Source organism: Arthrospira sp. PCC 9901 (assembly GCF_059013425.1).
In genome coordinates this window covers 403,700-519,042 of record NZ_CP102296.1, presented here as the reverse complement: position 1 = coordinate 519,042, position 115,343 = coordinate 403,700, and the positions used below count along the sequence as shown (strand labels likewise).

At 44.5% G+C, this 115,343-nt stretch carries 90 protein-coding genes, 1 tRNA gene and 8 pseudogenes (2 of these 99 running past the window's edge); 56 read left to right on the top strand and 43 right to left on the bottom strand.

The features are described from left to right. Positions 1 to 14: the final stretch of a hypothetical protein gene (locus NLZ44_RS02440; RefSeq protein WP_006623502.1), read on the top strand. Its footprint begins 550 nt before the window's first position; 14 of the gene's 564 nt are visible here — the last part of the coding sequence; the start codon falls outside the window, past its left edge; the stop codon is at positions 12 to 14. Positions 15 to 888: 874 nt separating this feature from the next. Here NLZ44_RS02440 and murD read toward each other — a convergent pair. After that, the gene (gene murD, locus NLZ44_RS02435; protein ID WP_493751746.1) at positions 889 to 2,253 is read right to left on the bottom strand and encodes a UDP-N-acetylmuramoyl-L-alanine--D-glutamate ligase; all 1,365 of its coding nucleotides are present in this window, start codon (positions 2,251 to 2,253) and stop codon (positions 889 to 891) included. A gap of 272 nt (positions 2,254 to 2,525) precedes the next feature. On the opposite strand from murD, the gene NLZ44_RS02430 reads away from it, so the two are divergent. Next, on the top strand, positions 2,526 to 2,753 hold the full coding sequence (locus NLZ44_RS02430) for a photosystem II protein, Psb35-related (RefSeq protein WP_315686464.1): 228 nt from the start codon (positions 2,526 to 2,528) through the stop codon (positions 2,751 to 2,753). A gap of 200 nt (positions 2,754 to 2,953) precedes the next feature. Here the strand turns inward: NLZ44_RS02430 and ccmO are convergent, their stop codons facing one another. The 6 genes from ccmO to NLZ44_RS02400 form a co-directional block, all read right to left on the bottom strand. Continuing rightward, the gene (ccmO, locus tag NLZ44_RS02425; protein ID WP_006623507.1) at positions 2,954 to 3,754 is read right to left on the bottom strand and encodes a beta-carboxysome assembly protein CcmO; all 801 of its coding nucleotides are present in this window, start codon (positions 3,752 to 3,754) and stop codon (positions 2,954 to 2,956) included. An 86-nt stretch (positions 3,755 to 3,840) separates the two neighbouring features. Next, positions 3,841 to 4,428, bottom strand: a complete 588-nt coding sequence (gene ccmN / locus NLZ44_RS02420) for a beta-carboxysome scaffolding protein CcmN (RefSeq protein WP_315686462.1) — start codon at positions 4,426 to 4,428, stop codon at positions 3,841 to 3,843. A 47-nt stretch (positions 4,429 to 4,475) separates the two neighbouring features. After that, on the bottom strand, positions 4,476 to 6,128 hold the full coding sequence (gene ccmM / locus NLZ44_RS02415; RefSeq protein ID WP_315686460.1) for a beta-carboxysome scaffolding protein CcmM: 1,653 nt from the start codon (positions 6,126 to 6,128) through the stop codon (positions 4,476 to 4,478). A 170-nt stretch (positions 6,129 to 6,298) separates the two neighbouring features. After that, positions 6,299 to 6,607: a beta-carboxysome shell vertex protein CcmL gene (gene ccmL, locus NLZ44_RS02410; protein WP_111894224.1), complete on the bottom strand. Its 309-nt coding sequence runs from the start codon at positions 6,605 to 6,607 to the stop codon at positions 6,299 to 6,301. A gap of 167 nt (positions 6,608 to 6,774) precedes the next feature. Further along, a complete protein-coding gene (locus tag NLZ44_RS02405; RefSeq protein WP_006618785.1) occupies positions 6,775 to 7,116 on the bottom strand; it encodes a carbon dioxide-concentrating mechanism protein CcmK in 342 nt (113 codons plus the stop codon). Between the two features lie 223 nt (positions 7,117 to 7,339). Then, positions 7,340 to 7,651, bottom strand: coding sequence for a carbon dioxide-concentrating mechanism protein CcmK (locus tag NLZ44_RS02400; protein ID WP_006618784.1), 312 nt, complete (start codon positions 7,649 to 7,651; stop codon positions 7,340 to 7,342). Between the two features lie 435 nt (positions 7,652 to 8,086). Between NLZ44_RS02400 and NLZ44_RS02395 the strand changes: the two are divergent. The 5 genes and pseudogenes from NLZ44_RS02395 (at position 8,087) to NLZ44_RS02375 (ending at position 15,091) form a co-directional block, all read left to right on the top strand. Then, positions 8,087 to 9,959 (top strand): annotated as a pseudogene (locus NLZ44_RS02395) (NAD(P)H-quinone oxidoreductase subunit F). Between the two features lie 33 nt (positions 9,960 to 9,992). After that, positions 9,993 to 11,510, top strand: a complete 1,518-nt coding sequence (locus NLZ44_RS02390; RefSeq protein ID WP_315686455.1) for an NADH-quinone oxidoreductase subunit M — start codon at positions 9,993 to 9,995, stop codon at positions 11,508 to 11,510. A 53-nt stretch (positions 11,511 to 11,563) separates the two neighbouring features. After that, on the top strand, positions 11,564 to 12,721 hold the full coding sequence (locus tag NLZ44_RS02385; RefSeq protein WP_493751745.1) for a CO2 hydration protein: 1,158 nt from the start codon (positions 11,564 to 11,566) through the stop codon (positions 12,719 to 12,721). A 35-nt stretch (positions 12,722 to 12,756) separates the two neighbouring features. Next, positions 12,757 to 14,502, top strand: a complete 1,746-nt coding sequence (locus NLZ44_RS02380; RefSeq protein WP_493751744.1) for an ABC transporter ATP-binding protein — start codon at positions 12,757 to 12,759, stop codon at positions 14,500 to 14,502. Positions 14,503 to 14,548: 46 nt separating this feature from the next. Beyond that, entirely contained in the window at positions 14,549 to 15,091 is a 543-nt protein-coding gene (locus tag NLZ44_RS02375) for a DUF3611 family protein (RefSeq protein WP_315686447.1), read from the top strand. On the opposite strand, the gene NLZ44_RS02370 is transcribed toward NLZ44_RS02375, so the two are convergent. Continuing rightward, positions 15,088 to 16,626: a SagB/ThcOx family dehydrogenase gene (locus tag NLZ44_RS02370; RefSeq protein ID WP_493751743.1), complete on the bottom strand. Its 1,539-nt coding sequence runs from the start codon at positions 16,624 to 16,626 to the stop codon at positions 15,088 to 15,090. The two genes, NLZ44_RS02375 and NLZ44_RS02370, sit on opposite strands and share 4 nt — an antisense overlap. A 179-nt stretch (positions 16,627 to 16,805) precedes the next feature. After that, positions 16,806 to 16,931: a hypothetical protein gene (locus tag NLZ44_RS02365; protein ID WP_315646760.1), complete on the bottom strand. Its 126-nt coding sequence runs from the start codon at positions 16,929 to 16,931 to the stop codon at positions 16,806 to 16,808. A gap of 65 nt (positions 16,932 to 16,996) precedes the next feature. On the opposite strand from NLZ44_RS02365, the gene NLZ44_RS02360 reads away from it, so the two are divergent. Next, a complete protein-coding gene (locus NLZ44_RS02360) occupies positions 16,997 to 19,438 on the top strand; it encodes an exonuclease domain-containing protein (protein WP_493751742.1) in 2,442 nt (813 codons plus the stop codon). Positions 19,439 to 19,512: 74 nt separating this feature from the next. Here the strand turns inward: NLZ44_RS02360 and speD are convergent, their stop codons facing one another. Beyond that, the gene (gene speD, locus NLZ44_RS02355) at positions 19,513 to 19,950 is read right to left on the bottom strand and encodes an adenosylmethionine decarboxylase (protein ID WP_006623519.1); all 438 of its coding nucleotides are present in this window, start codon (positions 19,948 to 19,950) and stop codon (positions 19,513 to 19,515) included. 264 nt (positions 19,951 to 20,214) lie between these two features. On the opposite strand from speD, the gene NLZ44_RS02350 reads away from it, so the two are divergent. After that, positions 20,215 to 21,060, top strand: a complete 846-nt coding sequence (locus NLZ44_RS02350; RefSeq protein ID WP_493751741.1) for a DNA adenine methylase — start codon at positions 20,215 to 20,217, stop codon at positions 21,058 to 21,060. 15 nt (positions 21,061 to 21,075) lie between these two features. Here the strand turns inward: NLZ44_RS02350 and NLZ44_RS02345 are convergent, their stop codons facing one another. Next, positions 21,076 to 21,216, bottom strand: a complete 141-nt coding sequence (locus tag NLZ44_RS02345; protein WP_199456289.1) for a hypothetical protein — start codon at positions 21,214 to 21,216, stop codon at positions 21,076 to 21,078. A 924-nt stretch (positions 21,217 to 22,140) separates the two neighbouring features. Between NLZ44_RS02345 and NLZ44_RS02340 the strand changes: the two are divergent. The 8 genes and pseudogenes from NLZ44_RS02340 to NLZ44_RS02305 all read left to right on the top strand — a co-directional run. After that, a pseudogene (locus NLZ44_RS02340) lies at positions 22,141 to 22,215 on the top strand (reverse transcriptase N-terminal domain-containing protein); the annotation flags it as partial. Positions 22,216 to 22,805: 590 nt separating this feature from the next. Further along, positions 22,806 to 24,613 (top strand): annotated as a pseudogene (gene ltrA, locus NLZ44_RS02335) (group II intron reverse transcriptase/maturase). Positions 24,614 to 24,618: 5 nt separating this feature from the next. Continuing rightward, positions 24,619 to 26,316: pseudogene (gene ltrA / locus NLZ44_RS02330) on the top strand (group II intron reverse transcriptase/maturase); the annotation flags it as partial. A gap of 126 nt (positions 26,317 to 26,442) precedes the next feature. Next, complete coding sequence (locus NLZ44_RS02325) at positions 26,443 to 27,612, top strand: ABC transporter ATP-binding protein (RefSeq protein ID WP_493751740.1); 1,170 nt, start codon at positions 26,443 to 26,445, stop codon at positions 27,610 to 27,612. An 88-nt stretch (positions 27,613 to 27,700) separates the two neighbouring features. Continuing rightward, the gene (locus tag NLZ44_RS02320; RefSeq protein ID WP_493751739.1) at positions 27,701 to 28,792 is read left to right on the top strand and encodes a polyamine ABC transporter substrate-binding protein; all 1,092 of its coding nucleotides are present in this window, start codon (positions 27,701 to 27,703) and stop codon (positions 28,790 to 28,792) included. A 56-nt stretch (positions 28,793 to 28,848) separates the two neighbouring features. Further along, positions 28,849 to 29,766, top strand: coding sequence for an ABC transporter permease (locus NLZ44_RS02315; protein ID WP_008055167.1), 918 nt, complete (start codon positions 28,849 to 28,851; stop codon positions 29,764 to 29,766). A gap of 88 nt (positions 29,767 to 29,854) precedes the next feature. Then, a complete protein-coding gene (locus NLZ44_RS02310) occupies positions 29,855 to 30,697 on the top strand; it encodes an ABC transporter permease (RefSeq protein WP_493751738.1) in 843 nt (280 codons plus the stop codon). A 77-nt stretch (positions 30,698 to 30,774) separates the two neighbouring features. Next, positions 30,775 to 31,794 (top strand): bifunctional riboflavin kinase/FAD synthetase, encoded by a 1,020-nt coding sequence (locus NLZ44_RS02305; RefSeq protein ID WP_008055155.1) that lies wholly within the window; start codon positions 30,775 to 30,777, stop codon positions 31,792 to 31,794. 35 nt (positions 31,795 to 31,829) lie between these two features. On the opposite strand, the gene NLZ44_RS02300 is transcribed toward NLZ44_RS02305, so the two are convergent. The 3 genes from NLZ44_RS02300 to NLZ44_RS02290 form a co-directional block, all read right to left on the bottom strand. Next, positions 31,830 to 32,183, bottom strand: coding sequence for a DNA-binding protein (locus NLZ44_RS02300; RefSeq protein ID WP_111891605.1), 354 nt, complete (start codon positions 32,181 to 32,183; stop codon positions 31,830 to 31,832). A 54-nt stretch (positions 32,184 to 32,237) separates the two neighbouring features. Beyond that, positions 32,238 to 33,422 carry an RNA-guided endonuclease InsQ/TnpB family protein gene (locus NLZ44_RS02295; protein WP_493751737.1) on the bottom strand — a complete coding sequence of 395 codons (1,185 nt, stop codon included), beginning with the start codon at positions 33,420 to 33,422 and terminating at the stop codon, positions 32,238 to 32,240. Positions 33,423 to 33,952: 530 nt separating this feature from the next. Then, positions 33,953 to 34,090 (bottom strand): hypothetical protein, encoded by a 138-nt coding sequence (locus tag NLZ44_RS02290; RefSeq protein WP_493751736.1) that lies wholly within the window; start codon positions 34,088 to 34,090, stop codon positions 33,953 to 33,955. A 47-nt stretch (positions 34,091 to 34,137) separates the two neighbouring features. Between NLZ44_RS02290 and NLZ44_RS02285 the strand changes: the two genes are divergently transcribed. Continuing rightward, complete coding sequence (locus NLZ44_RS02285; RefSeq protein WP_493751735.1) at positions 34,138 to 35,049, top strand: AAA family ATPase; 912 nt, start codon at positions 34,138 to 34,140, stop codon at positions 35,047 to 35,049. A 216-nt stretch (positions 35,050 to 35,265) separates the two neighbouring features. On the opposite strand, the gene NLZ44_RS02280 is transcribed toward NLZ44_RS02285, so the two are convergent. Further along, entirely contained in the window at positions 35,266 to 35,658 is a 393-nt protein-coding gene (locus NLZ44_RS02280; protein WP_493751734.1) for an AbrB family transcriptional regulator, read from the bottom strand. A gap of 421 nt (positions 35,659 to 36,079) precedes the next feature. On the opposite strand from NLZ44_RS02280, the gene NLZ44_RS02275 reads away from it, so the two are divergent. From NLZ44_RS02275 to fni, 4 genes are all read left to right on the top strand, one after another. Continuing rightward, entirely contained in the window at positions 36,080 to 36,523 is a 444-nt protein-coding gene (locus tag NLZ44_RS02275) for an Rrf2 family transcriptional regulator (RefSeq protein ID WP_111891279.1), read from the top strand. A 39-nt stretch (positions 36,524 to 36,562) separates the two neighbouring features. Next, positions 36,563 to 37,558: an adenosylcobinamide-phosphate synthase CbiB gene (gene cbiB, locus NLZ44_RS02270; RefSeq protein ID WP_493751733.1), complete on the top strand. Its 996-nt coding sequence runs from the start codon at positions 36,563 to 36,565 to the stop codon at positions 37,556 to 37,558. A 101-nt stretch (positions 37,559 to 37,659) separates the two neighbouring features. After that, entirely contained in the window at positions 37,660 to 38,193 is a 534-nt protein-coding gene (gene pyrR, locus NLZ44_RS02265; RefSeq protein ID WP_006623538.1) for a bifunctional pyr operon transcriptional regulator/uracil phosphoribosyltransferase PyrR, read from the top strand. Between the two features lie 36 nt (positions 38,194 to 38,229). After that, a complete protein-coding gene (gene fni / locus NLZ44_RS02260) occupies positions 38,230 to 39,261 on the top strand; it encodes a type 2 isopentenyl-diphosphate Delta-isomerase (protein WP_315660769.1) in 1,032 nt (343 codons plus the stop codon). A gap of 103 nt (positions 39,262 to 39,364) precedes the next feature. Here fni and NLZ44_RS02255 read toward each other — a convergent pair whose 3' ends face one another. Next, positions 39,365 to 41,047 carry an ABC transporter substrate-binding protein gene (locus tag NLZ44_RS02255; RefSeq protein ID WP_315660771.1) on the bottom strand — a complete coding sequence of 561 codons (1,683 nt, stop codon included), beginning with the start codon at positions 41,045 to 41,047 and terminating at the stop codon, positions 39,365 to 39,367. A gap of 12 nt (positions 41,048 to 41,059) precedes the next feature. Then, entirely contained in the window at positions 41,060 to 42,187 is a 1,128-nt protein-coding gene (gene cas6 / locus NLZ44_RS02250) for a CRISPR-associated endoribonuclease Cas6 (protein ID WP_315660773.1), read from the bottom strand. A 114-nt stretch (positions 42,188 to 42,301) separates the two neighbouring features. Here cas6 and egtD point away from each other — a divergent pair, with 114 nt between their 5' ends. Continuing rightward, a complete protein-coding gene (gene egtD, locus NLZ44_RS02245) occupies positions 42,302 to 43,351 on the top strand; it encodes an L-histidine N(alpha)-methyltransferase (protein ID WP_493751732.1) in 1,050 nt (349 codons plus the stop codon). Positions 43,352 to 43,459: 108 nt separating this feature from the next. On the opposite strand, the gene rpmB is transcribed toward egtD, so the two are convergent. Next, the gene (rpmB, locus tag NLZ44_RS02240) at positions 43,460 to 43,696 is read right to left on the bottom strand and encodes a 50S ribosomal protein L28 (RefSeq protein ID WP_006669318.1); all 237 of its coding nucleotides are present in this window, start codon (positions 43,694 to 43,696) and stop codon (positions 43,460 to 43,462) included. Between the two features lie 2,391 nt (positions 43,697 to 46,087). On the opposite strand from rpmB, the gene ltrA (NLZ44_RS02235) reads away from it, so the two are divergent. The 8 genes and pseudogenes from ltrA (NLZ44_RS02235) (at position 46,088) to NLZ44_RS02200 (ending at position 54,710) form a co-directional block, all read left to right on the top strand. Next, complete coding sequence (ltrA, locus tag NLZ44_RS02235; RefSeq protein ID WP_493751731.1) at positions 46,088 to 47,896, top strand: group II intron reverse transcriptase/maturase; 1,809 nt, start codon at positions 46,088 to 46,090, stop codon at positions 47,894 to 47,896. An 11-nt stretch (positions 47,897 to 47,907) separates the two neighbouring features. Further along, positions 47,908 to 48,057, top strand: a complete 150-nt coding sequence (locus NLZ44_RS02230) for a reverse transcriptase N-terminal domain-containing protein (protein ID WP_493752928.1) — start codon at positions 47,908 to 47,910, stop codon at positions 48,055 to 48,057. Positions 48,058 to 48,078: 21 nt separating this feature from the next. Next, positions 48,079 to 48,489, top strand: a complete 411-nt coding sequence (locus NLZ44_RS02225; protein ID WP_493751623.1) for a reverse transcriptase domain-containing protein — start codon at positions 48,079 to 48,081, stop codon at positions 48,487 to 48,489. Continuing rightward, on the top strand, positions 48,479 to 49,663 hold the full coding sequence (locus NLZ44_RS02220) for a group II intron reverse transcriptase (protein ID WP_493751622.1): 1,185 nt from the start codon (positions 48,479 to 48,481) through the stop codon (positions 49,661 to 49,663). The genes NLZ44_RS02225 and NLZ44_RS02220 overlap by 11 nt, the downstream gene beginning before the upstream one ends. Positions 49,664 to 49,843: 180 nt before the next feature. Then, positions 49,844 to 50,455, top strand: a pseudogene (locus NLZ44_RS02215) (IS607 family transposase). Next, positions 50,412 to 51,527 (top strand): RNA-guided endonuclease InsQ/TnpB family protein, encoded by a 1,116-nt coding sequence (locus tag NLZ44_RS02210; RefSeq protein WP_493752935.1) that lies wholly within the window; start codon positions 50,412 to 50,414, stop codon positions 51,525 to 51,527. The pseudogene NLZ44_RS02215 and the gene NLZ44_RS02210 overlap by 44 nt, the downstream one beginning before the upstream one ends. Positions 51,528 to 51,612: 85 nt before the next feature. Continuing rightward, positions 51,613 to 54,312, top strand: coding sequence for a type I DNA topoisomerase (topA, locus tag NLZ44_RS02205; RefSeq protein WP_493751730.1), 2,700 nt, complete (start codon positions 51,613 to 51,615; stop codon positions 54,310 to 54,312). 128 nt (positions 54,313 to 54,440) lie between these two features. Continuing rightward, positions 54,441 to 54,710 (top strand): hypothetical protein, encoded by a 270-nt coding sequence (locus tag NLZ44_RS02200; protein ID WP_006623548.1) that lies wholly within the window; start codon positions 54,441 to 54,443, stop codon positions 54,708 to 54,710. A 399-nt stretch (positions 54,711 to 55,109) separates the two neighbouring features. On the opposite strand, the gene NLZ44_RS02195 is transcribed toward NLZ44_RS02200, so the two are convergent. From NLZ44_RS02195 to NLZ44_RS02180, 4 genes are all read right to left on the bottom strand, one after another. Next, on the bottom strand, positions 55,110 to 56,402 hold the full coding sequence (locus NLZ44_RS02195; RefSeq protein WP_493751729.1) for a M16 family metallopeptidase: 1,293 nt from the start codon (positions 56,400 to 56,402) through the stop codon (positions 55,110 to 55,112). 91 nt (positions 56,403 to 56,493) lie between these two features. Then, positions 56,494 to 57,678, bottom strand: a complete 1,185-nt coding sequence (locus NLZ44_RS02190) for an RNA-guided endonuclease InsQ/TnpB family protein (protein WP_493751728.1) — start codon at positions 57,676 to 57,678, stop codon at positions 56,494 to 56,496. Positions 57,679 to 57,840: 162 nt separating this feature from the next. After that, positions 57,841 to 58,647, bottom strand: coding sequence for an ABC transporter permease (locus NLZ44_RS02185; RefSeq protein ID WP_493751727.1), 807 nt, complete (start codon positions 58,645 to 58,647; stop codon positions 57,841 to 57,843). Beyond that, positions 58,637 to 59,314 carry an ABC transporter ATP-binding protein gene (locus tag NLZ44_RS02180; RefSeq protein ID WP_111891599.1) on the bottom strand — a complete coding sequence of 226 codons (678 nt, stop codon included), beginning with the start codon at positions 59,312 to 59,314 and terminating at the stop codon, positions 58,637 to 58,639. Before NLZ44_RS02180 ends, NLZ44_RS02185 begins: the two co-directional genes overlap by 11 nt. Positions 59,315 to 59,498: 184 nt before the next feature. Between NLZ44_RS02180 and NLZ44_RS02175 the strand changes: the two genes are divergently transcribed. From NLZ44_RS02175 to NLZ44_RS02160, 4 genes are all read left to right on the top strand, one after another. Then, a complete protein-coding gene (locus NLZ44_RS02175; protein WP_493751726.1) occupies positions 59,499 to 62,528 on the top strand; it encodes an EAL domain-containing protein in 3,030 nt (1,009 codons plus the stop codon). Continuing rightward, positions 62,512 to 64,758, top strand: a complete 2,247-nt coding sequence (locus NLZ44_RS02170) for an FUSC family protein (RefSeq protein WP_493751725.1) — start codon at positions 62,512 to 62,514, stop codon at positions 64,756 to 64,758. The genes NLZ44_RS02175 and NLZ44_RS02170 overlap by 17 nt, the downstream gene beginning before the upstream one ends. A gap of 470 nt (positions 64,759 to 65,228) precedes the next feature. After that, the gene (locus NLZ44_RS02165; RefSeq protein ID WP_493751724.1) at positions 65,229 to 65,486 is read left to right on the top strand and encodes a hypothetical protein; all 258 of its coding nucleotides are present in this window, start codon (positions 65,229 to 65,231) and stop codon (positions 65,484 to 65,486) included. A 186-nt stretch (positions 65,487 to 65,672) separates the two neighbouring features. Continuing rightward, positions 65,673 to 66,122 (top strand): hypothetical protein, encoded by a 450-nt coding sequence (locus tag NLZ44_RS02160; protein ID WP_493751723.1) that lies wholly within the window; start codon positions 65,673 to 65,675, stop codon positions 66,120 to 66,122. Positions 66,123 to 66,287: 165 nt separating this feature from the next. On the opposite strand, the gene miaA is transcribed toward NLZ44_RS02160, so the two are convergent. Then, positions 66,288 to 67,253: a tRNA (adenosine(37)-N6)-dimethylallyltransferase MiaA gene (gene miaA, locus NLZ44_RS02155; protein WP_493751722.1), complete on the bottom strand. Its 966-nt coding sequence runs from the start codon at positions 67,251 to 67,253 to the stop codon at positions 66,288 to 66,290. A gap of 121 nt (positions 67,254 to 67,374) precedes the next feature. Here miaA and gyrB point away from each other — a divergent pair, with 121 nt between their 5' ends. Then, positions 67,375 to 69,312, top strand: coding sequence for a DNA topoisomerase (ATP-hydrolyzing) subunit B (gyrB, locus tag NLZ44_RS02150; protein ID WP_008055288.1), 1,938 nt, complete (start codon positions 67,375 to 67,377; stop codon positions 69,310 to 69,312). 91 nt (positions 69,313 to 69,403) lie between these two features. Here the strand turns inward: gyrB and NLZ44_RS02145 are convergent, their stop codons facing one another. Beyond that, positions 69,404 to 70,201: a hypothetical protein gene (locus NLZ44_RS02145; RefSeq protein ID WP_493751721.1), complete on the bottom strand. Its 798-nt coding sequence runs from the start codon at positions 70,199 to 70,201 to the stop codon at positions 69,404 to 69,406. A gap of 480 nt (positions 70,202 to 70,681) precedes the next feature. Here NLZ44_RS02145 and NLZ44_RS02140 point away from each other — a divergent pair. Both NLZ44_RS02140 and NLZ44_RS02135 read left to right on the top strand, forming a co-directional pair. Beyond that, positions 70,682 to 71,297 (top strand): annotated as a pseudogene (locus NLZ44_RS02140) (IS607 family transposase). Beyond that, positions 71,254 to 72,369 (top strand): RNA-guided endonuclease InsQ/TnpB family protein, encoded by a 1,116-nt coding sequence (locus NLZ44_RS02135; RefSeq protein WP_493752934.1) that lies wholly within the window; start codon positions 71,254 to 71,256, stop codon positions 72,367 to 72,369. The pseudogene NLZ44_RS02140 and the gene NLZ44_RS02135 overlap by 44 nt, the downstream one beginning before the upstream one ends. A gap of 10 nt (positions 72,370 to 72,379) precedes the next feature. Here NLZ44_RS02135 and clpX read toward each other — a convergent pair whose 3' ends face one another. From clpX to tig, 3 genes are all read right to left on the bottom strand, one after another. Then, the gene (gene clpX, locus NLZ44_RS02130) at positions 72,380 to 73,723 is read right to left on the bottom strand and encodes an ATP-dependent protease ATP-binding subunit ClpX (RefSeq protein WP_493751720.1); all 1,344 of its coding nucleotides are present in this window, start codon (positions 73,721 to 73,723) and stop codon (positions 72,380 to 72,382) included. Positions 73,724 to 73,735: 12 nt separating this feature from the next. Beyond that, a complete protein-coding gene (clpP, locus tag NLZ44_RS02125) occupies positions 73,736 to 74,449 on the bottom strand; it encodes an ATP-dependent Clp endopeptidase proteolytic subunit ClpP (RefSeq protein WP_493751719.1) in 714 nt (237 codons plus the stop codon). Positions 74,450 to 74,652: 203 nt separating this feature from the next. After that, a complete protein-coding gene (gene tig, locus NLZ44_RS02120; protein ID WP_493751718.1) occupies positions 74,653 to 76,053 on the bottom strand; it encodes a trigger factor in 1,401 nt (466 codons plus the stop codon). Between the two features lie 368 nt (positions 76,054 to 76,421). Here tig and NLZ44_RS02115 point away from each other — a divergent pair, with 368 nt between their 5' ends. The 5 genes from NLZ44_RS02115 (at position 76,422) to NLZ44_RS02095 (ending at position 84,370) form a co-directional block, all read left to right on the top strand. Beyond that, the gene (locus tag NLZ44_RS02115) at positions 76,422 to 77,438 is read left to right on the top strand and encodes an aspartate-semialdehyde dehydrogenase (protein ID WP_006623567.1); all 1,017 of its coding nucleotides are present in this window, start codon (positions 76,422 to 76,424) and stop codon (positions 77,436 to 77,438) included. A 69-nt stretch (positions 77,439 to 77,507) separates the two neighbouring features. Further along, complete coding sequence (dapA, locus tag NLZ44_RS02110) at positions 77,508 to 78,401, top strand: 4-hydroxy-tetrahydrodipicolinate synthase (RefSeq protein ID WP_046318374.1); 894 nt, start codon at positions 77,508 to 77,510, stop codon at positions 78,399 to 78,401. Between the two features lie 150 nt (positions 78,402 to 78,551). Further along, positions 78,552 to 80,450, top strand: coding sequence for a ribonuclease J (locus NLZ44_RS02105; protein WP_493751717.1), 1,899 nt, complete (start codon positions 78,552 to 78,554; stop codon positions 80,448 to 80,450). A 291-nt stretch (positions 80,451 to 80,741) separates the two neighbouring features. Then, positions 80,742 to 83,252, top strand: coding sequence for a sigma 54-interacting transcriptional regulator (locus tag NLZ44_RS02100; protein WP_493751716.1), 2,511 nt, complete (start codon positions 80,742 to 80,744; stop codon positions 83,250 to 83,252). Positions 83,253 to 83,296: 44 nt separating this feature from the next. After that, on the top strand, positions 83,297 to 84,370 hold the full coding sequence (locus NLZ44_RS02095) for a GmrSD restriction endonuclease domain-containing protein (protein WP_493751715.1): 1,074 nt from the start codon (positions 83,297 to 83,299) through the stop codon (positions 84,368 to 84,370). A gap of 144 nt (positions 84,371 to 84,514) precedes the next feature. Here the strand turns inward: NLZ44_RS02095 and NLZ44_RS02090 are convergent, their stop codons facing one another. The 11 genes and pseudogenes from NLZ44_RS02090 to NLZ44_RS02040 all read right to left on the bottom strand — a co-directional run bounded on the left by NLZ44_RS02090 (position 84,515) and on the right by NLZ44_RS02040 (position 94,677). Then, positions 84,515 to 85,456, bottom strand: coding sequence for an o-succinylbenzoate synthase (locus NLZ44_RS02090; RefSeq protein WP_369299805.1), 942 nt, complete (start codon positions 85,454 to 85,456; stop codon positions 84,515 to 84,517). A gap of 10 nt (positions 85,457 to 85,466) precedes the next feature. Beyond that, the gene (locus NLZ44_RS02085; RefSeq protein ID WP_315662840.1) at positions 85,467 to 86,225 is read right to left on the bottom strand and encodes a ParB N-terminal domain-containing protein; all 759 of its coding nucleotides are present in this window, start codon (positions 86,223 to 86,225) and stop codon (positions 85,467 to 85,469) included. A 3-nt stretch (positions 86,226 to 86,228) separates the two neighbouring features. Next, positions 86,229 to 87,086: a ParA family protein gene (locus NLZ44_RS02080; protein ID WP_008055353.1), complete on the bottom strand. Its 858-nt coding sequence runs from the start codon at positions 87,084 to 87,086 to the stop codon at positions 86,229 to 86,231. A gap of 37 nt (positions 87,087 to 87,123) precedes the next feature. Continuing rightward, a complete protein-coding gene (gene menH, locus NLZ44_RS02075; protein WP_493751714.1) occupies positions 87,124 to 87,930 on the bottom strand; it encodes a 2-succinyl-6-hydroxy-2,4-cyclohexadiene-1-carboxylate synthase in 807 nt (268 codons plus the stop codon). A gap of 18 nt (positions 87,931 to 87,948) precedes the next feature. Further along, positions 87,949 to 88,137: a hypothetical protein gene (locus tag NLZ44_RS02070; protein WP_006669528.1), complete on the bottom strand. Its 189-nt coding sequence runs from the start codon at positions 88,135 to 88,137 to the stop codon at positions 87,949 to 87,951. Positions 88,138 to 88,230: 93 nt separating this feature from the next. Then, positions 88,231 to 90,354, bottom strand: a complete 2,124-nt coding sequence (locus tag NLZ44_RS02065) for a PAS domain-containing sensor histidine kinase (RefSeq protein ID WP_493751713.1) — start codon at positions 90,352 to 90,354, stop codon at positions 88,231 to 88,233. Further along, on the bottom strand, positions 90,354 to 92,192 hold the full coding sequence (locus NLZ44_RS02060; RefSeq protein ID WP_493751712.1) for a putative bifunctional diguanylate cyclase/phosphodiesterase: 1,839 nt from the start codon (positions 92,190 to 92,192) through the stop codon (positions 90,354 to 90,356). Before NLZ44_RS02060 ends, NLZ44_RS02065 begins: the two co-directional genes overlap by 1 nt. Before the next feature lie 882 nt (positions 92,193 to 93,074). Further along, the gene (locus NLZ44_RS02055) at positions 93,075 to 93,587 is read right to left on the bottom strand and encodes a calcium-binding protein (RefSeq protein ID WP_493751711.1); all 513 of its coding nucleotides are present in this window, start codon (positions 93,585 to 93,587) and stop codon (positions 93,075 to 93,077) included. 49 nt (positions 93,588 to 93,636) lie between these two features. After that, positions 93,637 to 93,780, bottom strand: a complete 144-nt coding sequence (locus NLZ44_RS02050; RefSeq protein ID WP_493751710.1) for a hypothetical protein — start codon at positions 93,778 to 93,780, stop codon at positions 93,637 to 93,639. Between the two features lie 24 nt (positions 93,781 to 93,804). Continuing rightward, a pseudogene (locus NLZ44_RS02045) lies at positions 93,805 to 94,023 on the bottom strand (calcium-binding protein); the annotation flags it as partial. A gap of 327 nt (positions 94,024 to 94,350) precedes the next feature. After that, entirely contained in the window at positions 94,351 to 94,677 is a 327-nt protein-coding gene (locus NLZ44_RS02040; RefSeq protein WP_493751709.1) for a hypothetical protein, read from the bottom strand. Positions 94,678 to 95,103: 426 nt separating this feature from the next. On the opposite strand from NLZ44_RS02040, the gene NLZ44_RS02035 reads away from it, so the two are divergent. The 9 genes from NLZ44_RS02035 to NLZ44_RS01995 all read left to right on the top strand — a co-directional run bounded on the left by NLZ44_RS02035 (position 95,104) and on the right by NLZ44_RS01995 (position 101,602). After that, on the top strand, positions 95,104 to 95,484 hold the full coding sequence (locus NLZ44_RS02035) for a PH domain-containing protein (RefSeq protein ID WP_493751708.1): 381 nt from the start codon (positions 95,104 to 95,106) through the stop codon (positions 95,482 to 95,484). A 171-nt stretch (positions 95,485 to 95,655) separates the two neighbouring features. Further along, a complete protein-coding gene (locus NLZ44_RS02030; protein ID WP_493752933.1) occupies positions 95,656 to 95,742 on the top strand; it encodes a hypothetical protein in 87 nt (28 codons plus the stop codon). 55 nt (positions 95,743 to 95,797) lie between these two features. Next, positions 95,798 to 96,391 carry an IS607 family transposase gene (locus NLZ44_RS02025; RefSeq protein ID WP_493752932.1) on the top strand — a complete coding sequence of 198 codons (594 nt, stop codon included), beginning with the start codon at positions 95,798 to 95,800 and terminating at the stop codon, positions 96,389 to 96,391. Then, the gene (locus NLZ44_RS02020) at positions 96,324 to 97,475 is read left to right on the top strand and encodes an RNA-guided endonuclease InsQ/TnpB family protein (protein WP_493751707.1); all 1,152 of its coding nucleotides are present in this window, start codon (positions 96,324 to 96,326) and stop codon (positions 97,473 to 97,475) included. Before NLZ44_RS02025 ends, NLZ44_RS02020 begins: the two co-directional genes overlap by 68 nt. Positions 97,476 to 97,829: 354 nt before the next feature. Beyond that, positions 97,830 to 99,221, top strand: a complete 1,392-nt coding sequence (murA, locus tag NLZ44_RS02015) for a UDP-N-acetylglucosamine 1-carboxyvinyltransferase (RefSeq protein WP_493751706.1) — start codon at positions 97,830 to 97,832, stop codon at positions 99,219 to 99,221. A 107-nt stretch (positions 99,222 to 99,328) separates the two neighbouring features. Then, positions 99,329 to 100,204: a M48 family metallopeptidase gene (locus NLZ44_RS02010; protein ID WP_493751705.1), complete on the top strand. Its 876-nt coding sequence runs from the start codon at positions 99,329 to 99,331 to the stop codon at positions 100,202 to 100,204. Continuing rightward, positions 100,183 to 100,264: transfer RNA gene (locus NLZ44_RS02005), tRNA-Leu, on the top strand. Before NLZ44_RS02010 ends, NLZ44_RS02005 begins: the two co-directional genes overlap by 22 nt. Positions 100,265 to 101,069: 805 nt before the next feature. Beyond that, complete coding sequence (locus NLZ44_RS02000) at positions 101,070 to 101,366, top strand: hypothetical protein (RefSeq protein WP_493752931.1); 297 nt, start codon at positions 101,070 to 101,072, stop codon at positions 101,364 to 101,366. After that, on the top strand, positions 101,363 to 101,602 hold the full coding sequence (locus tag NLZ44_RS01995) for a hypothetical protein (protein WP_493751704.1): 240 nt from the start codon (positions 101,363 to 101,365) through the stop codon (positions 101,600 to 101,602). The genes NLZ44_RS02000 and NLZ44_RS01995 overlap by 4 nt, the downstream gene beginning before the upstream one ends. A 965-nt stretch (positions 101,603 to 102,567) precedes the next feature. On the opposite strand, the gene NLZ44_RS01990 is transcribed toward NLZ44_RS01995, so the two are convergent. The 4 genes from NLZ44_RS01990 to NLZ44_RS01975 all read right to left on the bottom strand — a co-directional run bounded on the left by NLZ44_RS01990 (position 102,568) and on the right by NLZ44_RS01975 (position 111,919). Beyond that, positions 102,568 to 104,025 carry a site-specific integrase gene (locus NLZ44_RS01990; RefSeq protein WP_493751703.1) on the bottom strand — a complete coding sequence of 486 codons (1,458 nt, stop codon included), beginning with the start codon at positions 104,023 to 104,025 and terminating at the stop codon, positions 102,568 to 102,570. Positions 104,026 to 104,276: 251 nt separating this feature from the next. Further along, complete coding sequence (locus tag NLZ44_RS01985) at positions 104,277 to 107,069, bottom strand: pPIWI_RE module domain-containing protein (RefSeq protein WP_493751702.1); 2,793 nt, start codon at positions 107,067 to 107,069, stop codon at positions 104,277 to 104,279. After that, a complete protein-coding gene (locus tag NLZ44_RS01980; protein ID WP_493751701.1) occupies positions 107,059 to 110,565 on the bottom strand; it encodes a pPIWI_RE_Z domain-containing protein in 3,507 nt (1,168 codons plus the stop codon). Before NLZ44_RS01980 ends, NLZ44_RS01985 begins: the two co-directional genes overlap by 11 nt. A gap of 58 nt (positions 110,566 to 110,623) precedes the next feature. Further along, positions 110,624 to 111,919, bottom strand: a complete 1,296-nt coding sequence (locus NLZ44_RS01975; RefSeq protein ID WP_493751700.1) for a restriction endonuclease-related protein — start codon at positions 111,917 to 111,919, stop codon at positions 110,624 to 110,626. Positions 111,920 to 112,146: 227 nt separating this feature from the next. Here NLZ44_RS01975 and NLZ44_RS01970 point away from each other — a divergent pair. The 3 genes and pseudogenes from NLZ44_RS01970 to NLZ44_RS01960 all read left to right on the top strand — a co-directional run. Continuing rightward, positions 112,147 to 112,282, top strand: a pseudogene (locus NLZ44_RS01970) (site-specific integrase); the annotation flags it as partial. 703 nt (positions 112,283 to 112,985) lie between these two features. Beyond that, a complete protein-coding gene (locus tag NLZ44_RS01965) occupies positions 112,986 to 113,810 on the top strand; it encodes an SDR family NAD(P)-dependent oxidoreductase (RefSeq protein ID WP_111894847.1) in 825 nt (274 codons plus the stop codon). Positions 113,811 to 113,990: 180 nt separating this feature from the next. Then, positions 113,991 to 114,383: a DUF1622 domain-containing protein gene (locus NLZ44_RS01960; RefSeq protein ID WP_493751699.1), complete on the top strand. Its 393-nt coding sequence runs from the start codon at positions 113,991 to 113,993 to the stop codon at positions 114,381 to 114,383. A gap of 115 nt (positions 114,384 to 114,498) precedes the next feature. On the opposite strand, the gene NLZ44_RS01955 is transcribed toward NLZ44_RS01960, so the two are convergent. Continuing rightward, complete coding sequence (locus tag NLZ44_RS01955; RefSeq protein WP_006624550.1) at positions 114,499 to 114,639, bottom strand: hypothetical protein; 141 nt, start codon at positions 114,637 to 114,639, stop codon at positions 114,499 to 114,501. Between the two features lie 295 nt (positions 114,640 to 114,934). Between NLZ44_RS01955 and NLZ44_RS01950 the strand changes: the two genes are divergently transcribed. After that, positions 114,935 to 115,343: the start of an ABC transporter ATP-binding protein gene (locus tag NLZ44_RS01950; RefSeq protein ID WP_493751698.1), read on the top strand. Its footprint extends 1,403 nt past the window's final position; 409 of the gene's 1,812 nt are visible here — the first part of the coding sequence; it begins with the start codon at positions 114,935 to 114,937; its stop codon lies off the right edge, out of view.

Sequence of the window (115,343 nt, the reverse complement as noted above, 5' to 3'; positions counted from 1 at the left end):
CACCCAACTGGTAATTTTCGGTAACTTCCAGGAATCGGTGATTAATCCCTCCCTTCACCCAACCTCGCCAACACAACGACTAAGGAATCCATCATGACCACCACTATCTATAAAAAACTGTTAACTGTCCGAGCCTCAATCTCCGCTCTAAACAGAAGCGGGTACAACAAATTTAAGCAGTTTCATTGCTCGACTAATGTTTATTTTTTCAAAAAAAAAAATAGCCCAGCCCGTCACCGCTCCAGGGGGTTGACAAGCCGAGCGAATGGGGATATGATAGAGTCATATCCTAAATAATGGGAGGCATGACTTAAATAAAAAAATTACGCATATCCCATTATATAATATAGTAGCAGAAGCGCCGCCCAAAAGCAAGGGTTTCCCCAAAAAAAGTGGCGCGGGGGCCCCCAGATAATTTTTTTTTTATTTTTCGGGATAAAATTAGTTGTAGGGGCGGGTTCCGCAGTCAGCCATAATTCCCACAAGTCAGCTTGATAAACCCGCCCCCAGGGTGCGCGATCGGCCACGGGAAAAACCAGCCAACTATATACACCCGCCCCAGGGTGCTGTAGGGGCGGGTTCCGCAGTCAGCCATAATTCCCACAAGTCAGCTTGATAAACCCGCCCCTGCGGGTTCCGCAGTCAGCCATAATTCCCACAAGTCAGCTTGATAAACCCGCCCCCAGGGTGCGCGATCAGCCACGCACCCCACAAGCCAACTTTCGCTCGCCCCCCCTGGCTGTGCGTAGGGTGCGTCACATCCGATCAGCCACTGGGAAAACGAAAAACTTGCGCTATGTGACGCACCTTCTGAGGCCATAAAACACACCGGGAACTATATACACCCGCCCCCACGCCATAAAACACACCGGGATATTACACCCGCCCCTACCCCATCAATTCCCAACATAACTCCCGAAAGCGATCGCCACGATGTTCAAAACTGCGATACTGGTCAAAACTAGCACAGGCGGGGGAGAGCAAAACAGCCTTAGCTTGGAACACACTAGCCAATTCTGCCGCGCGGGGGATGGCATTTTCGAGAGTTTCCACAATTTCGACATTGTGATAGTCAGTTTCCTGTAACCTTTGAGCAAAGGTGGGGGCTGCCGTTCCGATTAATAAAACCGCCGCCGCTTTTTGGTGAATAGTATTAATCCAGTGGGTATCATCACCAGCTTTAGCTTCTCCACCAGCAATTAAAATCACAGGTGGTTCCACTGCGGCCAATCCGACCTGAGCCGCATCATAATTAGTAGCCTTGCTATCATTAATCCAGCGAATTCCCATCCAGGTGTTAACCTCTTCGAGGCGGTGAGGAACTCCAGGAAAAGTAGAAATAGCGTGAGCAATTGCTTCCTTGTCAATTCCGGCTATTCGTGCTGCGGCTACAGCCATAAGTAGGTTTTGGCGATTATGGTCTCCCACCATTTTCAGGGAGTCAACTGGTGCGATCGCGTATCCGTTTTGGTAGACCCAGTTTTGTTGAATATATACACCCCTCTGGCGATCGCCCAATAATTCCTCAGCACCATTAACGCTAGTCCAGACAGCTTGTGGCCAGAGTTCCGGTGCGGCTCGCCGGAGATAAGCGTCATCACCATTAAAGACCTGCACCTGGGAACGTTCCATTAAACGAGCTTTAATCCGAAAATAATTATCTAGCGTGTAATGGCGGTTAAGATGATCTGGGGTAAAGGTAGTCCAGATGCCGATTTGAGGCGCGAGGGTTGATGATGACTCAATCTGAAAACTGCTAATTTCAGCAATGACCCAATCTAAGGGGGTCGAGGAGTTTTGTTGTTGTTGCAGCGCCAACTCACAGGCAGCATTACCAATATTTCCGCAAGCCGGGGCCGCACTTCCCGCCACTTCAAATATTTTAGCAATCAGGGCCGTCGTAGTAGTTTTGCCGTTAGTCCCCGTAATTCCCACCCAAGGGATATCCTGGAGATTTCGCCAAGCCAGTTCCATTTCGCCGATAGTTTCTATACCCAGACTGCGGACGGTTTCCAATGCTGGCAAATCCCAGGGAACCCCGGGACTAACCACTACCAAATCTGGTGCCGTGTCGGGGTCGAAATTCTGCCCCAAATTAACTGTAATTCCTTCCTCAATGAGGGTCTGACACTGTTGCTGTAGGGATTCTGAGGTGTTGCGATCGCTAACAGTTACCTGCCATCCCTGAACCTTTAACAGGCGCGCCGTGGCATTTCCTGATTTTCCCAGACCAATAATATGAGCGTTGGGCATTGTATCCTTACCCTGCACCTTGATTGAGCATTTTTGATTTTATCAGAAGACGCTGATTTTAGGTGAGGTTAGGGGAGTTGATCGGGTTCGCCATACTTTGCGGAGTAAATTATATCATAAAAAATTATTTTGTCAAGTTACTTGACAGATTGTAACAAAAATGTTACATTGGTTAACATAAATTAATAAACGGGATTACCCCAAGAAGTTCCCACTGACCTTGGTGAAACTTTCTTAGTAGTAATTCTGATGCAATTATCGGAGGATAAAAAATGGTTATTTTAGCAGCTTTATTTATCAGTGGTTGGCTGGCTGTTTCTGTAATTGGAACTATGGCTTATTTTCGTGGTGAACAGTCCAAACCCATCCATATGAGAAACTGGAACTCGGATTCCTTTGACCGTCTTTCTCAGGCGTTAACAGGTGTAGCCGTAGACTATAGCCAACGGGTTCCTGCTTACAGTATGGATGCTTACCGCAGCCAGAATTTCTCCAAGTAAATTCTCTTCAGTCACCAATAGCTTTTAGACTCTCTTCTTGAGGGCAATCCTAACGGGTTGCTCTTTTTTTTGTATAGTGATATAATCATCACCCGTGGGGGGTAATTAGTTTTTAGTCTCTACCTTGAGGAGCATCATAATTTGATGTCAATTATCATGTCAAGGCGGGTTGAGAATGCGGGTTAAGAATCAAGAATATTTTAATCCCAGGACTCCATAGAAGAATCAGAAGTTTGATTATCCAAAGGTAAAGCATCAACAGATAATTGTTTGAGTTCGGGAAGTTTTACCACTTCTTTTTCAGTTTGTTTAACATTAATAGGTAACTGTAAAGGTTTGACCTTCTCAATCCAACAACTAGCCAGAGGTAAAGTTTGTTCAAGTTCATCAAGGGGACGAGGGATGACCATCACTGCATTTAATTCGCCAATGCGTTCAGCCTCATACATTCCAGCTTCTAAAGCCACTGCTACATCAGCAACCGAACCCCGAATAATAGCAGTACATAGTCCCGCGCCAATAATTTCATAGGAAGCGAAATAAACATCTCCCGCCTTCAGCATCGCATCAGCCGCGCCGACCATAGCAGGAAATCCTCTCGTTTCCAATAAACCTACGGCTTGATTACTGAGGCGAGAGTGACCGCCACTGGCTGCTAATTGGGAGAGACGAGACCCAATCGGTAAAACATACTCTAAGTTAGGGAGAGGCCTAGCAATGACTAGGGAAGAAACAAACTGATTGAACTGTTTAGCAGTATCAACTCCGGTTTCAATGGCTAGGCGGATATCAGCAATACGACCGCGCACAATAGCGGTACAGTAGCCACTACCGATTTTTTCATACCCAACCAGGTGAACACCTGCAGATTTCAGCATCATATCAGCAGTGCCGACGATCGCTGGAAAACTGCGGGTGGAGATTAACCCCAAAGCAGTATCTTTAAATTCTGGCTCAGTATTGCGCCTTTGGGGAAATGAGGTTTGCAAGTGTTCATCCATGACTGTATTTTACCTGCTAGAGAGAAGACTTGAGAATCCCGATGGATTAATCTGGGGATTTTCGCGTTCATCAACCCCAGTTTCTCTCAAAAATTAGGGGGTTTTCTATGGGGGAGCAAAGTCTTTAACAACTCATTGATTTGAGTTTGTCCGTAGACCTGCGGACCTTTGCGAATTGAGGGTTCTGGTTCTGGTTCTGGTTCTGGTTCCGGTTGGGGTTCTGGTTCCGGTTGGGGTTCTGGTTCCGGTTGGGGTTCCGGTTCCGGTTGGGGTTCCGGTTCCGGTTGGGGGATGAAATCAACCTCAGTAGCAGAAAAATTGACCTGACGAGATTGATCACCAATTAATGAACCGGAAGCTACAACGTGCTGAGATGGGATATCAGAATTAATCAAAGTTGACTCTGAACCAATACAAGCCAGAGCCCCAATTTTTCCAGCACCGACGATGAGTACAGTAGTACCAATACAGACACCCTTATCTATTTCTAGGATACCCTGATCAGCATGAATAATAGTCCCCATACCAATACAGACCCCAGCAGCGATCGCAATTTGGCTATCAGGAGCGGCGGTAATTACCACTCCTGGGGCGATGGCTACACTGGGGTCAATGGTGACATCGCCACTCACATAGTAAGCATAATCCGGGTGATGGGGTGGCGACATACACATTCGGCTTGAACCTCTGGAAACTAAACAGGGATTTTCGAGAGAGTTAGTTAAGGTCGTTGGATAATTTCCTCAAGAACCCGGCGCTTGGCTTTAGCATCAATACCAATCAAGCGAACATACTCACCGCTATGTTCCTGCATACAGCCTTCTAGGGCTGCCATAACCTCCCGTTGATTATTAGAGTCGATGGGGGTACAGCTACGCCAGGAACCCGTGCGGAAGCGACGCTTATCAGCGTGTTCCGTGCCAATTTTATAACCCTGAGCCAGGAGGTTTTTAACTTGCTCAATAGTTTCAGAAGTCAAACTACTATTAGCAGATGAGTAGGATGATTGAGCTGAACGACTAGAGGCGGCAGGGGTCGCGGCACTGGAGGCGCTGCTAGGACTAGGGGTAGCAGAAACTCTACCGTCAGGGCGTTGGATAATTTCTTCTACTTGCCTCCGTTTAGCTTTTTGGTCAATGCCAATTAAGCGGACATATTCCCCTGTATGCTCGTTCATGAAGGCATCTAATTGACTGAGAACAGCCGAAGCACTGGAGCTGTCAATTTGGGGACCACTACGCCAGGAACCCGTGCGGAAGCGACGCGCGTCGGCGTATTCCGTGCCAATTTTATAGCCTTGGTTCAGGATTTGGGAAACCTTTTGTGCCAAGTCGGAACCACCAGTGGCAGTAGTTCTGGAGGGGCTGGCTGTGGAAGCTGCGGCATTGGAGACCTGACCGTTAGAGGACTTACTAGCGACAGGACCATCAGGACGTTGGATAATTTCTTCAAGTACCCGGCGCTTGGCTTTGCTATCAATTCCCAACAGGCGGACATATTCGCCTTGATGGTCTTGCAGACAGGCGGCGAGGGCTGATACAACTTCGCTGGTGTTGCGGGAGTCAATGGGAGCGCAACTGCGCCAAGAACCTGTGCGGAAGCGACGTGCGTCGGCGTGTTCGGTACCAATTTTATAGCCTTGGGCTAGAAGTTGGCTGATGGTTTGTACCGTTTCTGGGGGAATAGGTCCTGCACCTAGGTTACTATGGGAGCCAGATCTAGCGCGGCCACCATTACTGCTGCTTCCCTTAGTTTCATTTCGTAGGGGACTGATGCAGGCGAGGTTTTCTGAACACTGATAACCTGCTGCTAATGCTTGGTTAACTCCCACCACATGGGTTGAGAATTTGATATCAGTATCTGTTACGCTCGGTAAGCGATCGGCTTGTTGTTGGTTAGTGATAATTGCTCCCGAGGGAACATATTTTCCGGGGGGAATTTCCACATCTTGGATAAGGGCGTGCATCATGACGATACAACCATTTCCGACCCTAGCATTGAATACAGTAGAGCGGAAACCGATAAAGCAATTGTCCCCGACATAAGCCGGACCATGAATCAGAGACAAATGGGTGATTGAGGAATTTTTACCAATCCAAACGGAGTAGGATTGACCATCATCTCCTTTGACTTTGCCTTCATCTAAGCCGTGAATAACAACGCCATCTTGAATATTGGACTCATCGCCAATATAAAAGGGGAATCCTTCGTCAGCGCGGATAGAGGTTCCGGGGGCGACCAGGACATGAGCGCCGATGCGAACATCACCGATGATATTCGAGAAGGAATGAACGTAAGCTGTGGGGTCAATTTTGGGCTCCGCCAGGTTTTTAGACCAGGGTGTGGGAGGAGCCGCATGGCCTTTAACTGCCATAACTGAATTTCTCCTAACTAACTTTTTATAGGGTTGACTTTTGGTGGTACGGATAATCGATGAATTATCCCAGGCGGATGGGGCCGGTTCTTCGGTATTTTCGCACTCCATAGGCCGTTGACTGGAGAACCTCCCCGTACCAGGCTTTGGGGTTAACCCAGATCTGTTGCTCAACCTAAACGGTTCTGCTGTTTTTGACTGTAAATCTGGCCATTAGCAGTGCTAACGGTGTCAATAATGGCAACTACGGCTGCATCACTGGGTCGATTTTCACTTCCAGGAATTTGGCGAGCCGCACTTCCGATACTAACCAGAACCCACTCACTAAAACCCGCACCCACATAGTCGCACGCCACTTCATATTTTGATGTGGGCTCTCCCTGTTCATCTAATAGTTGCAATAGCAAAAACTTGGAACCTCGGAGACTGGGTTCCTTCTGGGTACTAACAACTGTGCCAATAACTCTGGCAATTTGCATCTTAATTTGATGTTGAGGAACTGTACGCTAGGAACATTTTTCCCCCCTACTGAGCAGGAAAATAGATTGGGTCAATTGATGGATTGACCTACTACGGGCGAACTATGCAGTCGGTTCGGGCTTGGCTGTGGTTGAACTACATACCCCTAGGGGTCATTGGAGTTAACCTACGGACGGTTAAGAGGACGTATCCCGGCGACGCTTTCACGGAATTGTTCTACCGCTTCGGTGTAACGAATTGGTAGGACATATTCTAGATTTTCATGGGGACGGGCAATAATATGGGTGGAAAGAACTAACCCACCATTTACCCGTCGCACCGACTCGGTTCCGGCGGAGACAGAAGCCTGAACTTCTGACACATCTCCGCGAACAATGACGGTGACACGACCGCTACCGATTTTTTCGTAGCCTACTAAGGTTACGCGGGCAGCTTTTACCATGGAATCGGCTGCCTCTACTACCGCTGGAAAACCCAGGGTTTCTATCATGCCAACTGCAATGGCCATAGTATGTTTTGACTCCTGAACCTCTATTTTATTACCACGCCTAGATGTCGCACAGAACACTGGTTTCTACTCGGTTCGGCTCTGATGGCTTCTCAGACAAGCCACCAACTCCCTGATCCTAATTTTCAGGGAGGGAGTTTTCAGAACTTAGAGACAAGATTGGCCTTGTCTGTACGACTTTTTCGGCGATCGGGTGAGGGGGTTAACTCTTGCCCCATTACGTCTAGTAGGACCGGAACTGTTCGACCGCATCGGTGTAACGAATTGGTAGAACGTACTCTAGATTTTCATGGGGACGAGCAATGATGTGGGTTGATGATACTTCTCCACCATTCACCCGTTTGACTGACTCAATGCCAGCGGAAACTGATGCTTGTACCTCGGAGACGTCTCCTCGGACAATCACGGTCACACGACCGCTGCCAATTTTCTCATATCCGACTAAAGTAACGCGCGCGGCTTTTACCATGGAGTCGGCTGCTTCTACAACAGCCGGAAAGCCTATGGTTTCAATCATTCCAACAGCGATGGACATCTTACAACTACTCCTAATTACGGACAGACTGAACTCAACTGGGCAAATCTCTTGCTAACTGAGTCCCATGACCACAAAGACTAATGATTCTTTTTGTGTATGCGGAAAAATTTTTCAACCTCCCTCAAATTATAAGAATACGAGAATTGTGGCTTCTTTGACAATATTAATCTGGATTATAATTTCTCATGTTCGAGATTATCTTTATTGATTGTTAATAGAAATTAATATTTTTTAAAAAAAGTTAATATTTGGAGGCAAAAATGCCGATTTATCTTGACTTTTGTAACAAGTTGTGCTCAATCCCAAAGTCAGACCCTAGGTAATTTGACTAGAAATGGCTGGTTATTGGGGATGAATTTGACGATTAGCTCTGTTTAGGACGGAAATTCTGATATATTAATCTGAGGGTTAATATTTCTTTATGTAAGTTAAATGATTCAGTTCCTCCTACAAGCTAGTTGGTGGATACCCATATATGGTCTCATGGGGGCAGTGTTGACCCTTCCTTGGTCAACGGGGTTAGTCCGACGCACAGGGCCAAGACCAGCAGCCTACTTTAATATATTGATGACTTTAGTGGGTTTTATCCACGGTGCGGTAATTTACCGATCTATCTGGTCAATGCCGGGTCAACAAATTCACATTGCATGGTTACAAGCTGCGGGATTAGACTTATCTTTTGTCCTAGATGTTTCTCCCGTAAGCCTAGGAGCCGTGGAACTGGTCACAGGTATCAGTTTAGTGGCTCAGGTTTATGCCTTGGGGTACATGGAAAAAGACTGGGCGACGGCTAGGTTTTTTGGTTTGATGGGCTTTTTTGAGGCGGCAGTGAGTGGTTTGGCTTTGAGTGACTCGCTGCTACTTAGTTATATTTTGCTGGAATTGCTGACTCTCTCAACCTATCTACTGGTGGGTTTTTGGTATGCTCAACCCCTGGTAGTGACGGCGGCGCGAGATGCGTTTTTAACTAAACGAGTGGGAGATGTATTGTTGTTAATGGGGGTGGTTTATATCGGCACGATCGCCGGTAGTTTAAACTTCTCGGATTTAGAACTATGGTCGGAAACCCATAATTTACCACCCCTTACGGCGACTTTATTAGGATTAGCCCTAATTTCTGGGCCTATTGGCAAATGCGCCCAATTTCCCCTACACCTATGGCTTGATGAAGCTATGGAAGCGTCCAAACCCGGCTTCTCTACTCCGAAATTCGGTAGTAGTAGCGGCGGGGGCCTATGTTCTGATTAAACTACAACCAATTGTCGCGCTGTCTCCGGTGGTGTCGGACACTTTAATTGTGTTGGGAACAGTAACAGCTATTGGGGCTTCTTTGGTGGCGATCGCTCAAATTGATATCAAACGAGCGCTTTCCCACTCTACTAGCGCCTATTTGGGTTTAGTGTTTGTAGCCGTAGGTCAAAGCCATGTGGATATAGCCCTGCTGTTACTATTCACCCATGCGATCGCCAAATGTCTGTTATTCATGAGTGCAGGTTCAGTAATTTTGACCACCAACACCCAAGACATGACCGAAATGGGGGGATTATGGTCTAAAATGCCTGCCACCACCACTGCATTTATTGTTGGTGCATCAGGAATGGTAGCCGGATTACCTTTAGGGATGTTCTGGACTTTCCGAAGGTGGGTAAGTGGTTTCTGGACTGTACCACCTTGGTTATTGATTTTGTTGCTACTGGTGAACTTCCTCACCATCCTAGGATTAACCAGAGTTTTCGGCTTAGTCTTTACTGGTCAGTCTCAGCCAAAAACCCGACGCGCCCCAGAAGTCCTGTGGCCGATGGCTTTACCAATGGTTTCTATGACTATTGTGACTCTGTTAGTGCCGATGATGCTACAAAGCTGGCAACTATTACTGAGTTGGTCAGGCACCTTCGTAGAAGCGCCCGTCTCTGGAGTCCAAGAAGTAATTAACCATGTAGCTTTACCCCTGTTGTTGGTCTCAAGTGTATTAGGGGTGGGTATAGGTAGCAGTATTTATGTATACGGGCCGGGGAGAGAACCATATAAATTCCCCTACCAACCCATACAGGATTTACTCGCTTACGATTTCTATATCGATCGCCTTTACGATCTGACCGTTGTATTTTTGGTTAATCGTATCTCCGCCATCAGTTATTGGATCGATCGCTATATCATCGATGGGTTTGTCAACGGCTTAGGTTTAGCCACCCTCTTTAGCGGTGAAGGACTTAAATATAGTATTTCTGGACAATCACAGTTTTATGTCTTCACCATAGCCACTGGTATAGCCGTGTTGTTGATTTTAATGCTGTGGCAATTTTAGACCCCTTCCCGACCACATTAACCGTAAAAATCGATGCTAAGTGTTTTAATTTGGATTCCGCTGTTAGTTGCCCTCCTGATTGTACTCTGGCCGAACCTCAGCCCCCAATTATCCCGTCAAATCTCCCTATTAACCGCTGGCGGGTTATTGGTGTGGTCTCTAATTTTGGCGAGGTTATTTGATCCGACTGTAGCCGATCTACAGATGGTAGAACATATTACCTGGATTGAACCCCTCGGCTTAAATTACTATCTGGGGATAGATGGTTTATCCTTGCCGTTGGTGATTATCAATGCCTTATTAGTGGCGATCGCTATTTGGTCTTCTGACTTAGACATTTCTCGACCCCGGCTATATTATACCCTGCTGTTGATTATCTTTGCCGGAGTCGCTGGCACCTTTTTATCCTCCAATCTGCTGCTGTTTATACTGTTTTACGAAGTCGAACTAATTCCCCTATATCTACTCATCGCCATTTGGGGAGGCAAAAACCGAGGCTATGCAGCCACCAAGTTTCTGCTTTATACAGCAGTTTCCGGTCTGTTAATTTTAGCCGCCTTTTTAGGCATAGTCTGGTTAACCAAAGCACCGGATTTTGATTTGGATACCCTCAGAACTTCCACTTTGGGAGTGTCCGCATTACCCCTCACTACCCAACTAATTCTACTGGGGGGACTGGTAATCGGATTTGGTATTAAAATCCCCGTAGTCCCCTTTCATACTTGGCTACCCGATGCCCATGTGGAAGCCTCAACCCCTGTATCAGTTTTATTGGCGGGGGTATTATTAAAGTTAGGAACCTATGGTTTACTAAGGTTTGGGGTCGGTTTATTTCCAGAGGCTTGGAATGCGATCGCCCCTTATGTCGCCAGTTGGGCAGTAGTTAGCGTTTTATATGGTGCTTCCTGTGCGATTTCACAAAAAGATATCAAGAAGATGGTCGCCTATAGTTCCATCGCCCACATGGGTTATATTATCCTAGCTTTTGCCGCCGCCTCCCCCCTCAGTTTACTCGGTTCAGTCATGCAAATGGTTAGTCATGGCTTAATTTCTGCCCTGCTATTTTTAACAGTGGGAGTAGTTTACAAAAAATCGGGCAGTCGAGATATTGATGTGATTCGCGGGTTATTAAACCCTGAACGCGGTTTACCTTTAATTGGTAGTATAATGATTGTCGCGGTTATGGCTAGTGCTGGCATTCCCGGTTTAGTGGGATTTGTGTCAGAATTTATTGTCTTTAGAGGCAGTATGGAAGTGTTCCCCGTGCAGACTCTTCTGTGTATGGTGGGAACTGGTTTAACTTCTGTTTACTTTCTGATTATGATTAACCGTGCCTTTTTTGGTCGCTTGTCCGAGTCAGTCATTAATTTACCAAGGGTACAATGGCGCGATCGCATTCCAGCTATAGCCTTGGCTGTGATTATCACCTTCCTAGGACTACAACCGACCATCCTAGTTAAATGGACTGAAAGAACCACATCAGCACTCATGTATAACCCTTCCATTGTAGCTCAAATAGAATCAAATGTCAAGGCGATCGGCTTAAATTAATCTCGTCACTCAATCAAAATTGCCCACCATCTAAACTTGTGAATTTATCCACTATGACCAGCAATCAAATCCACCCATTGTTCAAATATATTGAACGCTTAGAAGCTGGTGATGCCTTATTACCAGACTCTCCCCAAAACCTCCTTGAAGTAGTTGGCATCCTCAAAAGTTACGGCATAGTTTTAGATGCCTACTCCGACAACCTGATTTATGTGGCTGACCATCAATTTTTAGTATTTTTCCCATTTTTTAAATACTTCAATGGCGATTTAAATATCCCCAAATTGCTCAAGTATTGGTGGCACGATCGCATTAATTATGAATATGCCGAATATTGCATGAAAGGGATGTTATGGCATGGGGGAGGCGGACTAGATTCTTACTTGGATTCATCCCAATTCCAACAGTTAGCAGAAGCAGCTATTCAGACTAAATTTAAAGGCAATAGTTTCATTCTGCTACTACATCAGATGTTCCCAGAATTTCTACCCGAACAAGTACGACAGTCAGCCTATTATAGCGCTTTGGGGCAATTTTGGCGAGTCATGAGTGATATTTTTATCTCCCTTTCTGACCTCTATGACCAAGGGGAAATTAAATCCATTCCCGCCGTAGTGCAGCATATCTTAGATGGATTAGTTGCCGCGGCCAATAAGCCAATTACTTATGGCGTTAAATTGGGGGATAAAACATTAGATATCATCCCTAAATCTGCCGGACTCACATTTTTAATGGATACAGCAGTTCCCTATGTAGAAGCCATTTTTTTCCGTGGTACACCCTTCCCGGGTACAGTATCCTATAACGCTCAAGTTCATCAAATCCCCAACCTACAAAAAGAATTTACATACGGTGCTTTATACGCTGACCCCCTCCCCATTGGTGGTTCCGGTATTCCCCCCACTCAATTAATGCAGGATATGCGCCATTTTTTACCTGATTATCTCCACAATATTTATAATAATAGTTGCCGAGGAGAGGATGATTTGCGTGTGCAAATATGCCAAAGTTTTCAAAAGTCTATGTTTTGTGTCACGACAGCCGCCATTAAAGGACTAGCACCCTATCCCCTGAACACTGACGACCCCGAACAAAAAAAGGCTAATCGCGCCTATCTGGAAAATTGGTTAAATCGGTTTACTACTTCCCGTTTGTCCGAGGTTAATCAACCTACTCCGACAGATTATCAACTGTTTCCAGTGCGTTCATAGTTCATCTCAATTGGCAAATTTTTACTTTCTGAATTATGAGTTATTCAAGACTGCAAACCCTGGGAAGATATCTGCGTCCCCATTGGCAAATATCACTATTAGGAACAGTGTCTCTGTTCGTGGTAAATGTGGTGGGGGTTTATATACCTTTACTTATTCGTAATGGTGTAGATGACTTACAAGATGCCGTAGAGTTTCAGGAAGTAGGATGGCAGGTTTTATTGATTGTCGCCCTAGCATCAATTATGTGGGTGATTCGCATGACATCCCGAATTTTAATTTTTGGGGTGGGGCGACAGGTAGAATTTGACCTAAAACAGAAGATTTTTAATCATCTGATTCTCCTGGAATCTTCCTATTTTTCTAATAGTAGAATCGGGGATTTAATTAATAGGGCAACCTCTGATGTTGATAATATTCGGCGGTTGGTAGGCTTTGCAGTCCTGAGTTTAATTAATACCATATTTGCTTATGGTTTGACTTTGCCAGTCATGCTGGCTATTAATATTAAGTTGACTATATTATCGATTTCGGTTTATCCGTTGATGTTAGTGTTGGTGCAGATTTTTAGCGGTAAACTGCGAGATCAACAGATGGAAGTGCAGGAAAAACTCTCCGATTTAAGTGATTTAATTCAGGAAGATATGAGCGGCATATCTTTGATTAAAATTTATGCTCAGGAAACCGCAGAAAGGCAGGCTTTTCGAGAACATAATCAAGGGTTATTATCGGCTAATTTGAAGTTGGCGAGAACTCGAAATTTCTTGTTTCCTTTATTGGGAGGTTTGGCGAGTTTAAGTCTCCTGATTTTGCTGGCTGTGGGCAATGAGGCGATCGCTCAAGGTGATTTAAGTATCGGGGATTTTGTCGCCTTAGTATTATATGTCGAAAGGTTGGTATTTCCCACCGCTTTATTAGGCTTTACTATTACCGCTTATCAGCGGGGAGAAGTCAGTGTTGACCGGGTTGAGTCTATCCTCAGTATTAAACCCAAAATTCAAGATCTACCTCAGCCTATACCCCTGATAACTCCCGTTAAGGGGTGGTTGAGTGCGAGAGATTTAACCTATACTTACCCCGCCGCCAAAACTCCCGCCCTTAATCATGTTAATTTTACCATTCTACCAGGGGAAACTGTCGCGGTAGTCGGTCCTATTGGGTCGGGAAAAACTACCCTAGCTAATGTAATTCCTCGGCTGTTGGATATTGATATAGATAGCTTTTTTATTGATGGTCAGGATATCACTCAACTGTCTCTGGCGCAACTGAGAAAGGTAATTGCTTATGTTCCCCAGGAGAGTTTTCTATTTAGTACCACTATTGCTAACAATATTTGCTATGGTAATCTCTCAGCATTGCGATCGCAAATAGAAGCCGTTGCGAAAATTGCTCAAATTCACGATGAAATTACCAATTTTCCCAAAGGTTATGATACAATAGTCGGGGAGAGGGGTATCACCTTATCTGGTGGGCAGCGACAACGAGCTGCCCTAGCTCGTGCCTTGCTTTGTGATGCTCCTATATTGATTTTAGATGATGCCCTCTCTAGTGTAGACAATCAGACAGCCACCGACATTCTCTATAATCTGACTAGCGGGACTGTGCGTCAAACGGTGTTATTCATTTCTCACCAAATGTCAGCTACAGCCAAAGCCGATCGCATTTTGGTGATGGACCAAGGCACAATAGTACAGACCGGAACCCATGACCAGTTACTACAGGAAGAGGGACTATATCGGAGACTTTGGCAACAGCATCAACTCGAACAAATGCTGGCTTGATTACAATAGAAATCAACAACTGTCAGTCAATTTATGAAACCAGAGTATGAGTGTATCGGTTGGCAACGAGTTACAACAAAAGGGAAAAACCCTCCAGAATACGGGGTTGTGTGGTTTGACCATGCAAGTAGTTTTTGCCTTCGTCGCGATTTTATCATTAATTTTCACCACCACAGGTAGAAGTATTTCTGATGATGCTAACCCCGCCCTCGGTGTAAGTGTAACCTTTGCTGTTACCGGACTAATTATCGCGGGATTTAGCATTGTTATATCATTTCGCTATGCCAACATAGGCAAACAGTTATTATCCCTCAATACAGTCAAACCCAAAAAATCCGACACAGTTAGACTCTTGCGGGTCGGCTTATTATTGGGAATGGTTGGTATCCTGATTGCATTAATGGGGTCAGGTATAACCGCATCGGTATTAATTGCCAAAACCATTTCGCAGCCACCAGGAACCACCCTAACCGAAGCCAGTGAGGCGGTTAGAGCCCTGGATGTATTTGTGATGATTGCCAATTTAAATGTACTAGCAACCCATTATGTTGGCAGTGTAGCATCAATTTGGCTACTTTATCGGATTTAGTTGCCGCGCAATCTTCCCAGGGTAGTAATATAAATAACCGCTTCATCGGTGGGGATACCCAACACCTCATTAACCAGGTTATCAAAAAATCCACCGATACCACTAGCACCTAAACGTAGGTGGGTGGCGGCGAGGTTCAATCTTTGGCCGAGATGACCAGCATCGCTATGTAAATAACGATAAGCGCGATCGCCATATTTAGCGATCGCCTTGTTCAAGTCAGCAGTATGAAAAAGCAGCGCCGCCGCATCTCGTCCCAAATCTTGTCCCAAACACAGATAATGCAACTCTCGCCGAAAATTTTTAAAGCGAATTTGCCTAAGTTCCTGTGCTTTGGGGGCATAATAATAACATCCCTCCTCTAGTCCATTCACCCCAGAGACAGCGATAAAAGATTCAATCAGACTCAAATCAAAAAAGTCCGGTGCAGCATCTAAACCCTGATAACCGTAGTGCTGATGTTGATAGGTAAAATCCAGTAGAGCGAGTAATTCTTCCAGGTTGAGATTCCCCCCACTATAGCGACGGGTTGATCGTCGGCGCAATTGGGCTGTATTTAACCCCTTGAGGTCTTTTCCCCAATCAATGGCAGGGGTGACAGTCGAGACCTTGGTGCAGAAGGGGAAATTATATTTATCTTCGGGTTCTTCTTCTGGTGCTAATTTTTTCCAGCCTTGGGAACCGGAGGTGTCCGATTTAATTTGGCTGGCACAGTGGAGGTAATGGAGCATTTCCCCATCGGGAATTTCGGGATAGTCGGTTTGGGTAGCCGAGGGTAAGGCGGTTCGGAATTGGGGAAGGTTCTGGTCAATTTCCAGTAAGTCAGCCAAAGCCACCACAGCGATCGCTGCTTCCGTTTCCGAATCCAGGTATAGTAAGTTATTAAGGGTTTCGTCGTCAAATCCGCCAATTAGATGGGGACGATAGGAATTTAAGGCTCCTGCTAGTTCCAAATTACCCAATAAGTGACCTGTATCGAGAAATATGCGACGATAGGCGCGGTCTTGGTATCGCCAAGCTGAACGGTAAAATACAGCAGTAACCACCATCGCCAGTTTAGTATTTTCCAGGCATGGATGCCAAAAACAGGCTTGTTTCAACTCCGACCAAATTTGGCTATCCCAAAATTGCACTAGGGAGTGATGTAGGGTTTGATAGTTATACAGTCCCGCTGGTAATTCTGGGGTTCCCCTGGAAACTAGATAGATTTCGGCTGGATACAGTCCCCCGGCTGAGGGTGACGATCGCAAATAGTGAAATCCGCTAGTTGTGGCTAGTTTAGCGGTTAACCCATAGGTATGTAGTAGTAGACTAGATAATCGCTGCCATGGGTCTGTGTTGGCTGTGGGAATTGGAGAATCGGATATTTCTTTGAGATAGGGTTTCAGGTCAAATACCGTGCCAATTTTGTATTCTTTGAAGGGTTCTGGTTGTTTAGTCCAGTCTAACTGTTGACCCTTAGAGGCTAAGGTGTCTGGATCGTATTTGGTTCGCTCATGGTAGTATTGGGCGATGGATTTCAGTGGTTCTGACATTATGACACAGGTTAAATGTGAGGACGGACAGAATCGTTAACGGGAAAGCCAGAGATGCGATCGCGCTATGTGGTCAAAGTCCTAACGCCACTCCCCAAGTTTACACTTTTTCAGTGAGATCAGCTCGCAGCAACTCACCAAATTTTAACACAGTTACCACCTGATGCGGCTGTCTGGGTTCAGGCTACACAGGTTTTTCCTAGTAAATCTTGAGGGGGAATTTCCACAAAATGCTTTCGCCATTGGCGAGAGTTAATCTGATTATCGGTAACTGACCCATAGCGCCATAATTTACTGGTGAGCAAGATTTGTGGGAAAATCAGGTTATTAACTCACCCATCAGTATACATACTTATTGGTCTCCCCAACCATGAAACCCCAGACTAACTTTATTGTCATTGATACAGAAGGACAACCGATTCTGAAAGCTATGGCGATCGTTGATCATCAGGGAAACTTAATTTATGAAGCCTTTGACGAAAGACATTGCCAAAATCCCCAACTTATCGACCAAAGTAAACCCCTGAAAACCATAGTTAATGAATTCTTAGCTATAGCCGGTTCTCAAACCATTATCTGTCACTATGCACGTCATGATATGGAAGTGCTTAGGAATACATTTCGCGCCGTTGGTGTCCGACCAAATCACCTCAGTTTTCAATGCAGTTTTGAATTGGCTCAACGCTATCTTCCACAATTGGGAAGTAATAGCCTAGAAACTATTAGCAAACAGCTAAATTTAAGCCGGGATGACCAGACCCATAACCGCGATTACCTCCATCGTGCCAAACATGATGCCTTATTTACTTATCAACTTTATCGACGCATGATTAACGAACTATTAAAAACTCGACTGCAACATCAACCCAACCCCTTTGGAACCAGCAGGGTTGATACTCCTTTCCAAAACCACATTGATTTTAGGGCGATTTTTGACAATGAATTTGAGCGACTAAAACATATTATTTCTGATATTAAAAATGATGTCAATCATCAGAGTAAAGGAGCCGTAGTTATTGGAGAACCCGGTTCTGGTAAAACTCACCTAATGATGAGATTAGCCCAAGATTTATTAACTAAGAATAGGCTCTTATTTATTCGGCAACCCAATAATCCTGACACGGTTCTATTTCATACCTATAGCCGCATTCTGGAGTCTTTAATTCAAACAGTTCCTCACAGTTCACATACTCAGCTTGAATATTTGCTGGCTAATAGTTTCGCGCAAATCATCAAAAATACTGAGGCTTATGCTACCCCTATCACCCAAAAAGATGAACGATTAATTGAGTTAATAAAAGCCGATAATCTCAAGCTATTTACCGACCTCGGAAAAGAGGATACTCGCCTGAAACGAGAATATTGGCAACACATAGAAAAACGTGCTTATGATTGGTGGATTAATCAGTTTTCTTCTGCTGGATATTCGCCGAAAATTCTCAAAGGGATAATTCGGTTTTGTGGCTATACCGATTTTAAACGCCGCCAAACTATTACTCAGTGGTTAGCTATGAATGATGTAGCACCCGAGGAATTAGAAAAGGTCGGTTTGGAAAGCTGGGGAGAAGATACCAGTCGGGAGGAAATTTCCCTGGCGGCGTTGGCGGTTTTTAGTAAGCTGTCTCTCTTGGATGAACCCTTAATTATTATTTTTGACCAGTTAGAAGGTTTGGGTCAAAAACACAATGAACGACTGTTACAAAGTTTTGGAGAGGCGGTTAAAGAAATCTTTACCCATGTTCCCAATAGTTTAATTATCTTAAATCTGTTTCCCGATCGCTGGTTACAATTTCAGCAGGTTTTTGATGGTTCAATTATTGACCGTATTTCTCAATCTCAAATTATCCTAAATAAGCCATCTAATGAACAACTCAAGCAATTACTTGATTTAAAAGCACAGGTGGCTGATGTGACTATTGATGAATTATTTGAACCCCAGGAAATTGCCGACATTTTAACTGCGCCTTCTATTCGTTCAGTTGTGAATGCGGCGGCGGACTACTACCGCTATAAAATTGATGGTATTTGTTTACCTCAGAGACCTGATAAATCGGGTAATTCTGGGGTAATAGGGATGATGGAAAAACAAATTCATCAGTTGAGAGAAGAGGTGGCGGAACTCAAATTCATTGTCAGTAAATTAGTTGATACTTTTAATTTAGCCGACGGGGAAAATATTGTCAGAGTTTTTCCTAATGGTATGGCGGCTAGGTCGCCAATTAACTCTTCTCGGCGTAGTCAATTAGAAGATTATCTACGACAGCAAAGGGGTATCCTAGAACAGAATTATGGTCAACCAGCGATTATTTCGGAAAGTGATGATTTCGGGAAATTAAAGATGATTATTGAATCATTAAAGCTGGTTTTGTCTCCCCTGAGTGTGGATATTTTGCGACTGGGGAAACGGGTACTTCCTGAACATTTGGTGATTAAGACAGCAACCCATCAATTTGCGATCGCTTTTTTGCACCAAAGCGGGACTCGATTTTATCACCGGATGAGAAACTTAAACGAATTGGTCAGCCATCGTCCTGATATTCATTTTAACCTGTGTCGAGATGCGCGGGAAGATTTGATATCAGGAAAGTCTAGTAAGATAGAGTTAGAAAAGTTCTGTCAGGGGAACAATAGCCATTATCTTCTGTTTGACCGAGACCAACGCATCACTTTTGAGTTAATTTATCAGGCGATCGTTGATATCCAAAATCGCGATTTAGAGATAGATTTACCAGAAGCCTTAGATATTCTCCTGTTAGACTACCAGGACTATTGGCTATTCCAAAACCTCACCAAACTCACCCTAGATGGTTAGCAGCCAAATAGCTGAATAGTTGAGTTTAGAAATAGGTTGGATGATGCTTTTGTCTCACCCAACCTATCCGTAACTTAAGACACTGTAGACATCAACTTGGAAGAAGATGCAATTTCGGGTACTTTATTCCAAGTATGATCAGAGATGGTATCAGGGACTGGAACCGGATAACCCATACCTCGCCAAAATTCTTGAACTCTTGTTTGTTTAGCTTCCAGACGAGTTTTTAGCATTTCCGCTGCTTTCTCGGGTTCGCCACAACCACAGAAAAATAAATCAGCCGCAAAATAGCCATATTCCGGCCAAGTGTGAATGGCAATGTGGGACTCGGCTAGGGTAGCCGTGGCGGTTACACCATGAGGACTAAACTGGTGAACACAGATATCTATAAGGGTAGCACTTCCCGCAGCGATCGCATCAAGAATGGCTTGACGGATCAGATCTGGGTCGTTTAGGATATCAGCGGGACACTGCCACGCATCGACAACAATATGGGTTCCGAGTTGTTTCATTTTTGGTGATTTCACCCCCCTTTTCGTGGGTCGTAAATGGTTATGCTGGGCTAAAATCAGCAGTCGCTACTTCAGTTTAAGTCCGGGGAAAATAACCGAGTTTTAGAACTCTCCTCATGGGACAAATAGGGCCATCTTCCGGCGACGCTAGATTTTCGTACTCCAGTCTCTGCTATTGTAGCACTCTGTTATAATAATTGATCGCACTGAACATATAATTTTTTAGTTCAGTGATATTGATGTACTTCTGGACTTCAGCCAATTTTGTCCCCAACCGACCACCCAACAGTCACCAGTCAACCCCAAACTACCCCCAAACCGTTTCTCAAGTGGGCCGGGGGTAAGACTCGCTTAATTCCTCAGTATACTACTTACTTTCCCGACAATTACCAGACCTATTATGAGCCTTTTTTGGGCGGTGGTGCTATCTTTTTTTATCTACAACCTAACCGAGCAATTTTAAGTGATATTAATAGCGAACTAATTAATGCTTATCAATGTGTGCGTGATGATACTCAGTCGCTGATTAGCAAGTTAGAACAGCATCAGCAGAACCATAATCAAGGTTATTATTACCAGATGCGATCGCAAAAATTTGAGAATCCGCTTGACCAAGCCGCGCGCCTTATTTATCTCAACAAGACTTGTTTTAATGGCTTATATAGAGAAAATCGCCAGGGTCAATTTAACGTACCTATGGGGAAATATAAAAACCCGAAAATTTGCCCGAAAGAATTATTGATCACCGCCTCGAAAACTCTCCAATCTGCAACTCTTCAAGTCCAATCATTTGAAGCCATTGTCAATGAGGCTAATTCTGCTGATGATTTTGTCTATTTCGACCCTCCCTATCACCCCCTGAGTCCCACCAGTAACTTTACCAGCTACAGCCATCATAAATTTGGGGTTGATGAACAGGAAAAATTAGCCGAAATCTTTAAGACCTTACACAACAGAGGAGTGAAGGTGATGCTATCTAATTCTGATACTGAGTTAATCAGAGACTTATATAAGGACTTTAATATCCACCCTATCCAAGCGGGTAGGGCGATTAATTCAAATCCCCAAAATCGGGGAAAAATTACGGAACTTTTGATAACTTCCTATTAGGATAGGACGGCTAGTTTAATAACAAACTAACACAGAAACAATCAGAAAGATAGCCACAGCGCTATGTAGGAGATAATCTCGCTGAGGTTTGAGTGTAGCAGCAGGTTGAATAAAGTAAATCTTGGGTTCTTGCTGATCTTTGTTGATGGTATACATACTACTGGACTTGTTTGTGTGAGTTGCTTATCAGTAAATCTAAACAAAATCTAAAGTTTTGTCAAACAATATTGACAAAAGATTACTTATATGTATGATAAGCCAAGCGATCGCCTTGGAAAAATCGCACTCCCGGCGACTTTCGGGTGGAGCGGGTTGAGGGAACAGCAATGCCCAGGCTATAAATTTCTGGTAAAGTAGGAAGGGGAGTGCGAGACGTTCAGGCACGAAATAGGGTTGAAATACCTGAAATAACCGCCTGGTGGGGACTCCAGCCCCTCGGTTGGATAGAAGAAGCTCGTTTCTGACAATCCCCACAACTGTTTATATGTCCCAACGATTAGTATCATACGATACATAATCAAGGCAGGGAACCCAAGGTCAACATTCTCTGTAACAAGTCGTAATAATTCCTAACACAATGGAAGCTACGAAACAGAGATGAGGGTAACGGCGATAGCCACCCCCAGTTTCAGGAATCACACCCCTGGGATTGAAGCGGGGAACGGAAGGCGTGAGGGAAAACCTATTCCCAAATCTGACCACTGCCAACCATCTAAGATTAGGCGTGAGCCGAATGTCTGACTTGAACCATCGTAATTACTTAGCAGCGAAATGGGTTGAAACGCTGCGCTCAAAAGAGTAAGGGGAAAAAGTAGGGGGCTTCCCTTACCACCTACACAGACCTTTAAAAAGTACCCCGGTGGAAAGGACAAATCTAAAGATGGAATGCCCATATAAACGGAACGTTTTAACCCCTCATAGGCTCTGATTATCTGGTCGAGATAATCAGTAGTGAAAAGTGTAAGCGGATGCCTTCGAGGGGGTGAGATGTGACCAGAAGCCAACGCCCAACTGTAATGGAAGGGATATGCTAACGGGTCACGGTTTGAATGTAAGAAATAGAGCCCAGTAGGAGTACAAATGGCGATAGCGAGTTCAAAGAAAGGATTTGGGAAACCAAAACCAATCAAGACTACGAACAACGCATGGAGTGCGACTCGTTTCTGCCAAAAGTAGAAGGGATAATCCCCGAAACGTGGGCAGAGCAAGGAACACAGCCCCCTAAAAAGGGCATCGAACCTTGACAACTAGATATCGATGATGGTGAAAGTCCATCCCGCGAGGTGTATCGCGTGAAAGCACTTCCCCCACAGTAGAGACTGGTCATCAATCTGTGAAGCGGGGATGAAAGGGAGTAAGCCTGGGTCTAAACGGGCGCTCTCCCAAGCAAGTGTCCATGGATAGGAAACGAAGCCACATCCGAAGCGTCGTTAGTTGTAACCTGCGAAAATTGGACTGATACGCAGGAGCCAAAATGGCTAAGGATAAAGGGGAGGCTGATTTCATACAGACCTCTCATACACCCAAATAAACCCGGCGTATAGTGGCATCCTAAAGACACAATCAATCGATATCTGGAACGAGATCACCTCCGTTGACGCTCTCAGGAACAAGGTCGAAATCCTGAGTAGGAAACCATCCGCAAGCCAACGAGAGGAAGGATTGAGTCAGAAGCGAATGCCTGGGGTAATGCCCAGGATATGCTGACGGACTCACGATAATTTGGAAGATGGAGCTTTAGTAGCATGGAAACGCCCAAAACGATTGGAAACAATACGGTGGTGCTGGAATGGCGAGATGTCGATTGGAAATCAATCGAACGTCGAGTTTTCCGCCTGCAAAAACGGATTCATCAAGCCGAACATCGTGGTGACGTTAAAACAGTTCGCAGACTCCAAAAGTTACTGCTAAAAAGCTGGTCAGCCAGAATGCTAGCGGTTCGTCGGGTTACCCAGGATAACCAAGGCAAAAAGACGGCGGGAGTGGACGGGGCTAAATCCCTATCCCCAAAAGCACGTATGAACCTTGTAGGTCAATTGAAACTCAACTCGAAAGCCAAACCCGCACGCCGGGTATGGATTCCCAAACCGGGAAGAGACGAAAAGAGACCATTGGGAATACCCACAATGTACGACCGCGCATTACAAGCCCTAGTCAAAATGGCACTCGAACCCCAATGGGAAGCCAGGTTTGAACCCAACTCATACGGGTTCAGACCAGGAAGGTCTTGTCAGGATGCAATAGAGGCAATATTCAACGCTATTAGGTATAAACCTAAATGGGTACTGGATGCCGATATTGCCAAGTGCTTTGACAAGATTGACCATGGCAAACTATTGGACAAGCTCGAAACGATACCCGCCATTAGACGACAAATCCGAGCATGGCTAAAAGCTGGGGTAATAGACTCTGGACAACTATTCCCGACCGATGAGGGTACACCACAGGGAGGCGTAATAAGCCCCCTACTGGCAAACATCGCCCTCCACGGCATGGAAGAAAGCGTCAAGGAATTAGCGGAACAGCTACCCGGAAAAGGTAGCCGTAGAGACAGAAGGAAAGCGGTATCTCTAATCAGATACGCAGATGACTTCGTTATCATCCACGAAAACCTTGGGGTTATCGAGAAATGTCGTGACCACATCCAAGAATGGTTGAAAGGAATGGGATTAGAACTCAAAGAGGAAAAACCCATATCACCCACACGATTGAGGGTGAGCAACCGGGGTTCGATTTTCTAGGTTTCAACATCCAACAACATAAAGTTGGTAAACACAAAACCGGAATGAATACCCGTAATGAGCCTCTAGGATTCAAAACCATCATCAAACCCAGCAAAAAAGCTATTAAGACCCACTACCAGAAATTGAAACAGATAGTAGATTCTCACATCAGCGCACCACAAGAGGCGCTAATTACGCACCTTAACCCGGTCATCAAGGGATGGAGCAACTACTACTCAACAGTGGTGTCAAAACAAACATTTAACCAATTGGATAACCTCCTCTATTGGAAGTTAACCAGATGGGGAAAAAGAAGACACCCAAACAAAACTGGTAAATGGGCAGCCCGGAAATATTGGCAGAAGATTGGAAATAAAAGCTGGGCTTTCGCAACCCGCACGGAATCAAACCCGATGCAGATACGAACGCACATGGAAACACCAATCATCCGCCATATCAAGGTCAAAGGCGAAGCCAGCCCATATGATGGTAACCTTAAATATTGGAGTGCAAGAATGGGTAAACAACCCGGTATGCCAACAAGGGTGTCGAAACTCTTGAAGAAGCAAAAAGGGAAATGCGCCCACTGTGGACTGACATTCCGTGAAGAGGATATAATGGAAATCGACCACATCATCCCCAAATCAAAAGACGGAAAGGATGTGTACAAGAACCTCCAACTTCTTCATCGTCACTGCCACGATGTTAAGACTGCCTCAGATGGTAGTCGCGGTTCTCATGACAAGAGCCAAGTTGTTGAGGAGCCGGATGAGGTGAAAGTCTCAAGTCCGGTTCTGAAGACGAGTCGGGTGGGCGACTGCCCGGCTTAGTTTAACAGGCAGTCCCGTGGGCGAAAGTTCAGCGGAAAGTTTTTAAACTCCAAAAAAGTATATTTCAAGCAGCTAAATCGGGACAGGATGCAAAGGTTAGAAGATTGCAACGTCTATTGGTGAAGTCATATTATGCCCGGCTCCTAGCAGTACGGCGAGTGACCCAAGATAATCAAGGCAAGAAAACGGCTGGAGTCGATGGAATGAGAGCAATCTCACCAAGGCAAAGGTATGAACTTGTCGAAAGCATTAAGGGAAATCTCAAAGCAAAACCACTGCGACGGGTATGGATACCAAAACCCGGAAGGGATGAAAAACGCCCTCTGGGAATACCCACAATCCAAGACAGAGCGAGGCAAGCCTTGGTCAAGTCGGCACTTGAGCCCGAATGGGAATCAAGATTTGAAGGCACAAGCTATGGGTTCAGACCCGGACGGTCAGCCCAAGATGCAATTGGTAGAATTTATTCTGCCATAAAACAGGAACAATACTTTGTCCTAGATGCTGATATAGCAAAATGCTTTGACCGAATAAACCATGATTACCTACTGGCCAAAATTCATTGTCCAAGTAGTCTGAAAAGAGACCTGAAACAGTGGTTAAAAGCAGGCGTTCTGGATAACGGTGTATATGAGGATACAGAAACAGGGACACCACAAGGAGGGGTAATAAGCCCATTACTAGCCAACATCGCACTGGATGGTATGGAAAGGCTAGTTAAAGAAATGTATCCAAATAAAGGAACAACCACTCAGGTAAACCTTATAAGATATGCCGATGATTTTGTGGTCATTTCAAGAGACTTAGGAATCATTGAACAGTGCAAGACTGCAATTTCTGAATGGCTAAAACCTGTAGGATTAGAGATGAAACCTGAAAAGACCCGAATATGCCACACACTCAAGCCTATTGAGTACAACGGCAAGATTGAGGAACCTGGGTTCGATTTTCTAGGATTCAATATCAGGCAATATCCCGTAGGAAAATATAAATCTGGGAAAACAGGTGGAGTAGCAAGCCGGTTAATCGGTCACAAAACCCACATCAAACCCAGTAATAAAGCAGTTAAAGCTCACACAGAAGTGATTAAAGGTGCAATAAAACAACTCAAAACAGCACCTCAATCAGCCTTGATTAGTAAGCTAAACCCGATAATACGGGGATGGTCAAACTACTATTCAGGGGTAGTCTCGATGGAAACCTTCAATAAGCTAGATGATGTAATCTGGCAAATGTTGCGGGCATGGACAGTTTCAAGATGCGGAAAGGCAAGTTACAAAAAGCTGAGTAATTATTTCAGACCAGGAAAGGTCAAACTCAGTAATGGGAGAGAAAGGCAAGAAGCTTGGATGTTCCAAACCAAAGATGGGATACATCTATACAAACACAAATGGACACCAATTGTCAGACATACCCTAGTGCGCCCGGACGCAACACCATACGACGGAAATTGGACTTACTGGGCAACCAGAAAAGGACAAGCAATTGATACGCCAAAGAGAGTAGCCAAACTACTCAAGAAGCAGAAAGGCAAGTGCGCCTGGTGTGGACAATATTTTACCCCATCAGACTTATTGGAGGTAGACCATATCGTGCCCCGAAGCCAAGGTGGCAAGAATGAACACAAGAACCTCCAACTGCTACACCGCCACTGTCACGATGATAAAACCGCTCTGGATGAAGAGAGGTTGCTGTACTCGTAACAGAGAGACTATCAAACTAGGAGCCGTATGAAGGGAAACTTTCATGTACGGTTCTGAATGGGAGGGGATGGGGGTGACTCCATTCTCGACCCCTAATTATCCCCTTGATAGCGCGAAAAGTAAATTATGCTACAAACCGCAGCCCAGAACCCAGGTGCAGTTCACAGCGATTCAAAATTCGATGTAGAACTCCGTAAAGTATTCAAAGTATTCAACGGGGAAACCGCAGTGAGGGCGGTAGACCTAGACATAAAGCGGGGAGAATTTTTCAGCATTCTCGGACCGTCAGGCTGTGGTAAGACCACGACACTGCGGCTAATTGCTGGATTTGAAACCCCATCCGCCGGGGAGATTCTCATCAGGGGTCAGTCAATGAACCAAACCCCAGCCTATCAGCGCCCGGTAAATACAGTTTTTCAGAGTTATGCCCTATTCAATCACATGAATGTCTGGGATAACATCGCCTTTGGGTTGAAATTAAAACGCCTAGGGAAATCGGAAATTGAAGCGAAAGTCCTGGAAGCCCTACAATTGGTAAAGATGGAATCGTTTGCTAACCGTTATCCGAACCAAATGTCAGGGGGACAACAACAGCGGGTAGCTTTAGCGCGGGCTTTAGTAAATCGTCCAGCGGTGCTACTATTAGACGAACCCCTGGGAGCGTTAGATCTGAAATTGCGTAAACAAATGCAGATGGAGTTATCAAATTTGCATCGCAATTTGGGGTTAACCTTTGTGATGGTAACTCACGACCAAGAAGAAGCGATGAGTTTGTCCGATCGCATAGCGGTAATGCACGAGGGTCGCATTGAACAAATTGGCAGCCCCAACGAAATTTACCAACATCCCCAGACCCCCTTTGTGGCTGACTTTATTGGAGACACTAACCTATTTAAGGGACAAGTTGAACAAGCCAATAAGGAGGCTATACAAGTATTAACGGACACAGGGTTACAGATGATCGTAGCCATGAACAAGCGATCGCGCAATGACTACCCAGTAGTATCGCCTCATCAATTACGAGGGGGGGCGAAGGTTGTAGTGAGTATCAGACCGGAAAACATTACCCTACATTCTGAACCGCCAGAGACTCCCGGAAATAGTTTTGCCGGAAAATTAGTCGATCAGATGTACTTAGGTACTCACCTACAGTACATTGTCAAACTGAACACAGGGGAAACCCTAATGGTGCGACAGTCTCAGAGTTTAGGAGAAAACCTAGATTATGATCGCAATATTTATGTCTGTTGGAAACCCACAGATTGTTTAGCCCTACCGGAACCTCAACACCGCTAAAATAGTTGTTGTAATATTATGGTTTTGATGGCAACGGTAAAAAACAGTGCCCCCAAGGAAATTACGCCCGTTTGGTTTTCATAAAGGGATGCAGACCCGGCGCGGGTTTCTGCAATCGACTATGGCGGCGGCGATCGCCTCTTCCGCGTCAGGCTGTGGGTGGACTTTAGGCGAAATCAAAACCACCCCCAGCACCCGCTTCTCATCAGATACCCTGTATATATATACTTGGGCCGGATACACCGATCGCGATCTGCTAGAGCGCTTTACCCAGGAAACGGGGCTGAGAGTAGTGGCAGATGTATTCGATTCTAATGAGGCTATGTTAGCCCGTATACAGGCGGGAGGAGCGGGAGCATATAGTATCATCTACCCCTCGGAATACATGGTACAGAAGATGGTAGCACTAGGGCTATTAGCTGAATTAGACCATACCTTAATCGTGGGGTTAGAAGATCTATTTCCCAAATTCCAAAATCCCGATTATGACCCCAACTCCACTTATAGCGTCCCCCTGAGTTGGGGAACTACAGGTTTAATTTACAACAGCAGACTATTACCAAACTCTCCCGAAGACTGGGAAGATCTATGGACATATCAAGACCAACTCAGCCGTCGGCTAACCCTACTTAATGATGTACGGGAAGTGATGGGAGCTAGTTTGCGGCGTTTAGGCTACTCCTACAACAGCACCAATCCTAGGGAGATTAATCAAGCCTATCAGGAATTGGTCAAGCTGCGAGGAGCGATCGCATCTTTTACCACCGATGCTTGGCGACCTCAGATGATTGTAGGAGACTTACTCCTAGCCATGTGCTATTCTTCCGATGCGGCGGAAGTGATGCCCGAAAACGAAGATTTAGAATACATCACCCCCGTTAGTGGTTCTTCCCTGTGGATTGATACCCTGGTAATTCCCAAAAGCGCACCCAACCCAGAAGGTGCTTATCAGTGGATTAATTTTATGCTGCGACCAGACATCGCCATCCAAATTGTCGAACGCCTCAGCTTTGCTACCCCCTCCCTCGTCGCCTATCGCCAACTTCCCCAAGAACTCCGGGAAGACCCAGCCCTATTTCCCCCAGAAAGCGTGATTGCGAACAGCGAAACAGTTTCGCCCCTACCACCAGAGATAACCGCCCTTTTTGATCGCTATTGGACTAGACTCACCAGTGGTTAATTGGAACATCGGGTGCTAATACGAATTAAACCTTAAAAAAATGCTCAAACTCTATTATGGCTGTATCTACCCCCCCTAAGACCCCTTATGAACCTCCCACCACACCGGCTAAAACTGGCATCTCTCAGATCTGGTCAAAGTTAGCTGGACCCCTAATTATGCTGGGACCGGCGGGGCTGTGGTTACTACTATTGCTGGTGTTTCCCACCCTGGTGATTTTTCAACTCAGCTTAGTGGAGAATATTCGCCCTGGGGATGTGGTAATTCCTGATGGTCTGGGTAACTACCTGCGGGTATTTGAACCCATAAATTTGCGAGTAATTGCTAGATCGGTTAATTTTGCGATCGGAACCACAGTTTTTTGTTTGTTGTTAGGGTTTCCGGTAGCTTACTGGATAGCCGTTATGGCTCCACCCAAGTCCCGTAACCTTCTACTATTAGGGTTTGTTCTGCCTCTATGGACATCTTCCTTGCTGCGCTCCTATGCCTGGATTACCATTTTACGACCCACAGGAGTGCTAAACTCATTTCTGGGGTTATTGGGATTACCTACCCTAGCACTACTTAATAGCAGTCCAGCCGTTTTAATTGGCATGACCTATAGCTATTTACCCTATATGGTAACCGTGCTGTATGCCTCCCTGGAAAAACTAGATAGCCGTCTGTTGGAGGCTTCCGCTGATTTAGGAGCCAAGCCCCCCGAAACCTTCTGGAAAATTACAGTTCCCCAAACTAAGACCGGAATTATCGCCGGGTCACTATTAGTATTTATTAGTTCCCTGGGAGATTTTGTCGATCCAGAGCTGTTAGGCGGCGCTTCTAGCATGACCGTATCTCGACTGATTTACAATCAGTTTTTAGGAGCCACTCAAAACTGGGGTTTTGGTTCAGCCCTAAGTATGGTGCTAATTTTTGGCGTGAGTATAGCGATCGCTCTTTTAATCCGCTACGGTGATGGCAGACCCTCAAAATAAACAGGCGACCAACTCCGGCGCGTGTATAAAGTTGCACCCTAGCGTCCAGGCTCACTCCAGCACCCGCCCCTACCAAACTTAAAATTCCATGCAGGATATTAACAATCACAATCATCAGTCAGACATTCCTCAAGAAATGCAAAAGCCTAAAATTAGATTTCGGGTATCTTGGCAGATCATATTTGTTGGTCTGATGTTCCTGTATATGTATCTGCCTATCTTGGTTCTCACCTTTTATAGCTTTAATCAATCCCGCTATAGTGCTGGGTGGCAGGGATTTACCCTACAGTGGTATGTCAAACTTTTTCAGGATACCCGCATCCTTAGCGCCCTGAAAAATAGCCTCACCGTTGGCTTGAGTGCCGTAGCCATATCAGCAGTCATTGGAACCCTGATGGCTGTCGGACTATCTAGGTTTCGGTTTCCGGGAAAAGGTATTTATCTGGGGGTATCTTACCTGCCCTTAATTATCCCCGACATTGCGATCGCTGTTTCCACCCTAGTATTTTTAGCAGCCTTAGCCATTCCCCTGAGTTTATCAACTATCATAGGCGCTCATGTAGTCTTCTGTCTCGCCTATGTCGCCCTGGTCGTATCCACTCGCCTGGCTGACCTAGACCCCCACTTAGAAGAAGCTGCATTAGACTTAGGGGCGACACCCGAGCGAGCCTTTATCAAAGTCTTGCTACCCCAACTGATGCCCGGTATCATTTCTGGCTGTTTATTAGCCTTTGTGCTGAGTATGGATGATTTTTTGATTGCCAGTTTCACCGCCGGAAGTGGCGCAACTACCCTACCTATGGAAATTTTTAGTCGCATTAGAACCGGAGTTAAACCCGATATTAACGCCCTCAGCGTCATTTTGATTATGGGTTCCGGGCTGTTAGCATTTGCCGGAGAGTTTCTCAGAAATCAAAGTCAGAAGAACTGAAAAATTGTCTTGGTTCCCGTATACGGGGTAAACTGTTTGTCTTGCTGTTCGCCATGAACGTGGCTTAAATTTAACCTGTGTGGATAACATCATCAAAAGATACGGTTCTAACTCCGACTGCTGTTGCCTTGGGTAACTTCGATGGATTTCATCGAGGACATCAACAGGTAGTCCGACCCATTCTCAACCCCAATCAAGTAGCCGTAGATTCCCAGAAGGTAGGGGGCGGATATTCCGAGACAACTCCGCCATTCGGGATTTCTGGCTATGGAACAGTGGTCACTTTTAATCCTCACCCCCAGGAATTTTTTACAGGTCAAACCAAAAAACTGTTAACTCCCTTACCGGAAAAAATTGAGATTCTACGCAGGTTTGGGGTTCAGCAGTTGGTGCTTTTGCCTTTTGACAAAGATTTGGCTAGTCTCACCCCAACTCAGTTCGTTGAGCAGATTTTGGTGGAGTATTTACAAGCTACTCGGGTGAGTGTCGGTTTTGATTTTCGCTTCGGTCGCCATCGCATGGGTAGTACCGAGGACTTAAAGGCGATCGCCTCTCAGTATGGTATTGATGTCGAAATAGTTTCTCGCTTTCCCTGTCCTTATGGCGATCGCATCAGTAGTTCCATCATCCGAGAATCCCTTACAGAAGGTCATCTTAACCGTGCTAATCAACTATTAGGACGTGCTTATACCCTCCTCGGTGAAGTGGTACAGGGTCAACAATTAGGGCGGACTCTGGGATTTCCTACAGCTAATTTACAACTGCCACCAGAGAAGTTTTTACCTCGATACGGTGTTTATGCAGTCCTGGTTACCGGACTTGCTGCCCGGTACGGCAAAACTATCGCGCCTCAGTTAGGAGTGATGAATATTGGTTGTCGTCCTACTGTAGCTGGAGACAATCCTACCGTTGAGGTTCATTTATTAGATTGGGATGGGGATTTATATGGTCAGAGTTTGACTGTCAGTTTAGAGGGGTTTTTGCGACCAGAACAAAAATTTGCATCCCTTGAACAGCTAAAGGCGCAAATTCAAAGGGATTGTACCCACGCGCGAACCTATCTCCAGGCTAGGAAAAATCTGCCCCTACTGGATTAATCTAGTTGCCTGACTAATGTTGATTTTGAACTGCTCTATAAGGCTATAGTTCTCGTCGGGAATAAGGTTTCAATCCACACCTGCGCCCCAGAACATAGCTTTTTGAACGGTTGATATAGTAGGCGGCAGGGCCCATCAATTATTATTTCCGAAGCATACAAGGTTTTATTGCCTTTGTTCAAGATAATTGGTGGTTTTAGCAATTGTTGGATGTCGCCTATCTCTCCTTGGGTTTCCCTGAGTATGTGGTTGTTTTTACCAATGACTTTCTTGTTGATATGAATATACGTGGGTTTATTCTTAGGACGGCTACATTGCCAAGTAGGCTTCGGACCACGCCCCCCAGGAGTGATTTCAGGCATTTCGCCAGTTAAGGGAATGGCCCACATCCTACCAATTCGTTGACACTCCCCGCGAGTCACGCGACGGGGATTCTTGGTTCATCAACCGGACTTAACTGAGCAGGATTTTTCCAACCCAGCCAGAGGCCCGCTCTCCCCAAGCGTATAACTTCCCGTGTGCCCCACGGTAGTTAGTCCCAGGCGCAGGATATTGATGGCCGCATTCACATCTCGGTCAGCCTCATAGCCGCAATGCGGACAGTGGTGGGTTCTGACTGAGAGTGCCTTCTTGACTCGTTGGCCGCAGCTTGAGCAATCCTGGCTCGTATATTGGGGAGGAACGGCAATCGTTACCTTCCCGTACTTCCTGCCAAAATACTCCAACCAACAGCGAAATATTGACCATCCTGCATCACTAATCGACTTGGCTAGATGCCGATTGCGTACTAACCCTTTCACATTCAAGTCTTCGTAGGCAACCAAATCGTTAGATTGGATGACGCAGTAGGCGATGCTCTTCGCCCACTCATTACGCTGCCTACTTACCCTTAAATGCTTCCGGGCGTATCGGTTCCTAGCCCTGTGATAGTTCCTGGACTGTGGTTTTGCCCCCTTGCGGTACTTTCTGGACTTCTCTCGATTGGCCTTGTTCAACCGCCTTTCAGACTTGCGATAGAACTGCGGTGCTTCCACCACACTGCCATCACTGGCAGCGATAAAATACCGCAACCCTAGGTCAATGCCAACAGCTTTTTGACTCGGTTCACTCTGCACCTGAACATCAACCTGGATGCAGAACTGAACGTAGTAGCCATCAGCGCGACGGACTAAGCGAACCCGTTTAATCAGGGATTCGTCATAGCGTGCCAGATCGTAGGTTCCGAGCAACCGCAATTCCCCAATCCCGAAGCCATCGGTGAATGTGATGCGCTTCGGCCCGAGCAGTTTCCATCCAGAGGTTTTGTACTCCACCGAGCGGGAATGCTTTTTGAACCTGGGGAATCCTACGGGCTTAATGCCCTTTTTGCAGTTGTCGTAGAACCGACTGATTGAACTCCAGGCCCGTTCTGCTGAAGCCTGACGAGCCATGGAGTTGAGTTTCTTGGCAAAGGGAAACTCCTCAGCTAACGCTTTGCAGAGTTTGCTAAGGTCGTATTTGCCGACATCTTGGCTATCCATCCAATAGCGCAACGCCTTATTACGGACAAATTGAGCCGTCCGTATAGCGTCCTCTATAGCGGTAGCCTGGGCAGGCTTTACCCGTGCTTTGAACTCAAGTACAATCATTTTCCCTCATACTAGCATATCTGGCGTAAGAATGCGGCTAAAGCCGCCGTTGCTTTTCATCCCTGGGCTAAAGCCACAGGGCTTTCAAGCTATCGTCTATTCACGTAAGCTCCGGGAATTCTACCACTATACAAAAGATGCCTAACTCGGGTGGTGCTTACACCCATCAATTTTGCGGCTTGAGAAGTACCTATGAACATCATCGGCAAAAACTATTACGATAGTATAATAAATATTATAGCGGATAATCTCTGGTTGGTCGAAACTGCTGTCTGTTGAGGTCTGGGAATTCTTGGTGGGCAAGAATTGGCGGGGTTTGAGGCGATCGCCCTTCAGTAACACATTGGCATCCTCTGCTTTCGCGCTCTATGGCCAATGATTAGTGATCACCCAAGACAATCAATATTTAGATGGGCAGGGGGGCGGCGGAGTCCAGTTGTGGCAGAAGTTGAGAATAATTACACCTGATAAATCTCCCCTAATTGTAGTTGACAGATGAGGAAAAATAGCTCTCCGAACTCGAACACAACTCAGGTTAATGGGGATGTAAAAGCGATCGCTTCCCTGGCGCGAGCAGCCATCAGAAATCGTGGCGGAAAGGGGCTATGAGCAGATGGTGTTAGAAAATATCTATACAGATAGTCTGCGGGTAGCTGTGCAACGGTCAAAAATGCTGTATCCTCTCACTCAGAGGGTTGAATCACCGGAGAATTGAATGAGAGAACGTATTGAACGATTAAAGCAAAATTTAGGTCGGACTATAGTTGGTAAAGAAGAGTCAATTCGCCTAACCTTGGTGGCGCTGCTGGCGGGGGGTCATGTGCTGTTGGAAGATGTACCCGGAGTAGGTAAAACTTTACTGGCTAAATCCTTGGCTCGTTCTATTGATGGAGTTTTCCAGAGGATTCAATGTACACCGGATTTATTACCAACCGATATTACTGGTACTAATATTTGGAATCCTAGCAGTGGTGAGTTTGAATTTTTGCCGGGGCCAGTATTTGCTAATATTTTACTTACTGATGAAATTAACCGAGCTACACCCCGCACTCAGTCGGCTTTGTTGGAGGTCATGGAAGAAAGACAGGTGACGATTGATCGGGTATCGCGCATGGTTCAGAAGCCTTTTTTTGTGATTGCGACTCAGAACCCGATTGAGTATCAGGGAACTTTCCCTCTCCCAGAAGCGCAAATGGATCGGTTTATGTTGTCTTTAACTTTGGGATATCCCAGTGAACAGGAAGAGTTGCAAATGTTGCGACGCTTGAGTGAGGGGGTACAGGTTGATGAACTTAAACCCTGTCTCAGTTTACAGGATATTCTGACTCTGCAAAAGGAATGTCAGAGAGTCCAGGTGGATGGGTCTTTACAGCAGTATATTCTTAATTTGGTTCGCGCTACACGGGAGCATGAGGATATTATGTTGGGTGTGAGTCCTAGGGGGGCGATCGCTCTTCATCGTACTACCCAGGCTTTGGCTTTTTTATCGGGACGAGATTATGCCGTTCCTGATGATATTAAATTATTGGCTCCCCATGTCCTTTCACATCGCTTGATTACTGCTGGCGGTCGCCGTTCTAAGACCGTTATTGAAGTCCTACTGCAATCTGTACCGATTCCATCCTAGGCTGCTACTGCTATTTATTAACTGCGACCTAAAATCTTCAGACGCAGCACAAGATACCCCTCTGTCTTTTATGGCTTTGAGGGGTTTTTTGGTGCTGCTCAGATGCTAACGATAGGTATGCGATCGCATTTGAATCACTGAGAAAACCTAGTTTCTCAGCATTATAGAAGTATCAAAACTAGACAATATGCTACTTTCGCAATTGCATCAACTCTGCTAATCTTCAGAGCCTACCTGTTTCAGATGAATGTGCTTACGTCCCAGAATAATCTCAAATTCATCTCCGGGTTGCAGATCCATTTGCTTCGTATAGGCTGACCCAATCAACAGGTTGTTATTAGATTGAACCGTAATTCTATAACTGGCAGAGCGTCCGCCGCGTCCATTTCCTTCTGGTTTCCCATCTAGTTCGATTCCTTCTGCCTCTATTAAGGCGTTAAGGAATTTCATCATATTAACTCGCTCTATACCGTCTTTGGTTAACGTATAGTATCCGCATTTTTTGGCTTTCTCTTCTTTCTTCATGTTGCCGAGATGTCGGACTTTTTCTAAGAGTTCTTGACCAGTGAGCTGTTGTGGTTGAGTTTCCGAATTGTTCTTCTTAGCCATGAGATCTTCCCTTGCATATTCGAGATGGTGTCATCACGCCAGTTATGGTTATCGCTCCGACAACCATAACTGTTCACGATGACCTGGTACCTGCATACCATCTTACACTAAGATTGCAGAATTATTCATCTCAATGATTAACATTTTTAACAGATGTAATCATCGGATAGCTGATTGTGTAAAGGCTTACCTGTTTGTGGTTTCCCAGAGCTATTACTCGCGCTGGTTGAGGTCAAACTCAGTTAGAATATAGGAAGGGCGGATCATCGGTCAAATCCCGATGATGGCAATGTTAATCAATGATGTATCCGTAAATTCAACTATATGGATACCCATGAGTAGTCTAGGTTAAGGTTGGTAGCAACTGACGAGACTATCAAGCCAATAAACACAAAAATCACTGTTAATTTGAAAGGGATTAATGAAGTTAACTACTCGCGGACATTATAGTGTTAAAGCCTTATTAGATTTAGCGGTGCTGCAAAACCAGGGTCCGATTTCGGTGCGAGCGATCGCCTCTCGGCAAAATATTCCCGCTCCCTATCTAGAAAAGTTACTAATTGAGATGCGACAAAGAGGGTTAGTAATTTCTGTAAGAGGCGCTCAGGGGGGATATCAGTTAGCATATCCACCGGCTCAAATTTCTCTGGGTCAAATTCTGGAAGCAGTTGGTGAGACCATAGAACCTTTATCTAACCATCAACCTGATGCTGAAAAAATAGAGGATTGGGTAACATTTACTCTCTGGAATCGTCTCCATGAAAAATTAAAGGAGGCTCTGTATAGCATCTCTCTGGAAGACCTTTATTATGATGCCCTAAGTTGGCAGGCGGCTCAGGGAGAGTCTGCTAGTTTTGTGGTTTAATTGTATGGAGGCAGTTAAGGATTACATGGCAGTCAATAAATGAGTGATTTCCCAACAATAGTAATTTTGGCAATAGCGGCTGGCTTGGATTATGCTATCGGTGATCCGTGGAATTGGCTGCATCCAGTTCAAGTTATGGGTTGGGTGATTACCAAATTCACTCAACCAGTTCTGAGATATTTTAAGAGTCCTTTATCTCAAAAGCTGGCAGGGATTTGGGTGGGGTTGATTTTGGTCATTGGTAGCGGATTGGTCAGTTGGCTGATGGTGGCAGCAGTTAAAACTATGACCGTGCAATTGCCGTTTCATGGTATTATCAGTGTGGGGCTACAAAGTATTCTTTTAGCTAGTTGCTTTGCTGCTAGGAGTTTGCGAGCAGCGGCTGAGGATGTACAAGAGGCTCTGCAACGGGGGGATTTGCCAACAAGCCGCCAGCGATTAAGTCAGTATGTGGGTCGAGATACCGAACAGTTATCGAAACCGGAAATTGAACGGGCTATTGTGGAAACTATTACCGAAAATGCGATCGATGGTATGATGGCTCCCCTATTCTATGGGATTATTGGTTTACTGATACCAGCAGTGGGAAGTGTTCCTCTGGCTTGGGCTTATAAAGCTGCCAGCACTCTTGATTCAATGATTGGTTATCGTGAAGCACCTTATACTCATATAGGATGGTTTAGTGCTAAATTGGAGGATGTTCTGACTTGGCTTCCTTGCCGCCTCAGTGTAATTACGGTTGCTCTGTTGTCGGGTCAACCTAGACGGGTTTGGCAAATATGTCGCCGAGATGCCATTCATGATCCTAGTCCTAATGCGGGTTGGAGTGAATGCGCCTATGCTGTAGCTTTGGGAGTACAATTGGGGGGAGTGAATCAATATAGAGGAAAAGTTAAACATAAACCTACTTTAGGAGATCCGATTTCCCCCATTACCTCAGAAACTATTGAACGGGCACTAGCTATCACCCGTTCCTCAGTTTTTATATGGTTAGGCTTGACTTTTATTATATTTATAATTAGGGTAATATTTTAGCAATAAAAATAAGCCTTTATTTAGCCAATAATATCGGCAGCAAATATAGATATTTGGCAGATATCTAAACCAGTAATTTTGTGAAGCAATCAACTTGAATCATGAGTAAAATTGTCGAGATTCTATCTGCTGAAGAAATGCGGCGAACTTTAAACCGTTTAGCATCCCAAATTGTGGAAAGGGGGGGAGATTTATCTAACCTGGTATTATTGGGAATATATACGCGGGGGGTTGCCCTTTCGGAAAGGTTAGGGAACCAAATCAACTTGCTGGAACAGTTGACGGTTCCTCGTGGCGCTTTGGATATTACTTTTTATCGGGATGATTTAGATAAAGTGGGTATGCGAACTCCCGCACAAACTAAAATCCCTTTTGACCTGACCGGTAAAAAAGTGGTTTTGGTGGATGATGTAATTTATAGTGGTCGTACTATTAGGGCGGCTTTGAATGCGGTAATTGAATATGGAAGACCGGAGACTATCCAACTGGCGGTTTTAGTTGATCGCGGTCATCGACAACTACCCATTCAAGCGGATTTTATTGGCAAAGAACTCCCGACGGCTAGGGATGAACAGGTGCGAGTATATCTGGAAGAAGTAGATGGATACGATCGCATAGAATTAAAGTCAGAATAAGTCCAAGGTATCCATAGAAATTGGGAACTGTGAAAAATGGAATTTTCCACGGAAAGCCGCAAGGCTGATCATCTGCGAATTTGTTTAGAGTCTGATGTACAATTCCGCCAAAAAACCAATGGTTTCGATCGCTATCGGTTTACCCACTGCTGTCTACCGGAAATTAATCTTGGGGAGGTAGAGGTCTCCACAGAGTTTCTGGGTAAGTCCCTGGGTGCGCCGTTGTTAATTTCCTCGATGACTGGTGGCACAGAACAGGCTAAACTAATTAATACCCGCCTAGCCAGGGCTGCTGTCAAACATAAAATTGCCATGGGGGTGGGTTCCCAAAGGGTGGCGGTGGAAAAGCCAGAATTAGCCCCCACTTTCGCCGTGCGATCGCTCGCTCCTGATATTCTGCTATTTGCTAATTTGGGCGCAGTTCAACTAAACTATAGCTATGGCTTAGAGCAATGTCAGCGGGTAATTGATATTCTGGAAGCCGATGCCCTAATTTTGCATCTCAATCCTCTCCAGGAGTGCATTCAAACCGAAGGCGATACTAATTTCCGAGGAATACTTGACAAAATTGCCGATTTATGCTATAGGCTGCCAGTTCCGGTGATTGCCAAAGAAGTCGGTAACGGCATATCAGCTACTATGGCTAAAAAGCTGATAGATGCGGGAGTAGCTGCCATTGACGTGGCTGGTGCGGGTGGTACGTCTTGGGCAAGAATAGAAGGACAGAGGGCGACAGATCCTCGTCAGCGGCGCTTAGGGGAAACTTTCGCTGATTGGGGTTTACCGACGGCTGAGTGTATCACTGAGGTGAGGGCAAACTCTCCTGACATTCCTCTGATTGCTTCTGGGGGACTCCGCAACGGTTTAGACGTGGCATCAGCGATCGCTTTAGGTGCTGATTTAGCCGGTTTAGCGTGGCCTTTTTTACAGGCGGCGGCTGAGTCAGAGGCTGCTGTTGATAGTTTGGTAGACATTCTGGTAGCCGAAATATCCACGGTGCTATTTTGCACGGGAAGTAGAACCATTAAGGATCTTCAGCGACCACAAGTTTTGAGATCCATATATTGACTCGCCGCCTACTAGGTAGGGGAGGGGTTGGCTGATAGGGATTGGTTGGTTAACCGACCCCCAAAATGGGACAGTAGGGCATAGCGCCCGTCCCAGCTATCAGTTATTGGGGAGTAAATTTAGCCAAAGGCCAGAAGGGGAACTGTTGATTAGCCTGGAGGTTGACCCCTTGAATGTTGTTTTGGGCAAAAACATGGATTTTGTCTTGCCATAGGGGAATAAAAGGCACATCCTCAGCCAGGAGTTGTTGAATTTCGTGAAAGATAGCTTGTCGAGTCTCAGGATTAGCTTCAGTGCGCTGTTGTCGAATTAACTGATTCATGCGATCGCTATAATAAAAGGACCCATGATATTGACTAGCACCTTCGACGCATCCCGTTTCGGGGGAACCATTAGCACAATCCAGAAAGGGGTGTATATAGTTATCAGGGTCCAAGAAATCCGCATACCAATCGAGAATAAAAGTGGGATAAATTCCCTTCTCCAAATTTTGAAAAGCCGTAGTTGTGTCTACACTTTGGGGTTGTAACTGTAAAATACCCCCCAAATTATTATCAGATAAAGCCTTGAGAGTAGCCGCCAACTCTTGACGTTTCTGGGAGTTCGCACCATACCAAAGTTCAACTACAGCGGGGTTTTCGGGAGTAAATCCCGCCTCTGTTAACAGTTGTTTAGCCTGCTCAAAATTAGCATCTCCGTAGGCTTCCTTAAACACGGGAAGGTAACTTTCAAAAGTAGTAGGAATGAGACTATAAAGAGGTTCAGCTTGTCCTCGCAGCACCCTTTCATTAATTAAATTTCTATCGACTAAAGAGGCGATCGCCTGTCGCACTTCCACCCGGTCTAGGGGTTCGCTGTTCACATTTAATACTATATAATTAATAGTATTTCCATCAGCAGTAATTGCTTGCCATCTTCCCTGTTCTGCACCTTCTAATAAACTTGAAATTTGGTCAGGTTCAAGGGATATATAAGCGACATCGACAGCATTAGTCCGGAAAGAATTAAACAAATTCGCAGGACTAGAAAAGCGTTGTAAATCGACACCTTGATTAGCTGTTTTATCCCCCCAATATTGTTCAAAAGGATTGAGGCGAATCAGATCTACACCATATTCTGTTAAAACATAAGGTCCGGTTCCGACAAAAGAATTAGGCCGAAATTTCCCAGGTCCAATTTCATAAGCACTAGGGGAAACCGCACAAGCTCCCGAAAATGCTAATAGGGAGGGGAAAGCCGCAAAGGGACGCTTGAGTTTAATAGTTAATTCATATTCCCCGGTGGCAGTAATCTCATCAACAATATCGGAGAGTAAAGAGGAAGGGGGTCCGCCGTTTTCAATAAACCGCCGCAGGGAAAAAGCCATCGCCTCAGCATTAAAAGGCGTATCATCATGGAAAAGGACTCCCTGACGTAGGGGGATAGTATAGGTTAGCCTATCGTCGCTAATGGTAGGAAAATCGGTAGCCAGTTGAGGCTTGAGTTGGGTAGTTCCCACTTGATAGGCATAGAGGCGATCGCCTAAATTATAGAGAAGATTGCCAGAAATAACCTCATAGGCATCGGCTGGATCGATAGTGCGGAGAGTTTGGGTAGTACCAATAATAATCCGTTCGTCGCCGTTACTAGACCCTGGGGTAGTAGTGGTTTGATTATTGGGTTGACCGCAACTGATAATGAGGAAGCTAACCAAGCCAAACAGTCCTAAAAATTGCCATAGGACTCGGAACCGTCGCCGACTACCCCTAACCAAGTTAGATAACAGCATCTGGTGTTTTTTGTGCATCTGATGAATGTTTTAATTTAAGGCGCGCCGTGCTAGTTTAGCATAGGTTTTTACTGTCTGATATGGCATTTCCAAATCAGTAGCGATCGCTTGTAGAGATTCCCCCAACTCCCGACGCGCCAGAATAGTCGCCCAGGTTTCGGCTATGTCGGTGGCGCGGTTTCCCCCGGTGCGCTGTCTTTGGGAACGGAAAATTTCGGTTAATTCCAGAATGCGATCGGCTAGTATTTGTTGAATAGTAGAGATAGGCTGAATATCCTCTACTAACCAGCCTAAGCGAGTTTGTCCTAAACCAAAGGGGGTTTTATGTCCCGTTCCACAGTAGGGGGCTAGTTGTCCTAGGGCGTAAAATAGCTGTTGCTGCTGTTGGATATTTCCAGAAAACTTGGTTTTGCTTTTCTGGGAGGTAGCTAATTCAATGGCTCCGGTGAACCCGGTTACCATTCCCCGTTTTCCGGCTGCGACTTTGACGGACTGTAGGTGATGACGTTGGAGGATGACAAACTCATCGACCCATTCTAAAAATAAGTCGCGATCGCATTTGATGTCAGAAAAATCATTCCACCGCCGCAGGTAGCTATGGAAGAGGTTAACTGGAATTGGTAGGGGGAGATGATGTCCTTTGTGACGAAAACTGGTGGGAGAGAGGAAACTTAATTTCAGGTTTCCGGTTTTGGGGGACTGCTGTTCCCACAGTTGCTGATAGGTCTTGGCTTCCAGGAAGACTTTACAGGAATTGATAGTTAGGGGGGCGTTTCTGAGTTCAATGCGGGGGGGTAGGTTTTGGGTCCATTTCCCTAGCCACTGAACTACCGGACGAGATAACCCCGTGATATACCAATGATAGAGGCGATCGCCTTGTAATTGCAGATTTTTTCCAGAGGTCATTAGGGAACCGGACAACCCTGAAATCGTAAAGGCTTTTTCTGATTGTCCATCATGGAGATATTGGGAAAGTTCTGGGTTAGTGTTACGCACTTGGTCAAGAAACCAGGCGTGTAGACCAATGGTATATTGAGGGTAAAGGGTATGATTGTCCGTAGCTGTGAGTTCAAATTCCAAACCTACCAATTCGCTTTCGGTAGACCACTGGGAATTTACCGAGGGATGCTCACGGTTACGTTTCTTAGGGTAAGCCATAACAGTTGATGGTTTTTGGGTTCGGTTAACATAACCTTTTGTTGACAATGGTATGGGACAATACATAATGGCAGCAGTTTTTTTGATGCCATTGCTGTGTATACTTTAGCCATAATGTATATCTCCCACCCTCAGACTACTACAGAAACGAGCGATCGCTCCCTACTCCAGCAACGAATCAGGATTGAATCTCTAGTTAATGCAAATCAGACCCCAGCCAATGAACCCGCCACCGGTTATGATATAATCGAGGGTCTAGCCAACACCTACCAGCCCAAAACTCTGTCCCCTAAGTATTTTTATGATGATCAGGGTTCTCTATTGTTTGAAAAAATCTGCGAATTACCCGAATATTATCCGACCCGCACAGAAACGGCTATTTTAAGGGATTTTGCGTCGGAAATTGCCACTTTAACTGGTCCGACGGAATTGGTAGAGTTAGGGAGTGGTAGTTCTACTAAAACTCGGATTTTATTAGATGCTTACCAAAGTTTAGGCTATCCTTTGCGTTATCTTCCCATTGATATTAGTGGGGGTATTTTGGAAACTAGCGCCTATCAATTGTTAGAAGATTATCCATCTTTACAAGTTCATGGAATTGTAGCCACCTATGAACAGGCTTTAGCGACATTAGAACCCGCACCGCTTCCCAGTCGCATGATTTGCTTTCTGGGTAGCACCTTGGGAAATTTAACCCCCACGGAGTGCGATCGCTTTTTCTCACAAATTACAGCCGCTTTATTACCAGGGGAATATTTCCTATTAGGTGTGGATTTACATAAACCCACCGATATTTTAGAAGCCGCTTATAATGATAGTCAGGGGGTAACGGCAGCTTTTAATTTAAATATGCTGTCACATTTAAACCATCGTTTTGATGGTGATTTTGATATCAAAAACTTTGAACATTGGGCTTTTTATAACCTAGAAGAACATCAAATTGAGATGCACCTACGCAGTCTCTGTCAGCAAACTGTACGTCTGCAAAGTTTAAACCTGACCGTCCATTTTAGCGCCCAGGAAACAGTCCGCACCGAAATTTCCCGGAAATTTGAACTAGAAAATATGCAGAATTATCTAAACCAGCAAGGTTTACAACCCGTCAAGACTTGGACTGATAGTAACAATTGGTTTGGTCTAATTCTGGCTAAATGTAAGGGGTAGGATAGGAAGTATATGGGGGAAAATTAATTATCCCAGCCCTCTCGCCCTCTCCCAGAAGGAGAGGGAGTTCCATTATCAATAGAAATGGGTGATGTGTAGCCCGAAAAGCTAAAATTTATTGAGATCGATGCCAGCCTCTTTAGCCATAGCCTGTAACCCTTTCTTCTCAATAGTTTTAATAGCCTTAGTGGAAAGTTTCAGACGTACCCAGCGCTTACCTTGGGGCCACCATATCCGTTTCCACTGCAAATTAGCTTGTTGTAGTTTATGACTACGACGGTGGGAGTGAGAGACAGCCATTCCGTTATTAGCCCGTTTTCCTGTAAGCTGACAGACACGAGACATAGTACCCTCCAGTTGAAAATTAAATGCAAACCCTTATTATAAGCGATCGGGGGCTAAATCAAGTGAGATAGTTGGAAATGTTGGGTTAGGCTAGATAGTGCTGTGCGAGACGTTCAGGCATGAAATAGGGGTGTAATACCCGAAATAACCGCCTGGTAGGGACTTCAGCCCCTTGGTTGAATATAATAAGCTCGCTTCTGAACATCCCTATAACTGTTTATATGTCCCTAAATTTAGTATCATAAGATACAAAATGAGGCAGGGAACCCAAGGTCAACAAACCCTGTAACAATTCTTAACATTTCTTAACAATCAGAGGGACGGGAAACCGAACCTAGGAAAAGACGGGGAACCGTACAGGAATGAAGGGAAATCAGGGTTGAGGGTGACGGCGATAGCCACCCCCAGTTTCAGGACCCACAAACCTGGGATTGAAGCGGGGAACGGAAGGCTCCGAGGTGTAACCTAACACCAGAAACGAGACCACTGCCAACCATCTACGATTAGGGGAACCTAATGTCTGACATGAACCACCGTAATTAGCCAGTAGCGTAATGGGTTGATACGCTGCGCCCAAAAGGGCAAGGGGAACAGCAGGGGTTTTGTACTACCACCTGCATAGACCTTTAAAGTACCCCGGTGGACAGGACAAATCTAAGGATGGAACGCCCATATAAACGGAACGTTTTAAGTCCCCAAGTGCTCTGAGGGAATTGGTCGAAGAACTCAGTAGTGACAAGTGTAAGCGTATGGTGCGAGACGTTCGGGTATGAAATAGGGCTGAAATGCCCGAAATAACTACCCGGTGAGGATTCCAGCTCCGAATCTGGATATAAGGAGACCTCTCCTGACCATCCTCATAACTGGTTATATGTCCCGACGCTTAGGGCACTAAGCAAGGCAGGGAACTCAAGGTCATAAACGAACTGAGAAATCAGGGAGTAGAGAGTAACGGCGATAGCCACCCCCAGTTTTGGAAATCATAACTCCAGGATTGAAGCGGGGAACGGAAGGCGTGAGGTAGAACCTACTACCAAGACGCGACCACTGCCAACCATCTATGATTAGGAAGACCGAATGTCCGACTTGAACCATCGTAATACACTAGCAGCGAAATAGGTTGACACGCTGCGCTCAAAAGGGCAAGGGGAAAAGTAGGGGGTTCGTGCGACTACCTACACAGACCTTTAAAAGTACCCCGGCGGAGAGGACAAATCTAACGATGGAATGCCCATATAATCGGAACGTTGTAACCCCTCTAATGCTCTGCCTATAAACAAGTGAGTAATGCTATTCACAAGGCAGTAGTGAAAAATGTAAGCGCATGCTTAGAGGGTGAAGGATGTGACCAGAAGCTAAAGCCCAATTGTAATGGTTGGGATATGCCCACAGGTCACGGTGGGGATATAGATACTGCGGTCAGTAAGAGTATAATGGCGAGGACGAGTTTAAAGACTACGTGGTGCATATAGCTCTGAACATCGAAGTAGAAAGCAGGTCTCTTGATTCTGCTCCTTTGACAAATAGGGTATCCACACCAGGAGCCGTGTGATGGGAAACTATCAAGCACGGTTCTGAATGGGAGAGGGTGAAGGTGACTTCACTCTCGACCCCTAACCATTGGGGATGTGAGATGTGACCAAAAGCCAACGCCCGACTGTAATGGAAGGGATATGCTAACAGGTCACGGTTTGATTGCAAGGAATAGAGTCTAGTAGGTGTACAAATGGCGATAGCGAGCTTAAAGAAAGGGTTTGAGAAATCAAAACCAATCAAGACTACGAAAAACGCATGGAGTGCGACTCGTTTCTGCCAAAAGTAGAAGGGATAATCCCCGAAACGTGGGCAGAGCAAGGAACACAGCCCCCTAAAAAGGGCATCGAACCTTGACAACTAGATATCGATGATGGTGAAAGTCCATCCCGCGAGGTGTATCGCGTGAAAGCACTTCCCCCACAGTAGAGACTGGTCATCAATCTGTGAAGCGGGGATGAAAGGGAGTAAGCCTGGGTCTAAACGGGCGCTCTCCCAAGCAAGTGTCCATGGATAGGAAACGAAGCCACATCCGAAGCGTCGTTAGTTGTAACCTGCGAAAATTGGACTGATACGCAGGAGCCAAAATGGCTAAGGATAAAGGGGAGGCTGATTTCATACAGACCTCTCATACACCCAAATAAACCCGGCGTATAGTGGCATCCTAAAGACACAATCAATCGATATCTGGAACGAGATCACCTCCGTTGACGCTCTCAGGAACAAGGTCGAAATCCTGAGTAGGAAACCATCCGCAAGCCAACGAGAGGAAGGATTGAGTCAGAAGCGAATGCCTGGGGTAATGCCCAGGATATGCTGACGGACTCACGATAATTTGGAAGATGGAGCTTTAGTAGCATGGAAACGCCCAAAACGATTGGAAACAATACGGTGGTGCTGGAATGGCGAGATGTCGATTGGAAATCAATCGAACGTCGAGTTTTCCGCCTGCAAAAACGGATTCATCAAGCCGAACATCGTGGTGACGTTAAAACAGTTCGCAGACTCCAAAAGTTACTGCTAAAAAGCTGGTCAGCCAGAATGCTAGCGGTTCGTCGGGTTACCCAGGATAACCAAGGCAAAAAGACGGCGGGAGTGGACGGGGCTAAATCCCTATCCCCAAAAGCACGTATGAACCTTGTAGGTCAATTGAAACTCAACTCGAAAGCCAAACCCGCACGCCGGGTATGGATTCCCAAACCGGGAAGAGACGAAAAGAGACCATTGGGAATACCCACAATGTACGACCGCGCATTACAAGCCCTAGTCAAAATGGCACTCGAACCCCAATGGGAAGCCAGGTTTGAACCCAACTCATACGGGTTCAGACCAGGAAGGTCTTGTCAGGATGCAATAGAGGCAATATTCAACGCTATTAGGTATAAACCTAAATGGGTACTGGATGCCGATATTGCCAAGTGCTTTGACAAGATTGACCATGGCAAACTATTGGACAAGCTCGAAACGATACCCGCCATTAGACGACAAATCCGAGCATGGCTAAAAGCTGGGGTAATAGACTCTGGACAACTATTCCCGACCGATGAGGGTACACCACAGGGAGGCGTAATAAGCCCCCTACTGGCAAACATCGCCCTCCACGGCATGGAAGAAAGCGTCAAGGAATTAGCGGAACAGCTACCCGGAAAAGGTAGCCGTAGAGACAGAAGGAAAGCGGTATCTCTAATCAGATACGCAGATGACTTCGTTATCATCCACGAAAACCTTGGGGTTATCGAGAAATGTCGTGACCACATCCAAGAATGGTTGAAAGGAATGGGATTAGAACTCAAAGAGGAAAAAACCCATATCACCCACACGATTGAGGGTGAGCAACCGGGGTTCGATTTTCTAGGTTTCAACATCCAACAACATAAAGTTGGTAAACACAAAACCGGAATGAATACCCGTAATGAGCCTCTAGGATTCAAAACCATCATCAAACCCAGCAAAAAAGCTATTAAGACCCACTACCAGAAATTGAAACAGATAGTAGATTCTCACATCAGCGCACCACAAGAGGCGCTAATTACGCACCTTAACCCGGTCATCAAGGGATGGAGCAACTACTACTCAACAGTGGTGTCAAAACAAACATTTAACCAATTGGATAACCTCCTCTATTGGAAGTTAACCAGATGGGGAAAAAGAAGACACCCAAACAAAACTGGTAAATGGGCAGCCCGGAAATATTGGCAGAAGATTGGAAATAAAAGCTGGGCTTTCGCAACCCGCACGGAATCAAACCCGATGCAGATACGAACGCACATGGAAACACCAATCATCCGCCATATCAAGGTCAAAGGCGAAGCCAGCCCATATGATGGTAACCTTAAATATTGGAGTGCAAGAATGGGTAAACAACCCGGTATGCCAACAAGGGTGTCGAAACTCTTGAAGAAGCAAAAAGGGAAATGCGCCCACTGTGGACTGACATTCCGTGAAGAGGATATAATGGAAATCGACCACATCATCCCCAAATCAAAAGACGGAAAGGATGTGTACAAGAACCTCCAACTTCTTCATCGTCACTGCCACGATGTTAAGACTGCCTCAGATGGTAGTCGCGGTTCTCATGACAAGAGCCAAGTTGTTGAGGAGCCGGATGAGGTGAAAGTCTCAAGTCCGGTTCTGAAGACGAGTCGGGTGGGCGACTGCCCGGCTTAGTTTAACAAACTATCCCATGGGTGAAAGTCCAACGGAAAGTTTTCAAGCTCCAAAAGAGTATATTTCAAGCAGCTAAATCGGGACAGGACGCGAAGGCACGAAGGTGGCAACGTCTACTGGTGAAGTCATATTATGCCCGACTCCTAGCAGTGCGGCTGTAGGGGCGGGTTCCACGGTCAGCCATGCTTCCCAACAGTCAGCTTAATAAACCCGCCCCCCAAGATAATCAAGGCAAGAAAACGGCTGGAGTCGATGGAATGAGAGCAATCTCACCAAGGCAAAGGTATGAACTTGTCGAAAGCATTAAGGGAAATCTCAAAGCAAAACCACTGCGACGGGTATGGATACCAAAACCCGGAAGGGATGAAAAACGCCCTCTGGGAATACCCACAATCCAAGATAGAGCAAGGCAAGCCTTGGTTAAATCGGCTCTTGAACCTGAATGGGAATCGAGATTTGAAGGCACAAGCTATGGGTTCCGACCTGGTCGGTCAGCCCACGACGCAATTGGTAGAATCTATACTGCCATAAATCAAGGACAATACTATGTTCTCGATGCTGATATAGCGAAATGTTCTTACCGTGAACCATGATTATCTACTGTCCAAAATTCATTGTCCAAGCAGCCTGAAGAGAGACTTGAAACAATGGCTCAAAGCAGGTGTGCTAGATAACGGTGTATTTGAGGATACAGAAACAGGGACACCCCAAGGAGGGGTAATAAGTCCAATACTCGCCAACATCGCACTGGATGGAATGGAAAGGCTAGTTAAGGAAATGTATCCAAATAAAGGAACAGCCATTCAGGTGAACCTTATAAGATACGCCGATGATTTGGTGGTTATATCAAAAAACCGGGAAATCATTGAACAGTGCAAAACTGCAATTTCCGAATGGTTAAAACCTGTAGGATTAGAAATAAAACCTGAAAAGACTCGAATCTGTCATACACTCAAATCTATTGAGTACAATGGCAAAACAGAGGAACCAGGGTTCGACTTTCTGGGATTCAATATCAGGCAATATCCGGTAGGAAAACATAAAACTGGGAAAAATACACATGGGAAACCATTAGGATTCAAAACCTACATCAAACCCAGCAAGAAAGCAGTTAAAGCCCATACAGAAGTGATTAAGGGTGTAATCAAACAACATAAAACAGCACCTCAATCAGCCCTGATTAACAAACTAAACCCAATCATTAGGGGATGGTCAAATTATTATTCAGGGGTCGTCTCAACAGAGACCTTCACAATGCTAGACCACACAATCTGGCTAATGTTAAGGGCATGGACAGGTTCAAGATGCGGAAAGGCAAGCTACGAAAAGCTAGGAAACTACTTCCATAAAGGAACGGTTAAACTTAGCAATGGGAAAGAAAGACATGAATCCTGGTTATTCAAGACTAAGGATGGATTCACATTATGGCAACATAATTGGACTCCGATTGTCAGACACACCCTAATACGCCCTAATGCAACACCATACGACGGAAAATGGACTTACTGGGCAACCAGACGAGGTCAGGCAATTGAAACGCCAAATAAGGTAGCAAAACTACTCAAAAAGCCAAAAGGTAGGTGTACCTGGTGCGGGCAATACTTTACCCCATCAGACCTAGTTGAAGTAGACCACATTGTACCTCGAAGCCTAGGCGGAAAGGATGAATACAAGAACCTCCAACTATTACATCGCCACTGTCATGATGATCAAACGGCACTCGACAACGCCAACGCTGTATCCTTAACAATGGAGCAGTCAGACTAGGAGCCGTGTGAAGGGAAACTTTCACGCACGGTTCTGAATGGGAGGGGATGGAGGTGACTCCATTCTCGACCCCTAATGGTGTTGCCTAAACAGTCCGACAAGAGCATGATTTAATCTCAAATTAGGTTAATATTTTAGGGCAATATGGTATAAGAAGCGAGAAGAGTTGAGGATAAACCTATTGCCAGATATGTCAAACCCAAGGAAGCCGCCCAAATCCTTGGAGTCCATGAAAGAATACTCCGCAGATGGGACAAAAATGGCTCAATCGAGACCATCAGAACCCCCGCTGGGCAACGACGATACAACGTTGAGTGATATACTGCCAAATCAGGCAGTGACAAACGCAAAGTCGTTATCTATGCCAGAGTTAGTAGCCGCGCCCAGCAGTCAGACCTCAACCGACAGGTGGCCGCACTGTCCAACCTCTACCCCGAAGCAGAAGTCGTCTCAGAAATCGGAGGCGGGCTCAACTTCAAGGGAAAGGGAAAGAAAATGCTGGCCTTACTGGGACAAGTCTTGTCAGGAGATGTCGGCATGGTTGTCGTTGCCCACCCAGACCGATTGGCAATATGGGGATTTGACTGGTTTCGATGGCTCTGTGAGCAAAACAGGTGCTCACTCATGGTTCTCAACGAGACAAGTCTCAGTCCAGAACCAGAAATGGTTGAGGACATCCTCGCCATCCTCCACTGCTTCAGTTCCCGATTATACGGACGGAGTAAATACCAAACTCAGGTCAAAGAAGATCCGGATTTACCCCAGCCCGGAGCTAAATCAAGTCTGGCGTAAATGGCTGGCTGCTTGTCGGTATTGCTACAACCAAGCAATTGCATTATCTAGGAGTGGTAAACGACTAAGCAAACTGAAATTACGCAACGAAGTGATGCAGAGTGACTTACCCGAATGGGTCAAAGAAACACCCTGCCACATTCGGCAAAATGCCATCTTTGATGCCTATCAGGCTTTGACCGCCAGTCCTGGCGCAAGGTTTAGGAGCTGTCGGGATAGTTCTCAAGGGATTAAGTTCAATAATACTAATTTCTCTTCAGGGAGTTGGTATCCAAGACTCACGAAAGGATTAACTTTCATGGTTTCCGAACCCATCCCTAAAACTTGCGGGCAAGGGACTCAGTTGGTGTTTACCAAAGGTCGATGGTTGGCGATTTTCCCTGAACCAGTTGCCGTTACCCCAACTGAAGCGAATGGCGTAATTGCATTAGACCCGGGTGTGCGAACTTTCATAACTGGGTTTGATGGTTCACGATTTCTGGAATTTGGCTCCGGGGATATAGGACGCATTACTAGGCTATGTCAACATTTGGATGATTTGATGAGCCGAATCGCCAAGGAACCCTGTCGTTCAAGAAGGCGACGGATGAGGCAAGCGGCTCAACGAATGAGAACCAAAATCCGCAATCTAGTTGATGAAGCCCACAAACAAATTGCTCACTACTTGACTCACAACTACAGCATAATTTTTCTGCCCACCTTCGAGACTTCCAACATGGTTGCCAAAGCCAAGCGGAAAATCAAATCCAAGACTGCCCGCGCCATGCTGACATGGGCGCATTATCGATTCAAACTAACCCTGAGACATCAAGCCGAGATAACTGGAACCATGGTTGTAGATGTGACGGAAGAATACACCAGCAAAACCTGTACTCACTGTGGTCATGTGCATTCCCAGCTAGGTGGCTCAAAAGTGTTCCGATGTCCGGAGTGTGGGTTCACTCTACCCAGGGACTGGAACGGTGCTTTTGGAATCTTTCTAAAAGCTTTGCGGGATACCGCCTCTGTTACCTTAACGGATAATAGTGCTATCGTCGCATTGTCAGGCAATAGCCGGATAAATGTCGCGTAAATGTATCAGAAAAAGATAAATTCTGGTCTCCCCCAAACCAGGGCCAGACCCCAAGTCCAGTTTGCTGCTATACGAAAAAGCTGCTATGTCAACTTTAGTTATCGTTGAATCACCGACCAAAGCCCGGACTATTCGTAACTTCTTACCGAAAGACTATCAGGTAGAAGCCTCAATGGGTCATATCCGGGATTTACCACCCTCTGCTGATGAAATTCCCGAAGAGTACAAGGGGAAAACATGGGCAGGGCTAGGGGTAAACGTGGAAGGTAATTTTGAGCCTATTTATGTAATCCCCAAAGATAAGCAGAAAGTGGTCAAAGAACTCAAAAAAGCGCTTAAACAAGCGACAGAGTTAGTTCTAGCCACCGACGAAGACCGAGAAGGGGAAAGTATTAGCTGGCACTTGTTGCAGGTGCTAAAACCGAAAATTCCCACCCGGCGTATGGTCTTCCATGAAATCACCTCGGAAGCCATACTCTCAGCCCTAGAACATTGCCGAGACTTAGATGAACAACTGGTTCACGCCCAGGAAACCCGGCGGATACTCGATCGCCTCTATGGTTATACACTGTCACCACTGCTGTGGAAAAAAATCGCCCGAGGCTTGTCAGCGGGTCGGGTGCAGTCTGTAGCCGTAAGATTGATAGTAAACCGAGAGAGGGAACGTCGCGCCTTCCGACAGGGAGGATATTGGGATCTAAAAGCCTTGCTGGAACAAGGTAAAACCGAGTTTGAGGCGAAACTAATTACCCTAAATGGGGTAAAGGTAGCCACAGGTAGCGACTTCGATGAAAGCACTGGTAGAATCGCCGAGGGGCGTAATGTAGTCCTACTAGACTCAGACCAAGCCCAAGCGCTCAAGGAGAGACTGAGGGAGAAACTCTGGTCTGTCAGCAATATTGACCAACGCTCAGTTACTCGCAAACCCGCGCCGCCATTTACCACATCGACTCTGCAACAGGAAGCTAACCGGAAACTCAGACTTAGCGCCCGTCAGACTATGCAGGTGGCTCAAGGACTCTATGAGCGTGGTTATATTACTTATATGCGGACTGACTCTGTACATTTATCAGAGCAAGCCATAGTAGCTGCTAGAAACTGCGTTGAGCAGAAATATGGCAAAGAGTACCTGAGTCCGAAACCACGCCAGTACACGACCAAAAGTAAGGGCGCTCAAGAAGCCCACGAAGCTATCCGCCCGGCTGGAAGTTATTTCCGTACTCCCCAGGAAACTGAGTTAAGTGGTAATGACTTGAAACTTTATGACTTAATTTGGAAGCGGACCGTTGCTTCTCAGATGGCTGACTCTCGCCAAACTAATATCTCTGTTGACTTACAGGTGGAAGATGCAGGTTTTCGGGCGACGGGGAAACGTATTGATTTCCCTGGGTTTTTGCGGGCTTATGTAGAGGGGTCTGATGATCCTGATGCGGCTTTGGAAAATCAAGAAGTACCTCTACCACCTTTAAAAGTAGGTCAACATCCTGATTGTAAGGATTTGGAGGCAGTGGGACATGAAACCCAACCTCCGGCACGCTTTACAGAAGCATCTTTGGTCAAAACTCTGGAAAGTGAGGGGGTAGGTCGTCCGAGTACCTACGCGAGTGTCATTGGTACGATTATCGATCGCGGTTATGCTCAAATTAAGGGTAATGCTCTGATTCCTACTTTTACGGCTTTTGCGGTTAATAGCCTCCTGGAGAAACATTTTCCCGATTTGGTGGATATCGGTTTCACCGCTCGCATGGAGAATACTCTTGATGAAATAGCCACTGGACAGGCGGACCAGTTGCCTTATTTGCAACAGTTCTATTCCGGTGACGGGGGGCTGGAAAATCAGGTTAAGGAACAGGAAAGCCAAATTGATGCTAAGGTAGCCCGAACTATTGAATTGGAAAATTTGGGTGATGCTACTGATGGCATGACTTACCGTTTGTGTTTGGGTCGCTTTGGGCCTTATATTGAGGCACAGAAGGATGAGGAGATTATTACTGCTTCCATTCCTCAAGACCTGACTCCTGCTGACCTGACTCCTGAGTTAATTCAGGAGTTGATTGGACAAAAGACGGAGGGACCGGAAAAGCTGGGAGTTCATCCAGAAGCAGGGGAACCGATTTTTATGTTAATTGGTCCCTATGGTCCTTATGTGCAGTTGGGGGAAGAGTCGGAAACTAATAAGAAGCCGAAACGGGTCTCCCTTCCCAAGGGACTGGAAAAGGATGCGGTGACTTTGGATGTGGCTGTATCGCTTTTGTCTTTACCTCGCCTTTTGGGACTGCATCCCGAAACGGGGGCTAAGGTTAAGGCTGCTATTGGTCGCTTTGGTCCTTATGTGGTTCATGAAAGTAAGGAGGCTAAGGATTATCGCTCTATCAAGGCTCCTGATGATGTCTTGACTATTACTTTTGAGCGGGCTTTGGAACTTCTGGCTCAACCTAAGGTGGGACGCAGGGGGGCTAAAAAAACTCTTACTCCCCTGCGAGAGTTGGGAGAACATCCGGAAGATGGAGAACCTCTCAATATCTATGATGGTCGCTATGGTCCCTATATTAAGCATGGCAAAATTAATGCTTCTTTGCCTAAAGAACAGGCGATCGAAACTTTCACCCTAGAACAGGCTCTGGAACTCTTAAAGGCTAAGGCGGCTTCTGGGTCGAAGTCTAAGTCGAGGTCGAAGTCTACTAGCAGTACCACTGCCAAAAAGTCCACTACTGCCAAAAAGTCCACTACTGCCAAAAAGTCCACTACTAGGAAAAAATCCAGCACTAAGGGGGAAACGGAATAAGTTTTGACATCCCCGAAAGGACTGATATAATGGGAGAATGGGCGGGTTGTATCGACTAGCGATCGCCAATAGGGATGCTGCCGAAACTCGCCTATGACCCTGTGAGTTGATGGGAATGGGGATTTATTATGTGGAAATATATCATCACGGCTTTGGTGGCTTTAGAATTGGTCTTGCTGAGTTCGTTTTGGTCTCCGGCTGCGGCGACGATTAATGATACAGAATCCTATATTTGGGATTATGCCTATGGCGGTAGTAGTCAATTGGTCTGTAAACAGGTCATTTTTCACCCGATAGGGGAACCTGTACCGGCTCATGAATCACTCACCCAACCGGCTACCCTACGATCGCATATTGTTGACAGCAGCCACTGTAAAAGCGTCAGTAAACCCAGTTAAATAGACGGTCTCAAATCGGAAACCATCAATTAAGGGGTCGATTCAGGTTGACCCCACAGGGTGATTTGTTGCCTGACCCAAAAATAAGTTTGGCTAATTGATACGGCTCAAATATATGGGATTTTTCAAAGATTGTTAAGATTTGATACGTTTTGGTTGATAAAAAGTGGCAAAAAGTTGACGAGATTATCGGGGTTGTGGTAACATTGAGGAAACCGATACCAAGGGGGTATTGTGTCTTGATGCACCAATAAAGGCTGAAACCCCGATTCTCTGGCGATTAAAGTTATTTTTTGAGGGAAAACTGAAACTGGCGATGCACGAGTTTTGAGGATGAGTGGGGCTAGGGTTTTTAGACATCTTGACAAAATGGCGAGTTTGTGAATGGCAGAGAATATGTTAGTGGGAGTAGGAAAAAGGGGTGACGATCGCCTGTGGACCGACCAAGACGAGGTAAGGTTGACAGAAGTATTTTTGAGATATTTCTAGGACTTGTGGAACTGTGACCGAGGCGACATCAATTTGAAATTGCTGGTCGAAGTCAATACCCAATTCTAGGGTTTCATACCATCCGTAAATTTGGGCGAGTTGGCTGTTAGTTTGCTTTCCGAGGGCATATTGTCCTAGTAGTTTATTTTTAGCGACCTGGAGTTCTTCTTCTGTGAGGGGGGTGTTGGTAAGTCGGTCTACTTCGGCGCGTAGTCCGTCAATAGCGATCGCAGTATTATTAGGGGCAGTACCCATATACACGACAAATTGGGAAGCATCTAGGCGGGTAGGATAGAAAGCCGAGACATCATAGGCTAGTCCCCGCTTTTCGCGTAATTCGACGAAGAGGCGACTGGATAGACCATTACCCAAATAGGTGTTCATGACTTTGAGGGTGGCATAATCCTCGTGATAGACCGAGGCGGCGAGGTATCCTAGCATAATTACAGATTGCTGGGTTTCCTGGGGTGCGATCGCCTTGTGGGGGTTAGAGATGATTGTTGGTAGGGTGAGTTTGGGGAGGGGAGTCGGGGGTGCTTTCCAGTCTCCAAAGCATCTCTGTATGTGGCTTAGGGCTTTCTCTAGGGTAATGCGTCCCGCTAGGGAAATAATCAGATTATCTGGGCGAAAATAGGTCTGATGAAATTCCTGTAAGTCGGCGCGGGTAATTTGACTTACGGTTTCTTCGGTTCCGAGGCTGGACATAGCATAGGGATGGTTTTGATACATTCCCCGTCGTAGATGGTCGAAAGCTACGGAAAATGGTTGTTCTTTCTGGGCTCTAATACCTTGAATGGTGATGCGGCGTTCCAGTTCTATTTCCGCTTCGGGAAAAGATGGGGCGCGCAAGAGTTGGGCGACTAACTCCAAAATATCCTCAAAGTCACCAGAAACGGTTTTGACACCGACGAGGAAATAGTCGGAGGAGGTGTCCGCGCTAACCCTCGCCCCAACTGACTCGACTCTTTCGGCAATTTCTAGGGATGACAGGCTTTCTGTCCCTTTGGTCATGACGGCGGCGAGGAGGTGAGAGAGTCCGGCTTGGTGTGGTGGTTCCCAACGGGTCCCAGTCCTCAAAAATAAACGGGTGGCGATAATGTCCGCCGCCGGGTTTTCAGTGACTAACAGGATAATACCGTTATCTAAAACATAGCGATGAACGTTCTGGGTATCTGAGAATGATGGGGTTAGGGTTTGAGTCACGGCTGCCTATGATGATGAAATGCGATCGCAGTTGATGCCAGGATCTTTTTTGACACTCCCCGCGAGTCACGCGACGGGGATTCTTGGTTCATCAACCGGACTTAACTGAGCAGGATTTTTCCAACCCAGCCAGAGGCCCGCTCTCCCCAAGCGTATAACTTCCCGTGTGCCCCACGGTAGTTAGTCCCAGGCGCAGGATATTGATGGCCGCATTCACATCTCGGTCAGCCTCATAGCCGCAATGCGGACAGTGGTGGGTTCTGACTGAGAGTGCCTTCTTGACTCGTTGGCCGCAGCTTGAGCAATCCTGGCTCGTATATTGGGGAGGAACGGCAATCGTTACCTTCCCGTACTTCCTGCCAAAATACTCCAACCAACAGCGAAATATTGACCATCCTGCATCACTAATCGACTTGGCTAGATGCCGATTGCGTACTAACCCTTTCACATTCAAGTCTTCGTAGGCAACCAAATCGTTAGATTGGATGACGCAGTAGGCGATGCTCTTCGCCCACTCATTACGCTGCCTACTTACCCTTAAATGCTTCCGGGCGTATCGGTTCCTAGCCCTGTGATAGTTCCCGGACTGTGGTTTTGCCCCCTTGCGGTACTTTCTGGACTTCTCTCGATTGGCCTTGTTCAACCGCCTTTCAGACTTGCGATAGAACTGCGGTGCTTCCACCACACTGCCATCACTGGCAGCGATAAAATACCGCAACCCTAGGTCAAGGCCAACAGCTTTTTGACTCGGTTCACTCTGCACCTGAACATCAACCTGGATGCAGAACTGAACGTAGTAGCCATCGGCGCGACGGACTAAGCGAACCCGTTTAATCAGGGATTCGTCATAGCGTGCCAGATCGTAGGTTCCGAGCAACCGCAATTCCCCAATCCCGAAGCCATCGGTGAATGTGATGCGCTTCGGCCCGAGCAGTTTCCATCCAGAGGTTTTGTACTCCACCGAGCGGGAATGCTTTTTGAACCTGGGGAATCCTACGGGCTTAATGCCCTTTTTGCAGTTGTCGTAGAACCGACTGATTGAATTCCAGGCCCGTTCTGCTGAAGCCTGACGAGCCATGGAGTTGAGTTTCTTGGCAAAGGGAAACTCCTCAGCTAACGCTTTGCAGAGTTTGCTAAGGTCGTATTTGCCGACATCTTGGCTATCCATCCAATAGCGCAACGCCTTATTACGGACAAACTGAGCCGTCCGTATAGCGTCGTCTATAGCGGTAGCCTGGGCAGGCTTTACCCGTGCTTTGAACTCAAGTACAATCATTTTCCCTCATACTAGCATATCTGGCGTAAGAATGCGGCTAAAGCCGCCGTTGCTTTTCATCCCTGGGCTAAAGCCACAGGGCTTTCAAGCTATCGTCTATTCACGTAACACAAAATTAGGAGATTTCAGAAGTGGTGATAGTCGTTCCATGATAACAACTGCTCATTTTTTGGTGATCTGATCAAGGCGATCGCTTAGGAGTTGGTGACTGGGACTGAATAGGGCTAACCAGGCTAGTATGACGACTCCGAGAGTTCCGAGGGCGCTGGCGGAGGCGATCGCAAAGACAATGATAATCTGATAGCGTACAGCATCAAGGGGACTGGCTCCGGCTAAAATTTGACCAGTCATCATACCGGGTAAACTAACTACACCCATAACCATCATAGAGTTAATGATGGGTATCATCCCGGTTCGGACTGCGGTCTGAATTTGTTTATGGCTGGCTTCCCACCTGGTAGCACCTAGGGCGAGTAGGGTTTCAATGCCATTACGGTTACTGACGACTCCTTCCATAAACCTGTCTAAACCTAAAGAAATTCCGTTTAATGTGTTTCCGAGGATCATTCCCAACAGAGGGATTAAATATTGGGGATTGTACCAAGGTTGTACTTGAATGATGCCGATGACTGATAGGTTGGTGATTAAAAGGGCTGATACTAATACTGACAGTAAACTCCGCCAATAGATTCCCGCAAAACGGCGCGATGTTCGGTTTACTGCTGATATTCCGGCTATGGCTGCCATTAATAGGGCGATCGCTAATACTACCCAGGGGTTATCCAGAGCGAATAACCATTCTAAGATATAGCCCACCAACAATAATTGTACTACGCAACGCAGTGAGGCTATGGCGAGGGAGCGTTCTAAGCCTAGGCGTAATTGTACGGATAGGGCGACGTTGATGATAATTAATAAAACTGATGCGCCTAGTTGTCCATAACTGAGGGAAAGGTAATCATCCGACATATTCAGAAAGGATAAGTTGTTGATTGGTAACTCGTTGAATTTGCTGGGGGTCGTGGCCAGTCCAAATACAAGCGCGTTGAGGGTTCGCCGCCAACCAGGAGGCGATCGCCTTTTCCACTTTTTGGGTGGTGTCCGGGTCTAAAGATGCTGTACATTCGTCTAATAATAAAAGGGTGGGTTCTAGTTGTAGCGATCGGATAATTGCCACAATTTGACTTTCTCCCCCTGATAGGTTGGCGGCGGGTTGGTAGAGAAACTCCGGGTGTCGGTTGAAGGTTTCGAGTAGGTCTCGGACTCGGTGAGGGTCATAGCGACGGTGGGAGTTAACCGCCAGTTGATAGACTGCCTTTAGGTTGGCTTCTACGCTACCCTCGAACATGATGGGGCGTTGATGTAGGTAAATGACTTGTGAGCGGTACAGGGGCAAATTCCAGGCGCTCAGGGAGCGATCTAAATATCTGATTTCTCCTTCCCCTAGGGGGTCAAGGCAGGCGATCGCTCTCAATAATAAACTTTTTCCGGTTCCCGTCGCACCGACTAAGCCTAATTGTATGCCCGGTTCTAGTTTAAACGATAAATCACGCCATAGCCACCTGGCTGCTTGCTCTGTGGTTTGGGAAGGTTGTATTTTTTGACAGCCGATTTTGATGGCTTCCAGAATTGCCATTGCTCAACACCAACAAGGTTGTCTCTGGCTAACTGTTGGGTTCAACAGATGTAACCAGAGGTAATTGATAGTGATTAATTATTCCTGGGGATGGGTAAACTGTCAACCATTGGTCTCTAGGCAGAAGATTGGGCAGATTTTGGATGGGGTTGCTACTATCTATTATATGATAGACTGAATTAAAATGAATCACCAGAAAATGAATTTTGTCGCAGCATTTAGTAGTTGCTTAATTATATCTATGCAGTTAGGGGTGTATGCTGCCCCGGCTACAACTACAGAGAATCTAGTTCGCGTGGGGAGATATGAAAATAAACCCAAGATTTTTATTGATGAAACTGGTAAACCTGCGGGATTCTGGGTAGATTTACTTAACCCTATAGCAAGGAAGCAAAATTGGCAGTTGCAGTATATCCCCTGTGAGTGGAATCAATGCCTAGAATTACTGGAGGAAGGACAACTTGATTTAATGGTAGATGTGGCTCACTCAGAAGAACGCGATCGCCGTTTTAACTTTAACCAAGAAGTTGTCCTCGTGAGTTGGTCAGAGGTGTATAAGAGAGCCGGAATTTCGATTAATTCGATTCTGGATTTAGACCAAAAACGAGTAGCTGTATTAGCTGGAAGTATTCAACAGTCATTATTGATAGAAAAGGCTGAGGCTTTTGCCATTCAACCGGAATGGGTGGAAGTCTCTAGTTTTCAGGAGATTTTTGAGCTGGTTGCCAATGGAGAAGTTGATGCGGGTGTAGTAAATCACCTCTATGCTTGGGAGGCTGCATCGGTCTATAATTTGACCAGAACCCATATTTTAATTAACCCTTCCCGACTACATTTTGTCACAGCACCAGGTGAAAATTCTGGTATTTTAGCAGCTATTGACCAACAAATATTCGAGATGAAAAGGGATGCCAATTCTGCTTATTATGAAGCCCATAAGCGTTGGCTACAACCACCGGCAAAGTTTGGCTGGCAACACATGAAGGAAATCTTAATCAAATTAGGGATATATATACCGCTAGTGGGTGTAGTAGTTTTGGTGGTATGGAATCGTTTATTGGATGTAGAAATTAAGCGCCGTAATTTAGTAGAAAAAGCGCTGATGCAAAGTGAACAGCGCTTTCAGAATATGGCGGCGAATGTACCGGGAGCAATTTTTGAGTATGTGCTGCACCCAGATGGTTCTGATCAGGTTTTATATATGAGTGAAGGCTGCTATGAATTGTGGGAAGTGAGTGCCGAAACTGTGGTTAAAGATGCTAAGATTTTGTGGGATATGGTGCATCCAGATGATCGAGAGTTAATGTATCAATCTGTGGTGATTTCAGCTAATACTATGAAACCCTGGTTTTGGCAATGGCGGATTATTACTCCTTCGGGAAAATTCAAATGGTTGCAATCAGCAGGACAGCCCAAGCGCCAAGATAATGGGGATGTTATATGGGATACACTAATTATGGATATGAGCGATCGCAAACAGATAGAAATTGCCTTGTGTGAAAGTGAAGAACGCCTGCGTTTAGTCACCGAAAATATGAGCGATTTAGTATGTTTACACGCCGCTGATGGCAGTTATTTATATGTGACTCCCTCCAGTGAAATATTGCTAGGATATACCCCAGAAGAATTGATTGGCAAAAAACCCACTGATATTTTACAACCAGACCAATTATATCCGGTATTTCTGGAATCTTCCCTGAGTATTGTCCCGGGAATATCACGTCCAATAATTTATCGAATCCGCAAAAAAAATGGCAAATATATCTGGTTAGAAACTCTCACCAAAGTAATTGTAGATCACCGGGGAGAGGTGAGACATTTACAGAGTACATCTAGGGATGTTAGCGATCGCATTCAAGCAGAAGAACAGTTAAAATATGATGCCCTCCATGATGGCTTAACCGGACTTCCCAACCGGAATCACCTAATGGCGCGCTTAGACATGGCTTTAAAGCGAGCTAAAAATAATCCTAATTTGCAGTTAGCCATCCTGTTTTTAGATTTAGATAATTTCAAGGTTGTCAATGATAGCTTAGGTCATTTAATTGGCGATAAAATGCTGTCATTAGTGGCAAAAATCATCCAAAATCTAGTCAGAGACACTGATTTATTAGCGCGTTTAGGAGGGGATGAATTTGTGATTGTCTTAGAAGATTTAGAGGCGACACATGAGGCGATAAGGGTAGCGGAACGAATTTTAGAAAGTCTGCGATCGTCACCTTTACAAGTAGGGGAAAGAGACGTATTTGTGAATAGTAGTATTGGCATAGTTGTGCGGACAAACCGCCACGAAAAAGCCGAAGATTTACTCAGGGATGCCGATTTAGCCATGTATCGAGCCAAACATGAAGGACGGGGGAGATATGCTATCTTTGACCCGCTGATGCACTTCCAAGCTGTCCAACAAATGCACCTAGAAAATGACCTACGAAAAGCCATAGAAAACAATCAGTTAGTTTTATATTATCAACCTATTGTAAATATCAAAAACCAGAGGATTCAGGGATTAGAAGCACTGGTACGTTGGCAGCATCCTGAAAGGGGTCTTTTAGCTCCTGGTCACTTTATTGACATTGCCGAAAACACTGGTTTAATCATACCCATAGGAAGATGGTTATTACACACAGCTTGTCAACAATTAGCCGAGTGGGAAAATCAATTCCCCCACCATTGTTTAAAGATGAGTGTCAATCTTTCCGTTAAACAATTAGATATTTTTTTACTAGAACAACTTGACGAAGTGCTAAATACTTATAATCTGAACCAGAATAGCTTAGTCCTGGAAATTACCGAGAGTATGCTAGTGGCTAATATTGACAAAACCTGTGATTTACTCAACCAAATTCAAGCCAAAGGTATTGGTTTAAGTATTGATGATTTTGGCACAGGTTATTCTTCCCTTAGCTATTTGCATCAGTTACCAGTTAACAGTCTCAAAATTGACCGTTCTTTTATCAGTCCCGCCAATTTTAGTGACCGCCACCAGGTGATTGCCAAATCCATTATAGCTTTAAGTAAATTACTGAAACTTCATGTAATTGCTGAAGGTGTGGAAACACCCGAACAATTCTACTGGTTGAAAAAACTCGGTTGTGAAGCCGCCCAAGGTTATTTATTTTCTCGACCTATTCCGGCTAGTGACATCACGGAGTTATTATCTCACAAATTCTTGTGTATTCCTGAGAGTAAATATTCCGATGAATTTAGCAAATAATCACCTGTTTAATTTTCTGCTGAAATTTGAAAAGACCATCGAAGCATACCGAGGTATTCGCGCGGGTATAGCTTTAGCATTTCCCCTAGTAATCGGTCGGTTAATGGGTTATCCAGAGACGGGATTTTATATAGGTTTGACAGGAGTATTTTTTATTTTGGGTGCGGTTGGTGGCCCTTATAAAATTCGGGCAAAAACAGCGATCGCTACCCTGTTAGCAGGTCTTTTAGCTATTGGTTTGGGAACTTTGGTATCCCATATTATTTGGCTAAAATTACTGATGACCTTTTTGTGGATGTTTGCGGTAGGATATGCTGCAGTTTACGGACATCCTGGGGTAATGACGGGAATTGTGGCGGGGATTTTATTTCTGTTTACTATTCATACTCCCCCAGGAGATATCATAGTAGCCGGAGAAAGGATGTTGATTGGTTTGGTGGGAGGAATTTGGGCGATCGCTTTATGGTTCATTTTTTGGCCCCTACAACCTTATCTCCCCCTCAAAAAAGCCATAGCTGACTGTTATGCGGCGATCGCTGATTATATACAAGTAGTTTTAAGTAATTCTACCAGTCTATCTGTCTCCGAATTACAGCAAGTTAAAGGATGGCGAGAAAAACTACAACTGGCTAAAGATGCTTTAGTCATCAACCGCCAAGGTCGCCGAGGTACTTCCGAAATCGGACAAGCTGCAGTCATCTTGATTCAAGATATTGAATACTTGATGACCGCTATCTCTACCTTAATTAAGTTATCGGGAATCCATCGAGACAAGCCGGAAAATATCACCGTTAAAATCTTGTTAAATGAGGCTTTTAAAGAAATAGTCATTAACCTGGAAAATTTAGTCCAAAAAATCCGCAATCAACCAGCTAAATTCAACTGTGATCGTCTCAAACAAATTACCCAAGCCCTAGATGAACAACAATCTTTTCAACGTCAAACTATTGGTAATCAGGTAGATGCTTATGTGAGTTTAATTTCTCTTGTCCGGTTAGTCGAAGGCTTAAATAGGTTGATTTCTCTACTGGAAAGAACCTATTTAGTCGTCGAGGAAATGAAACCCACTACTATTCCGGCAGAAAATAACTCGGAATTATCCGAAATAACTATATTGTTAGAAAAAGGTGATCAATCCTGGTTTCAACCTTTGTTAGATAACTTCAGTTTCGATTCTGCTATCTTCCGTCATGGACTCCGACTAGCTATTGCTACATCAGTAGCAGTGGCGATCGCTACTATTGAATCTATCCCCAGAGGCTTCTGGATTAGTTTAACTGTATTATTGGTTTTACAGCATGATTTTGGTAGCACATTTCGCCGCTTTTTTCAACGAATTTTAGGCACAGTTTTGGGTGCGTTAATCACCCCTGTATTAACTGTGTTTATTTACACCCAAGCAGGCTTAGAAGCCATTGCTATTGTGTCCGTTTCCGTGGCTTTCTCCTTACTCAGGTTTAACTATGGAGTAGCCGTTTTTTTGATTACTGTATATGCTGTAACTCTCGAACAAAGCCGAACTTTTGAGAATGCTTGGATCGCGACTCTGCGAGTGATTGCTACTTTAATTGGTTCTGGGTTAGCTTTTATGGCTGCATTCTTTCTATTTCGCGATCGCCAGGAACAACAATTCTGGAGACTAGCCACTAATGCTATTACCTGTAGTCGGGATTATTTCCAGATAGTCATGATGTCTTACTTGTCTAATAAATCTCCCGATTATCAGGCTATCAATAAACAGCGCCACCAGAATAGACTCGCTCAATTTAACGCCCAAATTTCTCTACAAAAACTCATTGATGACCCGCAAACTTCCCAACTCCAAATTGAAATAGCTTTAACTCTGATGACTAACTTAACTCGGTTCAGTCGCGCTATCACTGTTCTAATTGACCAATTAAATGATTTTAGTGGTACAGACCCTCACCCAGAATTAGAAACCTTTGTCAGTCGCATTGATTTGGGGTTGTCACAATTGGAAACTTCCCTAAAATCTCAAAGTCCTCTCCCCCCTATTCCCGATACAGTTACGCCATCGCAACAGTTTCAGCTTTACCTCAAGGGTCTACAACAAAAACGCTTAATCGAATTTGCTAACCGCGAAGATGAAACCCCCACCCGTCAAGTTTTACTGGACTATAGTATTGTGGCTTTAGAAATAGAGGAAATGGCAGATTATCTACAGGGTATGTATCACGCCGTTTCTCAATTATCATCGCGATCGCTATAGCTATGGGAGGGGTGGACATAGTTATATTGTCCAGCCAGGTATCAGAAACTATTCCCGATACAGTTACGCCATCGCAATAGTTTCAGGTTGACCCCAAGGATCTACCACAAAAACCCCTCCCCCCTATTCCCAATACAGTTACGCCATCGCAATAGTTTCAGGTTGACCCCAAGGGTCTACCACAAAAACCCCTCCCCCCTATTCCCAATACAGTTACGCCATCGCAATAGTTTCAGGTTGACCCCAAGGGTCTACCACAAAAACCCCTCCCCCCTATTCCCAATACAGTTACGCCATCGCAATAGTTTCAGGTTGACCTCAAGGGTCTACCACAAAAAACCTTCCCCCCTATTCCCGATACATACAGTTAGGCGATCGCAATAGTTTCAGGTTGACCTCAAGGGTCTACCACAAAAAACCTTCCCCCCTATTCCCGATACATACAGTTACGCCATCGCAATAGTTTCAGGTTGACCTCAAGGGTCTACCACAAAAAACCTTCCCCCCTATTCCCGATACATACAGTTAGGCGATCGCAACAGTTTCAGCTTTACCTCAAGGGTCTACAACAAAAACGCTTAATCGAATTGGCGAACCGCGAAGATGAAACCCCCACCCGTCAAGTTTTACTGGACTATAGTATTGTGGCTTTAGAAATAGAGGAAATGGCAGATTATCTACAGGGTATGTATCACGCCGTTTCTCAATTATCATCGCGATCGCTATAGCTACGGGAGGGGTTGACATAGTTATATTGTCCAGCCAGGTATCAGAAAAATCGCGGGTATAAATACCGGGAAAATCACCAGATTTATACCTTATGATAGATACCAAATAGCCCATAATTTGTGATAATAAATGATAGATAAATTTATTTTGTGTCTACAATTGCAGTTAATTTAAGGAGTTTTTTGATGAAACGATTGTCTGATTTTATGAAGTCTCTGAGATTGGGTCATTTGGTGACGGTGTTAATGGCGGTGACTTTACTATTGGTGACAGCAGCTTGTAGCAACACTGAAACTGCTAGTTACGATAATTCGGAAGCGGGTGAGTATCAGGAAGATGTAGCGGAAAACTTGAGTGATTTTCGTCAGGAACTTGAAGACCTAGCCACAGAAGTACAGACTAAGGTGGAAGAGGCTGCGGGTGTAGTTAAAGAAGAAGGTGGAGATATGACTAAGGAAGCCAAACGACAATTAGAAGATGCTGCTGATGTAGTTAAGCAGGAAGGTGGAGATATGACTAAGGAAGCCAAACGACAATTAGAAGATGCTACTGATGTGGTTAAGGAAAAGGTGGGAGAGGCTAAAAAGTCCGCACAACGGACTATTGAGGATGTTTCTGATGCGGCGGATAGCTAATATAGTGGGCTAAAATACTTATAGCCTAGTGAATCTGTTTGTCCGCCACTAAAACTCAATCACTTGTGATACAATTGGAGGGTGATGTAATTCTCTCCTTGTTTTCCAAGTTACTCCTCATTTATCCTCAAGTTAGGGTGAGTGAGGGGCTTTAATCTCTATAGGTTAATGATAAGTTAAAAAACGGTTAATAGTTTCCCAAACTTGGTCTATTAAGTTGGTACTATCAGCATCAAACCAGTGAATTTGAGGAATAGCCTTAAACCAGGTGTTTTGTCGTTTAGCAAATTGGCGAGTATGCAAAACTGTCAATTCTTTGGCGGCGGCGAGGGTAATATCGCCAGCTAGGTATTGGCTAATCTCTTGATAGCCTAAAGTTTTCAATAGGGGTAAATCTTTACCGTAGCGATCGCCTAAACGTTGCACTTCCGCCACCAAGCCAGATTCTATCATAGCCTCGGTGCGATCGCAGATGCGACGGGTGAGGGTAAGTGGGTCTTGACAGGTTAGACCCAACTGCAAAATCGGGTAATTAGGGGGGTTTTCTCCTTGTTGGGCTGAGATGGTTTGTCCCGTGACATAATAAACTTCTAAGCCTCTGAGGGTGCGTACAGCATCATTAGGGTGAATTTTTTGGGCGGCGACAGGATCAACTTGCTGTAAAAGGCTGTATGCGAAAGGTTGACCCAAAGCCGTGAGTTGCGATCGCAATTGGGGATGTGGTGGAACTCTGGGAATTTTCAAACCAGCGGCGATCGCCTTAATATATAACCCAGTTCCTCCCACCAGAAGTAAAGGCTTACCCCGTGGCGCTAATATATGGGATTGGCCAATTAACTGATTAGCCCGATCCTGATAATCTGCGAGAGTTAGGGTTTCCGTCGGATCGCAGATATCAATCAGATAATGGGGGACTTGTTCCCTTTCTGCTAAAGTAGGTTTAGCAGTTCCGATGTCAAACTCCCGGTATACTTGGCGTGAGTCCGCACTGAGAATCACCGTTTCCAGGCGTTTAGCCAAAGTTAACCCCAAACCCGATTTTCCCGTAGCCGTCGCGCCACAAACCACAATCACCCCAGTTGGAGGAGTGAAAAGTTGACCATCGTCGATTGTATGATTGGTATATCCCATATCCAAACTTTAATTTAGCCTGCCCTCATCTCGTCTATAACCCTTTTGTGTTACAATTTTGGCTATATTTCTCATTTTTGAAGCCCCTGGGCTTCAGCGCCATTATTGGAGCAGTTTTTAGATGACCAGCACGTACTCAGCAGACCAGATCCAAGTTCTTGAAGGTCTTGAAGCAGTCCGCAAACGTCCGGGGATGTATATTGGTTCTACCGGACCACGCGGCCTTCACCACTTAGTTTATGAGGTTGTTGATAACTCCGTTGATGAGGCGTTAGCTGGCTATTGCACGCACATCGAAGTTGAGATCAACCCAGATAACTCCGTCAGAGTAACTGACGATGGTCGAGGTATCCCCATTGACACCCACTCCAAAACTGGCAGATCAGCCCTAGAAACCGTAATGACTGTTCTCCATGCAGGAGGAAAGTTCGGCGGCGGTGGCTATAAGGTATCAGGCGGCTTACACGGGGTGGGTATCTCCGTTGTGAACGCTTTATCAGAATGGGTGGAAGTAACAGTATTACGAGACCACAAACGATACGTTCAACGCTACGAGCGAGGGGTTCCGGTCACAGAACTAGAGGAACACTCTAGCAAAGAAACCCAAACGGGAACTTCTGTCTGCTTTAAACCCGATACCAAGATTTTCACCACGGGGATAGAGTTTGAATATGATACCATTGCCAGCCGTTTAAGGGAACTGGCTTATCTGAATGCAGGAGTACGCATTACTCTCACCGATAACAGGCTGGAGTTACTCAAACGGGAAGAGGCTAAGGTTGAGAGTTACTGTTACGAGGGGGGCATTAAGGAATATGTTACCTACATGAACCGGGAAAAGCAGGCTCTCCACGAAGATACTATTTATGTGTCTGGTGAACGCAATAATGTTCAGGTGGAAGTGGCTCTACAGTGGTGTGTTGATGCCTACAGCGACACGATTTTGGGTTTTGCTAACAATATCCGCACCGTTGATGGTGGTACCCATTTGGAAGGACTGAAAACTGTTCTGACTCGCACCATGAATGCGATCGCCCGTAAGCGTAATAAGATTAAAGATAATGAGCCTAACCTGGGGGGGGAAAATGTCCGGGAAGGTTTGACTGGGGTGATTTCTGTTAAGGTTCCTGACCCGGAATTTGAGGGACAAACCAAAACCAAGCTGGGAAATACCGAAGTTCGCGGAATTGTCGATTCCCTGGTCGGCGAGGTTCTGACTGAGTTTCTGGATTTTAACCCTAATGTGGCTGATGCCATTTTAGAGAAGGCTATTCAGGCTTTTAAGGCGGCGGAAGCAGCACGGCGCGCGCGGGATTTGGTGCGCCGCAAATCTGTGTTAGAATCTTCTCCGTTACCAGGAAAGTTGGCAGACTGTAGCAGCCGTGACCCGGAAGAGTCGGAAATCTTTTTGGTTGAGGGAGATAGTGCGGGTGGTAGCGCTAAACAAGGACGCGATCGCCGTACTCAGGCGATTTTACCCCTGCGTGGTAAGATTCTGAACATTGAGAAAACCGATGATGCGAAAATCTACAAAAATAATGAGATTCAATCACTAATTACCGCTTTGGGATTGGGTATTAAGGGGGAGGAGTTTGACCCGTCTCAGTTGCGCTATCACAAAGTGATCATTATGACTGATGCTGATGTTGATGGCGCTCATATTCGGACTTTGCTGTTAACCTTTTTCTATCGCTATCAGCGAGAGTTGGTTGCTCAGGGTTTTATTTATATCGCCTGTCCGCCTCTTTATAAGGTGGAACGGGGACGCAATCACTACTATTGCTATAATGAGCAACAATTGCAGCAACAATTGGCGGAGTTCCCCGATAATGCTAATTACACCATCCAACGCTTTAAAGGGTTGGGGGAAATGATGCCGAATCAACTCTGGGACACAACGATGAACCCGGAAACTCGCAGCATTAAACGGGTGGAAATTGAGGATGCGGCGGAGGCTGACCACATCTTTACCGTGTTAATGGGCGATCGGGTTGCGCCTCGTCGCCAGTTTATCGAGGATCATGCTCCTCGTTTGGATATCACTGATTTGGATATCTAATTTTCCCGCCGCCTGAGAACTGATGTGCTGAGTTTTTCAAAGCGATCGCATCAGTTCTTTCCAGTTCACCCGTGGGTTAGCTGCTATCAACCTACAAAAATAGGTTTTTCTTGCCTCCTGGTAACTGAGAACTAACTAGATAAAAATCCTGGGGATAAATCCAATGAGTATCCATCGGGCCGTGAATCTGAATCCCCGTCATAACCCCATAATTAAACACGAAATTATCCACCGGAGATAACAACTTTTCTACATCTTCTGAAATAATTTTACTAGCCAACTGAGTCATTTCTACTAGATTAGGTTTATCCCCATATTTAAGCGCCGAAATGATTTTTTGACGGATGATAGATTGCTCAATATCCTGCATATCCGTCATTAATTGCAGATAACCAGATTCTAACTCCTTAACAATTGCTTCTAAAGCACCACAAGCATGGGAAGCCTTATCTATTCCCGACCGATAAACTTTGCCGATTTCTCCATTTTTAGAAATGGCAATATGTGGCATTGCATAAAATGTAAATCGCCGAATACCATCACAAATGGGAGTGTGATCTGTTGCCGCCGCCAAGCCAGTTTTACCCATCATTACAAAGCCTGCTAAACTACAACAATTGAAGGTTTTACCCCAATATTTGATGACTTCATCCATTAAAACATCTGTGATTTCATCCCGACAAATGGCGACCATACCAATGGTTTTTCCTGTGTCAAATCCATAATTTTTTAGTTCAATATAGGTCTTTTTTATATAATCTTTCATGGGTAAACTTCCCGGAAAATGCTTTCTCATGGTTTCATGAAATACCGGATTTGTATTTGAGTCATACCCATCAACTGCCTGTAATATTTCGTCCCGTAAACTATCAAGGTAGTTAATATTCATCAGTGTTAAAAATTATAGGTTTGGGGAGTGCTAAGTCAATTTTGGGGATTATGGCTGTCTGAGTCTATGCACAAATTGGGTTTTTTGTCAAGATGGTAAATTTGGAAAGACCCTAAATTACTGAAAAATCGTGCATCGCCAGTTTTAAAATCTGGTCAGAAAATTATCAAGTTGGCGACGCAATGGGGGTTTTAGCCTCTATTTTTGGCATTAGACACAGTAAGCCATTGGGTGCTATTTCTTATATGGTACTACAACCCCTATAATTTCGTCAACCTTTTGCCAGTAATTATCAATAAAATCGTAACAATTCTTAACAGTAATTAGGTAGCCCTCTGTAAGGAAGCCAATGGGAGTTAGATTAAAGAACTCATTTTTGGATCTTCCTTAAACCAGAGAGAGAGCATGATTTAATCTCAAATTAGGTTAATATTTTAGGGCAATATGGTATAAGAAGCGAGAAGGGTTGAGGATAAACCTATTGCCAGATATGTCAAACCCAAGGAAGCGGCTCAAATCCTTGGAGTCCATGAAAGAATACTCCGCAGATGGGACAAAAATGGCTCAATCGAGACCATCAGAACCCCCGCTGGGCAACGACGATACAACGTTGAGTGATATACTGCTGCCAAATCAGGCAGTGACAAACGCAAAGTCGTTATCTATGCCAGAGTTAGTAGCCGCGCCCAGCAGTCCGACCTCAACCGACAGGTGGCCGCACTGTCCAACCTCTACCCCGAAGCAGAAGTCGTCTCAGAAATCGGAGGCGGGCTCAACTTCAAGGGAAAGGGAAAGAAAATGCTCGGCCTTACTGGGACAAGTCTTGTCAGGAGATGTCGGCATGGTTGTCGTTGCCCACCCAGACCGATTGGCAATATGGGGATTTGACTGGTTTCGATGGCTCTGTGAGCAAAACAGGTGCTCACTCATGGTTCTCAACGAGACAAGTCTCAGTCCAGAACCAGAAATGGTTGAGGACATCCTCGCCATCCTCCACTGCTTCAGTTCCCGATTATACGGACGGAGTAAATACCAAACTCAGGTCAAAGAAGATCCGGATTTACCCCAGCCCGGAGCTAAATCAAGTCTGGCGTAAATGGCTGGCTGCTTGTCGGTATTGCTACAACCAAGCAATTGCATTATCTAGGAGTGGTAAACGACTAAGCAAACTGAAATTACGCAACGAAGTGATGCAGAGTGACTTACCCGAATGGGTCAAAGAAACACCCTGCCACATTCGGCAAAATGCCATCTTTGATGCCTATCAGGCTTTGACCGCCAGTCCTGGCGCAAGGTTTAGGAGCTGTCGGGATAGTTCTCAAGGGATTAAGTTCAATAATACTAATTTCTCTTCAGGGAGTTGGTATCCAAGACTCACGAAAGGATTAACTTTCATGGTTTCCGAACCCATCCCTAAAACTTGCGGGCAAGGGACTCAGTTGGTGTTTACCAAAGGTCGATGGTTGGCGATTTTCCCTGAACCAGTTGCCGTTACCCCAACTGAAGCGAATGGCGTAATTGCATTAGACCCGGGCGTCCGAACTTTTATGACCGGGTTTGATGGCTCTCGGTTTCTGGAATTTGGCTCCGGGGATATAGGACGCATTACTAGGCTATGTCAACATTTGGATGATTTGATGAGCCGAATCGCCAAGGAACCCTGTCGTTCAAGGAGGCGACGGATGAGGCAAGCGGCTCAACGAATGAGAACCAAAATCCGCAATCTAGTTGATGAAGCCCACAAACAAATTGCTCACTACTTGACTCACAACTACAGCCTAATTTTTTTGCCCACCTTCGAGACTTCCGATATGGCCAGTCAGGTGAAGCGTCTAATCAGGTCTAAGACTGCCCGCGCCATGCTGACATGGGCGCATTATCGATTCAAACTAACCCTGAGGCATCAAGGGGAAATAACTGGAACCACAGTTGTAGATGTGACGGAAGAATACACCAGCAAAACCTGTACTCACTGTGGTCATGTGCATTCCCAGCTAGGTGGCTCAAAAGTGTTCCGATGTCCTGAGTGTGGGTTCACTCTACCACGGGACTGGAACGGTGCTTTTGGAATCTTTCTAAAAGCTTTGCGGGATACCGCCTCTGTTACCTTAACGGGTAATAGTGCTATCGTCGCATTGTCCGGCAATAGCCGGATAAATGTCGCGTAAATGTATCAGATTAAGCGGATTCGGGCTTAGGCAATGAGGAAGGATGGACGAGCAATTCAGCAGTCGATCGCTTTTCAACCATTTCCTGAGTAACCATACATCGTTTAACATCTTTACGGGAAGGCAGCTCATACATAACGTCTAGCATCAACTCTTCCACGATACCGCGCAAAGCACGAGCGCCAGTTTTACGGCGGAAGGCTTCTTGAGCGATCGCCCGAATAGCGTCAGCTTCAAACTCCAGATGCACATTATCCATACGCAGCAATTTTTGATATTGTTTAACCAAAGCGCTGCGGGGTTCCGTGAGAATTGACATCAAAGTTTTCTCATCCAGAGGATCGAGAACTGCCACCATAGGAATACGACCGATCAACTCTGGAATTAAGCCAAACTTAACCAAATCATTAGGCTCGATACCTTTGAGAGCTTCTGCATCTTTTTTGTCTTTGTCTGGGGTGACTTCTTGGCCGGAGTGGACAAAGCCCATAGACTTTTTACCGCTTCTTTGCTCAATAATTTTCTCCAGCCCTACAAAAGCGCCGCCGCAAATAAATAGGATGTTGCTAGTATCAATTTGAATGCAATCTTGATAAGGATGCTTACGACCCCCTTGGGGAGGAACATTAGCAGTAGTTCCCTCCAGCATTTTTAATAACGCTTGCTGGACACCTTCACCCGATACATCTCTAGTAATGGAGGGGTTTTCGCTCTTACGGGCAATTTTATCAATTTCATCGATATAGACAATGCCGCGCTGGGCTTCTTCCACATCAAAATCAGCGACTTGTAGGAGTCGCAGGAGGATATTTTCTACATCTTCCCCAACATAACCCGCCTCAGTGAGGGTGGTAGCGTCAGCGACCGCAAAGGGAACATCCAGCATTTTAGCGAGAGTTTCCGCCAATAGAGTTTTACCGCACCCAGTGGGACCAATTAGCAAAATATTGGATTTTTGCAGTTCGATCTGATCATCACCTTGTCTATGACCTGGGATAAAGCCTAGACGCTTGTAGTGGTTGTAAACAGCCACTGACAGGACTTTTTTGGCATCATCCTGACCAATGACATGATGATCTAGGTAGGCCTTAATTTCCCTCGGTTTAGGAATTTGATTTAAGGCGACTCGACTGGGAGTGTTGCGACGTTTAGGGCTAGGGGCTGCTTGGGGGCGGGGAGCCTGGGGAGTGGGAGGAGCTGAATTGGGGTCAAATAGCTCCTCGTCCAAAATTTCGTTACACAGTTCCACGCATTCATCGCAGATGTAGACTCCTGGCCCTGCAATTAACTTGCGAACCTGCTCCTGGGACTTGCCACAGAAGGAACACTTCAAATGGGAGTCGTACTTAGACATAATTGCCTCGTTTTATGTTGCGCTAACAGATTCTCCGGGAACCGGAAGATTCTGTTTTAGGATCACATTATCTATTAGACCATATTCTTGAGCTTCGGCGGCAGACATAAAAAAGTCTCTCTCGGTATCAGCATTAATGCGATCTATGGGTTGGCCGGTATGTTGGGCTAAGAGTGTATTCAGGGTGTGCTTGTGATAGAGAATTTCTTTGGCTTGAATTTCTATGTCTATTGCCTGTCCTTGAGCGCCTCCGAGGGGTTGGTGAATCATAATGCGAGAGCTAGGTAAGGACATCCGTTTCCCAGCGGTACCGGAAGCGAGGAGAAATGCGCCCATACTGGCGGCTAATCCATAACATATTGTCACCACATCGGGGCGAATTTGTTGCATGGTGTCGTAAATTCCCATACCTGCGGTGACTGAACCGCCAGGGGAGTTGATGTAAAGTTGGATATCTTTTTCGGGATCTTCTGATTCCAAAAACAACATTTGGGCGCTTACGGCATTGGCTACTTCATCGTCAATGGGTGTTCCCAGAAAAATAATGCGATCGCGTAGTAGACGGGAATAGAGGTCAAAAGCCCTTTCTCCCATTCCCGACTGTTCAACTACCATGGGAATGACACCCGCTGCAGATGAGTTAATAGTAACTGGTTGTGAACCACTAATTATGTGGCTGTTACGGGTGCTGCCAATGGAATCACGGGAATACTCAGAGATCATCATAAAGCGGATGGTAATTTAATCTTATGGTGGTTTTACGGTTAATGTACAGTTAATTGGAAATGTTAGGGACGGGCGCGAGGTGATTGTTGGGGGAGAAGAACAGAGCAACGGACTGAAAATTAGTGCGATCGCCTTTCTTTCCCCCACTCCATATTAGCGCTTTTCCAGAATTTTGGCACCTGAGCCCACTGGTGGTCAAATAGCTAGTCGGTAACGACTTCAGCTTCAGCGACGACCACTTCTTCTGAATCTTCTGAATCTTCTGGTTCTTCTTCCTCTGGGGTCAAAGTACCTTCAGGGACTAATTCAATGGTGGAATGTTCTTCGAGCCATTGGTAAGTCTTTTGGCTAATCAGGTCATCAGTAACCACCATGCGTAGGCGATCGAGGTTCACTTCTTGGCCTTTAAGTTGCTCCATCATTTCTTCGGACTTAGCTTGAATTTCCGACTCGGTGACAGTGATGGACTGTTGTTTAGCGACTTCTTTGATAGCCAAAGTTTCCTTGAGTTGAGCGATCGCATCAGGGCGCAGATGTTCTCGCATCCGTGGTACAGTTTCACTGTTAAACAGTTGTTTAAGGTCAATGCCCATATTACTCAACTGCATAGCCTGCTGAGTCAAGAGGCGGTCTACTTCTTCCCTAATGAGGGTTTCCGGCAATTCCACTTCCATTTCTGCCACTAAAGCCTCAGCCAAAGCCTTGTGTTTATTCGCCGTAGTTTGTTCAGCTTTTTCTTCCTGAAAACGCTTTTCTAGGGACTCCCGCAGTTCTGCCAAAGTCTCAAACTCGCTGACTTCAGCCGCAAAATCGTCGTCCAACTCTGGCAACTCTTTTTCTTTAAGTTCCAGTAGAGTAATGTTAAAAGTAGCGGGACATCCAGCCAATTCCGGTTTACCATAGTCAGCCGGAAACTCAATGTTTAACTCTTTAGTTTCCCCAGGACTCATGCCTTCAATGCCTTCGGTAAAGCCAGGGATAAACTGACCTTCCGTGAGTTCCACTTGGTAGTTATCGCCCTGTCCCCCTTCAATTTCTTGGGGTTCAGTTGCTCCGGTGGGGGTAAAGTATCCCTTAAAGTCAACATAGGCTGTATCACCTTTTTGAGCGGGTCGGTTTTCCACCGGGACTAAGGTAGCCATTTTGACCCGTTCACGTTCGAGGATCTCATCAACTTGCTGCGGATCAAATTTGACCTCTTCAGCTTGGACCTGAAAATCCTGGTACTTGTTGAGTTTAACTTCTGGTTCGACATCTACGGCCGCTTTGATGGTGATGGGTTGACCAGGTTCGTACTGTTCGATCAGTTCTTCAATATTGCCAATTACTTCAAAACTGCCAATAGCGGGGATTTTCTCTTCTTCAACAATTTTGGGGAAATATTCCTGCATCAAATCATCGAGGGCGGCCGCTTTAATCCTAGAGGGTCCTAGTCGCTGTACTAGGATATGGCGGGGGACTTTGCCTTTTCGGAACCCAGGAATATTGGCAGAACGAGCATATTGGTTGATTACCTTCTCATAGGCTTTTTTGGAGATTTCTGGAGAAATTTCGATATCCAGCCCAACTTGGCTGGCGGGAAGTTTTTCCTGGGTTACTTTCATGATGTACCTTTGATGTACCTTGTTTAAGCGCGGACTAAGGAAAGCGAGCTATCTAAACTGCTGTCTGGCCCTAAAGCCTAGACTGTTTGCTTCCAGATGCTGACAGTTCGTGGTATGGTAGTGTCATTGTTTCTGTACCACGATTTTAACTCTGGAGGACTATAATTGATAGACTAGCCAATATTTGATGCTATCAGTAGATGGGTCGAAATGGGTAGCGATCGCTATTGACCGTCACATCAACTGTCGCAGTTACCGATATAATAGCCTCTAGTATAGATACAAGACTGATTAGCCTTATATATTATTAAAATTTCTGATTGATTCTCAGATGATCGATTGTCTAAAGTTCCAGGGAGGAAGTCAATTTGTCAAAATCCTATAGAGTTGCTATTTTGGGCGCGACCGGAGCCGTGGGAACCGAGTTGCTGGAATTGCTTTTGAGTCGTGATTTTCCCCTGTCAGAGTTGAAGCTATTGGCTTCTCCCCGTTCGGCGGGAAATAGTCTCCGTTTTGGAGGAGAGCAGCTGACAGTAGAAGCAGTTGGCGATCGCAGTTTTGATGGGGTAGATTTGGTATTGGCTTCCGCCGGAGGATCTACTTCTAAGCAATGGGCTCACAAAGCTGTAGCAGCCGGGGCGGTTGTAGTGGACAACTCCAGTGCCTTCCGCATGGACCCCCAAGTTCCCTTGGTGGTGCCGGAAGTGAACCCAGAAGCAGTAGTTAATCATCAGGGGATTATTGCGAATCCTAACTGCACTACTATTTTGATGAATGTGGCAGTTTGGCCCCTGTATCAGGTACAACCACTGCGGCGTATAGTAGTATCTACTTATCAATCCGCTAGTGGTGCGGGAGCCAGGGCTATGGAGGAGGTGAAAACCCAAGCCAGGGCGATTTTACAGGGAGAAACTCCCCAGGCGGAAATATTCCCCTACCCCTTGGCTTTTAATCTGTTTCCCCACAACTCGCCTATCAATGATTTAGGCTATTGTGAGGAAGAGATGAAAATGATTAATGAGACGCGGAAAATTTTTGGTGATGACAAGTTGAGAGTTTCCGCGACTTGTGTACGGGTTCCCGTACTCCGTGCCCACTCCGAGGCGATTAACTTAGAGTTTGAGCAGCCTTTTGATGTGGCTAAGGCGCGGGATGTCCTGAGTCAAGCCCCAGGGGTAAAGTTGGTGGAAGACTGGCAGGCTAATTATTTCCCAATGCCTATTGATGCAACGGGCTGCGATCCGGTTTTGGTGGGTCGTATCCGCCAGGATCTTTCTCACCCCTGTGGGTTGGAATTATGGCTGTGTGGCGATCAAGTTCGCAAGGGAGCGGCTTTAAATGCAGTCCAAATTGCTGAATTATTGGTAAGTAAAGACCTTCTGTAAGTCCCCCGTGTGGGGTGGAATAACTGAGAACAAGACGGCTAACTATACGGCACAATTGACACAAAAGAAATGGTAAGTTTTGGCAGAGTAATGACGGCAATGGTAACGCCGTTTTGGGAAGATGGTAGCATTAACTATGCAGAAGCAGAGCGGCTGGCGGCTCACTTGGCGGCTAATGGCAGTGATACTCTGGTTGTGTGTGGAACCACTGGAGAGTCTCCGACTCTGACTTGGGATGAAGAACATGAGTTGTTTAAGGTGGTTCAGCAGGCTGTGGCGGGTAAGGCTAAGGTGATTGCTGGTACAGGGTCGAATTCTACCCAGGAGGCGATCGCCGCCACTCAGAAAGCAGCTAAACTGGGGGTAGATGGTTCTTTGCAGGTGGTTCCCTATTACAATAAGCCTCCCCAGGAGGGATTGTATCAACACTTTTTGGCGATCGCCTCAGCTTGTGCAGATTTGCCGATTGTGTTATATAATATTCCTGGGCGTACCGGACAAAATCTCCAGCCCGAAACCGTGGCACGTTTGGCATCGGTTCCTAATATTGTGGCTATTAAAGAGGCTAGTGGCAGCCTAGACCAAGCTAGTCAAATTAGGCAGTTGACACCTAAAGAGTTTCAGATATATTCTGGGGATGATTCCCTGACTTTGCCACTGTTAGCAGTGGGCGGGACTGGGGTGGTGAGCGTAGCGAGTCACCTGGTAGGGAAGCAAATTCAAGATATGATCCAGATGTTTGAAGCGGGTCGGGTGCAGGAAGCAACGGAAATTCATATCAAACTCTTCAGTTTGTTTAAAACGTTGTTTATCACTACTAATCCTATTCCGATTAAAGCGGCTCTGAAATTGTTGGGCTGGAATGTGGGTCTGAGTCGGTCTCCTATGTGTGAACCATCCCCGGAAGTGATTGAAAAGGTCAAGGGAGTTTTGGGAGAATTGGGTTTGATTGAAACTCGGTAAATCAAAGAAAAATCTAAATCTGAGTTTCAGACAATTGAATAGCTGTGATGATTCCTAGGTGTTGATTGCTAGTCAATTGATACTTATAAAAGGTTGTTGAAACCGGGAAAAATCAACCATGGAAAACTAAGTAATTAATGAGGTATCATTATGTCAAGCAACGGCAAATCTTACACCAGAACTAGACCTTCTGCTAGGTCAGTGAAAATTACCAAAAAGTTGGATAATTTACCCAAAAACCGGGAACAAACCCCGGAAGATAACTATCCGAAATTGAAAATAATTCCCCTGGGTGGACTCCACGAAATTGGCAAAAATACCTGTGTATTTGAGTATGAAGATGAAATCATCATCCTAGATGCTGGTTTAGCCTTCCCGACCGATGGAATGCACGGGGTAAATATAGTTTTACCAGATGTCACCTACCTGCGGGAAAATCGGGATAAAATTAAGGGTATGATTGTCACCCACGGTCACGAAGACCATATCGGTGGGATTGCTTTTCACCTGAAACAGTTTGATATTCCCGTGATTTATGGTCCGAGATTAGCCATGGCTCTGCTTCATGGTAAACTAGAAGAGGCGGGGGTGAGCGATCGCACTGAATTAAGAACAGTAAGACCTCGCGATATAGTGCGTATTGGCAAAAACTTCCTGGTGGAATATATCCGCAATACTCACTCAATCGCTGATAGTTTTACCGTAGCAATTAATACCCCAGTGGGAGTAGTTATCCACACGGGAGACTTTAAGGTGGATCATACCCCCGTTGATGGCGAATTTTTCGATTTTCAGCGGTTGGCTGAATATGGGGAAAAAGGGGTTCACTGTCTGCTGAGTGATTCGACTAACGCGGAAGTGCCTGGGTTTACTCCCTCGGAGGCTTCCGTTTATCCGAATCTGGAAAGAATTATTGCGACCGCTTCTGGACGGGTGTTGGTGACGACTTTCGCTTCGTCCGTTCACCGGGTAAATATTATTCTGAGTATTGCTCAAAAATTAGGGCGCTCTGTGGCTGTGGTAGGGCGATCGATGTTAAATGTCATCGCTCATTCTCGGAATTTAGGTTATATAAAATGTCCTGATAATCTGTTTATTCCTCTCAATGCTATTCGCAGTTTACCTGACGAAAAAGTGTTGATTTTAACCACAGGTTCCCAGGGTGAACCCTTGGCGGCGATGACCAGAATTGCTAATGGCGCTCACCGACAAATTAGCATTAAACAAGGGGATACAATTATCTTTTCTGCTAACCCAATTCCCGGAAATACCATTGCGGTTGTCAATACTATTGATAAGTTGATGATGCAGGGTGCTAATGTGGTTTATGGCCGCCATCATGGTATTCATGTTTCCGGTCATGGTTGTCAGGAAGACCATAAACTGATGTTGGCGTTGACTCGTCCTAAGTTTTTTGTTCCTGTACATGGTGAACATCGGATGTTAGTACAACACAGCAAAACCGCTCAAAGTATGGGTATTCCACGGGAAAATATGGTGATTATCAATAACGGTGATGTGGTGGAGTTGACCGAAAATTCCATTCGCGTTGGTGGTAAAGTTCCTTCTGGTATTGAGCCGGTCGATTCCTCCCGCACTGGGTTTGTGCGTGATGATGTCCTGAAAGAACGCCAACAGTTGGCTGAAGATGGCTTAATTACTGTAGCGGTCGCTGTTAGTGATGAGGGTAAACTTTTGGCTATTCCTGAAACTCACCTGAAAGGGGTGGTGATGACTGCTGATCAGGCTACCTTTAAACAACAGATTGTTAAGGTGATTGAGGCGACTTTAAGCGATCGCTGGTCTGAGTTTAGCCGCTCCTTTGGTAATGGCGAAGGTAATCAAATTGATTGGGTGGGGGTACGCACCGAGATTGAAAGAGCGATCGCTCGTTTGTTGCGGCGTGAGTTACAAAGCAATCCTCTGTTAGTGGTGTTAATGCAAACTCCCGAAGAAAGTCCTGATTCTACCGCTTCTTCTACTACGGAAACTCCTCAGCCAGCTACCGGACGCAGAAGACCTCGCACAGCCGCTCGTGTCGCTTCCTAATTGACTGGAAAAGTTGCCATAAGTGAGCGGGTTTAGCAGTTTCAGATTTAACACTGGTCGCTGCTATCCCGCTCCGGCTTTGCTTAACCGTCAGACTCTCAAGTGTGTTAGTTTTTTTGCTGGCTGAAAAATACGGCAGTCAGAATAATTAACCCTAGTAATGCGAGGGGAACTAACAGAGATAAAATAGGCGTATTAGTTGACATGATTTTGTCTGAATTATGGATTCTGTCTTAATCTGTGTTATAATGTAGGGTAACTTTTTCGGTGAAAGTTATCCAGGGGGAAAGCGTGAATCAAACTGATCTGGTGCAATGGTTGCAGGAAAGAACTGCACTGAGCCTCCTGGATGATGAAATATTACAGGCGATCGCACCTCAACTGGAAGAACGCACCATTCCTATAAATACCGTCGTGGTGACTAAAGGAACTTCCCCAGATCGGCTTTATATTTTGCGATCGGGTGATTTGGAAAACTCAGACGCACCCAAGGCCGATCAGTATTTACCAGGAATGGCTATTAATCTGCAATCGTTACTGTTAAATAATCCAGTTCAACAAACATTAATTACCCGGACAGATTGTCAATTTTGGGTGATGAAGGCTGGAGACTTGCAAAAGTTGGTAGAAGCCTATCCAGAAATCAATCAAGCCTTTTCTCAGCAACTAGCCGAAGAAGTAGAGGAACTTTCCGCTCAATTGGTTTATGAGCAGGAAAGGTTAGCCATTTTACAACCCTATTTAATTCCGAGAGCGCGGCGGGGAATTGTCGGAAAAAGTCGTTATGCGGTGAGGTTGCGATCGCAAATTAAAGAGGCTTCTAAAAATCGTAAATCCGTCCTAATTTTTGGGGAACCAGGAATCGAAAAAGACAACTTAGCAGCTTTGATTCATTTTGGGTCTGATGACCGCCGAGAACCAGTAATTCAAGTAAATTGTTCTAAACTCCAAACCAGTGGCGCAGATTTATTCGGACGGACAGGGGGAAAATCTGGGTTAATTGAAGCCTTGGGAAAGGGAACTTTAATATTTAATAATATCCAAGAATTACCCCCAGAATTAATCCCCGCCATCTCAAATTTATTAGAACTAGGAACTTATATTCCGGTCAGTAAAGGGGCCGCTGAAACCGTCAATGCTAAAGTTTCTCAAGCTCGGATAATCATTATATCAGAAAAGATGGTCGCTAAGATTGAAACCTTAGTCGAAACCGTGATTAAAGTGCCACCTTTGAGGGTAAGAAAATCTGATATTGGCGATTGGGTTAATTATAATATTAGCCTGATTTGTCGGAATAAAGGTATTAACCGAGTCCAGATGACCCCGGAAGCCTTGCGACGACTACAAGCTTATGATTTTCCCAATAATTTGCGGGAATTACGAAACCTCGTAGAAAGAGCGATCGTTCAACTTCAAGGCTGTACAGAAATCACCGAAGAAATTATTTGGCCGTCTCAAACTAAAAAGCAGCAATTCCGAGTTAATTTATTAAATACCTATCCGAAATTCCGCAAATTTCTCAGAAGTCCCTGGTGGCCGGATCGGATTAATTATGGCTTTACTGTAGCTGTTTTTGCCGCCGTCGTGGCGATTTTATTCCTCGGTCCTCAAACGCGATCGCAAAATTTCGCTCTCAACCTATTTTGGGCCTGGTGGTGGCCATTAATTTTGTTAATTTTCCCATTTTTAGGTCGCGTATGGTGTGCAGTTTGTCCCTTTATGATTTACGGAGAAATCACCCAAAAACTATCTCTCTGGCTGTTTCCGCGTCAATTAAAAAAATGGCCGAGACAGTCAGCCGAAAAGTGGGGAGGGTGGTTTTTATTCGGTTTATTCACCCTAATTTTACTCTGGGAAGAATTGTGGGATTTACCAAATACCGCCTATTTATCAGCTTGTTTATTGCTACTAATTACCGCCGGAGCCATGATTTTTTCAGCTATTTTTGAAAGGCGTTTTTGGTGTCGTTATCTCTGTCCCATTGGCGGTATGAATGGGATGTTTGCCAAATTAGCCATCACCGAATTACGCGCACAGCAGGGAACCTGTTCAGCCGAATGCAACACCTACCAATGCTATAAAGGAGGACCCCAAAAAGGCGAAGGAATGGAAACAGCCGGATGTCCTTTATATTCTCACCCAGCACAATTAGAAGAGAATCGAGATTGCGTATTGTGTATGACCTGTTTAAAAGCCTGTCCTCATCGTTCAGTCGAGGTCAATTTGCGACCCCCAGGAATTGAATTATGGACTACTCATATACCTCGCACCTATGAAGTAGCTTTGCTATTTTTATTATTAAATGCCGTATTTTTGCATCATTTACCCCAACTACAACAGTATTTTAATTTTAGCCTAAATTTAGATAATTTCTGGATACATTTAAGCCTGTCAACCGTAGTCTTAGCTTTACCTGCTATAATTCCCGGTTTCGCTTATCTGATTTATCGTTTAATTTCCCCAAGAAAGCCTCGTAAATTTATCGAGTTAGCTTATGGTTTACTTCCCTTTGTGTTAGCCATTAATTTGGCTCATTATCTACGGCTAGGGTTAGCAGAAGGTGGCAGAATTTTACCAGTTACCCTTGCTACTTTTGGCTTAGATGGTTCCAGTCTCCCTGTTTGGGTTGCTCATCCAGCCGTCATTGAGTTTTTACAGGGAACCACCTTATTATCCGGGATATTAATCGCCATTTTACTCACACAAAAAATTGCCCGCCAACCTATCAAAACCTTATTACCTCAACATTTAGCCACCATTATTTTAGGTTTCATCTCATGGAAAATCGTTGTAGGATTTTAGCATAGTAATAACTTCTACTACACCCAATATCTAACTAATTATATATGCCAAAAACCGCACCCCAAAATTTAGAAGATAGTGATGAAGAACTACTTACCTTTAAGTATTCAATAACCAGTTATGGTGCTGATTATCCGGTTGATAGTTTAGTTAAACGGATGAAAAATGGCAGCATATATGTACCACAATTTCAACGAGGATATGTCTGGGACCATAGAGAAGCATCTCGTTTTATTGAGTCCCTATTATTGGGTCTACCAGTACCGGGAATTTTTCTCGCTAAAGAACAAGATACTCAAAAACTTCTAGTTATTGATGGTCAACAAAGGTTAAAGACTATTCAATATTTTTATGATGGGGTTTTTGAACCTAATCAAAGGGAATTTTACTTAACCAAAGTCGCTGATGAGTTTGACGGATTAACTTATCAAACTCTGTCAGAAGAGGATAGACGTAGACTCGATGATTCAATTATACCTGCTACCATTGTTAAACAGGATGAACCCTCAGATGATAATAGCAGTATTTACTATATTTTTGAGCGACTTAATACCGGTGGTCAACAATTAAAACCTCAAGAAATTCGCGCCTGTATCTATCACGGAGAGTTTAATAATTTATTAGCAGAACTTAATTATCATCAGTGTTGGCGAGATATATATGGTTCCCCAAAACCTGATAAACGTATGCGAGATCAGGAAATGATTTTGCGTTTTCTGGCTCTCTATTTTGAGGGTGATAACTATCAAAAACCTATGAAAGGCTTTTTAAATCAGTTTCTGGGTCAAAATCGCTATTTGAAGAAGTATGATAAATCAGCAATCCAACTGGTTTTTATTCGCACTATTGAAACTGCTTATGAAGTTTGGGGAGGTCGAGCTTTTAAACCGAAAAATCAGATTAATGCAGCAGTTTTTGACTGTATTATGGTGGGTTTAGCTCGTCGATTAGAAAAAGGGTTGATTAATGATAAAGAATCACTCAATACTAATTATCAACATCTTTTAAAGAGTCAAAATTTCCTAGATGTAACTGTCAATAGTTCGCGTACTACTGAGAAATCTATTGTGCAAAGTCGCCTCAGTCAAGCTATCAATGCTTTTGAAAATGTACAATGAAAAATGTAAAATGCGTTATAAACAGCAGTAATAATTAGAGTATATTATCAAAATGCAGTTAAACTTGTTGATATGCTTGAGGAATTGTGTGAGGGTAAATCTGTTTAAAATGTGATCATTATGGGATGATTAATCATTTCTTAGTTAATCAGTATCGACAAACCAGTGATTAATACCAAATCCTACCGCGCGATTAGATTGACATAATTCTGCGGCTAATTTTAGTGACGCTTTTTGACCTATTTCGGTTTCAAATACTGAAGAAAATACCCCATCAATCCCTAAGCTATGATATAATTTCCTTAACTGCTTTGGAGAACCTACTATAGCTGGTTTAATCACAAAAATACCTCGCCAACCTTGTTGATAACATTGGTTGATTTGGGTGAGGGTCGCTACAGATTCATCTAAGGCTATGGGGGTTAAATGACCCTTAGTTAAGGCTAACATTCCCTCTAACTCATTAACACCTAGGGGTTGCTCTAAAAACTCTATTTTAAAGCTAGTATCTCCGAGGTTGATTCTATCACAAATATCTAACCAGCGATCGCCTTCCGAAAAATTTAACCCACCATTCGCATCGAGTCGCAGCGATAACCCTTGAATTTCACTCATTTGGCTGGCTAATATCTGCAACCAATTCAACTCATTATCAATACTATCAACCCCAATTTTCCACTTGAGAGTTTTATATCCCCTATTAACTAAATCTTCCCAACCAGATAAAGCCGCTTTTCCTGTGGGAAGCAGTCCACTATTTTCTAGCTTAGGTATTTCCTTATCATTTCCCTGTAATTCAGTGAAAGCAGACTCAAAACCAAACTGACAAGCTGGGAGACTCATAGGAATCGAAAAAATCAGATTTTCTGTAATTATCCCAGGTAGACTTTCACAAAAATCCATAGCCTCCCTGAGAGTTTCCGACCCAAACCAACTAAGAGGCGCAATTTCTCCCCAGCCAACTTTACCCCTTTCGTCCATTAACTCAATAATAATCCCTTCCCTAACCTCCCAGAGTCCGTGATGAGTTTTTAAAGGCTGTTTAAATTTACGGGAGTATTTATTAAAGTTAAATTTAATAGTCATTGAATTGCATTTAACTAGACCAAGCATCAATAATTTTAATCATCGTTTTGTCCGCTAAACCCTTAACACTAGCAATCACTTGTTGATAATTGGTGAATTTACCCAGTTTTTCCCTGGCTTCAAAAATGCCTTTAGCTAGGTTGTTAGCATTACTAATATTAGACCTATTCAATCGCCTAAATAACTCCTCTTGAGTCAAACTATTGAATAAATCGAGGGGGTTAATAATGGGTTGATTTGGCGATTCTGACTCTCTCATTGGGGAAGGTTGGGGATATTCTATGGCTTTAAATCGCAGTTCATTTTGTTGTTGATAATCCCTCAATTCCTGCTGAATTTGAATCACATAGTTTTCTAGTCGTTGTTCAAGATTATTTAACCGAGACTCTAAATTAGGAGATGGAGATGTGGTTAATGTTAGAGTTTCCCCTATCTGATTATTTATCAAACTAGGAGTTACCGTAAAACTCTCAATTAACTCGACCTGTTTTAATACCTTAGCCTCATGTTTCTCAGCAATCACAAAAGCATTAACCATCTCAGCTTCGCGGGGGTCTTTTTCCCTAGCCTTGACCGCCGCATAATATTCTAAATCCCCTGAAATAACTTGATAACTGTCTAACCCTTGCATTTTCAGGATTAAGGGTTTGATAATTCCCCCACATTCTAAAATGTTATCGGCTAACTCCTCTAATTCAGATTCCGAAAAATTAGACCGAGGGACATTGGAATTAATGCTTTTAACATCCACTAATAAAAAGCTGATCATGATTTATTTACCTAACTTTTCTAAAACTTCCTCTGTTAACTGTACAAATTCCATCGCCGCTGGTGAATCTGGCGCAAATTCTAGCACAGATTTGGGGTCTGGTATCTCTAAATCTCCCATAGTTATAGTCTGGTTGGTACATTGAGACAAAACTGTTCTTTCAAAGATTATGCTATTCATAATCGGTAAATTATGGGAATTTAACAGGGATTCTTTTTGCTTGGGAAAGACATAATTTAAAAATTTAGAGTTGGTGGATATTTTGGATGGCAATATTCCCAAGATTTCTAAATTATTTTTACCAATTAAGGCGCGAAATTCATCAATTTGACTAATAAACTCCAAGACGGTAGGTAATCCTTGATTAGCAAAGGGTTTTAAGTCTGATGGGATGATTAAATAATCCGCAGCATATAAGGCAATTTCTGTATAAATATCCCGCGATGGAGGAGTATCAATAATCACGATATCATAATCTTCTTCAACTCGTTTTAGCTTGGTGACTAAACGGGTTTTATAAGATGCAACTTGGTTCAGTTTAGACTGCTTTTGAATTAAGTTAATATGGGAAGGTATGACATCAATTTCTGGGTGATTGAATCCGTCGGTTTTTCTGACGACATCGGGAATAAAGTCATAATCACCTGATTCGATAACATGGGAAACATTGCGATCTCTTAAATCATCATCTTCCACAAATAAAAATTTCATTAAGCCAGTCGCAAAGGTAGAGTTGGCTTGAGAGTCTAAATCGATAAGTAGTATTTTGTGACCTTGTTTTTGTAAACTGGCGGCTAGGTTAATGGCGATGGTGGTTTTACCTACTCCACCTTTATTATGGTAAATAGCAATAGTTTTCATACCTGGTTATTTAAGGATAGGTTAAACATTATCATATTTAGCCAATAAAATCAAGGATTAAATCTCCCCAAATTCGGGGATTTTCGGCGTGGACGTTATGACCACAGCCGGGAACTATGATCATGGTTGCGAAGGTACATAAATCCGTAATTTCTCGGTTGATTTTTTGAAATTTATGGTCAAATTCTCCCACTAATAATAGTAAAGGTATCTGATTTTGAGATAACTTATCCCAGAGTGGTGGCTGGTTTCCGGTTCCCGAATTGATTAGAATTTTAGCTAATTGATTGGGGTTATTTTGGAGTCGATCGCCTATAATTTTATCAAAATTGGGCGAGTTTTTCAAGGATGTAAATAGGGGTAAACTATACCACCAGTTGAGGAAGTCTTCAAAAGGGATATTTTGTAACTGATCGGCTATTTTATCATCTGATAAACGTCGCTGCGATCGCTCAATTTCCGTTTTCAGTCCCGGCGATGCTGATTCCAGAATTGCTTGCTTAAATCGTGTAGGATAGTGTAAAATCAAATAGAGTCCTAAACGACCTCCCATAGAATATCCAACCAGGACACAATTATCAATTTTCAGGTAATCCAAAAGACCAATTAAACCGGAGGCGATCGCTGGCATTTTATAGGCTTCATCTCCTGCTAATACCTGAGTTTTTCCTTGTCCTGGTAAATCAATAGTTAAGCAGCAGAAATCATCAGGAAGGGAGGATATAGCCAGGTCAAAGTCTCGGCAATTTCCCATAAAGCCATGTAATAGCAAAATTATAGGCTGAGTGCGATCGCCTTTTAATTCACCATAAAAACTATAACACCCCACCCGCCATTGTGGCATTTAATGCACTCCTATTTATTAGTCAAACACCCAATGCAAAAATGGAACCGCCGCCGCACAAAAAGCCATAAACCCAAATAACCCCCCCAGCATTCCATACAGCAAAAATTGGTCGCCGCGATCCTTAGCCAATTTGACAATCACGTAACTGTAGCCATAGCAAACCAGGAAGAAAAGAACAATAAAGCCAGTGAAGTAATATTGCATAACCAAATCATGTCTAAAAAGTCTAATTATCCATTATAGGAAAATTATGGTCAATCGCCTAAAATTTCACAAAAATTTAGTATTTCCCAGAGATTAATGAGTAACAGGCGTTTGCTGTTCAGGTATACTGAGGGTGATCACAAATTCTGTGCCGCCACCTACCTGGGAATTACACTGCAACTTTCCGCCGTGATTTTCGACTACAATTTGATGAGAAATAGACAATCCCAAACCCGTCCCCTGACCCACAGGCTTAGTAGTAAAAAAGGGATTAAAAATCTGTCTTTGGATCGATTCAGGAATTCCCGGACCATTATCAGCAATTTTAATAACAACCGAGTCTAGCTGGTCTGGAGATTTAGCTTTTTTCACTGTAGTGTTGATAGTAATTATCCGAGGATCTGGTTGAGTTGCTAAAGCATCGATCGCATTAGCCAATATATTCATAAACACCTGATTCAACTGACTAGGATAGCATTCCAACTTAGGTAATGCGCCATAATCTTTAATAATTTTAATTTCACAACCGTGGTGCATTTTCATGCGACCTTGTAAAATCAGTAAAGTGCTTTCGATACCCTCATGTAAATCTACAGCCTTGCGGGTAGCTTCATCGAGGCGAGAAAAGTTTCTTAAAGAGACAACAATATCTTGAATCCGAGTAGTTCCCAACTTCATTGAATCCAAAGCATTAGGTAAATCATCAAGCATAAATTGCAAATCTACTTCCTTAGCAAAATCGATAATTTCTTCCCTAGGTTCTGGGTAGTTTTTATGATATAATTTCACCAGTTCAATTAAATCTTGAATGCAGGTTTCTAGGTGCATCAAATTTCCATGTATAAACGCTAAAGGATTATTAATTTCATGAGCCACCCCTGCGACCATTTGTCCTAAACCGGACATTTTCTCAGCCTGAATTAATTGTGTTTGGGTACGTTTTAATTCTTGTAGAGTTTTGGCTAACTCGATCGCTTTATGACGTTGTTCTATCTGTTCAAGTCTGAGGCTAACTTCCATAGCTTTGCGATCGCTAATATCCCTAACAATAGCCAATACCTGATCATCACCACTAGGGACATAACGCGCCTCATAATGGTGATAGCGACCCGATAGTGATAGCACATATTCCCCCTGCTGAATTTGTCTAGTGTTGAGGGCTTGAGTCAAATAATGGCGCGTCCATTCAGCCAAATCTTCAGAAAAAACCGCATCAATTTTCTGTCCCACAATATTTGATGGTAAACTGGGACTTGGGGAATTTTTAGCAGGGAAGTAGTCAAGAATTATCCCCTGAGAATTTATCCTAAATATCAAATCAGGAATAGCCTCAATCAAGCTGCGATTTCTCGCTTCACTTTCTCGCCAAGCCGAGGCAATTTTTTGACGTTCAGTGATATCACTTTCCACAGCAATAAACTTAGTCAAATTTCCCAATTTATCAAAAATAGGATTGATACTGATTGACAACCAATAGGCTTCTCCATTGCGTCTATAGTTGAGAATTTCTCCTTGATAAGGTTGATGTTTTTTCAGTGCTTTAGCAATCTCGCAGACGGTATCTGGGTTAGTGTCGGAACCTTGCAAAAACGAACCAGGCTTGCGACCTTGTACCTCATCAAATAAATATCCAGTAATAGTTACAAATCCGGTATTAACCCACTCAATATAGCCATCACAATCACAAATAATTACAGCATTATCAGTCTGAGTCGCCACCCAGGACAACTGAAGCAGTTGTTCTTCTATCTGAGGTCTAGTTTCATCTTTATTGGTAATTACCCAATAGCGAGAAGGAGATAATCCCGATGGTGCTTCCACAGGAACAATAGTTGTTTTTAGCAAAATATGTTGTCCGTTAGCAATATGATGTTGAATTTCTCCTTCCCAAATCTTACCCTGATTAACCACTGACCATAATTCTTCCCAAAAAGTAGGGGAATAATAGGGGGAGTCAAACAAGGGGTGAGGGTGATGAATCACCTGTTCCCAAGACTTACCCCACATTTCAATAAAGGGTAGGTTAGCATCTAAAACCGTCCCATGTTTATCAATCATACTAACCGGGTTAGTGCGATCGATAATAGTTCGGAGTTCCGCATATTCTTGCTGAGTTTGACGAAGTTCATTTTTGAGTAGACGTAACTCAGCGATCGCCGTTTGATAGGCGTTTAATAAATCTTCAGGATAGTTGTTAACAATTAATTCGGCGGTCATTAGCACTCCAGGGGGTAAATCAGGTTTTGGTTAAGAACTTCTTGGAAAGTTTTTGACGCTATAGGTTGAGCCATCAAAAACCCTTGAGCCAATTCGCATCCCCAAGATTTTAGTTGACAAAATTGTTCTAAGTTTTCAATCCCTTCCGCAATAGTTTCCATTCCCAGGGACTGAGCCAGCTTCACAATAGCATAGGCGATTTTAGTTTGATGTTCCGAAGCATTCATCCCCTGAATAAAAGACCGGTCTATTTTGAGGGTATCAATAGGAAAACATGAGAGGCGACTGAGGGAGGAATGTCCGGTTCCGAAGTCATCTATACATAATCTAATCCCCAAATCTTTAATTTTTCGGAGAGTAGTAACCGCCACTTCTGTCGATTCAGCGATCGCCGTTTCTGTCAGTTCAAACTTAATCAATTCAGGAGAGCATTTAGTGGCTTCTAATATCTCCTTAATCCTTTCGACAATTCCCGTATTGGTTAATTGTTTGGTCGCCAGATTAATACTAATAAATGGCGGTGAATCTTGATAAATAGATTCCCATTTTTTAGCTTGAATACAAGCCTGTTCAATTACCCAATCTCCCATCGTACAAATTAACCCAGTTTCTTCAGCAATCGGAATAAATTGAGCCGGAGAAATCAAACCCAAAGTCCCATGTTCCCACCTAAGCAAGACTTCACAACCCACAATCCGATTAGTTTGCATCGAGATAATTGGCTGATAATTAAGTAGCAATTCCTTACGTTTAAGAGCATAACGCAGATCCGTTTCTAGCTGTAGTTGTTGTCGGACTCTGTGGTGCATCGCTTGGGTAAAAATTGCATAACTTCCCTTCCCTCGGTCTTTAGCTCTATATAAAGCCGTATCAGCATCGCGGAGCATATCTGCACTGCAATTATACCCCATACTACTCAGAGCGATACCAATACTAAGACTGGTAACAGTTTCTAGGTTTTCTTCTCCCAAAATAATCGGTTTTTTGATGGTTTGTTGAATCCTATTAGTGAGTTCCGAAATTTCAGACAGGTCTTGAATATCATCAATTATAATAGCAAACTCATCTCCTCCCCACCGAGATAGAATATCTTGGGGACGGATACAGCTTTGTAGACGATCGCCAATTTCAATCAGTAGTTGATCTCCGGCTTGATGTCCAAAACTATCATTAATCAATTTGAAGCGATCGAGGTCCATAAACAACAGACCAAACAAATAGTCTTGACAGTTTTGTGTACGGTCTATGGCTTTCTGAAGTTCAGTTCTAAAGTAGCCTCGATTATATAGACCCGTTAGGCTATCATGGTTAGCCTCGTAGATTAGGCGATTATGTTGATTTTGGCGTTCAGTCACATCTCTTTGAATAGCTAAATAGTGTGTTATCTGTTGGCGATCGTTATATATAGGTTCAATATGCCACTCATTGACAAATTCGCTTCCATCCTTGCGATAGTTAATCGTCTGACCATAAAACACCCCTCCATCTTTAAGATCCAGTTTCATCCTTTCCAAAATCGTGCGATCTGTTTTTTCCCCTTGCAAAATTCTAGGAGTTCGACCGATCGCCTCTGTGGGACCATAACCAGTCATTCTAGTAAATGCCTTATTGACAAACACAATTTCTGGTCCAGGAAATTCCAGATTAGCCGCAGTAATCACCACAGAGTCCTCAGCACAGCAAACCGCTGTGGCCAATAACTTCAAGTGTTCTATCATCCCTGCACTCAAATCATGTGCCGAATCATTCTCACCCGAAGCACTACCCCCCGCCACAATACTCTCATGAATATGGAGTTGAGGAACTAACTGCCTGCTATAGGCATCCAAATCATTCATAGCCACTAATTTTCTTCCGTAAACGACGACTGACCGAACCCTGTAACGTTTCTCGGTTCAGCTAGACCCAATTAGCAGACCCCTAGGATGAGCCAGGTTCCGAGATGCAATAGGTGTATGAGAAGCTACTCTTGGTGATTTTACACCAAATCTTAAAAAAATACTAAGATTGGGGTTTCCGAATTATTTATGTGATACCTGCACAGTGGCATTATGGGACTCAGTTTTAGATAGAATTGTATACCCAAATTTCCATCGCACTGTATACCCAAAGACAGACTTTCAGGATTTCCCAGACAATGGGAAAATTAACTGACGAGGCGTTCCGGGAGCGATAGGTCTCGCCCTCTACCCGAAGCGGGTCGCTGCTATATGCAGTCCGCGTGCCTCCCAGAGAAGAAACCCAGCTTCTATCCTACCTGAACCTTAATTTTGCGAGAATGCCTGAACTGCACGCCCTACAAATTCCTTGCAGGTGTAGCAACCAGCTAAAATATAACCTAGCACTGGTTTTCTGGCATCCACCAGATCCTATAGGTTGGGTTATCTTGAAAACAGCGGACTAAAACCAGAAGCTAAAGTCTAGCAGGAAATCAAATCAAATGAGCGGGACAAACCGAGTTCCGACATTAGAAAAAGTTTTGCAGAAAAGTAAATAAATCCAGCGGGATCAACTTAGTTCCGACATTAGAAGTTGTTGTCGATATTTCCTGTCCACTGTCATTGGTAATATTTTCGATAAACCCAATACCCGGTTCATCTCCCACATCAGAAGCATAATAATTGAGGATGCTAATGATTTGATTTGGGTTAATTTACCCGTTAGGATTGAGGTTAATTATCGCTGTTGTGCCTTGACGGTCGAAACTAACTTCATTAACATTAGTAAGAATCAAAATCATCTCCGATAGGTGTACCCTGAAAAACTGAACCTCCAGGTTGATTGATAAACTGTAGGTTATCTCCGAGTAAATAGTCATCACATGCACCCCCAACTAAGGTATCATTTCCAGCCATACCATATAGGGTATCGTTTCCGCCGAGTCCCTCTAACACATCATCATTTCGAGAACCAATTAAGTTATCATTTTGGGGAGTTCCCCAGACGGGGAAAGCTTGCAGAATTTCTTGTCCGGTGAGATTGCCAACAGTTTCAATAAAACCTGTTCCGGGGTTGAGGTTATTAAAGAAATCAACAATTCTTAAATCTGCTGCTGAATTAAAGTTACCATCTGCATTCAGGTCAATTAACAAATCAGCATTTAATTCACCCCCTCGCGTCACCCCAATTTGTCCAGGGTTTAAGCCAATAACCAGGGTTTGTCCGGGAATGATTAAAGTATCGATACCGCCATCATTTTCAATGATACTACCCCCAGAATTGGCTGCATCCACGATATACAGGTCATCCCCTGCACCCCCAAATAGGCTATCTGCACCACTATCACGCTACTAATGTATCATTACCGCGATCGCCTCGGAGGATATCATTTCCTTGACCACCATAAAGGATATCATTACCTTCTCCCCCTTCTAAGGTATCACGACCTGGCCCCCCAAACAGAACATCGTCCCCTTGTTCACCCAAGAGTAAATCATTGTCCGCGCCGCCATAGAGGGTATCATTTCCGTCACCGTCATAGAGGGTATCAAAGCCATCATCTCCAAACAGCAGGTCATCACCATCATCCCCTAGCAGTTGATCGTTACCTTGACCGCCATAGAGGGTATCATTTCCGATTCCTCCATCTAAATAATCATTGACTTCATTGGCAGTAATAAAATCATTTCCGCCTTGACCGAAAACTTCATCATTTCCACTATTCCTAATCAGAATATTATCGGTGTCATTGCCAATAATTAAATTCCCTTGATTTTCGATTTATAGGAATAGCAAATCAACCTCCTATTTGTCGGTAAATATAAAGTTTTGCACACCATTTAAAACTGTATATTTTAATAGCAAAAATACGAAATTTTTAACTGATTAATGTTCGGTGGGTAAGTTATCGAAAAATTCCACAATTTCATCTACTGATAAGTTCCTTGCCTGGTCAAAGTTGCTCCCACCATCCTCATGAAAAAAGTTGAAGATTGTGATATAATTTCGGAAGACAATTTGACCATTTGCGTTGGGGCAAATAAACAGGATATCACCCTATTTTGCTAAACCTCTTGCACCTTGAAAGAGTTGTAAAACCGTTATCCCTTCTGGTAATTCTTCTAAATCATCCGCATCCTGATCACTTGAGAGATCCGGAAGAATTGCGTTTTCTAGGATGATAGTATTAACCCCTTCGCTATCATCAATAATCGTTCCTCCGGCATTATTGGCATCCAAAATATACAGGTCATCACCGGGGCTACCTTCCAGCAAATCCGCCCCTTTTCCCACTAAAGTATCATTGCCTTTATTGCCGTATAATTCATCAGAACCCGGTCCTCCAAGCATTTTATGATCAGCACTATTGCCAATAAATGACATGATGGACTTCTGATTTTGGGTAGGGGATGAATCTGTAACCTAATCTTTGGACACAGTTACCCAACACCCAATTTCAGGGGCAGCTGTTTGGGACTCGCTCTTTTGATCAGCTTTCCGCTACTTCTTGGGTTGGGCAACAGCCACGTATTGCAGGTTTTGGTTATAATAACACCAAATCAGGGGACAGTGAAATGCCATGCTGCCAAGAGATGGTTTAAAGCCTTGCTGACGCTGCTCGCCAGAATTAGAAAAACTTCAAGCTGACGTGGAGAAACAATGTGGGAATATGTCTCAAGCATAAACGGGAATGGATTAAGGGGTTGCCATGTTACTGGGTTTCCAGTATCGGGAAGACAAAAAAGGGCGATGGGCTCACTTTGCGATCGCGCCCAGATATGAAATCTGATAGCTATATAAAAGGAGAAAATGATGGGATTGATTTCTAATTTAAAAGGCAATGCGGGGGTCGTCTCCCCAAAGCAGCTCGAATCTGATTATGGCAGGCTGTTGGTCGAAAATGAGGCGATCGAAATCGGATTTCACGTTTTTCGAGATACGTTTATTTTCACCAACTACCGTCTTATATTGGTGGACGTTCAGGGGATGACGGGCAAAAAAATCGAGTATTTGTCGATACCTTACGGCAAAATAACGCAATTTAGCATCGAGACGGTGGGACATTTCGACTCCGATGCCGAGTTGAAAATTTGGATTGGCAGCAACCCGATGCCGCTGGAAAAAAAATTCAACAAAAAGGTCGATATTTACGACCTGCAAAAGGTGCTGGCAACGTATACGCTCAAGTAAATCTAGAAACCCGGTTTCTTCGATAGATTCTGCATCCTCACCGAGATTTAGAAAGAAACCAGGTTTCTCATATCAGTCAATCGTCAGGTGCCTTCCCCTTCATCCATCATCGCTCAGGTCGAGAAGTGACGGTCGGGAACGCACCCTACTAAACTCTCCCTATCTGAAAGACTGTTCAAGTGTCACCACTGCGGGCTAGAAATTGACCGTGATTTGAATGCCTTCATCAATTGGGAGCATGATTTAATCTCAAATTAGGTTAACATTTTAGGGCAATACGGTATAATAAGCGAGAAGAGTTGAGGATAAACCTATTGCCAGATATGTGAAACCCAAGGAAGCCGCCCAAATCCTTGGAGTCCATGAAAGAACACTCCGCAGATGGGACGAAAATGGCTCAATCGAGACCATCAGAACCCCCGCTGGGCAACGACGATACAACGTTGAGTCATATACTGCCAAATCAGGCAGTGACAAACGCAAAGTCGTTATCTATGCCAGAGTTAGTAGCCGCGCCCAGCAGTCAGACCTCAACCGACAGGTGGCCGCACTGTCCAACCTCTACCCCGAAGCAGAAGTCGTCTCAGAAATCGGAGGCGGGCTCAACTTCAAGCGAAAGAAAATGCTGGCCTTACTGGGACAAGTCTTGTCAGGAGATGTCCGCATGGTTGTCATTGCCCATAAAGACCGACTGGCAAGGTTTGGATTTGACTTGTTTCGATGGCTCTGCGAACAAAACGGGTGTGAACTCGTGGTTCTCAATCAGACAAGTCTCAGCCCAGAACGAGAAATGGTTGAGGACATCCTCGCCATCCTCCACTGCTTCAGTTCCCGACTCTATGGGTTGCGAAAATACCAAACTCAGGTCAAAGAAGATCCGGATTTACCCCAGCCCCGAGCTAAATAAAGTCTGGCGCAAATGGTTGGCCGCTTGTCGGTATTGCTACAACCAAGCAATTGCATTATCCCGGAGTGGTAAACGACTAAGCAAACTGAAATTACGCAACGAAGTGATGCAGAGTGACTTACCCGAATGGGTCAAAGAAACACCCTGCCATATTCGGCAGAATGCTATCTTTGATGCCTATCTCGCCTTTTCAGCCAGTCCTGGCGCAAGGTTTAGGAGCTGTCGGGATAGTTCTCAAGCCATCAAGTTTAACGATGCTAATTTCTCTTCAGGGAGTTGGTATCCAAGACTCACGAAAGGATTAACTTTCATGGTTTCCGAACCCATCCCTAAAACTTGCGGGCAAGGGACTCAATTAGTCTTTGCCAAGGGGCGGTGGTTTGCGGTGTTTCCTGAACCAGTTGCCGTTACCCCAACTGACGCTACTGGCGTGATTGCATTAGACCCGGGCGTCCGAACTTTTATGACCGGGTTTGATGGTTCACGATTTCTGGAATTGGGCTCCGGAGATATAGGACGCATCACTCGGTTATGTCAACATTTGGATGATTTGATCAGCCGAATCGCCAAGGAACCCTGTCGTTTAAGAAGGCGACGGATGAGGCAAGCGGCTCAACGAATGAGAACTAAAATCCGGAATTTAGTGGATGAAGCCCACAAACAAATTGCTCACTACTTGACTCACAACTACAGCATAATTTTTCTGCCGACCTTCGAGACTTCCGATATGGTTGCCAAGGTGAAGCGTCTAATCAGGTCTAAGACTGCCCGCGCCATGCTGACATGGGCGCATTATCGATTCAAACTAACCCTGAGGCATCAAGGGGAAATAACTGGAACCACAGTTGTAGATGTGACGGAAGAATACACCAGCAAAACCTGTACTCACTGTGGTCATGTGCATTCCCAGCTAGGTGGCTCAAAAGTGTTCCGATGTCCTGAGTGTGGGTTCACTCTACCACGGGACTGGAACGGTGCTTTTGGAATCTTTCTAAAAGCTTTGCGGGATACCGCCTCTGTTACCTTAACGGGTAATAGTGCTATCGTCGCATTGTCCGGGAACAACCGGAAAAATGTCGCGTAAATGTATCAGAAAGCCGTCAGTTAGAGGTAGACGGTGTGAGCCTGTGGACAGAGTGCTGCCGACAGTTCGCCGATATTGCAGCCTCAGGAGCGCCAACTACCCCTAGCACAAGTTATCTTGGATAGATAGGCTAGTCTAGTTGTGGGTAACTTTGGGTAAGTAATTAGTAACGGATACCTTTACCTTGTCTGTAGGGCGGCGGTAAATTGGCATCCCACTTAATACTGTTTTCCTTATAGCCCCAAATCCTTGTCTAATAGGGGTTTTCACCCCATACCCCCCCGTCGTGTCCTGTTTTACCCCTAGACATTTAGAATCTTTCGGGTAGAATCAGAACAAAAAAATTAACCACCAATGCACAGTCAAAACCCAATTTTGGAGGGTAAACCCATTACACTCACTCTCAATTCGTCTAACGTTGCTACGGCCTCTGATGCCGATCAGCCTATTATCAAAATAGCGGGCCGCACTTCCCTGAAAGGACAGGTAGCTATTAGCGGTGCTAAAAATGCGGCGCTAGTCATCATGGCTGGCGCTCTACTGTGTTCGGAAGATTGTCGGCTACGGAATGTTCCGTCATTGGTTGATGTCGGCACTATGGGGCAAATTCTATCGGCTGTGGGGGTAGACCTCAAACGAGATGGTAGCGTTATTGATATCAATGCTAGAGAACTTACTCACTCTGAAGCACCCTATGAGTTAGTTAGTCAGCTTCGAGCTAGTTTCTTTATTATCGGACCGCTTTTGGCGCGATTAGGGATAGCTAAGGTTCCTTTACCGGGGGGATGCGCTATCGGTGCTAGACCTGTGGATCTCCATGTTCAGGGACTACGGGCGATGGGCGCTCATGTGCAAATTGATCATGGGATCGTTGAAGCATACGTGACTGGGAGCGATCGCCGTCTCAAAGGCGCTAAGATTTATCTGGATTATCCCAGTGTGGGAGCTACGGAAACCCTGATGATGGCCGCAGTGTTAGCAGACGGGGAAACCATTATTGATAACGCGGCTCAAGAACCCGAAGTTATTGATCTGGCTAATTTCTGTCGGGCTATGGGCGCGAAAATTGAGGGCGCGGGAACTAAGAAATTAGTCATCTCTGGAGTTAGCCATCTGCACTCGGTGGATTATTCTATCATCCCCGATCGCATTGAGGCGGGGACTTTTTTATTGGCCGCAGCCATTACTGGCTCTGAACTAACCCTGGCTCCGGTTATTCCAGATCATCTCACCGCCGTGATTGCTAAGTTACGGAAAACTGGCTCAACTATTGTCGCCGAAGATAATCAAGTGATTCGGATTATTCCCGGTCAGGAAATCCTACCCACAGATATTGAAACCCTACCCTATCCTGGTTTCCCTACGGATATGCAGGCCCCTTTTATGTCTTTGCTAACTCTGAGCAAGGGTAATAGTCTGATTACTGAAACTGTTTTTGAAAACCGTCTACACCATGTGGCGGAATTGATTCGCATGGGCGCTGATATACGCATGAAGGGTAATACGGCGATCGTTAGTGGTGTTCCTATTTTATCTGGTGCGCCAGTCAGGGCTACAGACCTAAGAGCCGGAGCCGCCTTAGTATTGGCTGCTTTAGCCGCTGAGGGTGAAACTACTATTTCCGATTTACAACATCTCGATCGCGGTTATGAACGCATCGATCTCAAGTTGAAAGATTTAGGCGCTCGCATAGAACGTATAGAGCCACTACCTGAATCGGAAAATTCTCCTGCCAAAGATAAGTAAACTAGGCTAATAATTAACTATAGGGGCCTGATAGCTAACCTCCAGGTACTCCCTAGGTATTGCTAACCCGCCCCTTGTTGTATTTCCCCAATGTTTGATTGAATACTATGGCTTTGTCTCCTAATCCTCTCATTGGTCTGAAAGCAGATCATTTCCGCCATCCCCTTGATTTACAGGCCACTAATGCTTTAAAGCAAATTCCCGGTTTAGATGTGATCGTCCGTCAGTTGCTCGGTTCCGTCGGTGAGCAGTTTTTCTATTTGGAAAATATTGCTTCGAGTGTTCTTGTCGGTGAAAAACAGCTTCCACATCTCCATAATCTCTTGTTGTCCGCTTGTGAGACTTTGGACTTGGAACCGCCACAGCTTTATGTTAGGTCTTCCCCAGTCCCTAATGCTTACACTTTGGCTATGCGGGGAAAACAGCCTTTTATTGTCCTACATACCTCTTTAGTCGATTTGTTGACTCCTGAAGAAATTCAAGCCGTGATTGGCCATGAGTTGGGACACCTCAAGTGTGAGCATGGTGTTTATCTGACTTTGGCGAATTTGATTATTTTGGCGGCGGGTCAATTCTCTACTTTGGGTGCGCTTTTGGTTCAGTCCCTACAAACTCAGATTCTTGAATGGGTCCGCTGTGCTGAGTTTACTTGCGATCGCGCTGCATTGTTGGCTACCCAAGACCCTAGAGTGGTGATGTCGGTTTTGATGAAGTTGTCCGGGGGTTCCCCAACTTTAGCCCCTCAACTTAATTTGGATGCTTTTCTTGAACAAGCGATCGCCTATGATCAAATGAGTAGTGATGAGTTGGGAGAGTTACTTAAACAAGCCCAAACCGCTCAACTCACCCATCCTCTACCTGTCCTAAGGGCCAGAGAAATCTATCGGTGGGCCAGTAGCCCCGATTATAATTTTTTGTTGCAATCTGGAAAAATCGTGTATAATAACAAAGTAACCAATTCGGGCGGATGGCGAAATTGGTAGACGCACCACACTCAAAATGTGGCGACTTCGGTCGTGTCGGTTCGAGTCCGACTCTGCCCACTAAACTTAAACCCCTATCCTAACTGCGGTTACCGGGATTTACTCAACCCGATAACTACACCCAATTACTCAAATATTACTCATAACCCATTCCTAGCACAGGAAAATAATTCTGTCAATAGGATGATTACTCAATCAATAAGCACAATTCAATTAATCTGTCAAATAGCCATACTCCCCCCTAACCAGACACGCGATAGGTTAACTCCCTTGTGATACCCGTCAATGGCAAGCCTATCGGTTCCTAACGTCACCATTGACTGCTATCACATCGGTCGTTTCCCCTAAGATGTCTGTTCCGGTTGGGGGGAGGGTATGTTTCGCAAAATCTGGGTTGGTACCCTCCTACCGTTTGAAAAGTAGGAGGCAAAATCTAAATCATCTCCTACCGGAACCAACCCGATATCCCTAAACATCTTTACTACTGGCGGAGACTATCGAGATGTTGAACCGATACCAGCATAATCCTCAGCAAGTCTCCATTCTATGTTGGCAATCATCAGGTGCGTAACCGATACCCACATAATCACCTTACCCAAAAACCTTAGCCGTCTATTGTAGGTAATTTAGTTATGGGTATTATGTGGACATGATAGGGTAGGCATTCATATAAACTCCCAACACGTCTGTTGCAACACGCCTGTTGGGGGATAGGCTAAATGATTTTTTTAACTTTTTTTGACTCCCAACACGTCTGTTGCAACACGCCTGTTGCGGGAAAATACATAGACACCCCTACAGTCAGAAACCATAGGGGGTCATTTTAGGATATTGGATTATGGGTTAGGCGCTAGGTCAATATTTTATCAATGAGGATGATACTCCACACGGGAGTAAACGATTACCAGATATATCGGGCAGTAAATTTGTTAGAATATTATTTGATGCTGACCAGGTTTCCACTTATTGGAAAATGGCGGGTTGGTTAAAATTTTACGCATACAATGATGTTAAACAGAATATGATGGTTAAACGTGAGACTATTTGGCTTAATGAATATCAAATAATCGAATCACCCCCATATAGTAACTTTTATGCGGTATTTGACCCGTTAGAACGGATAAAATGGTTCACTCTTTATTTTTGGATATTAACACAATGAATATAGTGATTGCTGAATTAGCTTTATTGATAACTGTAATTATATTTTCGACTTATGCGATACTTAAAGAGGATAAGGTTATCGAGTCAAAACTTGACTATAACAGTGAGGTGTTGCGAATTTTACTTGATTTTATTAGGGGTTCTTTTGATAAAATCATCTGTAAATCAAGTAACAATCATCAGAATCCTAACCGCAAAGATACCCCTAATGCCGATGATTGGCGCAAGCCCTAGTAGCCTACCTAGCGCCTAACCCATAATCCAATATCCTAAAATGACCCCCTATGGTTTCTGACTGTAGGGGTGTCTATGTATTTTCCCGCAACAGGCGTGTTGCAACAGACGTGTTGGGAGTCAAAAAAAGTTAAAAAAATCATTTAGCCTATCCCCCAACAGGCGTGTTGCAACAGACGTGTTGGGAGTTTATATGAATGCCTACCCTATCATGTCCACATAATACCCATAACTAAATTACCTACAATAGACGGCTAAGGTTTTTGGGTAAGGTGATTATGTGGGTATCGGTTACGCACCTGATGATTGCCAACATAGAATGGAGACTTGCTGAGGATTATGCTGGTATCGGTTCAACATCTCGATAGTCTCCGCCAGTAGTAAAGATGTTTAGGGATATCGGGTTGGTTCCGGTAGGAGATGATTTAGATTTTGCCTCCTACTTTTCAAACGGTAGGAGGGTACCAACCCAGATTTTGCGAAACATACCCTCCCCCAACCGGAACAGACATCTTAGGGGAAACGACCGATGTGATAGCAGTCAATGGTGACGTTAGGAACCGATAGGCTTGCCATTGACGGGTATCACAAGGGAGTTAACCTATCGCGTGTTTGGTTGGGGGGAGTGATGTGCCTATTTGACAGATTAGTTAAGTTATGCTTGTTGACTGAGTAATCATCCGTTGACAGAATTATTTTCCTGTGCTAGGAATGGGTTATGAGTAATATTTGAGTAATTGGGTGTAGTTATCGGGTTGAGTAAATCCCGATAATCGCAGTTAGGGTAGGGGTTTAAGTTTAGTGGGCAGAGTCGGACTCGAACCGTATACATAGCCTATAACCCCTATTCTACCGTCACTTAGGTATTACTCAAAACCACAACAGGATCTATCAATTTGTAGCCATAAAATAACCCCTAGGAGTTTAATCTAGGGGTGTTAACTTATGAGATTGTAACGAGTAGATTAATCTATCTGATAAATTACTCTGAGAAACAATTTAGCCTCAGGACTATCAGTATCAACCCCCAGAGTAGTTAACCTTTCTAGCGCTACGTTTAACGGTACAGGTAATTTAGCCACTCCTTTTAAGACTTCTAGAGTAGCGTCAATCCCTTCCGTTTTGTATTTACTCTCATTAACGATTGTGCTATGCCCCATCATTCTGGCGCGCAATTCTATGGGGACTCCATATTTCTCACCTAACAGATTATACAGCCTACGGAAAGCATATTTCTGAGTTACCGGACATCCCATAGCTTCAATTCGTTTACTAAAGGTTATATTAAAACCCCCTGTTATAGTTTTGGGCTGACTACCTTTCTTAGGATTATGTTCTGGTAGTAGTGGTCGCTTTAATTCCAGGAAATTAAACATCTCGGGGCTAGGAATTGGTGCTATAACCCGTCCCCCAGTCTTAATACTTACTTTCCGACCTTCTCCGTCAGTAAAGTAGGCATAATCACCCAAGACTAGATAATTATCTTGATTATCGGGGTCTGATAGTGCTTTGATGGTGTAGCCATCTTCTGTTGTGTAGGGTTTGGTTAAATTAATAGCGGCTGCTATCTCAGTAGGTCTTAACCCATACATTACTGCCATACCAGTAACCCACAGCCAGGCATGACGCGCTTTACTTACCGTATGGTTTTTAATGGTGTAGGCTTCCTGTTTGGCGCTATACCACCAACCTTTGAAGGCATCAATGCCTATTCGCTGTTTAACTGTAAATCGTGTTTGTTTGGGATTAATAGGCTCTAGTTGTTTTAGTAGGTGGTCCTTATTGGGGGATTTTTTGGCGATAGCTTTTAAGACGTAATAACGTTCCTTGAATGTTTTGGACCCTATCAATTCCTCTCCATTCTGTAAGGGAGTGTACAGCATAGCCTTGAAACTCTCCCAGTTAGGGTAATCATCCCAATTAGGGAACTGGTCAAGATACAATCCTTTGCTTTGGTGATATGACGATAGGTCACTAACGATATCGCGAGAGCGCTTCCGTCCCGTGTTGCGATTGTACCCGGCAAAATACTCATCTTCTAGTTGCTGGAATATCTCCCGGTAGGTTATCAGGTTATCCTCAATCTGATTCTTTCCTAGGATAGTTGCATCATACCAGTCCCAAAATTCACTAGCGCTACTGATAGTTCCCAGAGCTTCTACCACTAACTTAGCTTTCTTAACCCCGTCTATCACCCCTTGGGGTGTACACTCAAGATTGGCTGTCTTGGGTAGCCGTTTCCCGGTAGGCGGTTGTTTAAACTGCAATAGTAGATTGTACCTGGTCCCGGACTTCTGTAGCTTGAGAGTCACTCCCTTGGGGCATTCTCCCTTAAAGTCTTGATAGGCTTTCAGAAATCTATCGTAACTCTCATCATAATTGCCCCTTCCCCCCACTGTAGGGGTGTTAGCAGCATTACTCATTTTTTACTCACTTATTACTCTGTTGTGGTTTTGAGTAATACCTAAGTGACGGTAGAATAGGGGTTATAGGCTATATGTCCGGTTCGAGTCCGACTCTGCCCACTATTAACTGACCTAATGCACCTTTTGCCGTAGGGTGCGTCAGATGCCTTCAATGGGAATCATAATCCCAAAATTAACAACTGACGCACCTTTAGGGGGTCAATGGGAATCATAATCCGAAGATTCGCCACCGACCTAGATTTTTTTAACTACAATTCATCAGGTTCTTCTTCAGATTCTATCATATCTTTGGCACTAACAGCATACTCTTTAGCTTTCGTCGCCAAAGGGAAGGGAAAGGGGAGAGAAACTTGATTGACAAAATAAGGCCAGCGATTTCTTAAATTGTGAACAAAATTAGCCAGTTTATCGCTTTCTATTTCGGGATGATAAACAACCGCTATTTCCAGCAAAGGGGGGTTTCCCGGCTGTTTCTTTCCATCATCAAGGCGTGATTCATCTCTTTTTAAAGTATTTTGTTCGGTATGCAAGGGCTTTCTAATACTTAAATAGAGTTTTTGATCATCATCACAGAGATTTTTCCACAGAAAAACGCCCCCAACACTAACGCGACTACCCGGATAATTTTTAACAATAGCAACCGGAACTTCATCATTATTTGCAACTCGCAAACGTACCACCCACAAACGTTTGGTATCGGCTTCTGATATTATATTCAGTTTGAACTCCTGGGGTAAATCATTACTGGGTAAATTCGGATTTTTTAGCCAGGGTATTAGTCGGCGAGAGTTTTGGGCTTCCAGCATTAATAGAACCCGGGGAGATAAGTCTTTTTGAATTCGAGTATTTAAGCAATCTTTTAAACAGTCCGTTAAAAATTGATTGATCGCCTGTTGTTCCAGGTTATTTTCAGTTGAATCTTGTGTGTTTTCAGTTACCATTGGGGTTTCTTCAAAGCTAGAATTGGGGTCCCATTTTTCGGTTAATAGATAATCAAGTCCGACGGGATAAGAAACCCAAGGCGATTTTTTGTCGAATGTCTTTGACTGAAAGAGTGAAGGCGTGGTGAGTTCAACTTTACCCGTTAGCGGGTTAACCCGTATCATCAAAACCACTGTAGAGGATTTGTTGGTTGCTGTTGTTTTTCGAGTCCGACGCAAGACATAAAAACAGGTTAACCACAGATTTTCATTAATTCGATCAATTTCCGGTTTAATCAACGGTTTTGGAAGAATACCAAACTGTCGAAACAAGTCGGAAACCGCCCGTTTTATTCGTTGTTTTCCATCTTTTATCAAATATTCTTCGCCTGTTTTTTGATTGATTGCTGTAATCTTATGAAGATGTTGATTAACATATCCGGCTTGCATCGCCCCAATACGCCAAGCTAGTTTGGGGTCAGCTTCTGGAATCCAAGGTTTAGGTTTTATCTCAATTATAGAGCCGCCGATTGTTTCTGTTGAAGGCAATGCAGACTTAATTTGTGATATGCGTTCATCTAAGAATTGTTGGCGCAGTCTTAGGCGTTCTCTGGGCGGGGTAGACGCAGAAATATTGAAGTTTTGAGTCAGGTCTTCAACGTGCTGAGTTTTGATGCAAATTGAACCCCAATTTCCTTGATAAATTTGCCGTGTTCCTTCTCCACCGTTGGGAGTTGTATAAGTCTCGATTTCACCTTGAGGTTGAACCGAAAGAACCAAGCAAATTTCATCAATTAGTGCATTCTTACATCGTTCGGTTTCCCAGACAATCAAAAGAGTCTGCAAAGGGTTTTCTGCTTGACTAAATACCGCAGGCGCTACAATTGAAGGGCGCAGCATTGGGGTAGATTCATCCTTTTTTTGCTCACCTTTTTTGGTTTTTTGATAGGGCCAAAAATCTTGAGATGAACCTGATATTTTTACACCTTCACCCACCCGAGATAGTGGTAAACCTTCCTGAATGCGATCGCAAATTGCTTTATCTAAACTGGCTAAATCTAATGGACTAACACCCGGAAAACAGGGCGGTTCACCCAAATGTCGGGAGTCATAGGCGATCGCTGCTTGTAAATCTTCCGGGGGTTGACCAAATTCTGACCAATTATAATTGGGATTGGATAATAAAATATTGGGGTCAACGAGGGGAGAATCATTCAGAGATAATAACTCGCGGATCGGTCTGGGCCACGTTACCTGTTGTCCCTGTTTTTTCATTGTTAGCGGCATAAAACAAAAGGGTTGATCTGCCCCATCTAACCAACGGCGACTATCACCAATATAAGCTGTTGCACCCCGATAAGGTAAACGTTCTAAGGGTTGAACTATCCAGCGTCTTACAGATAATTTATGATAAATTAGGGGTAATTCTCGCCAGGGAACCGTTTGCAGTTTAAACCGAACTGTAAATGAAATTTTGGTGCTTCCAATCCGTTTATTTCTGTTAATTAACGGGATTTCAGAAGGGGGCCAAGACATCAATTCAGAACCTTGGTTGAGGCTGACCACCGGGTAAAATGTCAGTTTGTACTGATTATTATTACCAAAGCAAACGTTAGGATTGATGTTGATAAATCGCTGGGCTATGTAGTCGGGGACGGCTTGAAATCGAATTTCATCATTCTGATTTTCGGGAGGTTTTAAAAGGGAATAGGCTGTCGGTTTTTCGTTCCAATGCCAAAGATCATCTTTAAGGTTCTCTAAAATAGGTTCTAATTCTTCTTCTCCCAAACACCAAGCAAATTCTTCTCGCAACCAATCCTTAATAAAGCAAGCGAGTTCGGTTAAACTGTCGGTTTTTTCGGTGGCAAAAATCCAGGCATTTCCCGGAGGTTGCCAACCGAAACGAGCCGTTTTAATAATTTGAGGAAAAGTTACACCCAAAATCGAATCTAAAGCGTAAACCGGAACATAAGAATAACGCTTCCCCTGCAATTTGCCTCGCCTTTTAGCCAGAGAATTAGCCACCTGTTGCCAGGGAGTCGGAACATTAATTTGAAAAAGATTGTACTCGATATCTTTGGTGAGTTCCCACGCTCCGGGAAGAATAAAATTATAAGCCATGATTTAACTCCTTTGTGTTTTTTAGTGCGTTAAAGAAAGCGCCATACAGCGAAGATGCTAAGGTGATTTCATAGGGGTGTTGAGTTTCATTCTCAATCGCATTTTGTAATTCCTTGAGAATCCCAACCAACAGAGATGAAGTTTCCGTATCGAGTTTACCTTCGACAGAATTCGGCGCAAATTTACTATCAAGAAAATGAACAATACAAGGAACACCTCCCCGGACTAAACGCCCGACAATTTGCCAGATACTGACCACTTGAGTCCAACATAAAACCCTTCTTTCTTCCGAATTTAATTGTTTAAACGACATAGCACGACAGTTGAGTTGTAGCATTTTTGCGATCGCATATTTAGAAAATTCGTTCTCAATATTCGCCAGCGTTAAAGCCTCGCCTCGCTTTAATATGGGTTCGTACAAACTGAAATCTTCCGGTTTTTCTAACGCCCAATTATTGAGTTGTACAACCGTGTTTTGCCAATCGTCAGGAACAGGCATCGGCCGACTTAAGAAAACCGCCGCCCCAAAAGCCGCTTTTCGCTGTTCGTTGAGTATATTGTGACCCCTTTCCAGTGCCATTAAAGGTGCAATAACAATTTGGGTTTGCAGGTCTTTTAAATCTCGGATTTGACCCCGACGAATTCCGCTTAAATTGTCTGGCGCGTTGTCGCGGCGCAGGGTTTTAATGCCATCAATATCTTCAGTATGATAAAGCGGTTTAAGGATAGATTCGACCAATTCGGCTTCCTCGTAGCTATTCGTAATCAGAAGCAAACGTTCTCTATCCCCCCAGTTTAAGTGGTCTATTTGTTGTTTTTCTTTGAGTGTTTGAAATAGAAAATCTAGGAAACTCAAACCTTGTCCGGGTCGGCTAGAAATCGCCTTTACCAAATCATCAACCGCTTTTTCTCGGGCTGCGGGGGGAAGTCCCGATAAAGCAATATAATCGCCATTGCTGCGCTGTTGAGGACGGAAGAAAAATTCACTTTCGCAAATTCCGGTATCTCCAGCTTTACTATTATTAGAAGCGGGTTCTAACAATAAAGTTGGGGGTTTGTGAATATGATAAGCCGGACTTCCTGGCGCGTAACTGGTACCGGAAATTAAAACCATGTGCGGTCCATCCCAATCATCAACCGCAAAAAGAGTCGGAAAATTTAACAGTAAAAAACGACCCACTCCCACATAACGGAAATATTCGAGTGTACCCCCTTTTTTGCGATCGCGTTTGTATTGAAAGCCGAGAATATTACCCACAGGAGAAGATAAAACGACCGGAAGAAAATCGCGGGGAGGTCGATAAACTAGGGTTTGGTTCACATCGTGTAAATCGACAATTCTCATTCGCATTAAGGTGTTGAGATGATCGACCATAAAGCCCAGGCGATCATTGAGAATTGTAATTAGAATAGCAAAGTGAAGATTGCGGGTAAAGTCTTCTATTTTGTCTTCATCTTTTACAGAAAATCCCGTCAATTTTAACCATGTTTTCAGCCATTCATTCACTTCCGCCAGGGCTTCTTTCTCGCTATCAACCGTTAAAATTGTGAGTGCAATATCGGAGAGTTCTCCCCCTCGGCGGCGGTCGAGAGGATGTTGGAGAAATCCCTCAAAAGTTTGCATCAATCGTTTGCGGTGTTCGCGTTCGGTTTCTGTGGGTAAACCTTGAACAATTTGTTGAGTTCGCGCTTTGGAACGTTGGGCGCGGGTGAGTTTTTTGGGTGGAGGTTGAGGGTTTTTTTCTTCGGAATGTAAATCTAATAAATCGCGGACAAGATGAGAAAATAGCGATCGCCCGGTAAAGGGAGTTGTACCCAACCACTCCACTAATTTGGGTTGATTGTGAAGGCGTGGGAGGATGATATCTGTGGCAATTTGGGCGTAATCTTGCGCTCGTTTTCCGGCTGCCAACATTTCCCTTGACATACTATTGCGGTCGGAATTATAAATAGCATTTGCAAAGTTCAGCCCGAGTTTATTTAAAAAGGAATTGCCGGAGGAATCCACTAAAATTTGACTCGGAGAAAAAGCGTTATCAAACTGCACCTGTACCCGGTCTGCTTCATCAACAAACAGAAAATGACACTCCCGATAAACGGCTTCTGCAAAGGTGAGTTTGTGCGGGAAAATCTGACGGGGAACCCGGGTGTGTATCAAGCTGGCGGGTGTTAAAATCCAGACTTTGGCTACAGCGATATCTTGTTCTAATTGATGGCGCGGACATTTATAATAGAGGGGACAAGTATACCGATCTTCGTCTTCTTCTTCCTCCAGATATTCCTCTGCTTCTGGCTGATTAGAAACGGGTATTTTTTGATAAAGATCGTGGCAGGGTTCCTGTCCGAATTCCCATTTTTCCTCGGCTTGTACCAGTCCTAGAAGCGGACAAACAAAACTAAACCAACGCCAAGCCGGATGGGTACCGCCCCGAGTTATATCTTCCCCTTTGTTGGCAAAAAGGGATTCATAAACTTTGTTTAAATGTTCGGTGCGATCGCGTCCTAAAATTGGCGCGGATGGAATGTCTAATTGGTGCGTAAATAGGGAAGCGAGACGAACTTGTGTGACCACATCATTCACCAGCAAAGCACAGCGATAACCCCGTTTTGCTAAGTAATAAATCAGGACTTCCAGCAAAGTAGATTTACCAACATTGAGCAAACCGACGGCGTGAACAAATTGATTGATTTGTATTTTATTTCCCGGTTGAAAGTCATCTAAATTTTCATCGTACAGCCGCCAAGCAATCCCCGATAAACGAGCATGATAATTTTCGGGAGATTCTCCTTTATTTTTGAGTTGCTCATCCATTTCTTGAGCCGCTTCTAATAAGCTTTCTAAAGAAACAGTTTGGGGGGGATTTTCCGCAGTACGAAGGCTGAGAAAGGAGACTTGAGGCGCGGGAGCCAGATTGGAAACTTCTTGGGGAATAGAGATAGGAATTTCGACGGTATGACCTTGGTGAGAAATGTTTGCGTACCAGTTTCCAGCAGTAGCGAGTTTAATTTTTTGGGGTTTGTGTGTGGGCGTTTGTGATAAAGTTTGACGGTATAATTGAAGGCGACGGGGGCAGATACTGGAGGGGATGAGTTGAGGAATTTCCTCGGTCTTTGTTAAGCGAAAAATGCGGAGAGTTTCGGGAATATTGATGTAAAGTGATAGGGATGGGTTCCACTGTCTACCTTTGCGGCGAACGAGGTAAAAACGGGCTTTTTGAACAATCACCCATTTTTCGTTATCTTGAAGTGATGGGATAGGAAAACGGTATCCTAACAGTAAAGCGGATACGGATTTTGCCGGATTTTCTGAATCAATTTCTCGAAGCAACGTTAACCCTAATTCTACTTCTGTAATCAGTAGAGCCAGACGCGAAACCTCTTTGTTTATTGTCTTCTGATTGGCATTTTCTAAACTGTTAAAGACGTAATTTTTCAAGTCTTCAGATTCGCGCAAAGATTGACGGAGGTTTTGACTCCAACTCAAAATATCACGCATGATTTTCTTCCTTTTTTTGTCGGGATTTGCGTTGTTTTACCGGAGGTTAATCTACAGATTAACCTTGCACAATTGCTCGGGATTCGGTCAAAATTTCACTCATTAATTTGAGGTGTAACCCTCCCAATTCGGGTTCAAGTTGCTGACGCATCACTCGAATTCTTAGGGCATCTTCTCGTTCATCGGGAAAGACCACAAAAGTTGCACTCATATCAAAACGGCATTCAACTTTCTTCAAACGTTCCTCATCTAAATATGACCAATCTTTGAAATCGATCGCCCATTTTTTTCTACTAAATTCTACCAACAAATCAAACTCGTCAATTTCCGGCCAAAGCGTAACGCGAACCCCGAGTTTAGAGAATTCTTCTGCTAAATTTAGTTCCCAAATTCCGGGGAGAGTTCCGTACTGATGAACGCCGGGATTAACGGCTTTCCAGTTTTTAACTTCCTCTTTGGTTTTGGCGGGTAAAGGCAGTAAATTTAGCTGGGCTGAAAGTTGAGAACACCAAAGGTTTCGACAGGTATAAGTTCCGTCCGAACGGCGACGTTGTACATACTTACAGCGGGGACAAAAATGATAGGTTTCATCTTCGACCAAATCAACTAAATCAACGTAAGTTTTCTGTAAATACTCTCGTAAAGGTCTCAGTGTAGATGAAGACAACAAACTGCGATAATCAGAATAAGGCATTACTGGATGAGTAATTACCAACTTGCGAAACGTTCGATATTCGTTTTCTAATTGATGTTCTCGGCAGTATTGCAACACATCTTGAAGAACTTTTTCTTCTACCTGTCTTTCTGTATCGCGCCCTTCTACAAACCATTGAAAGGTAAAATCAGAAACCAACCCATCTTCTATTAATGTGGCATCGCCCGAAAGATTTTTGATTTCCGAAGCAGGAGACCATTCTATTACTGGCTTTTCTGCCCATTCCAATAATTCGGGAAGGTTGGCGGGGGCTTCTTCGTCTCCTTGGAGTAGAGACGTTAAATACATTCGTGACATTCCCAACCTCAAAGATGGTGGTATACCGGAGCGTTTTTGAGGTGATAATTTTTCCCATTCAACTAACCCCGTTGCCAAATAATGAAGGGTTTTATTAACATCAATTTTTCGTTGGGGTTCTGGCGGTTCTTCTCGAAGTAGGCGAAGGCTGCGAGCCATATTATCCTCCCATTCGACATCAATTCCGCGCATTGTTTGCAACCACTTTTGAAGTGTCGCTTTTTGCTGAGGTTTCATGTTGAGTTCAATACATAATTCCTCCAAAGTTGGGCTTTGTTTGTGGAGGCGAAAGCACTCTCTCAAGGCTTCTAATATTCGGTCTCGATGTTTGGTGACTTTCATGGGTCCTGGTCTTGGGGTTCTAGTTTTTTACATTTTGACCCATTCTGATATTAACGAGTTGAGAATGTCAATAAAATGTTGCAATGTTTCCTTGATGTTTCCTATGTTTCCATTTTTTAACAATTGACGTGGAGTGATGCACCTCTGAAAGCAACATCTACAATAGTGAAATCATGGGTAGATTAAGGATTTTCCATGGCGATCGCATATACCGGGGGTACTTACCATTGGAGGAGGTGAATGGGATAGCGCAGGAAATTAGGGCGCGTTCATTTGGGCACTCAGTAACCATTGACGACACTAAATACAAAAAAACGCCGTAACCTCGCCACAGAGTTAGGCATCCTAACACGGCATCAAAGACTAAGAATCATCTAGGTGAGTGCATTAAAGTGACGGTAGAATAAGGGTTATAGCTGTTATCGTGGGTTCAAGTCCACCGCCCCCACTATCCTAAAACCTGCAACCTGTAACGGTTGTGGGTTTTTGGTTTTGGCGCGCCACTTTTTTCTCATAATACCTCGCGCCTTGCTCTGTCGATTATTGACCCTTAGTTACTTATCTCATCAGTGTTTGGAGGCGATCGCTACTTTTTACTCCCATTACTCAGATCCTCTATTACCATCGGCGATCGCTCACTGACAATTACTCTAAAACTCCCTACAGTCATGGATTTACCAGATTGTAAAGAAATGTTAAAGTGTTTTTTATTAAAAAATGTTGCACAAACTTGATTTTGTTGCTAAAGTGTGCATAGAGCGAACAATAGTACAAAGGAGAACTGTAAGCTATGTTGTACGCTACCGTAACCTGTGATGTATCCTCAGTCAGCAACTGAGTTGAAGCCTCGATTCGTTCATATCATCATCAGCAAACTGAGTATGGACCATCAATCAGCAAACTTTCCGCTCCAGAAACCAGAACTAACCCAGAGGGATTTTGTTGTTCTTCACAATTTTAGCGTCCGCCTGGGTTGAACAGAATTTAGTCCAATCAATTGATTTAGCCGCCACTGTAGTGGAGTCCTAGTGTCCTGGCGGTATTTCACCACAGACAGGAGATTTTTATGAATATCCAAGGTATTACAGCCCTAATTACAGGGGCTTCCCGTGGTATCGGACGAGCGATCGCCCTAGAGTTAGCCCGCAATGGCGTGGGTCGTCTGTTATTAGTCGCCCGCGATCGCCAAAAATTAGCAGAATTGGCAGCAGAACTCAGCGACATGGAAGTAGAAGTGATCACCCTCGCCCTAGATCTCACACAACCCACAGAAGTTAATATCGCCTTAGCCCAAGCATGGCGAACTCACGGCCCCATTGATTTATTAGTGAACTGCGCCGGGGTCGCCCATCAAACCCCCTTCTTGAAATCTAAATTACCCCAAGTCCAAGAAGAACTATCCCTAAACCTGATGGGACTTTACACAGTCACCCGTGCGATCGCCCGACGTATGGCCACCCGAAACCAAGGAACCATCGTCAATGTATCCAGTCTCATGGGCAAAATCGCCGCCCCCACCATGTCCACATACTCAGCCACTAAATTCGCCATCCTAGGCTTTACCGAGGCACTAAGGTCTGAATTAGCCCAACACAATATCAAAGTTATGGCTTTACTTCCCACCCTCACCGATACAGACATGACCCGTCGCCTGCAACTATTTCGCTGGGTCACTCCCATGACCCCCCAACAGGTTGCCCAAGTGTTAATTATCGGACTGCGGAAAGACTCCCCAGAAATTCTGGTAGGGTGGCAAAGTCACCTAGCCGTTTGGTGTCGTCGCATTGCCCCCTCGGTAATGAACAAAGTCTTAAAAATGGCATCTCCCCTTTCTCGGAATTATCCCGAGTCTCCCACAGCTTGGCGGCGAGTAGGTGCTGCTTCCCGCTAACCTCTCATTGCACAATGGATAATTAATCATCTGGTAGGGGCGGGTTCCGCAGTTAATTCGATTTCTGACAAATCATATTACTAAACCCCCCCTATCCCATACTGATCATAATTCTGACAGTCACAGCATCTTCTTTGCTAGAATTATTGACTGTTCATTCTCATTTGAGCAATCATCAACATGATGTTAAACGGTCTAGCCACTGAACTTTCAGGCATTGTAGTTTCCTTAAATGGAATTTTAACAGGATTTTGTCAACTGTTGGCACTGTTTGTAATTGCCATTGGCGTGACCCGTGCTTTAGTGATTTTTCTGAAAGATGCCTTATTTAAAAGTCAGGCTACAGAAGCATTTCAACGAGGCCGTTTAGTCATGGGTTATTCATTTTCCCTAGCCCTCAGTTTTTTAATTGGAGCCACTATTTTAAAAACCATGATTTCTAGCCGTTGGGATGATATCGCCCGGTTAGCTGCTATTATTGCCGTGCGAACTGTCCTAAATTATCTATTACTTCAGGCAATTAGCAAGGCAACTCCAGAAGTTGAACAAATTAGCACTCCCGCCGAAACTTAATCAAAAACTACAGATAATCTCACCAGAAAAAACCTGTCAATTGCTGAGTAATCCGCCATTATGCCCGCCCTAGAGGGGACAAGCATATAGCTGACCCCCCTTGAGTCTGTCAGTCTTAAAAAGAGTAGGCTGTCTGTAATGCCCACCAAATTAGAAGGCCGATACTACCCAAAATCAGTAGTGAAGAAACAATCACAACCGTAGGGCTATCTGCTCCCTTAAACTTCATAATTCCTCGATCTAGGTCTGATGGCATATACACTTACTCCTACTTTAAGTTTTGTTTGAGTCCAACTAAGCAGGTTGGAGAACGTCGCTCTTTACCTACCTAGATTTTACCCAAACAATAATTATACAATATCTAATGCTTGTTAGCTATAATTTGCCCTTGACAATGCCCCCCAGCCGATCGCCTACCTAGGGGAGACTGGTTAAGTTAGCTAGTCCTCCCCCCTTTGACCTCTGCCAAGACCTCTGCCAAATTGTCAGAAATCTATTATAATGGTGACTTTGATATTTCCACGGACATTAAAAACACTATTTCCGCAGTTATGACTACTTTTCGAGAGATTTGTCAATACTATCGAGATTATCGTTTATTAGCAATTCTTAGTATTAGTGCATCGAGCATTTTTGAACTAATTGATTTGCTAGTACCATATACGATCGGACAGATTTTAAATGTCCTGTCTGGTCAAGGTGCAGATGGCTTCATACAGTTAACAGTAACAGCGATCGCCTCCGCCACTGGGCTACCAGACCAACAGAACACAGCTTTAATCATATTACTAGGTATCATTTTTTTAGTCACCGTTATCAAAGCACCTATTCAGCCTTGGTTGGGCTCATGGTTTCACTGGTTAATCCCCCTAGCCGCGCGGCGAGACCAGCATCAGAATGCTCTCCAAAAAATCTTGACTTTACCCCTAGAATTTTACGAAGAAAATAACCCCGGTCGCA

Bases quoted from the DNA above. Each gene is read 5' to 3' on its own strand.
- NLZ44_RS02070 (WP_006669528.1), bottom strand. From the start codon at position 88,137: ATGCAATATTACTTCACTGGCTTTATTGTTCTTTTCTTCCTGGTTTGC.
- NLZ44_RS02325 (WP_493751740.1), top strand. From the start codon at position 26,443: ATGCTACAAACCGCAGCCCAGAACCCAGGTGCAGTTCACAGCGATTCA.
- NLZ44_RS02320 (WP_493751739.1), top strand. From the start codon at position 27,701: ATGCAGACCCGGCGCGGGTTTCTGCAATCGACTATGGCGGCGGCGATC.
- NLZ44_RS02190 (WP_493751728.1), bottom strand. From the start codon at position 57,678: ATGATTGTACTTGAGTTCAAAGCACGGGTAAAGCCTGCCCAGGCTACC.
- NLZ44_RS01985 (WP_493751702.1), bottom strand. From the start codon at position 107,069: ATGGCTTATAATTTTATTCTTCCCGGAGCGTGGGAACTCACCAAAGAT.
- NLZ44_RS02160 (WP_493751723.1), top strand. From the start codon at position 65,673: ATGAAACGATTGTCTGATTTTATGAAGTCTCTGAGATTGGGTCATTTG.
- clpX (WP_493751720.1), bottom strand. From the start codon at position 73,723: ATGTCTAAGTACGACTCCCATTTGAAGTGTTCCTTCTGTGGCAAGTCC.
- NLZ44_RS02255 (WP_315660771.1), bottom strand. From the start codon at position 41,047: ATGCACAAAAAACACCAGATGCTGTTATCTAACTTGGTTAGGGGTAGT.
- NLZ44_RS01975 (WP_493751700.1), bottom strand. From the start codon at position 111,919: ATGAAAGTCACCAAACATCGAGACCGAATATTAGAAGCCTTGAGAGAG.
- NLZ44_RS02095 (WP_493751715.1), top strand. From the start codon at position 83,297: ATGCCAAAAACCGCACCCCAAAATTTAGAAGATAGTGATGAAGAACTA.
- NLZ44_RS02200 (WP_006623548.1), top strand. From the start codon at position 54,441: ATGTGGAAATATATCATCACGGCTTTGGTGGCTTTAGAATTGGTCTTG.
- miaA (WP_493751722.1), bottom strand. From the start codon at position 67,253: ATGGGATATACCAATCATACAATCGACGATGGTCAACTTTTCACTCCT.
- NLZ44_RS02145 (WP_493751721.1), bottom strand. From the start codon at position 70,201: ATGAATATTAACTACCTTGATAGTTTACGGGACGAAATATTACAGGCA.
- ccmL (WP_111894224.1), bottom strand. From the start codon at position 6,607: ATGCAAATTGCCAGAGTTATTGGCACAGTTGTTAGTACCCAGAAGGAA.
- NLZ44_RS01980 (WP_493751701.1), bottom strand. From the start codon at position 110,565: ATGCGTGATATTTTGAGTTGGAGTCAAAACCTCCGTCAATCTTTGCGC.
- NLZ44_RS02275 (WP_111891279.1), top strand. From the start codon at position 36,080: ATGAAGTTAACTACTCGCGGACATTATAGTGTTAAAGCCTTATTAGAT.
- NLZ44_RS02360 (WP_493751742.1), top strand. From the start codon at position 16,997: ATGAAACCCCAGACTAACTTTATTGTCATTGATACAGAAGGACAACCG.
- NLZ44_RS02035 (WP_493751708.1), top strand. From the start codon at position 95,104: ATGATGGGATTGATTTCTAATTTAAAAGGCAATGCGGGGGTCGTCTCC.
- NLZ44_RS02225 (WP_493751623.1), top strand. From the start codon at position 48,079: ATGCTTCCCAACAGTCAGCTTAATAAACCCGCCCCCCAAGATAATCAA.
- NLZ44_RS02060 (WP_493751712.1), bottom strand. From the start codon at position 92,192: ATGAATGATTTGGATGCCTATAGCAGGCAGTTAGTTCCTCAACTCCAT.
- NLZ44_RS02105 (WP_493751717.1), top strand. From the start codon at position 78,552: ATGTCAAGCAACGGCAAATCTTACACCAGAACTAGACCTTCTGCTAGG.
- ccmM (WP_315686460.1), bottom strand. From the start codon at position 6,128: ATGGCAGTTAAAGGCCATGCGGCTCCTCCCACACCCTGGTCTAAAAAC.
- NLZ44_RS01995 (WP_493751704.1), top strand. From the start codon at position 101,363: ATGAATATAGTGATTGCTGAATTAGCTTTATTGATAACTGTAATTATA.
- NLZ44_RS02285 (WP_493751735.1), top strand. From the start codon at position 34,138: ATGAGAGAACGTATTGAACGATTAAAGCAAAATTTAGGTCGGACTATA.
- NLZ44_RS02010 (WP_493751705.1), top strand. From the start codon at position 99,329: ATGGCTTTGTCTCCTAATCCTCTCATTGGTCTGAAAGCAGATCATTTC.
- NLZ44_RS02280 (WP_493751734.1), bottom strand. From the start codon at position 35,658: ATGGCTAAGAAGAACAATTCGGAAACTCAACCACAACAGCTCACTGGT.
- NLZ44_RS02175 (WP_493751726.1), top strand. From the start codon at position 59,499: ATGAATCACCAGAAAATGAATTTTGTCGCAGCATTTAGTAGTTGCTTA.
- cas6 (WP_315660773.1), bottom strand. From the start codon at position 42,187: ATGGCTTACCCTAAGAAACGTAACCGTGAGCATCCCTCGGTAAATTCC.
- murA (WP_493751706.1), top strand. From the start codon at position 97,830: ATGCACAGTCAAAACCCAATTTTGGAGGGTAAACCCATTACACTCACT.
- NLZ44_RS02380 (WP_493751744.1), top strand. From the start codon at position 12,757: ATGAGTTATTCAAGACTGCAAACCCTGGGAAGATATCTGCGTCCCCAT.
- NLZ44_RS02180 (WP_111891599.1), bottom strand. From the start codon at position 59,314: ATGGCAATTCTGGAAGCCATCAAAATCGGCTGTCAAAAAATACAACCT.
- NLZ44_RS02295 (WP_493751737.1), bottom strand. From the start codon at position 33,422: ATGATTGTACTTGAGTTCAAAGCACGGGTAAAGCCTGCCCAGGCTACC.
- ccmN (WP_315686462.1), bottom strand. From the start codon at position 4,428: ATGTGTATGTCGCCACCCCATCACCCGGATTATGCTTACTATGTGAGT.
- NLZ44_RS02310 (WP_493751738.1), top strand. From the start codon at position 29,855: ATGCAGGATATTAACAATCACAATCATCAGTCAGACATTCCTCAAGAA.
- speD (WP_006623519.1), bottom strand. From the start codon at position 19,950: ATGAAACAACTCGGAACCCATATTGTTGTCGATGCGTGGCAGTGTCCC.
- NLZ44_RS02185 (WP_493751727.1), bottom strand. From the start codon at position 58,647: ATGTCGGATGATTACCTTTCCCTCAGTTATGGACAACTAGGCGCATCA.
- fni (WP_315660769.1), top strand. From the start codon at position 38,230: ATGGAATTTTCCACGGAAAGCCGCAAGGCTGATCATCTGCGAATTTGT.
- pyrR (WP_006623538.1), top strand. From the start codon at position 37,660: ATGAGTAAAATTGTCGAGATTCTATCTGCTGAAGAAATGCGGCGAACT.
- egtD (WP_493751732.1), top strand. From the start codon at position 42,302: ATGTATATCTCCCACCCTCAGACTACTACAGAAACGAGCGATCGCTCC.
- ltrA (WP_493751731.1), top strand. From the start codon at position 46,088: ATGGAAACGCCCAAAACGATTGGAAACAATACGGTGGTGCTGGAATGG.
- dapA (WP_046318374.1), top strand. From the start codon at position 77,508: ATGGTAAGTTTTGGCAGAGTAATGACGGCAATGGTAACGCCGTTTTGG.
- NLZ44_RS01990 (WP_493751703.1), bottom strand. From the start codon at position 104,025: ATGAGTAATGCTGCTAACACCCCTACAGTGGGGGGAAGGGGCAATTAT.
- NLZ44_RS02405 (WP_006618785.1), bottom strand. From the start codon at position 7,116: ATGGCCATTGCAGTTGGCATGATAGAAACCCTGGGTTTTCCAGCGGTA.
- NLZ44_RS02090 (WP_369299805.1), bottom strand. From the start codon at position 85,456: ATGACTATTAAATTTAACTTTAATAAATACTCCCGTAAATTTAAACAG.
- clpP (WP_493751719.1), bottom strand. From the start codon at position 74,449: ATGATGATCTCTGAGTATTCCCGTGATTCCATTGGCAGCACCCGTAAC.
- NLZ44_RS02345 (WP_199456289.1), bottom strand. From the start codon at position 21,216: ATGTATACCATCAACAAAGATCAGCAAGAACCCAAGATTTACTTTATT.
- cbiB (WP_493751733.1), top strand. From the start codon at position 36,563: ATGAGTGATTTCCCAACAATAGTAATTTTGGCAATAGCGGCTGGCTTG.
- NLZ44_RS02300 (WP_111891605.1), bottom strand. From the start codon at position 32,183: ATGTGGGCCATTCCCTTAACTGGCGAAATGCCTGAAATCACTCCTGGG.
- NLZ44_RS02080 (WP_008055353.1), bottom strand. From the start codon at position 87,086: ATGAAAACTATTGCTATTTACCATAATAAAGGTGGAGTAGGTAAAACC.
- NLZ44_RS02315 (WP_008055167.1), top strand. From the start codon at position 28,849: ATGGCTGTATCTACCCCCCCTAAGACCCCTTATGAACCTCCCACCACA.
- NLZ44_RS02040 (WP_493751709.1), bottom strand. From the start codon at position 94,677: ATGTCATTTATTGGCAATAGTGCTGATCATAAAATGCTTGGAGGACCG.
- NLZ44_RS02065 (WP_493751713.1), bottom strand. From the start codon at position 90,354: ATGACCGCCGAATTAATTGTTAACAACTATCCTGAAGATTTATTAAAC.
- NLZ44_RS01960 (WP_493751699.1), top strand. From the start codon at position 113,991: ATGATGTTAAACGGTCTAGCCACTGAACTTTCAGGCATTGTAGTTTCC.
- NLZ44_RS02390 (WP_315686455.1), top strand. From the start codon at position 9,993: ATGCTAAGTGTTTTAATTTGGATTCCGCTGTTAGTTGCCCTCCTGATT.
- NLZ44_RS02430 (WP_315686464.1), top strand. From the start codon at position 2,526: ATGGTTATTTTAGCAGCTTTATTTATCAGTGGTTGGCTGGCTGTTTCT.
- NLZ44_RS02170 (WP_493751725.1), top strand. From the start codon at position 62,512: ATGAATTTAGCAAATAATCACCTGTTTAATTTTCTGCTGAAATTTGAA.
- NLZ44_RS02400 (WP_006618784.1), bottom strand. From the start codon at position 7,651: ATGTCCATCGCTGTTGGAATGATTGAAACCATAGGCTTTCCGGCTGTT.
- NLZ44_RS02020 (WP_493751707.1), top strand. From the start codon at position 96,324: ATGGGTTGCGAAAATACCAAACTCAGGTCAAAGAAGATCCGGATTTAC.
- gyrB (WP_008055288.1), top strand. From the start codon at position 67,375: ATGACCAGCACGTACTCAGCAGACCAGATCCAAGTTCTTGAAGGTCTT.
- menH (WP_493751714.1), bottom strand. From the start codon at position 87,930: ATGCCACAATGGCGGGTGGGGTGTTATAGTTTTTATGGTGAATTAAAA.
- NLZ44_RS01955 (WP_006624550.1), bottom strand. From the start codon at position 114,639: ATGCCATCAGACCTAGATCGAGGAATTATGAAGTTTAAGGGAGCAGAT.
- NLZ44_RS02085 (WP_315662840.1), bottom strand. From the start codon at position 86,225: ATGATCAGCTTTTTATTAGTGGATGTTAAAAGCATTAATTCCAATGTC.
- rpmB (WP_006669318.1), bottom strand. From the start codon at position 43,696: ATGTCTCGTGTCTGTCAGCTTACAGGAAAACGGGCTAATAACGGAATG.
- topA (WP_493751730.1), top strand. From the start codon at position 51,613: ATGTCAACTTTAGTTATCGTTGAATCACCGACCAAAGCCCGGACTATT.
- NLZ44_RS02375 (WP_315686447.1), top strand. From the start codon at position 14,549: ATGAGTGTATCGGTTGGCAACGAGTTACAACAAAAGGGAAAAACCCTC.
- NLZ44_RS01965 (WP_111894847.1), top strand. From the start codon at position 112,986: ATGAATATCCAAGGTATTACAGCCCTAATTACAGGGGCTTCCCGTGGT.
- NLZ44_RS02370 (WP_493751743.1), bottom strand. From the start codon at position 16,626: ATGTCAGAACCACTGAAATCCATCGCCCAATACTACCATGAGCGAACC.
- murD (WP_493751746.1), bottom strand. From the start codon at position 2,253: ATGCCCAACGCTCATATTATTGGTCTGGGAAAATCAGGAAATGCCACG.
- tig (WP_493751718.1), bottom strand. From the start codon at position 76,053: ATGAAAGTAACCCAGGAAAAACTTCCCGCCAGCCAAGTTGGGCTGGAT.
- ccmO (WP_006623507.1), bottom strand. From the start codon at position 3,754: ATGGATGAACACTTGCAAACCTCATTTCCCCAAAGGCGCAATACTGAG.
- NLZ44_RS02385 (WP_493751745.1), top strand. From the start codon at position 11,564: ATGACCAGCAATCAAATCCACCCATTGTTCAAATATATTGAACGCTTA.